Genomic DNA, 113,809 nt, shown 5'->3' on the forward strand with positions numbered 1-113,809 from the left:
CCGTGATGGCCGTGATCGCCGACTTCGCCCGCTACCCCGAGTGGACCGGCGAGGTGAAGGAGGCCGAGGTGCTGGCCACCGACCCCGAGGGCCGCGCCGAGAAGGTCCGGCTGCTGCTCGACGCCGGCGCGATCAAGGACGACCACACCCTCGCCTACACCTGGAAGGGTGCGGACGAGGTCAGCTGGACCCTGGACAAGTCGCAGATGCTGCGCCAGCTCGACGGCTCCTACCGGCTGGCCCCGGTCGGCGGCGGCGCACGCACCGAGGTCACCTACCAGCTGACCGTGGACGTCAAGATCCCGATGCTGGGCATGATCAAGCGGAAGGCCGAGAAGGTCATCATCGACCGCGCGCTGGCGGGCCTGAAGAAGCGCGTCGAGTCCACCTGACCCCCTGCCTGACCCCCTGCGGGGACGCGTCCGCCGGGGGTACCGCCCCGGACCCGGGGCCTCCTCCCGCAGCCGGGGTGCAGGCCCCTGGGGCTCCGGCCCCGGACCCCGTGCCTGCGCAGCGGGGGTGCAGCCCCTGGGGCTCCGCCCCAGACCCCGCGCCTCAAACGCCGGCGGGGCTGGACGTCGCCGGCGGGGCTGGATGTGGCCGGCGTAGGACGTGTCTTTCCGCTCGGGGCGGATGTGCCCGGCGGGGGGCCCGGTGTGCCGTGCGAGGCCTGGACGGTCCGCCGGGCGATTTCAGCCTCGCCGGCGTTTGAGGCGCGGGGTACGGGGCGGAGCCCCGGGAGCCTGCAGCCCCGCCGACGCTCGACCACCGAACCGGAGTAGCCGCACCATGCGCACCCTGCTGATCACCGGCCCCGGCGGGGCCGGGCGGACCACCGTGGCCGCGGCCACCGCCCTCGCCGCCGCCCGGCAGGGGCAGCGGGTGCTGCTGCTGTCCGGCGACCCGGGCGACCCCCTCGCCGCCCTGGTCGGCGGCCCGGCAGGACCGTCCGCCGAGGTCGTGCCCGGCCTGCGCGCGGTCCCCGTGGCCGCCGGGTTCCGGGTGGCCCGGGTGGACTCCGGCGAGGAGTTCCGCGACGAGCTCGTCGCCCTCCAGGAACGCGGCTCCGCCCTCCTCAGCATGGTCGGCGCCCGCCCCCTCGGGGCGGAGGAGCTCACCGAACTGCCCGGCGCCGAGCAGTTCGCCCTGCTCCGCGCCCTGCGGCGGGCCGCCGCCGCGCCCGGCACCGACCTCGTCGTCGTCGACATGCCCCCGCTCCACCAGACCGTGGCCACCCTCGCCCTCCCCGCCCAGCTGCGCCGCTACCTCGCCCGGCTGCTCCCCGCGGAGCGGCAGGCGGCCCGCGCCCTGCGCCCCGTACTGGCCCAGCTGGCCGGCGTCCCCATGCCCGCCCAGTGGCTCTACGAGGCCGCCGCCCGCTGGGACGAGGAGCTGGCCGCCGTCCAGGCCGTGGTCGAGGCCGGCACCACCTCCGTCCGGCTGGTCGCCGAACCGGGACCGGCCGCCGCCGCCGCCCTGCGCACCGGAGCGCTCGGGCTGGCCCTGCACCAGCTGGGCACCGACGACCTGGTGGCCAACCGGCTCGTGCCCACGGACTCCACCGACCCCTGGGCGGCGTCCGTGGCCGCCCAGCAGCAGGCGTTCCTGCGCGAGCGGGGCCAGTCGGTTCCCGTACGGGAGCTGCCCCACCTGGGCCGCGACCCGCGGGGCCCGGACGACCTGGCGGAACTCTGCGGCCCGGCCGGGGCCGCGGACCTCGCCCCCGGGCGGCCGGGCCGCGAGCTGCGGGCCTGGCCCGTGGAGGACCGGCTCGCCGAGGACGGCGTACTCGTCTGGGCCGTACGGCTGCCCCACGCCCGCAAGGACGACCTCGACCTGATCCGCCGCGGGGACGAGCTGCTGCTCACCGTGGGCCCGTACCGCAGGATCGTTCCGCTGCCCTCCGCGCTGCGCCGCTGCACCGTCTCCGGGGCCGCCCTGGCCGAGGACGTGCTCCGCGTCCGCTTCACGCCGGATCCGGGACAGTGGCCGCGTACGCCCTGAACGCCGTACCGCCGTTCGGGTAACGTCGAAGGTAGCCAGTACCGCCGCCCCGCAGTCGCAGCAGGAGAGTCCGCCATGAGCGAGGCCACCGACCGTCCCACCGACGACGCCTGGGCCAAGGCCTGCGCCGAGGACCTCGCCGCCGAGAAGGAGCGCCTGCGCGGGCAGGACGGCACGCGCTCCGGCGCCCCCGGCAGTGCCGCCGAGGAGCTGTTCAAGCTCTTCGAGGCCGTCGCCGACAAGGTCTCCGGGCTGAACAACCCGCTTCTCGGCGTCGCCGCACAAGGCGCTGTACGCCAGTTCGTCAACCAGGCCAAGACCGCCGCCCAGCCCGTCATCGAACGCAACCCCGAGGTCTTCGACCACCTCGCGGCCGCCGGTTCCGAGCTGCTCGCCGCCTACCGCTCGGCCGTCGAGGGCCACGAGAGCCGCTGGACGCGGAACGAGCCCCCGGCGCCGCCCCGGGAGTCCGACCCCCGCGACGACGGCCCCGACGCGGGCCCGGCCGAGCGGATCGATCTCGACTGAACCTCCGCCACCCTCGGGTACCTTTGCCCGTGGCGGGGTTTGACCGGAAACCGAGGGACTAATGGGACTCACCATCGGCGTCGACATCGGCGGCACGAAGATCGCGGCGGGCGTGGTCGACGAAGAGGGCACCATCCTTGAGACGTACAAGGTGCCCACCCCGCCGACCGCGGACGGAGTGACGGACGCGATCTGTGCCGCCGTCTCCGAGGTCAGCAGCAGTCACACCATCGACGCCGTCGGCATCGGCGCGGCGGGCTACGTGGACGACAAGCGCGCGACCGTGCTCTTCGCGCCGAACATCAACTGGCGCCACGAGCCGCTCAAGGACAAGGTCGAGCAGCGCATCGGCCTGCCGGTCGTCGTCGAGAACGACGCGAACTGCGCGGCCTGGGGCGAGTACCGCTTCGGTGCCGGCCAGGGCCATGAGGACGTCATCTGCATCACGCTCGGCACGGGCCTGGGCGGCGGCATCATCATCGGCAACAAGCTGCGCCGCGGCCGCTTCGGCGTCGCCGCAGAGTTCGGGCACATCCGGGTCGTCCCCGACGGCCTGCTGTGCGGCTGTGGCAGCCAGGGCTGCTGGGAGCAGTACGCCTCCGGGCGCGCGCTCGTCCGGTACGCCCGGCAGCGCGCCAACGCCACCCCCGAGAACGCGAAGTTCCTGCTCTCCCTCGGCGACGGCACCCCCGAGGGCATCGAGGGCAAGCACATCAGCCAGGCCGCCCGTCAGGGCGACCTGGTGGCCGTCGACTCCTTCCGCGAACTGGCCCGCTGGGCCGGCGCGGGCCTGGCCGACCTGGCCTCGCTGTTCGACCCGTCGGCCTTCATCGTCGGCGGCGGTGTCTCGGACGAGGGCGACCTCGTCCTCGACCCGATCCGCAAGTCCTTCAAGCGCTGGCTGATCGGCGGCGCGTGGCGTCCGCACGCCCAGGTACTGGCCGCCCAACTGGGAGGCAAGGCCGGACTCGTCGGCGCGGCCGACCTCGCGCGCCAGGGCTGAGCCCCTCCATTTCGCCGTGACCGCCCGCCGCGCCCCCTGGGGGAGCGGCGGGCAGCTGCGTATCTTGCGGGCATGGACCTGCTGCCCGCGCTGCCCAAGTCTCTTACGGAGCCCGACGGTTCTGCCGTGATCCGGGTACTCGGCTACAACATCCGCTCGCTGCGCGACGACGAGGAGGCGCTGGCCCGGGTCATCCGGGCGTGCGCGCCGGACCTGGTGTTCGTCCAGGAGGCGCCCCGGTTCTTCCGGTGGCGCAAGCACGCGGCCCGGCTGGCCGCGAAGTGCGACCTGGTGGTGCTGAGCGGCGGTGCGACCGCGGCCGGGCCGCTGCTGCTCAGCTCACTGCGGGCCTTCGTGGAACGTACGGAGGACGTGCTGCTGCCGCTGACCCCCGGGCTGCACCGCAGGGGCTTCGCCACGGCCGTCGTACGGTTCGGGTCGGCGCGGGTCGGGCTGGTCTCCGCGCACCTGTCGCTGGACCGGGCCGAGCGGGTGGCACAGGCGGGGCTGTTGATGGAACGGCTCGCGGCGATGGACGTCCCGTACGGGATCGCCGCCGGCGACGTGAACGAGACCCCCGACGGGCCGGCCTTCGGGCGGCTGGCCGCGGGCCTGCGGGACTGCCGGACGGTCGCGCCGTGGGGCGGGGAGCACACCTTTCCCGCGCGGGGCGCGGAGCGGCGCATCGACGCCGTCTTCGTGACGGGGGGTGTGGAGGTGCTGGCCTGCGGTGTCCCTGCGGGGCTGGAGGGGGTGTCGGCCGCGGATCTGGCGGCCGCGACCGATCACCTGCCGGTGCTGGCGGTGCTGCGGCTGCCGGCTGCGCCGTAGCCGGGCCGTAGCCGGGCCGTAGCCGGGGCCGGGTCGGCTTCCGGGTCGCCCGGGTGCGGTGCCGGGGGCTGGTGCGGGGGCCGCTTCCGGGGCTCCGCCCCGGACCCCGCGCCTCAAACGCCGGCGGGGCTGGAGTTGTGCGCCTGCGGCCTGGAATCGTGGGGTGGGGCTGATCGGTCAGGGGCTCCGCGTCGGCCCCGCGCCTCAAACGCCGGCGGGGTTGGAGTTGTGCGCCTGCGGCCTGGGATCGTGCGGTGGGGCTGATCGGTCAGGGGCTCCGCGTCGGCCCCGCGCCTCAGACGTCGGCGGGGTTGGAGTTGTGGCCGTGGGGCTGGGGCCGCCCTGGGGGTGGCCCCAGCCCCGTCCGGCCGTTGTGCTCTAGACGACCGCGCCGCGGCCCGGGTCGTCGTCCTCGTCTTCGTCGTGGGCCATGCGTCCCACCAGCGTCGCGAAGCCGCCCAGGAAGCCGCCGATGCCCAGCGTCGTCAGCCACCAGGTCATCTCCCACTGGAGCAGCACCGCCAGGAGCAGCAGCACCGGCCCGCCCACCACCGCGAGCCACGCGAACTTCGACGTGGTGTCCGCCGGCGGCAGCTCCGGCTCCGGGGGCACGAAGTGGCCCTCCTCGGCCGCCGTCAGGTCGTCGTCCCCGGGCTCGGCGAGCGAGTGGTCCCGGGGGCCCGCCCCGCCCACGCCCGGGGCGAAGACGACCGAGCTCCCCAGCGACGCCGCCGCCGGGGGCTCCGCGGCCGGGCCGGAACCCGGTTCCGCCGACGGCTCCGGCTCCGGCTTCGGTTCCGTCTTGGACTCCGCCCTGGGTTCCGTCTTGGACTCCGTCTTCGAGCCCGGCTCCGGAGGGAGAGGCAGCGGCTTCACGTCCTCCTCCGGCAGCAGCAGGTTCTCGATCGGCTTGAACGGCCGGGCCCCCGGCGGGTCCGGCGGCTCCTGCCCGTACCCGGCGACGATCGCCGCCCACGCCGCTTCCTCGTCCAGCGGCGGAACACCGCCCGACTGCTCCTCGTGCTCAGCCACCCGCCTCCGCCCCCTCCCTGCCCACGCTCTCCGCCAGCCGGCCGACGAACGCATAACTGTCCGCGAAGATCCGCTCCGCGTCATGGTCCAACGTCGCGACGTGGTAACTCTGTTCCAGCAGGGTCTCGGTGACGTCCGTCGACGAGACACGCGCAAGGACGCGCGCCGAGTCGGCCGGCGGTACGACGTGGTCCTGCGGGCTGTGCAGCAGCAGCAGCGGCTGCGTCACCTGCGGCAGCTCCGCGTCGACCATCCGCAGGAACGTCCGCAACGAGTGCGCGGCGTGCGTCGGGACGCGGTCGTAACCGACCTCCTCCGAACCCGGCTTCGCGATGTCGCTGGCGATGCCCGGAGTCGACCGGATGAAGTGCTTGGCCACCGGCAGGGCGACGGCGAGCGGGTCGTGGACCTTGTTGGCCGGGTTGACGAGGACCAGGCCGCTGATGGCGTCCCCGTGCTTGGCCGCCAGCCGCAGGCTCAGCGCACCGCCCATCGACAACCCGAAGACGAACACCTGCGCGCACCGGTCCAGCAGCTCCCGCAGTGCGCGGTCCACCTCGGCGTACCAGTCCTGCCAGCCCGTGAGCTGCATGTCCTGCCAGCGCGTACCGTGCCCGGGCAGCAGCGGCAGCGACACCGTGAGGCCCCGGTCGGCGAGGTACTCGGCCCAGGGGCGCAGCGACTGCGGGGAACCGGTGAAGCCGTGGCAGAGGAGGACGCCGACCTCTCCGCCCTCGTGGCGGAACGGCTCGGCTCCAGGGAGGACGGGCACCAGGGTCTCCTTGATCATGATGTACGCCGGGTGGGGGCGTTGCTCTGTGTGACTTCACCGTACGCGACCGGGGTGGCACCGACCAGGGTCGTCGGGCCGCTCCCGGTGGAGCCAAGGGATAAGGTCTGTTCGACAGACACAGGAAGGCTTTCGAGTTGATCTACGGCGCAATGAAGTTCTCCATCGGCGGTTCCCTGAAGCTCGCCTTCAGGCCGTGGGTGGAGGGCCTCGAGAACATTCCCGCGGAGGGGCCGGCGATCCTCGCGAGCAACCACCTGTCCTTCTCCGACTCCTTCTTCCTCCCGGCCGTGCTGGACCGGAAGGTCACCTTCATCGCGAAGGCCGAGTACTTCACCTCCCCGGGGGTCAAGGGCAAGCTGACGGCCGCCTTCTTCAAGGGCGTCGGCCAGCTCCCGGTGGACCGCTCCGGCGCGCGCGGGGCCGGCGAGGCCGCGATCAAGAGCGGCATCGACGTCATCGAACGCGGGGAGCTGTTCGGTATCTACCCGGAGGGGACGCGTTCACCCGACGGCCGCCTCTACCGCGGCAAGCCCGGCGGCCTGGCCCGCGTGGCCCTGGCCACCGGAGCGCCCGTGATCCCGGTGGCGATGATCGACACCGAGAAGATCCAGCCGCCCGGCAAGGTGGTCCCCAAGCTGATGCGCCCGGGCATCCGGATCGGCAAACCGCTGGACTTCAGCCGCTACCACGGCATGGACGGCGACCGCTTCATCCTGCGCTCGGTGACCGACGAGGTCATGTACGAGATCATGAAGCTCTCCGGCCAGGAGTACGTCGACATCTACGCGACGGCGGCCAAGCGCCAGATCGCCGACGCGGAGAAGGCCGCCAAGGGCGACAAGCCCGAGGGCAAGACCGGATAGCGGCGGGCGGAACCGCCCGCGGGGGGTGGGGAGATGGCGAAGCGCGAACACGTCGTGCGCATGTCGGTCGAGCAGCCGCTGTGGCGGGCCCTGACGGCCTACCGGCTGCTCACCATGGTCTACGCGGTGCTGCTGTTCGCCGCCTCCTACCGGAAGTTCGACCGGCCCGCGGTCGCCATCGGCTACCTCTGCGTCCTCGCCGTCTGGACGCTGGCCACCTCCCCGCGGGTGGCGAACGCCGCCAGCTGCACCAGGCGCTTCCTCGGCGCCGACCTCGCCGTCGCCCTCGCCGGGATCCTCCTCACCCCGCTCGCCGACAGCCACGAGCGGATCGCGGACGGCGGCCCGACCCTCCCCTCCATCTGGACGGCCGGTTCCGTCCTCGCCTTCGCCATCAAGGGCGGCTGGCGCTGGGCCGGGTTCGCCTCCACCTTCGTGGCCGCCGCCAACATCGTCATCCACGGCGGCGAACCCACCCGCGACACCCTGCACAACGTCCTGCTCGTCTGGGTCGCCTCCATCGCCATCGGCTACGTCGTCGAGGTCGCCCGGGCCAGCGAGGCCACCCTCGCCCGCGCCCTGGAGATCGAGGCCGCGACCCGGGAGCGGGAGCGCCTCGCCCGCGACATCCACGACGGGGTCCTCCAGGTCCTCGCCATGGTCCAGCGGCGCGGCACCGAACTGGGCGGCGAGGCCGCCGACCTCGGCCGCATGGCGGGGGAGCAGGAGGTCGCCCTGCGCACCCTGGTCTCCAGCGGGCTGGTGCACCCCTCGCGGGTCTCCCGCGACGGGGCGCTCGGCGCGCTGGTGGACACGTACGAGGTGGACGAGCCCGGCGACGGCGGCGAGCTGGACCTGCGTACGCTCCTTGCCCCGCACGCCGGTTCGCGGGTGAGCTTCGCCGAGCCGGGCACCCCGGTGCCGCTGCCGGTGCCCGCCGCGAAGGAGCTGGCCGCGGCGGTCGGCGCCGCCCTCGACAACGTGCGCAAGCACGCGGGGGAGGGGGCCCGCGCCTGGATCCTGGTCGAGGACTGGGGCGACGAGGTGGTCGTGACCGTACGGGACGACGGCCCGGGCATTCCGGCGGGCCGGCTCGACCAGGCCGAGGGCGAGGGCCGGATGGGGGTGGCCCTGTCCATCCGGGGCCGGCTGCGCGACCTCGGCGGCAGCGCCGAGCTGGTGTCCGTCCCCGGGCAGGGCACCGAAGTGGAACTGAAAGTACCCAGGGGGAGGACGGACGAGAGATGAGCGAGCGCACCGACGTGAACGAACCGAACGCACCGCACGGGATCAGGGTCATGGTCGTCGACGACCACCCGATGTGGCGGGACGCGGTCGCCCGCGACCTGGCCGCCGCGGGCTTCGACGTGGTCGCGACGGCCGGCGACGGACCCGAGGCGGTGCGCCGGGCCCGCGCCACCACCCCCGACGTGCTGGTCCTCGACCTCAACCTGCCCGGCATGCCGGGCGTGCAGGTCTGCAAGGAGCTGGTCGGCGCCAACCCGGCGCTGCGGGTCATGGTCCTGTCGGCCAGCGGCGAGCACGCGGACGTGCTGGAGGCGGTGAAGTCCGGCGCGACCGGCTACCTGCTGAAGTCCGCCGGCGCCCAGGAGCTGATCGACGCGGTCCGCCGCACGGCCGCCGGCGATCCGGTCTTCACGCCGGGCCTGGCCGGTCTGGTGCTCGGCGAGTACCGGCGCCTGGCCACCGACCCGGCACCGGCCGCCTCCGACGAGCCGAAGGCGCCCAGGCTGACCGACCGGGAGACCGAGGTGCTGCGGCTGGTGGCGAAGGGCCTCTCGTACAAGCAGATCGCCGAGCGGCTCGTCATCTCGCACCGCACGGTGCAGAACCACGTCCAGAACACCCTGGGCAAGCTCCAGCTGCACAACCGCGTGGAGCTCGTCCGCTACGCCATCGAGCGCGGCCTCGACGACGCCTGATCGCTCGAGACCGCCTCGAACGGCGCACCGCACGGGGTGGCGTACGTCGTACTTGTGTCCTCGTGCGAGTGAACGGCTGGCACAACGACCCTTTGTTCCAGAGGAATCGGCCCTCCCCGACCCCTTGCTGTGATCTGTGTCACCACTAGCGTGACCTTCATGGCGAAGGGAGATTCCATGAAGGTCGGAGTGCTGACCGGCGGCGGCGACTGCCCCGGGCTCAACGCGGTGATCCGGGCCGTCGTCCGCAAGGGCGACCAGGAGTACGGATACGGGTTCATCGGGTTCAAGAACGGCTGGCGGGGCGTCGTCGACGGGTCCGCGGTCCCGCTGGACATCCCGGCCGTCCGCGGGATCCTGCCCCGCGGCGGCACCATCCTGGGCTCCTCGCGCACCAACCCGTTCAAGACGGAGAACGGCGTGCGGGCCATCAAGGACAACCTCGCCAAGTACGAGGTGGACGCGCTCATCGCGATCGGCGGCGAGGACACCCTCGGGGTCGCGGCCCAGCTGTACGAGGAGTACGGCATCCCCTGCGTCGGCGTCCCGAAGACCATCGACAACGACCTCTCCGGGACCGACTACACCTTCGGCTTCGACACCGCCGTCGGCATCGCGACCGAGGCCATCGACCGGCTGCACACCACCGCCGAATCGCACATGCGGGTCCTGGTCTGCGAGGTCATGGGCCGGCACGCCGGCTGGATCGCCCTGCACTCGGGCCTCGCGGGCGGCGCCAACGTCATCCTCATCCCCGAGCAGCGCTTCGACGTCGACCAGGTCTGCGCCTGGGTCACCTCGCGGTTCAAGGCGAGCTACGCGCCGATCGTCGTGGTCGCAGAGGGAGCCATGCCCAAGGACGGGGAGCTGGTCCTCAAGGACGCCACCAAGGACTCCTTCGGCCACGTCCGGCTGTCCGGCGTGGGCGAATGGCTGGCCAAGGAGATCGAGGCGCGGACCGGCAAGGAGGCCCGTACGACGGTGCTCGGGCACATCCAGCGCGGCGGCACCCCGAGCGCCTTCGACCGCTGGCTCGCCACCCGCTTCGGGCTGCACGCGATCGACGCGGTGCGCGACGGGGACTTCGGCAAGATGGTCGCGCTCCGGGGGACGGACATCGTCCGGGTCCCGATCGCCGAGGCCACGGCGAAGCTGAAGACGGTGGACCCGGCGCTGTACCGGGAGGCCGGGGTCTTCTTCGGCTGACGTGGGGCGGCGCCCGCGGATCATGGGTCGTAGGGTGACAAACGGCCCATGGTTCGACGTACGGGAGCAAGCGTGGAGATCCTGGCATTCGGTGTGACCGCCGACGAGCGGCCGCTCCTGGAGCGCGCCTTCGCGGGGCAGCACGAGGTCCGCTGCCTCGACGTCTTCCTCAGCGAGGACACCGCGCCCATCGCGGCGGGGTACGAGGTCGTCTCCTCCAGCGTGAACGCCGACCTGAACGGCCGGGTGCTGCGGACCCTGGCGGCGGGCGGGACGAAGATGATCGGCCAGCGGTCCACCGGCTTCAACAACATCGACCTGGACGTCGCCCGGCGGCTGGGCATGACGGTGAGCCGGGTCTCGTACTACTCCCCGTACTCGGTGGCCGAGTTCGCCTGGACGCTGGCGATGGCCGTGAACCGCCGCATCGTCCGGGCCTCCATCAGGACCCGGGACTTCGACTTCCGGCTGAACGGGCTGATGGGCCGCGACCTGCACGGCCGCACGGTGGGCGTCCTCGGCACCGGCAAGATCGGGGAGGCGTTCACCCGGATCGCGCACGGCTTCGGGATGAACCTGCTGGGCTGGGACGTGGCGCGGAACCCGGCGTGCGTGGAACTCGGCATGAAGTACGTCGACAAGGAGGAGCTGCTCGCCTCCTCCGACCTGGTCAGCCTGCACGTGCCGCTGCTGGACTCCACCCACCACATCATCGACGCGGACGCGCTGCGGCTGATGCGCGACGACGCGATCCTGGTGAACACCAGCCGCGGCGGGCTGATCGACACGGACGCGCTGGTCACGGAGTTGCGGGCGGGCCGCTTCGCGGGCGTGGGACTCGACGTGTACGAGGCGGAGGCGGGAGTCTTCTTCCTGGACAAGTCCCTGGAGACGGTGGAGGACGACACGCTCGCCCGGCTCGTCACGTTCCCGCACGTGCTGGTGACCTCGCACCAGGCGTACTACACGAGCGACGCGGTGGGGCAGATCATCGACACCACCGTCGCCAACGTGGCCGACCACCTGGCGGGCCGCCGCTCGGAGAACACCCTCGTCGCGCCGTACTGACCGGTGTCCCGCCGCGGCGGGACACCGGTCGGGCGGCCACGCCGAGGCGCCCGTCAGTCCGCGGCGGTGACGCCCGTCAGGAGGCCCCGCAGGAGGTCCCGCGGGTCCGCCCCGCGCAGGGTCAGGACCTGCTCCGGATGGACTGGACCCCGGCGAAGCCGCCGGCGGCCGGCCTCAGTGCGTGCACCTCGCCTGTCGAGGCGTCCCGGGCCACCTCCACCCCCCAGGCGGCCGGCCGCGCACGTCGGGAGGAGCGCCCGCGCAGCTCGTACTCGGTGTGCGCGAGAGGGGACATCCGGCGGAGGCGAAGAATCCGCCTCCCGGCAGGTCCGGATATCCGTCTCACGTTGTGGTCGGCGGGCCGGACGCGCCGGGGGACGCCGTAATGTGTACGGGGTGACCGTGAACGCTGAAACCCAAGCCCCCGCCGCCAAGGCGACCTGGCGAGACCTTCCCGCGGCGCAGCAGCCTTCGTACCCCGATGCCGAGGCCCTGCGCGCTGTCGTCGCGGACCTCGAGTCGTATCCTCCCCTCGTCTTCGCGGGTGAGTGCGACCAGCTGCGCGCCCGCCTGGGAGCCGTCGCCAAGGGCGAGGCGTTCCTGCTGCAGGGCGGCGACTGCGCGGAGGCCTTCGACGCCGTCTCCGCCGACCACATCCGGGCCAAGCTGAAGACGCTGCTCCAGATGAGCGCCGTCCTGACCTACGCGGCCTCCGTGCCCGTCGTCAAGGTCGGCCGCATCGCGGGCCAGTACTCCAAGCCGCGCTCCAAGGACACCGAGACGCGCGACGGCATCACCCTGCCGACCTACCGCGGCGACTCCGTCAACGGCTTCGCCTTCACCGAAAAGGACCGGATCCCGGACCCCGAGCGGCTGAAGCGCATGTACCACGCGTCGGCCTCGACGCTGAACCTGGTGCGCGCCTTCACCACCGGCGGTTACGCCGACCTGCGCCAGGTGCACGCCTGGAACCAGGACTTCGTACGGTCCTCCCCGTCCGGACAGCGCTACGAGCAGCTCGCGCGGGAGATCGACAACGCGCTGAACTTCATGAAGGCCTGTGGCACCGACCCGGCGGAGTTCAAGGCCGTCGAGTTCTACGCCTCCCACGAGGCGCTGCTGCTCGCCTACGAGGGCGCGCTGACCCGCACGGACTCGCGGACCGGCCGGCTGTACGACACCTCCGGCCACATGGTCTGGATCGGTGAGCGCACCCGCCAGCTGGACCACGCGCACATCGAGTTCTGCTCGCAGATCGCCAACCCGATCGGCATCAAGCTCGGCCCCACCACGACGGTCGACGAGGCGCTCACCTACGTGGACCGCCTGGACCCGGACCGCGAGCCCGGCCGGCTGACGTTCGTCGTCCGCATGGGCGCCGACAAGGTCCGCGACAAGCTCCCCGCGCTGGTCGAGAAGGTCACCGCCTCCGGCGCGACCGTCGCCTGGGTCACCGACCCGATGCACGGCAACACCTTCGAGGCGGCCTCGGGCCACAAGACGCGCCGTTTCGACGACGTGCTCGACGAGGTCAAGGGCTTCTTCGAGGTCCACAAGGCCCTGGGCACCCACCCGGGCGGCATCCACGTCGAGCTCACCGGTGACGACGTCACCGAGTGCGTGGGCGGCGGCGACGAGATCTTCGTCGACGACCTGCACCAGCGTTACGAGACGGCCTGCGACCCGCGGCTCAACCGCAGCCAGTCCCTGGACCTGGCGTTCCTGGTCGCCGAGATGTACCGGGACCAGTAGGGCCCAGCCGATCAGTACGTCATTTCGTACGACGATGGGGCGCGGATCGATGTGATCCGCGCCCCATCGTCATGCCGGGGGCTTTTAGGGTTGCCTAACTTTGGGTACGGTTAGGTAAGCCTCACCGAACAGGGGATGGCTCGCCGAACCACTCCGTTCAGGGAGGTGAACCGCGTGTACGTCTGCTCTTGCTTCGGGATCACCGACAAGCAGGTCAAGGACCACGCGGCCGCTGGCGCCTGCACTCCGCGCCAGATCGCCTCGGCCACCAAGGCGGGCACCGACTGCGGCTCCTGCGTGCGCACCATCCAGGGCATGCTCGGACGCGGTGCGTGCCCGCGCCGGGAACTGCTGGAGAAGGGCAACGCGGCCGCCGTGCTCGCCGCGGACGTGGAGCCGGCGCTCGTGCCGACCCTCGCGGAAGCCGCCTAGCGGCTCGCGATCACTCGCTCGCGGTTTCTTGCTCGCGGTTTCTCGAACGGCTCTGGAACGGCTCTGGAACGGCTTGTAAGACCGCAGGTCAGCTGGGCTGCTCGATGAGCTGCGCGATGTAGAGCGGCTCGCCCAGGGACTCGATGAGCTCCAGCTGGGTGTCGAGGTAGTCGATGTGGTGCTCCTCGTCTTCCAGGATCTCCTCGAAGAGGCGGGCGGAGGTGATGTCGCCCTTCCCCCGCATGACCTCGATGCCGCGCTTGAGCCGGTCGATCGCCTCGACCTCGACCTGGCGGTCCGCCTGGAACATCTCCGTGAGCGTCTGTCCGACGCGCACGTGGAAGAGGCGCTGGTAGTTCGGCAGGCCGTCGAGCATCAGGATGCGCTCGGTGATCTTGTCCGCGTGCTTCATCTCGTCGATGGATTCTTCACGCGTGTACTTGGCGAGCTTGGTCCAGCCCTTGTTGTCCTGGATGCGGTAGTGCAGCCAGTACTGATTGATGGCCGTCAGCTCACCGGTCAGCTGCTCGTTCAGAAACTCAAGGACCTCGGGGTCGCCCTGCATCGCAGAGGCTCCTTCCAGGCAGTGTCACCAAGGTGACGGGGCAGGTGCGCGCATCCTTGCACCGCTGCCGGAGGCAGTCCAGTAAGTGCCTCCTTAGTGGGAGTTGCCGCGACTTGCCCGAATCGGGCCAGACCTGGTCATGACCACCCTGCCCAATCTGTCACCATGGAGACATGGGTCAGCCGGAAAGCCGGGAATCTCCGGGAGCAGAGCAGTCGGAGCTTCCACCGGGACAGCGGTTGCAGCGGGGCTGGCCGGTCACCCACTACGGCCCCGTACCCAAGTTCAAGCCGGACCGCTGGGAGTTCCGCGTCTTCGGCGCGACCGCCGACGGTGACAAGCACTGCTGGAACCACGAGGAGTTCACGGCCCTGCCGTTCGACTCGGTCGTGGCGGACCTGCACTGCGTCACGAAGTTCAGCATGCCGGGCGCCGAATGGGGCGGTGTGCTGACCCGTACGATCCTCGCGCTGGCGCCCCCGGCGCCGCAGGCCACACACGTGATGGTGTGGGCCGAGTACGGCTTCAGCTCCAACCTGCGGCTGGCCGACTTCGCCTCCGACCGGACCGTCTTCGCCACCCACCAGGGCGGTGAACTCCTCACCGCCGAGCACGGGTTCCCGCTGCGGCTGGTCGTCCCGCACCTGTACGCCTGGAAGGGCCCCAAGTGGGTCCGCGGCATCGAGTACATGACCGCCGACCGCCGGGGCTTCTGGGAGGAGCGCGGCTACCACAACATCGGCGACCCCTGGCGCGAGCAGCGCTACTCCTACCAGGAAGAGCCCGGGGACGGCCCCGAGCTGTAGCGTGCTCCGCCCCCCGCCGCGGGGAGCGGCGGATCACCCCGGCCCGCGCAGCTCCTTCAGCAGCGCCACGTCCGCCGCGTGCCCCTCCGGGCCGCCGGGCGTCTCGGTGATCAGCGGTACGCCCTCCATCGCGGGGTGCGTGAACAGCTCGGCGAAGGCCTCCCGCCCGATGTGGCCGCGGCCGATGTTGGCGTGCCGGTCCCGGTGCGCGCCGACGGCCGCCTCGGAGTCGTTCGCGTGCACCAGTTTCAGCCGGCCCTCGCCCACCGTGTCCACCAGCAGGTCCAGCGTCAGCTTCGTCCCGCCGGGCTCCGCCAGGTCGTGACCGGCCGCGAAGACGTGGCAGGTGTCCAGGCAGATCCCCAGCATCGGGTGCCGCTCCAGCGCCTCGAAGTACGGGCCGAACTCCTCGGCCGTCGAGCACAGGGAGGAGCCCTGCCCGGCCGTCGACTCCAGCAGCAGGAAGGGGTCGTCCTCGTGCGTCAGCTCGTCGAGCAGCGGCAGCATGTGCTCCCTGATCTGCGCGTACGCGGCCTCGCGCGGGCGCCCGCCGGTGGCCGAGCCGGTGTGCACGACGACCCCGAGCGCGCCGATCTCCCGGCCGCGCCGCAGCGAGTGGCGCAGGGACTCCACCGACTTCTCGACGGTCGCCCCGTTGTGCGAACCGAAGTTGATCAGGTACGGCGCGTGCACGTACGCCGGGATCGACCCGGCCGCGCACTCTGCGCGGAACCGCTCGTCCTGCGCCGGGCTGCCGGTCGGGGTGGCCCAGCCGCGCGGGTTGGCGACGAAGACCTGCACCGCCTCGGCGCGCATCTCGCGGGCGTAGGCGAGCCCCACCTTGGCGAGGCCGCCGGCGACCGGGACGTGTCCGCCCACCGGATTGCGCAGGGCGGCGCGGTCCGTCCCCGCCTCGTGTTCCACGTGCTCCACGTACCCCTACAGCCCCTTGGTCCGGATGGTGATGGTGCTGCCCTCGGGGGCGTTCTGGCCGGTGGGCACCGACTGGAGCTCCACGGTGTCGCTGAAGGAGAGGAACGGCCGCTCCACCCGGACCTTGAAGCCCGCGCCCTCCAGGGTCCGGCGGGCCGCGTCCACGTTCTGGCCGGTCACGTCCGGCACCGGGAGTTGGCGGGGGCCCTTGGAGAGGGTCAGGGTGACCGTGTCCCCGGCCGCGGCCTGGGTGCCGGCGCCGACCGACTGGTTGGCGACCGTACCGGCCGGGGAGGAGGAGTTGACCTGCTCGGCGGCCGCGACCGCCTTCAGACCGGCCCCCTCAAGGGTGGCTCGCGCCTGCTCGAAGGAGAGTCCGGCCACGCCCGGGACCTCCACCGGGCGGCCCTTGCTGACCACCAGCGCGACCGCCGTGTCGGGGGCCCGCCGCTCGCCGCCCGCCGGGTCGGAGGCGATCACCGAGCCCTGGGCGACGTCCTGGCTGAAGGCCTGGGCGACGACACCGGGGGCCAGGCCCGCCCGCGTCAGCTCGGCCCTGGCCTGCTCCAGCGTCCGGCCCTTCAGGTTGGGCACCGACACGACCTCCGGGCCGCGGGAGACGGTGAGCGTCACCGCGCCGTTGCCGCGGATGCGCCGGCCGCCCGCGGGATCGGAGTTCATGACCGTCCCGCGGTCGAAGGCCTCGCTGAACTTCCGGTCGACGCGCTTGACGCCGAGCCCGGCCGCCGACAGCTGCGCCTTGGCCTGCTGCTCGCTCTTGCCGAGGACGTTGGGGACCTGGGTGAACTGGCCCGCGTTGATGTACCAGACGCCCGTGCCGAGGCCGAGCGCGAGCAGCACCCCGGCGATCACGAGGAGCGTCCCCCGTCGCGGGCCCCGGCTCTGGCGCCGTACGGGCCGGTGCGGCGCGGGCGCGGGGGGCGCCAGGGTCTCCAGGCGCGAGGTGCGGTCCGCGGGCCGCGGCGCGTCCACCGGGCGGGCGATCACGCCGGTGCGGTCCTCGGCGGCCGACCGTCCCTCGGCGCGGGCCTGCGGGGGTACGGCGTCCAGCTCGGCGTCGCTGAGCCGGCCCCGGGCGTCGCGGGCCAGGCCCAGCAGGGAGACCGCGTCGTAGGGCCGCAGCTCCGGATTGCGGGCGGCCGCCTGCGCGACGAGCTCGTCGAGGGCGACGGGGAGCCCGGGTACGGAGGCCGAGGGCGGCGGGACGTCCTCGTGGAGGTGCAGGTAGAGCACCTGCGCGGGGGTGGCGCCGATGTGGGGCTTGGCTCCGGTCAGCATCTCGTACAGGACGACACCGCAGGCGTAGACGTCCACGCGGGTGTCGGTGACGCCGTTCTCGATCTGCTCGGGCGCCAGGTAGGAGACGGTCCCCAGGACGGAGCCGGTGGTGCTGGTGACGGCGTCGACGTTGCGGACCAGGCCGAAGTCGGCGACCTTGACCCGTCCGTCATCGCCGATCAGGACGTTCTCGGGCTTCATGTCGCGGTGGACGAAGCCGGCCCGGTGGGCGGCGCCGAGCGCCGCGAGGACCGGCTCGAAGACGTCGAGGGCGGCCCGCGGCTGGAGCGCGCCGCGCTCGCGCAGCACGTCGCGCAGGGTGCAGCCGGAGACGTACTCCATGGCGAGGTAGACGTACGGGCCGTCCGTGCCCTGGTCGAAGACGGCCACCACGTTCGGGTGCGCGAGGCGGGCCACGGACTTCGCCTCCCGGATGAACCGGTCGACGAAGACACCGTCCTCGGCGAGCTGCGGGTGCATCACCTTCAGGGCGAGTACGCGGTCCAGGCGGGTGTCGACGGCCCGGTAGACCGTGGCCATGCCGCCGGCCGCGATGCGGGCATCGATGCGGTAGCGGCCGTCGAGCACGCGCCCGACGAGAGGGTCATCCAGGGTCGTATCCACGCGCCGAGTCTACGATCGGCGTGCGCCGGACCGGGCCGTACGGTGCGGCTTGCAGCCCAGCTGTGACGGACCCGACTGCGGACCGTCGCCGGGCGTGAGCCGGCGGCTACGGAGTCGGCGGCTACGGAGCCGCCGGCGCCGCGGGGCGGGCGGCCGCCGGGCGGGCGCGGCCCGGCAGGGCGGCCGGGCCGCCCGTACCGGCCGCGTCGAGGTGCCCGGTCAGAACGCCGGACGCTCCGGGTCCAGGTCGGCGCGGCCCTGTGCCGGGGACGAGGCCTCGGCGAAGCGGCGCTGCGGAATGCGGCCCGCCCGGTGGGCCAGGCGCCCCGCCGACACGGCGTCCCGCATGGCCGCGGCCATCAGCACCGGCTCCTGCGCCCGCGTCACGGCGGAGGCGAGCATCACCGCCGCGCAGCCCAGTTCCATCGCCAGCGCGACGTCGGACGCCGTGCCGGCGCCCGCGTCCAGGATCACCGGGACCCCGGCCCGCTCGGTGATCAGCTCGAAGTTGTGCGGGTTGCGGATGCCCATCCCCGAGCCGATGGGGGAGCCCAGCGGCATGATCGCCGCGCAGCCCGCGTCCTCCAGCTTCCGTGCCAGCACCGGGTCGTCGTTCGTATACGGAAGGACGGTGAATCCCTCGTCCACGAGGATCTCGGCGGCGTCCAGCAGCTCGATTCCGTCGGGCAGCAGGGTCCGTTCGTCCGCGATCACCTCCAGCTTGATCCAGTCCGTGCCGAGCGCCTCGCGCGCCAGCCGGGCCGTCAGCACGGCCTCGCCGGCCGTGAAGCAGCCCGCCGTGTTCGGCAGGACCGCGATGCCCAGCCTGGCCAGCACCGACAGGACGGAGCCCTGGACGGTCGGGTCCAGGCGGCGCATCGCCACCGTCGTGAGTTCGGTGCCGGACGCGACGAGCGCCCGTTCCAGGACGTCCAGGCTCGGGGCCCCGCCCGTGCCCATGATCAGGCGGGAGGAGAAGGTCCGGCCGCCGAGGGCGAACAGGTCGTCAGCCATGCCGCTCAGCCCCCCTGGACCGCGGTGAGGATCTCGACCCGGTCGCCGTCGCCCACCGGTGTGGCCCGCCACTGCCCGCGCGGGACCACGGTCTCGTTGAGCGCGGCGGCCACCCCGGAGGGCGCGGCCGTCAGGATGGCGACCACCGCGTCGAGGGTGGTGCCGGCCGCGACCTCGCGCGGCTCGCCGTTGACGGAGATGGTCATGCGTACGACTCCTGACGTGCGGCGGAGAACCGGCGGGGGCTGAAGGGGCGCGCGACCGGCGGCAGTTCGCCGGTCGTCAGCAGCTCCGCCATCACATCGCCGGTGAGCGGGGTCAGCAGCACCCCGTTGCGGTAGTGCCCGGTGGCCAGGTGCAGGCCCGGCAGGTCGGTGGGGCCCATCAGCGGGGCGTTGTCCGGGGAGCCGGGCCGCAGTCCCGCACGGGTCTCGGTGAGCGGCAGCTCGGTGATGCCGGGCACCAGCTCGTGGGCGTCGCGCAGCAGTTCGTAGACCCCCCCGGCGGTGACCGTGGTGTCCCAGCCCAGTTCCTCGCTGGTGGCGCCGATGACCAGCTCGCCGTTCTCGCGCGGCACCAGGTAGACGTGGCTGCCGCGGACGACGGCCCGTACGGTCCGGGACAGGAACGCCCCGTACGCCGCGGGCACCGTGAGCCGCAGCACCTGGCCCTTGACCGGCCGCACGGGTGCGGTCACCTCCGCCGGCACGCCCTCCAGCCGGCCGCTGAACGAGCCCGCCGCCAGCACCACCTGGTCGGCGAGGAGCTCCGTACCGTCGTCGAGCACGGCGCCCGCCGCCCGGTCGGCGGTGACGAGCAGCCGTCCGGCCCGCGCCCGGTGCACGCTCACCCCGGACCGCTCGCAGGCGGCCAGCAGGGCGGCCGCCAGCCGGCGGGGGTCGACCTGGTGGTCGCCGTCCACGCGCAGGCCGCCGCGTACGCCGGGGGCCAGCATCGGCTCCAGGCGGCGGCACTCGCGGCCGGTGAGCCACTGCGATTCCAGGCCGCAGCGGCGCTGGAGGGCGTGCAGCTCGCGCAGGTGGAGCCGGTCGTCGGAGTCGAGGGCGACGGCGAGGGTGCCGCAGGCCCGGTAGCCGATGTCCAGGCCGCCGCTCGCCTCGGCGAGCTCGGCGGCGAACTCCGGATAGCGGGCCGCGGAGGCGAGCCCGAGGCCCAGCAGGGCCTCCTCGCCGTAGTGCAGCTCGGTGACGGGGGCGAGCATGCCCGCGGCGACCTGGGCGGCGCCGCCGCCGGGCGCCGGGTCGGCGAGCACGACGGCCAGGCCCCGGCGGGCCGCCCGCCAGGCGGTGACGAGTCCGATGACGCCGCCCCCGATGACGAGGACGTCGGATCCCTTCCGGGACGTTCGAGATGAGTGCATGGGCGTCCAGCCCCTCCCTTCGCCGGCATGACCCGGATCAGGTTCGTACGGTCGGAGGCCGCCCAGCCTCCCTCTCAGCCCGGTGCGCCCGGACTCCCGCGATAGGTACGCCTGCCAGACTAACCCCGGGCCGGACGGCGGGTAAGGCGGCACCTGTTCCTGATGGGTCGTCAGGAGATTAGGCTGGCCGCGTGAGCGAGCAGACGGAACAGACACAGAGCGGCGTCGTCATCGTGGGCGCCGGAATGGCCGGCGTGCAGACCGCGGTCGCCCTGCGGGAACAGGGCTTCACCGGCCCCGTGACCCTGCTGGGAGCCGAGCCCCACCAGCCCTACGACCGCCCCCCGCTGTCCAAGGCGGTCCTGCTCGGCAAGGCCGAGGACTCCGCCTTCGACGTCGACTTCGAAGGGCTCGGCATCGGGCTCCGGCTCGGCACCGAGGTCACCGCACTGCGGGCCGCCGACCGCGAACTGGACACCGGGGCGGGCCCCGTCCCGTACGACACCCTCGTCCTGGCGGCCGGCGCCGTCCCGCTGACCCTCCCCGGCACCGAAGGCGTCCCCGGCGTGCACCTGCTGCGCACCCTCGACGACGCCGCCCGGCTGAGGCCCGTCCTGGCGGCCGCCGACCGGGCGGTCGTCGTCGGCGCCGGCTGGATCGGCGCCGAGTTCGCCACCGCCGCCCGCGAGGCCGGCTGCGCGGTGACCGTGGTCGAGGCGGCGGACCGCGTCCTGGCGGGGGCCCTGCCGGCCGAGGTCACCGCACCGATGGCCCGCTGGTACGAGGAGGCCGGCGCCGAGCTGCTCACCGGCGCCCGCGTCGCCGGGATCGAGGAGGGCCGGGTCCTGCTGGCGGACGGCCGGGTCCTGCCGGCCGGCGCGGTGGTGGTCGGCATCGGCGCCCGCCCGGCCACCGGCTGGCTGGCCGGGAGCGGGATCGCACTGGGCCCCGACGGCTCGGTCACCGCCGACGCCCACCTGCGCACCTCCCTGCCCGGGGTCTACGCGGTCGGCGACTGCGCCTCCTTCCCCTCCGCCCGCTACGGCGCCCGCCTCCTCGTCCACCACTGGGACAACGCCCTCCAGGGCCCCCGGGCCGTCGCGGCGAACGTCCTGGCGGGGGAGCCGGCCCAGGTCTACGACCCGGTCCCGTACTTCTGGTCGGAGCAGTTCGGCCGGTTCGTCCAGTACGCGGGCCACCACGGCGGCGCCGACACCCTGCTCTGGCGCGGCGACCCGGCCGCACCGGCCTGGTCCGTGTGCTGGCTGCGCGACGGCGCACTGGTGGCCGTCCTGGCCGTGGGCCGCCCGCGCGACCTCGCGCAGGGCCGCAAACTCATCGAGTCGGGCACCGTCCTGGACGCCGACCGGGTAGCCGATCCGGCCGTCCCGCTGAAGTCGACGGCCCGCCGGTAGGCCGTGCCGCCAGGGCCCGGCCCCGCCCTCCTGGGCGGCCGGCGCCGCCGCGGAGGCACTCCCGGAGGGCGGCGCCGGTACCCGTACGGGGCCGCTCGGGTACCGGCCGCCAGTCCTAGATGGCAGGCTTGTACCCGTGACCGAGATTGACGCAAAGATCGATGCCCTAGTCCCCGCCTGGCTGTACCTCCCCGACATCGCGGAGAAGCTCGACGTCGAGGTGACCCGGGTCCGCCAGATGGTCAAGGAAGGGCAGCTGATCGCCGTGCGCCGGGGCGAGAACCGCTCCCTGCAGGTGCCGGCCCCCTTCATCGACGGCGACAAGGTCGTCAAGGGCCTCGTGGGCCTCCTGACGGTGCTGCGCGACGACCGCTTCACCGAGGAGGAGATCCTCGAATGGCTCTTCACCGAGGACCCGACCCTGCCCGGCACCCCCGTGCAGGCGCTGAGCGAGAATCGCGGCACGGAGGTGAAGCGCCGCGCTCAGGCGCTCGCCCTCTGACCTGATCCGCATCCGATCCACCGCGGCGTACGGGCCCCGCCAGGCCGCCCGTACGCCGCTTCCATCACGGGGGGTACACCCATGCAGCTGTCCGACGCCCGGCTCTACCTGTGCACGGACGCCCGCAAGCGGCAGGGCGACCTCCCCGAGTTCCTCGACGCCGTCCTGGCCGGGGGCGTGGACATCGTCCAGCTCCGGGACAAGGGCATGGAGGCCGGCGAGGAACTCGAACACCTCCGGGTGTTCGCCGAGGCCGCACGCCGTCACGGCAAGCTCCTCGCCGTGAACGACCGCGCCGACGTCGCGCACGCCATCGGCTCCGACGTCCTGCACCTCGGCCAGGGCGACATCCCCGTACCCGCCGCCCGCGCCGTCCTCGGCGGGCAGGTGCTGATCGGCCGCTCCTGCCACGCCGAGTCCGAGGTGGACGCGGCCGCCGCCGAGCCCGGCGTGGACTACTTCTGCACCGGCCCCTGCTGGCCCACCCCCACCAAGCCCGGCCGGTTCGCCCCCGGCCTCGGACTCGTCCGGTACGCGGCCTCACTTGAGCAGGACCGGCCCTGGTTCGCCATCGGCGGCATCGACGGCACGAATCTGGACGAGGTGCTGGACGCCGGGGCCACCCGTGTCGTCGTCGTCCGCGCCCTCACCGAGGCGTCCGACCCCGGTGCGGCCGCCGCGGAGCTCGCGAAGCGGGTCCGCGCCCGCCTCGGCTGAGCGGCCGGACCTGTCCAAAAGCGTGTCCAAAAGGCGGACATCGCTTCGGAGTGCGCGCCGGCGCGTCTAACCTGCGGGTATGGCCTCTGGTACCGCTTCCACCTGGTCGGACCGTGCACACACGGTCCGCGAGCTCATCGCGTCCGGGCGCTCGTACTCCTTCGAGTTCTGGGCTCCGAAGACGGAGAAGGGCGAGCGCAACCTCTGGAACGCGCTGCGGCGGGTCGAAGCGGTCCGTCCGAGTTTCGTCTCCGTCACGTACGGGGCCGGCGGCTCCACCCGGGGCGGCACCGTCCGCGCCACGCAGCAGATCGCCGCGGACACCACCCTGACCCCCGTCGCCCACCTCACGGCCGTCGACCACTCGGTGGCCGAGCTGCGCAACGTCATCGGGCAGTTCGCCGACGCGGGCATCCGGAACATGCTCGTCGTGCGCGGAGACCCGCCGGGCGATCCCATGGGCGAGTGGGTGGCGCACCCCGAGGGCGTGCACTACGCCGCCGACCTGGTCCGGCTGGTCAAGGAGTCGGGCGACTTCTGCGTCGGCGTCGCCGCCTTCCCCGAGATGCACCCGCGTTCGACGGACTGGGACACCGACATCCGGCACTTCACGGACAAGTGCCGTGCGGGCGCCGACTATGCGATCACCCAGATGTTCTTCGATCCGGAGAACTACCTCCGACTGCGCGACAGCGTCGAGAAGGCGGGCTGCGAGACCCCGATCATCCCCGAGGTCATGCCTGTTGTGGGCATCAAGCAGCTCGACCGGCTGCCGCAGCTCAGCAACGCGCTCTTCCCCGCGGCGGTGAAAGAGCGCATGCTCGCGGTCAAGGACGACCCGGCCGCTGTACGCTCCATTGGCATCGAGTTCGCCACGGAGTTCTGCGCGCGGCTGCTGTCCGAGGGTGTCCCGGGGCTGCACTTCATCACGCTGAACAACTCCACGGCGACTCTCGAAATCTACGAGAACCTGGGCCTGCACCAGCGGGCCTGATCGGCGGGCCCCGTTTCCGGGCGGTCCGCCGCACCGAGAGGGGCCATGCGTGGGAATGACGGTCCTCTACATCGCGTTCGGCATCGTCGCGCTGTGGCTGCTTGCCGAGGTCCTGATGCAGAACAAGGCCCGGCTCCGCTGGCGCCTGCTCGCGTTCACCGGCTTCGTGGGCGTGGTCGCCGGAGTGGCGCTGCCGTCGGTGCTGGTCATCGGCGCGGGCGCCGCCGCGTTCGCCCTGGGCCAGATCCTGGTGACGCTCTCCTTCCGCAAGGGCTTCGTGGCCGGCTGGGCGCTGCGCCGGCGCCGCCCGGAACCCGTACGGCAGTCCGGGCGGCGCCGGGCCGGCGGTCCGCGTCCCCAGCCGGCGCTCCAGGTGACCGCCCTGGAGTACGGCTCCGCGGACGAGTCCGCCGAACGCTCCGCGGACCAGGACGTCTACAGCCCGGAGCCGGTGCCCGAGGACACCGGGTCCTACGGCATCCAGAGCTTCACGTCACCCGCCGAAGCGGACCGGACGGCCGCGTTCGCCTCGCCCTTCACCACCGCGGAGCAGGACGCCCACCAGTACGCCGCCTCCTACGACCCGGTGGGCCAGTCGGACGGCTACGGGTACGACTACTCCGGCGGCTACCAGACCGGCGGGGAGCAGCAGGTCTACGCCGCCTACTCGGACCCGTACATCGGCACCGGCGGCGGGGCCCCGGCGCAGGCCTACGACTACAACGCCTACGCCCCGTACCCCGAACAGGGGCAGCAGTTCTCCATGGACACCCCGCCCGGCGGGGTCTGGGTCCCGCAGCAGCGGACCACCGACCCGGGCGGCCAGCCCTACCCGGGCGAGGAGCAGGCCCAGCCGCCGCAGGAGTACCCGTACCCGCAGCAGGGCGGCGGGGAGTACGGGCAGTACCGCTACTGAGGCGCGGCGGGGGCAGGAGGCCCGGCGACCCGGCGCCCCGGCGACCCGGCGCCCCGGCAGCCCGGTGGCCACCCGGCCGCCGCCCGCCCCGGTCACTGGGAGCCGCGGAACTCCGCTCCCTCCACGATCAGCCCCGCCACCAGGGCCCCCGTCATCCCGGCGTGCGCCAGCCCGCCGCCGGGGTGCGCCCAGCCGCCCGCGAGGTACAGCCCGGGTACGGCCGTGGTGTTCGCCGGGTACAGCAGCCGGCCGCCGGCTCCCGCGAGGGCGGGCGCCGGCACCGAGCCGCCCCGCGCACCCGTCGCCGCCTCGACGTCGGCCGGGGTGCGCACCTCCTGCCACAGCAGCCGCTCCCGCAGCCCCGGTACGGCCGCCGCGGCCAGGTCCAGCAGCTCCTCCGGGCGGGGAGCCGCGCCCTCGCCCCCGGCGGGGCACACGGCGGTCACGGTGACCGCCTCGTGGTCCGCGTCGGGCCGCGTCGCCGGGTCGTCGGGCCGCAGTACGGTGACCAGCAGGCCGGGGGAGTGCACGAGGGTGCGGTGGACCGCCTCGGCCGGGCGGGCGCCGCGCAGGGCGAGCAGGAGCGTCAGCCGGCTGGGCACGCCCTCCCCGCGGGCGGGCACCGCCTCCGGCGGCCAGGGCGGGGAGCCGTCCGGCAGCAGCCGCGGGTCGACCGCGCACACCACGGAGTCGGCGGCGACCTCGGTGCCGTCCGCCAGCAGCAGGCCCGCCGCCCGGCCTTCCCGCACCAGGACCTCGCGGACCTCCGCCCCGAAGACGAACTCCACCTTCCGCTCGCGGCAGCGCTCGTACACGGCGGTGGCCAGGGCCCACATCCCGCCGCGGACGTACCAGCTGCCGAACGTCTGCTCCATGTAGGGCAGTACGGCCGCCGAGCCGGGGGCCCGTACGGGGTCGACCCCGTACGAGGCCACCAGGCCGGTCAGCAGCTCGCCCAGCCCGCCGCCGAGCTCGCGCCCGGCCACCTCGGCCAGCGTCGGCGGCCGCCGTCGCAGCAGTCCGCTCCGGCGCAGGGCGGGGTACGGGTCGGCGCCGAGGGCCTGCTGCCGGCCGGCGGGCAGCGGTTCCTCCAGCAGCGGGCGGCGGGTGGCGTCCCAGGCGTCCCGGGCCCGGCCGAGCACGCCGTTCCAGCGCTCTCCCGCACCGGCGCCGAAGGCCCCGTCGAGGGCGGTGGCGACTCCACCGCGCGAGGCGCCGGGCAGGGTGACGTCGGTACCGGAGGCGGGGAGCAGGTGCCGGGCCGCCGGGTCGAGCTGGACCATGTCGACGCAGGTCTCCAGCGGCCGCTTGCCGGTCTTCACGAACAGGTCGCGGTAGACGGCGGGCAGGTGCAGCAGGCCGGGCCCGGTGTCGAAGGCGAAGCCCCCGCGCTCGTGGCGCCCGACGGCTCCGCCGTACGTGGTGCCGCGCTCGTACACCGTCACCCGGTGCCCCGCCACGGCCAGCCGGGCCGCCGTCGCCATCGCGCCCATCCCGGCGCCGATCACCGCAATTCGTGCCATGCGGCCGAGCCTATCGAGCGAGGTCAGCCGGGTGGCGCGGTGGTGTGGGTACGGACCTCGGCGGCGAGCCGCTTCTCCTCGCGGCGCTGCGCGCGCCGGCGCAGGAAGCGGCGGATCCGGGTCCAGAGGAAGAACAGTATGGCCAGCCCGACCGCCAGCAGGACGGCCGCGATGACGGCGGCGGCCTGCGGGTTGAACATGGCGAAGGTGATGACGCCGGCCACGCCGAGGTCCTCGGCGGTGCTCATCACGATGTTGCTGAACGGCTCGGGCGAGGTGTTGATCGCCATCCTGGTGCCGGCCTTCACGAAATGGCTGGCCAGGGCCGTGGTGCCGCCGACGGCGCCAGCGGCGATGTCGGAGAGCGAACCGCTCTGCCCGGCGAGCAGCGCACCCACGACGGCGCCGGCCAGGGGGCGGATGACGGTGTGGGCGGCGTCCCAGGCGGTGTCCACGTACGGGATCTTGTCGGCGACGGCCTCGCACGCGAACAGCACCGCGGCGACGATCAGCACGTCGGTGCGTTGCAGCGACGCGGGGACCTCGTCGGTCAGGCCGGTCGCGCCGAAGATGCCGAGCAGCAGGACCACGGCATAAGCGTTGATCCCACTGGCCCAGCCGCTGGTGAAGACCAGGGGCAGCACACTCACCGGCTCATCATGCCGCAGAAAGGGTGATCCGGAGGGCGCGACGCAGAGCAGTGAGGGGACGGCCGCCCGCAGGCCGCCGTCCCCTCACTCACGTTGTGTGCGGGGGCTACTGCCCCTGCTCGTCACGGCGGCGCTGCCACCGTTCCTCGATGCGGGTCATCATCGACCGACGCTGCCGGTTCTGGCCGTGGGCCGAACCGTCGGTACTGCCGGAGACGGGCTGCTCGCCTGGCTTGGGTGCCTTGCGCCAACCGGTGACCACGAGGACCGTACAAGCCAGCATGACGAGGAATCCCACCACGCTGATCCAGAGCACGTCCTGCCAGATCACACCGGTCATGAGGAGCGCGATACCCACCACAATGCCAGCGACTGCCTGGTACACCCGGCGACGGGTATACGTACGCAGTCCGCTTCCCTCAAGCGCTGTCGCGAACTTGGGATCTTCGGCGTACAGCGCTCGCTCCATCTGCTCGAGCATTCGCTGCTCGTGCTCCGAGAGCGGCACGGGAGTCCTCCTCATCCGTCGGTCGCGGGGGGTGGCGACCAGGGGTCCCCTTCAGGATAGGCGGGGAATCGCCCCCGTGATACCCGCCCTCTATGCCACGTTCTTAAAACAGCTCAGCCTCAAAATAGCCCAGCCACCGAACCACTGCGCGAACGGTACCGCCGTGGGGGCGGTCATTGAGGCGCTTATTCCCCAATGGTGCGTCCGCCATACCGGTCACTGCACCCGATCATACGGGGCCGACCGCCGGATCGGCGGGTGAGTGGCCGACTCCGTCCCCGGAAGATCGCAGATCAGGCCTGCTTCTCGCCCAGGACGTGCAACTGGGTGGCGACCGCGTGGAAGGCCGGCAGCTCGGCGGCGGCCTCCTCCAGACGCAGCAGCGCCTCCACGGCGCCCGGCTCGGTGTCCACCAGGACCCCCGGCACCAGGTCGGCGAAGATCCTCACGCCGTGCACCGCGCCGACCGCCAGGCCGGCCCCGCCGACCAGCTCCGAGAGCTGCTCGGCGGTGAAGCGCCGCGGCACCGGGTCGCCGGCGCCCCAGCGTCCGGCCGGGTCGGTGAGCGCGGTGCGGGCCTCCGTGAAGTGCCCGGCCAGCGCGCGGGCGAGGACGGCCCCGCCGAGGCCGGCGGCGAGCAGGCTGAGGACGCCGCCCGGGCGCAGGGCCGCGACCGCGTTGGCCACGCCCTCCGCCGGGTCGTCCACGTACTCCAGCACGCCGTGGCAGAGCACCGCGTCGTACGCCTCCCGGTCCACGACGTCCAGCAGGCCCTGGGCATCGCCCTGGACCCCGCGCACCAGGTCGGCCACGCCGGCCTCGGCCACCCGGCGCTCCAGCCCGAACAGCGCGTTCGGGCTGGGGTCGACCACGGTGACCCGGTGGCCCAGACGGGCCACCGGCACGGCGAACTTGCCGGTGCCGCCACCGGTGTCGAGCACGTCCAGCACGTCCCGGCCGGTCGCCTTGACCCGGCGGTCGAGCGCCTCCTTGAGGACCTCCCACACCACGGCGGTGCGGAGGGAGGCACGGGGGCGGGATGTGTCCGACACGGCTGATGGCTCCTCGGCGCGGTAAGGGTGAGCGGTCAGTGCCCCACCCTATTGCCTTCCACGGCCGTGCAGCTCATCCCGCGTCCGGACGCTCCGCGCGCGGCTGCGGCAGGGTCTGCGGGGGCGGCTGGACGGCCAGCATCCGCTCCACCAGCCGCAGGAACATCGAGACCGCACGCACGAGGTCGTCCGCGTCCCGGCCGCTCGCCGCGTCCGCTATCCCCGCCTCGGCCCGGGCCCGGCGGGCGGCGCCGGAGGCGAACAGGGCGCTCCACTCGGCCAGCTCCGGGGCTATCTCCGGGAGCACCTCCCACGCGCTGCGGATGCGGGGCCGCCGGCGAGGGTGCACCGGCTCCGGGCGGCCGCGCGCGGCGAGCACGGCGGCGGCGGTGCGCAGCGCGGCGAGGTGGGCGGTGGCGTATCGCTCGTTCGGACGGGACAGCCGGACTGCCTCCGCCAGGCCGTCGCGCGCCTTGGCGAGCAGATCGACAGCGGCCGGTGGGGCTGACGACTTGCGCAGGACGGGGTGGACAGGGGACGGGGACGGTGTGGCCATGACGAACCTCCTGTCGTTGCGTTGCCCCCATCGTGACGGGAGCCACTGACAATCGCGCTGACCTGCGGGTACGCGGGTGACAGGTCGACAACTACCCCCTGCCGCGCACCTGATGCGGGGGGAGGTGGTAGTTTTTGAACTGACCGGTCAGTTCAAAAAGAAGGGGGGCAGCGTGGACAGCCCGCACGGCGCGTCCGTGAAAGCCCGGGACTTCGGACTCAAGGGACCGCGCGGCTGGGCCTTCCGGGGCATCGGCGTCGACGCGGAGCCCGGCTCGCTCATCGCGGTCGAAGGCCCCTCCGGCAGCGGGCGGACCTGCCTGCTCCTCGCGCTCACCGGACGGATGAAGGCCACCGAGGGCCACGCCGAGATCGGCCGCCACCGGCTGCCGAAGAAGATGGCGGCGGTCCGCCGGATCGCCGCCCTCGGCCCGGTCCCCGGGGTCAACGACCTCGATCAGGCCCTCACCGTCGCCGAGCAACTGCGCGAGGGCGCGCTGCTCCAGCGCCGCTACGACGGCCCGGTCCGCGCCCTGCTGCGCCCCCGGGCCGAGCGCAAGGCCCGCGCCCGGGCCCGGATCGACGAGGCCCTCGCCGTCGCCGGGCTCGACCTGGCAGCGCTGCCGAAGGGCCCGCGCACCTCGGTACGGGACCTGGAACGGCTGGAGGCCGTACGGCTGTCCGTGGCCATCGCCCTGCTGTGCTCGCCGCGCCTGCTGGCCCTGGACGACCTCGACCTCAAGCTCTCGGACGCCGAGCGCGCCGAGGTCTGGACCCTGCTCCGTTCGATCGCCGCCCGCGGGACCACGGTGCTCGCGGTCTGCAGCGAGGCCCCGGACGACGCGGTCGTCCTGCGGACGGGCGCCCCGGAGCCGGCCGCGCCCGCCGAGCCGGAGGCACCCGCCGAGCCGGAGGCGCCCGCAGGGCCCGCCGCGCCGCCGCGGGGAAGCGGAGCAGCCGACGACGCCAAGGTCACGTGGGGGACGGCCGCGAAGAGCGGCACCGCCTCCGGCCAAGACGGCGAAGACGGCGAAGACGGCGACGACAGCGACAAGAGCGCCGAGAGCGACAAGAGCACCGGCACCGAGAACGACGACACGAAGGGGGCGGACGATGCGATCACCGAAGCTGGCCGCGCTTGAGCTCAAGCGGTTCGGGCGGGGGAAGCTGCCCCGCGCCGCCCTCGTCGCGCTGCTCCTGCTGCCCCTGCTCTACGGAGCCCTGTACCTCTGGTCCTTCTGGGACCCGTACAGCCGGCTCGACAAGGTGCCCGTCGCCCTCGTCAACTCCGACCGGGGCACCACCGTCGACGGCAAGCACCTCGACGCCGGCGGCGAGATAACGAAGAAGCTCCACGACAGCAAGACCTTCGACTGGCGCGAGGTGAGCGCCGAGCAGGCGGAGAAGGGGCTGGAGGACGGTACGTACTACCTGTCCCTCACGATGCCCGCCGACTTCAGCGCGAAGATCGCCTCCAGTTCGGGCGAGGAGCCCACCACCGGGGCCCTCCAGGTGCGCACCAACGACGCCAACAACTACATCGTCGGCTCGATCTCCCGCACGGTCTTTGCCGAGGTCCGCTCCGCCGCGTCCACCAACGCCTCCCGCGGTTTCCTCGACAAGATCTTCGTCTCTTTCTCCGACCTGCACGACAAGACCGCCGAGGCCGCCGACGGCGCCGACAAGCTCAAGGACGGGGCGGGCAAGGCCAAGGAGGGCGCGAAGGAGCTGGCCGACGGCCTCGACACGGCCAAGGAGAAGACCGGCGAGCTGACCGGGGGCCTGCAGAAGCTCAACACGGCCGCCGCCAAGCTGCAGACCGGCACCAAGGACGTCGCCGACGGCACCCAGAAGGTGGCCGACACGGTCAACGGCGCGTCCGAGAAGGCCAAGTCGTTCCTCAAGGACCCCAAGCAGCTCGCCGCCAGCGCCGAACTGGTCGCCGACGCCGCCGGGGTGGTCAACAGCCACTTCGACAAGATCGCCGAGAAGGCCCCGCTCGCCGCCACCCGTACCAAGCAGGTCGCCTCGGGCCTGGACGCGTACTACACGAAGCGCTGCCTCACCCCCGGGGTCGACCCGCTCCTCGCGTCATGCGCCGACCTGAAGAAGGTCAAGGACGACGCCGCGCAGGCCGCCGAGCTCAGCGGCGACGTCGACACCCTGGTCAAGGGGGCCAACGGCGACGTCAGCACCCTCAAGAAGCAGCTGACCGAACTGGAGAAGCAGGCCCGTCTCGTCGTCGAGCGGGCGCCCGCCCTCTCCGCCGACCTCGACGCCGCCGTCACCCAGGTGAACGCCCTCAACAAGGGCGCCCACCAGGTCGCCACCGGCATGGCCCAGCTGCACACCGGACTCGGCTCCGCCCACACCGGCTCCGGCAAGATCGACGCCGGCGTCGGCAAGCTCGGCGACGGCGCGCACAGCCTCGACGGGGGCATCTACAAGCTGGTCGACGGCAGCGGCGAGCTCGCCGGAGGCCTGCACGACGGCGTCGGCAAGATCCCCGACTACGACGAGCGGCAGCGCGACGCCCGCACCGAGGTCATGGCCGACCCGGTCCAGCTGGCCAACCAGTCCCTGCACAAGGCGCCCAACTACGGCACCGGCTTCGCCCCCTACTTCATCCCGCTCTCCCTCTGGGTCGGCGCGATGGTCGCCTACATGCTCATCGCCCCGATGAACCGGCGGGCCCTGTCCGCCGGCGCCTCGCCCTGGCGGATCGCCCTCGCCGGCTGGCTGCCCGTGGCGGGCCTCGGCGCCGCCCAGGTGGGCCTGCTGATGGCCGTGCTCCACTGGGGCCTCGGGCTGGAGATGGAACGGCCGGCGCTCACCGTCGGCTTCCTGTTCCTCGTCACCGGCTGCTTCGCGGCGATCGTCCAGTGGCTCAACGCCAAGTTCGGCGCCGCCGGACGCATCCTGGTGCTGGCCGTGCTGATGCTCCAGCTGACGTCGGCGGGCGGCACCTACCCCGTTCAGACCAGTCCCGGCTTCTTCAACGCGATCCACCCTTACCTGCCGATGTCGTACGTCGTCGAGAGCCTGCGCCGCCTCATCACCGGCGGGGACCTCGCCCCGGTGTGGCAGGGCTGCGCCGTCCTGACGGCCTTCACCCTGGGGGCACTGGCCCTCACCGCGCTCGCGGCCCGCGGCAAGCAGGTGTGGACCATGGACCGGCTGCACCCGGAACTGAGCCTGTAGCACCGAGCCCGTGGGGGATGTGTCGACCTGTGAGAATCAGCGCCATGGAAAGCAGCAGCACCGGTACGGGCGGCACGGTCACCGGCGGAACGGTCACCGGCGGCCGACGTCAGGCCACCCGGCAGAAGCTCTACGAAGCGGCCGTGACGCTCATAGCCGAGAAGGGCTTCTCGGCGACCACGGTCGAGGAGATCGCCGAGCGGGCGGGCGTCGCCAAGGGCACCGTCTACTACAACTTCGCCAGCAAGAACGACCTCTTCGAGGAGCTGCTGCGGCACGGGGTCGGACTGCTGACCGTCTCGCTGCGGACGGCGGCGGAGGAGACCGAGGCCCGCGGCGGCACCCGGGTCGAGGCGCTCGACGCGATGATCCGCGCCGGGCTCGTCTTCATCGACCGCTACCCGGCCTTCACCCAGCTGTACGTCGCCGAGCTGTGGCGCACCAACCGGACCTGGCAGTCCACGCTCATGGTGGTCCGCCGGGAGGCGGTGGCGGTGGTCGAGACGGTGCTGCGCGAGGGAGTCGAGCGCGGTGAGCTGAGCGCCGAGATCGACGTACCGCTCACGGCGGCCGCGATGGTGGGGATGGTGCTGGTGGCCGCGCTGGACTGGCAGTCCTTCCAGAGCGAGCGGTCGCTGGACGACGTGCACTCGGCCCTGTCCCTGCTGCTGCGGGGCCGGGTCAGCGGAAACCGCTGACCGCGGCCGGGGGTGTGCGTCTCCAGTGGCCGGGGGGCGTGCGTCCCCCGGCGGAGTGACCCCCGGTCGGCGGTGCCGTCCGCGGGCGGCGGCCCGTACAACTGGTGGGGCCCGCCGCGGCGCCTGAGTACCCGTACCCAGGCACGAGATGAGTACGCGCGCGGATGGGCCCCCACCTGCGCGGACGGCAGACTGGGGGCAACGGACAGGAGACCCGGTCCGCACCGCGGACACGGGGCCGCGGAGCGGACCGGGTACCTCCTCCGTGACCGGGCGGGGGACCCGGTGACGCGGTACACGGACGCGGCGGGGCTCGGGGGGATCGAGCCCCGCCGCGTCCGTGCGTTCACGGCCGGGCGGGAGAGCGGCTGCCGCGTCCGGACCGTCGCCGGCCGGACCGACTGCCGGCCGGGCCCGGTGCGCCGGGAGCGGACGCCCCCGTACGGCGGCGGGGCCCGACCGCGTCCCGCGCGATCCGGCCCCGCCCCCTCCGCCCGGCCTCCGTCACGGCCTCAGCCGCGCCCCCGCAGGGGCAGCCGCAGCCGGGCGGCCGCCAGCCGGACCGTCGCCAGCCGGCCCGCGACCGCCGAGGACAGCGCCGCCCAGCGGGCGGACACCGCCCAGGACACCCGGGCCGCCGAGCGCGGCAGCAGCAGCGCGCGCAGCCGCGCACCGCGGCCGGCCCCGGCCAGCAGCCCGGTACGGGCCAGCAGCACGTCGTCCGCCAGAGCCGGGTACGGGACCTTCGCGCCCGGCGGCGCGTACAGCTCGCGCTCCACCGCGCCCGCGACCCGGTGGACCGCCGCGGCGGACTCCGGCTCCAGCGCGCCCAGCTCCACGATCCGGTCCGCCGCCCGGCGCGGGGACAACGCCCCGTCCGGGGGCACGCCCACGTCCCAGGCGGCGTCACGCAGCTCCCGCCAGGCCGCCGGCACCTCACCGGTGCCCAGCCGGCGGCCCCGCACCCGGGTCCGCCACAGCAGCGGGAGCAGCGGGAGCCCCAGGACCACCACCGCGGCCGCGACCCAGCCGAGCACCGCCATCGCCGAGGTCCCGTCGCCGCCCGAGGCGTTCTGCCGGAGCACCGGGCCGCCGCACTCGCCGAGCTTCTTCAGCTCCGGCGGGCAGTCCTCGGCCGCCGACGGCGCCGGGGCGGGCGCCGTCGCGCCCGTGGAGGGCAGCGGTGCGGGCGCCGACGGCTGGGCCGCCGGGGCCTGCGGCCGGGAGTAGTCCGGCACCGAGATGCCCGACCGCGGCGTCGGCTCGAACCGGGTCCAGCCCACGCCCTCGAAGTACAGCTCCGGCCAGGCGTGCGCGTCCCGCATCGTCACGTTCACGTTGCCGTCCGGCTGCCGCTCGCCGGGGGTGAAGCCCACCGCGACCCGCGCCGGGATGCCGAGCGAACGGGACATCGCCGCCATCGAGAACGCGAAGTGGACGCAGAAGCCCTCCTTCTCGGCGAGGAAGCGGGCGACCGCCTGCGAGCCCGTCCCCGAGGCCGTCTTCGTGTTGTAGCGGAAGCCGCCGCTGACCGCGAAGTAGTCCTGCAGCTTCACGGCCCGCGTGTAGTCGTCCCGCGCCCCCTGCGTGACCTGGCGCGCCGTCTCCCCGACCACCGGCGGCAGCGTGTCCGGCAGCTTCGTGTACTCGGCCTGGACGGCCGCGTTCGGGGCGGGGGCGTTCTGCAGCTGCTGCGCCGTCGGCTTCAGCAGCAGGCTCCGTACGCTGTACCGCGCGCCCTGGACGTTCTGGAACCGCTCCTTGCCCAGCTGGTCCCCGACCAGGGTCCGTCCGGCCGGCTCGAAGCGCCACTTGCCGTCGATCTCGACCGCTGTCGCCGGGTACGGCATCGGGAGGTAGCGCTGGCTGTAGCCCTCGGCCGCCGAGAGGCTGGTCCGCACCTCCTGCGCGCCCTGGCGGACCTGCTCGCCGAGACCGGGCGGGTTCGGCAGGCGCTCGGGCACATCGGTCAGCGCCCGGCCCGAGGCCTCCCACTTGACCCCGTTGAACTCGTCCAGCGCCAGGATCCGCAGGTACTGCTCGCCCTGCTGCGGGCTGTCCGTCCGGTACTTCAGCACCACCCGGTTGTCCTGCGCGTTCAGGCTGTTCTGCAACGAGACCAGCGGGTTGACCGCCGAGATCGTCCCGCCCGTCCCGCCACCGCTGCCCCCGCCGCCGCCCTGCGGGCCCATCAGGCCGCTGCCGAGCGCCGGCAGCAGCGCGGGCACCACCAGCGCCAGGCCCAGGGCCGTCACGCCGATGCGCCGCCCGGTCCGCGCCGGAGCCGCCGCCCGGCCGCCGCCCGGTCCCGCGCCGAGGCCCGAGGCGGCCGACACCCGGCCGGGCGGGGTGCCGCCGAAGACCCGGCCCCACTGCGCCAGCCGGTCGCGGCCCTCGCTCAGCAGCATCATCAGGTACCCGCCGCCCGCCAGCAGGAAGGAGACCCAGGAGGCCCCGCCCCCGCCCGACAGGCCCGCGGCCACCGAGTACAGCGCGAGCAGCGGCAGTCCGGCCGCCGCGGCGGTGCGCACGGTCACCGCCAGCAGGTCCACCAGCAGCCCGATCAGCAGCACCCCGGACACCAGCAGCAGCCGGATGCCGTCCGTGAGCGGAGCGGGGATCGCGTACTCGCCGACGTCGATGGCGCCCTGCCGGAACAGCGCCCCGAAGTCCGTCACCAGGTACGCCACCGGACCGGACCCGCCGGACCCGGTCCTGCCGCCGAAGAAGAGCGCCAGCAGCAGCAGCGACACCAGCAGCTGCGCGGCCACGGTCAGCGAACGCGCCAGCGGCACCCGCCGCGCCCCGGCGCCGACCGCGCTCTGTACGGCCAGCAGCAGCGCCGCCTGCGGCAGCCAGGCCACCGACTCCACCAGCGGGGCCAGCGACCACGAGGTCAGCAGCGTCGCCAGTGCCGCGAACAGCGTCAGTCTCGCGCGCCCGCTCATCCCCGACCTCCGGTGGTACCCGGGCCGGAAGGAGCCCTCCCGGCCTGTCTCCACAGCTCGCCGAAGGCCACCCCGGGCGGGGCGGCCAGCGCCGTCCAGCCCGCGTCGCGCAGCCGGCGCAGCCGTTCCTCCACGGGGGGCAGCGCGTGCTCCTGCGCCGGACGGCCCGCCCACGTGGCGGAGTCCAGCACGAAGGCGACCGCGCCCCCGGCGCGCTGGCGCATCTTCGCGGCCAGCTCCGTCTGTACGTCGTCCAGGTCGCCGAGGAAGGCGACGAGCAGCCCGTCCCCGGCGTTGCCGCCGAAGCCGCTGCCGCGCACCGCGTCGTGGGCCCGCGAGAGCCCGGCGCCGTCGGACTGCCCGACCACGGCGAGGGTGTCCATCATCAGCCCGGCGGCCGTCGCGGAGTCCTGCCCGCCGGAGGCGGAGAAGCCGCCGCTCCCGCCCTCGCCGGGCACCGAGTCGCCGGTGTCCGTCAGGAGCCGCACCGAGAAACCCCGCTCCAGCAGGTGCACCAGGGCCGAGGCGGCCCCGGACACCGCCCACTCGAACGCCGAGTCGGGGCCGGCGCCCTCGAAGGCCAGGCGCCGGGTGTCCAGCAGGACGGTCGCCCGGCTGCGCTGCGGCTGCTCCTCGCGGCGCACCATGAGCTCGCCGTAGCGGGCGGTGGAGCGCCAGTGGACCCGGCGCAGGTCGTCGCCGCGCCGGTAGCCGCGGGGGATCACGTCGTCCTCACCGGCCAGGGCCAGCGAACGGCGGCTGCCGTCGCCGTAGCCGGACGCCTCGCCGGCCAGGCGGACCGGCGGCAGCGGTTCGGTGCGCGGTATGACGGTGAGGGTGTCGTACGCGGAGAAGGAGCGGGTCAGCTCGACCAGGCCGAAGGGGTCGCTCAGCCGCAGCTGGAGCGGGCCCAGCGGGTAGCGGCCGCGCAGATCGGAACGCACCCGGTAGGACACCTCGCGGCGCCCCCCCGGCTCGACCCGGTCCAGTACGAAGCGGGGGCGCGGGCCCAGCACGTACGGCACCCGGTCCTGGAGCATGAGCAGGCCGGTGGGGAGGCGGGAGACGTTGTCCAGGCGCAGCTGGACCCGGGCCTCGGCGCCCGCGGAGACCCGCGCCGGGGTGAGCCGGCGGCTGCCGGACACCCGGTGGCGGGTCCGGTGCAGCGCCAGGACGCAGATCAGCGGCAGCACCGCCAGCAGCAGCCCGACCCGGAGCAGTTCGCCCTGTCCCAGTACGTACGCACAGGCGGCGGCGGCGATCCCGGCGGCCAGGAACGAGCGGCCGCGCGTCGTCAGCCCGGACAGCGACGCGCGCAGCCCGCCGGCGCCGCGGCCTTCCTCCGCCGGGCCACCGGCGTCCATCAGAAGCCCCGGATGCCGGCGCCGGGCGGCATCTCGCCGCGGGCGTGCGCCGCGGGGACGGGGGTGCGCTGCAGGATGTCCTGGACGACCTGCTCGGCGGTGCGCCGGTTCAGCTGGGCCTGCGCGGTGAGCAGCAGCCGGTGCGCGAGGACCGGGGCGGCCAGCGCCTGGACGTCGTCGGGCAGTACGTACTCCCGGCCGGAGAGCGCGGCGGAGGCCTTCACGGCGCGCAGCAGGTGCAGGGTGGCGCGGGGCGAGGCGCCCAGGCGCAGGTCCGGGTGGCTGCGGGTGGCGGAGACCAGGTCGACGACGTAGCGCCGGACGGGCTCGGCGACGTACACCTCCCGGACGGCCTCGATGAGCTTGACGATGTCGTGGGCGTGCGCGACGGCCGTCAGGTCGTCGAGCGGGGAGAGCCCGCCGTGCACGTCGAGCATCTGGAGCTCGGCCTCGGGGCTGGGGTAGCCGACGGAGACGCGGGCCATGAAGCGGTCGCGCTGTGCCTCGGGCAGCGGGTAGGTGCCCTCCATCTCCACCGGGTTCTGGGTGGCGACGACCATGAAGGGGGTCGGCAGCACGTACGTGGTGCCGTCGATGGTGACCTGGTGCTCCTCCATCGACTCCAGCAGCGCGGACTGGGTCTTGGGCGAGGCGCGGTTGATCTCGTCGCCGATGACGATCTGCGCGAAGATCGCGCCCGGCTTGAACTCGAACTCGCGGCGCTGCTGGTCGTAGATGCTCACGCCGGTGATGTCGGAGGGCAGCAGGTCCGGAGTGAACTGGATGCGCTGCACCGAGCAGTCGATGGACTTGGCGAGCGTCTTGGCGAGCATCGTCTTGCCGACGCCGGGGACGTCCTCGATCAGCAGGTGTCCCTCGGCCAGCAGGACGGTCAGCGCGAGGCGCACGACCTCCGGCTTGCCCTCGATCACGCTTTCGACCGAGTGGCGCACGCGCTCCGCCGTGCTGGTCAGATCCGCGAGGCTCGCTCGGTCGTCATACGTCGTCACCTGGTTCTCCTCGGCCCTTTCCCAGGGCCGATCGCCCTTGGCGCATGACCGGCCCACCCCGAAACACGGACACCGGTTCCGGGGGTTCCCGGAAGGCGTCTCCCCGCATTCTTGACGGCGTTAAGGCCTTGTGTCACTCAAGAGCTGGGATCGATCTCCCGCAGGAGGCCGGTGTGCACGTCGAAGACGAAGCCTCGCACATCGTCCGTGTGCGGCAGGAAGGGGTTGGTCCGCACCCGCTGCATGGACTGCCGGACGTCCTGATCGACGTCGCGGAACGCCTCGACGGCCCAGGCCGGGCGCTGGCCGACCTCGTCCTCGAGCTCGTGCCGGAAGTCCTCGGTCAGGCTCTCGAGGCCGCAGCCGGTGTGGTGGATGAGGATCACCGTGCGGGTCCCCAGGGCCCGCTGGCTGATGGTGAGGGAGCGGATGGTGTCGTCGGTGACCACGCCTCCCGCGTTGCGGATCGTGTGGCAGTCGCCGAGCTCCAGGCCGAGGGCGGCGTGCAGGTCGAGGCGGGCGTCCATACAGGCCACGACGGCCACGTGCAGGACGGGGCGGGCGTCCATGCCGGGGTCGGCGAACTTTGCGGCGTACCGCCGGTTCGCTTCGACGAGGCGGTCGGTGACGCCGTCCCCGGGGATCTCGGACGCGGGCTCGGCGGGCAGGGATGCGGATGTCGTCATGGATACGACGTTAATGGTCACGGCTGGTCGGGGCAGTTGGTGAGGACGGACAAAGAAGGTCAACCGGCCTTGGTGTGAGCTAACCCACAGGGGTGAGGCGGAGGCGCCCATCCGAGTGATTCACGGCATTTGCCGCTTCCCCCGGAGAGCGTCGCACGGCGCGCGGGGCGGTTCGTTGACCGCGGCGACCGTTGCACTAAAGTGACGCGAACCGGCCGGAGCCCGGCCCTGACCGGCCGCCCGGCCCCCGATGAAACTCCGCGTGCGCGGCGCGTACGCACGGCCCGGCCCCCTCCCGCTCACCGGCCCGGCCGGGGCCGGATTCCCCGGTGCCGCCGGACGGGTACCGATCCCGAGCGGATGGGGCCCGGCGGTGCGTGCGCGCGGTGCGCCGTTATCTGAGAGGGCGCTTTGACTAGCGAGTCCCGACATGTCCCGGTGATGCTCCAGCGGTGCCTGGACCTGTTGGCCCCGGCGCTGGAGAGGCCCGGGGCCGTCGTCGTCGACTGCACCCTCGGCCTCGGCGGCCACAGCGAGGCCCTGCTCACCCGCTTCCCCGAGGCGCGCCTGATCGGCCTCGACCGCGACAAGGAGGCCCTGCGGCTCTCCGGCGAACGGCTCGCACCCTTCGGCGACCGGGCCACCCTCGTCCACGCCGTCTACGCCGACCTCGCCGAGGTTCTGGACGGGCTGCGCCTCCCGGCCGTCCAGGGCATCCTCTTCGACCTCGGCGTCTCCTCCATGCAGCTCGACGAGGCCGACCGCGGGTTCGCGTACGCGCAGGACGCGCCGCTGGACATGCGGATGGACCAGACGACGGGCATCAGCGCCGCCGAGGTGCTCAACACCTACGCGCCGGGCGAGCTCGTGCGCATCCTGCGCCAGTACGGCGAGGAGAAGCAGGCCAAGCGGATCGTGTCCGCGGTCGTCCGGGAGCGGGACAAGGAGCCCTTCACCAACAGCGCCCGGCTCGTCGAGCTGATCCGCGACTCCCTGCCCCAGGCGGTCAAGCGCACCGGCGGCAACCCCGCCAAGCGGACCTTCCAGGCGCTGCGCATCGAGGTCAACGGCGAGCTGTCGGGCCTGGAGCGGGCCATCCCCGCGGCGGTCGACCGGATCGCGGTCGGCGGCCGGATCGCGGTCCTCTCGTACCACTCGCTGGAGGACCGCCTGGTGAAGCAGGTCTTCGCGGCGGGCGCGACCACCACGGCCCCGCCCGGGTTGCCGGTGGTCCCGGAGAAGTACCAGCCGAAGCTGAAGCTGCTCACGCGCGGCGCCGAGCTGCCGACCGAGGAGGAGATCGCCGAGAACCGGCGGGCCGCCCCGGCGCGCTGCCGCGGCGTCGAACGCATCCGGGAGGCGAAGCTGTGACGGCCGGGGGCGGCAAGGCGGGGAAGTTCGCCACGCTGACGCGCGGCCAGGCGGCCCGGGTCGGCCGGGCCCTCGGCGGCCGCCCCGGCGCACGTCCCGCGGGCTCCGCCGGACAGGCGGCCCGGATGCCGTTCGTCCTGCTCGTCGTGGCCCTGCTCGGCGGCGGCCTGATCAGCCTGCTGCTGCTCAACTCGGCGTTGAACGAGGGCTCCTTCCGCTTGAGCAAGCTGAAGAAGGAGACCACCGTCCTGACCGACGAGGAGCAGGCGCTCCAGCGCGACGTCGACGCCCATTCCGCCCCCGACGCGCTCCAGCGCCGGGCGCAGGAGCTGGGCCTCGTCCCCGGCGGCAGCCCGGTCTTCATCAGCCCGGACGGCAAGGTCGCCGGCGCCGCCGCCCCGGCCGAGGTCCCGCCGCCGCCGTCCCCGGCCCCCTCCCAGGGCCAGGCACCGGCCCAGGGCCAGGTACCGGCCCAGGCCCCCTCCCAGACCCCGGGCGCGCCGCCGCAGGCCGCCGGGCCGTCGTCCTCGCCGGCCCCGGCCCCGGCGGCGTCCCCGCCGGCCGCCCCGCCCGGGCAGGCCCCGGCCGCCCCCAGCGGTTCCCAGCAGCCCAGCCAGCCCCCCGGAAGGTGACGTCGTGACGCGGACCCCTGCGGGACCCACCCCCGCCCCGCCCGCCCCCGGAGCGGGGCGCGGACCCCGGAACCCGGGAGCGGCCCCGATCCGCGGCGCCCGCCGCCGCCCCGCCGGGGGCGCGGCGTGAGCCCGGCGGAGCCGCCGCGCCGGCGGGTTCCCGGACCCGGGCGGCCGCGGCCGGGGGAGCGGGCCCGGGCCGGCGCGCGTCCCGCGTCCCGGCCAGCGACCCGCCGCCCGGCGGGACCGTCCAGGCCGCACACCATCCGGCTCGGCAGCCCCAGGCCCCGGCTGCGCCTGGTCGGCGTCGGCCTGACCCTCGTCATGCTCGCCTTCGTCGTACGCCTGCTCCAGGTGCAGGCGTACGACGCACCGGCCTTCTCCGCCGAGGCCTCCAAGAACCGCTACACCAGCGTCAAACTGGCCGCCGAGCGCGGTGAGATCACCGACCGCAAGGGCGTGGCCCTGGCCACCAGCGTCGACGCCTACGACATCACCGCCGACCCGAAGATGTTCACCCCGCAGGACAGCAAGGCCCCGGACGCCCCCGAGCAGGCCGCGGCCCTCCTCGCGCCCATCCTCGGCAAGGACGCCAAGGAACTCGCCGCCCGGCTGAAGACCCCGAACACCCGCTACGTCGTGATCGCCTACCGCCAGACCCCCCAGGTCTGGAACCAGATCAAGGACCTCAAGCGGGTCTTCGCGGACAAGGCGGCCGCCGACAAGCGCGACAACGGCCCCGGCGCCAACGTCCTGGCGGGCGTGTTCAACGAGAACAGCAGCAAGCGCGTGTACCCGGGCGGCGACCTCGCCGCCGGGATACTGGGTTACGTCAACGCCGAGGGCAAGGGCGGCGGCGGCCTGGAGTCCTCCCTCGACAAGAAGCTGTCCGGCAAGGACGGCGAGGTCACCTACGCCCAGTCCGGCGGCCGCCGGGTGCCCACCGCCGGATCCAGCGAGAAGCCCGCCGTACCCGGCGAGGACATCGAGCTGACCATCGACCGCGACATCCAGTGGGCGGCCCAGAGCGCCATCGCCGAGCAGGTCCAGAAGTCCGGGGCCGACCGCGGCTACGTCATCGTCCAGGACACCCTCACCGGCGAGATCCTCGCCATGGCCAACGCCCCCGGCTTCGACCCCAACGACCTGACCCGCGCCCGCTCCGCCGCCATGGGCAACGCGGCCCTCCAGGACGTGTACGAGCCGGGCTCCACCGCCAAGGTGATGTCCATGGCCGCCGTACTGGAGGAGAAGAAGGCCACCCCCGCCACGCACGTGGAGGTCCCCAACCGGCTCCACCGCGGGGACCGGCTCTTCAAGGACGACATCGACCACCCGACCTGGTACCTGACCCTCAACGGGGTCCTCGCCAAGTCCTCCAACATCGGCACCATCCTGGCCACCGGACAGCTCGGCCGCACCCAGCCCGAGGCCAACAAGGTGCTGCACTCCTACCTCACCAAGTTCGGCATGGGGCAGCCCACCGGCCTGGGCTACCCCGGGGAGTCCCGCGGCATCCTCGCCCGGCCGGAGGACTGGTCCACTTCGCAGCAGTACACGATCCCCTTCGGCCAGGGCATGTCCCTCAACGCCATGCAGGCGGCCTCCGTGTACTCGACCATCGCCAACGGCGGGGTCCGGATCGAACCGACCCTCGTGCGCGGCACCAAGGGCCCCGACGGCCGCTTCACCCCGGCCCCGGCCCCGGAGCAGCGCCAGGTGGTCAGCAAGGAGACCGCCAAGACCCTCGCCGAGATGCTCGAGTCCGTGGTCGACGACCAGGACGGCACCGGCACCAAGGCCCGCATCCCCGGCTACCGCGTCGGCGGCAAGACCGGCACCTCCAACCGGGTGGATCCGGCCACCGGCCGCTACAAGGGCTACACCGCCTCCTTCGCCGGGTTCGCACCCGCCGACAACCCCCGCGTCACCGTCTACTGCGCCATCCAGAACCCCACGAAGGGCAGCTACTTCGGCGGCCAGATCTGCGGCCCCATCTACAAGAAGGTCATGGAGTTCGCCCTCAAGACCCTCCAGGTCGCCCCCTCCGGAACCGCCCCCGCCGGACTTCCGGTCACCTTCGAACCCGGCCCGCAGTCGGGCCCGCAGCCCAGTCCGCAGCCCGCTCAGTGACCCACCGCCCGGGCGGCCCGCCAGAAATGCGTGAGGCACCACCAGTGACAACGATCACCCCGAAACCAGGGAACCAGCCCGCCGCCGGCACCGGGGCCGGGCCCTCGCTTCGCGAGCGGCCCGCCGCGCCCGGTACGCTCACCGCCGTGTCCCACGCCGATCAGCCCAGAACCACCCAGAAGGACGCCCCGGCAGTGCCGCCGGGAGCGCCCCGGCCCGAGTCCGCCAGCCCGACGCCACTGGGCGAGCTGGCAGCGCTGCTGGGCCTGCCGGAACCGGCCGCCGCACAGATCACCGGCATCACCCACGACTCCCGTGCGGTACGCCCCGGAGACCTGTACGCGGCCCTGCCGGGCGCCCGAACCCACGGCGCCGACTTCGCCGCCCAGGCGGCCGGCCTCGGCGCGGCCGCCGTGCTGACCGACCCCGCGGGGGCGGAACGCGCCGCCGCGACCGGACTGCCCGTCCTGACCGCCGCGGACCCGCGCGGCCGGGTGGGCGAGCTGGCCGCGGCGATCTACGGACGGCCCGGCGAGGGCCTGCTCCAGATCGGCATCACCGGCACCTCCGGCAAGACCACCACGGCGTACCTCGTCGAAGGCGGCCTGCGCGCCGCGGGCCGCAGCACCGGGCTCGTCGGCACCGTCGAGATGCGCATCGGGGACGAGCGGATCAAGTCCGAGCGGACCACCCCCGAGGCCACCGACCTCCAGGCCCTGTTCGCCGTCATGCGCGAGCGCGGGGTCGAGGCCGTCGCCATGGAGGTCTCCAGCCACGCCCTGGTGCTCGGGCGCGTGGACGGCTGCGTCTTCGACGTCGCCGTCTTCAACAACCTGAGCCCGGAGCACATGGAGTTCCACTCCGACATGGAGGACTACTTCCAGGCGAAGGCGCGGCTGTTCACCGCGCGCCGCGCCCGCCTCGGCGTGGTCAACCTCGACGACGAGTACGGCCGCCGCCTGGCCAAGGAGGCGGCGATCCCGGTCACCACCTTCTCCGCCGCCGGCGACCCGGCCGCCGACTGGCGTGCCGAGGACGTGGTGTTCGGGCCGGCCAGCTCCACCCTGACCCTGACCGGCCCCGCCGGACAGCGCGTCCGGGCCACCGCCCCGCTGCCCGGCCCGTTCAACGTCGCCAACACCGTCGCCGCGATCGTCACCCTCGCCGCCGCCGGCCTCGACCCGCAGACCGCCGCCGACGGCGTCGCCGCGGTCCCCGGGGTCCCCGGCCGGCTGGAGCGGGTGGACGCGGGGCAGCCGTACCTCGCCGTCGTCGACTACGCGCACAAGACGGACGCCGTCGAATCCGTCCTGCGCGCGCTGCGCGAGGTCACCGAGGGCCGGCTGCACATCGTGCTCGGCTGCGGCGGCGACCGCGACACCACCAAGCGCGGCCCCATGGGCGCCGCGGCCGCGCGGTACGCCGACACCGCCGTCCTGACCGCCGACAACCCGCGCTCCGAGGACCCGCTCGCGATCCTCGCCGCGATGCTCGAAGGCGCCGTCTCCGTACCGCCCGCCGAGCGCGGCACCGTCCTGGTCGACGCCGACCGGGCCGCGGCCATCGCCGCCGCCGTCGCGCGCGCCGAGCCCGGCGACACCGTCGTGGTGGCGGGCAAGGGCCACGAGCAGGGCCAGGACACCGCGGGCACCGTCCGCCCCTTCGACGACCGCACGGTGCTCCGCGCCGCGATCGAACGCCAGGCTGCGCAGAGCAGAGCAACGAACGCCCCCCAGGCCGAGGTGAACCAGTGATCGACCTCTCCCTCGCCGAGATCGCCGACATCACCGGCGGGCGGCCCCACGACATACCGGATCCGTCGGTGCGGATCAGCGGGCCCGTCGTCATCGACTCCCGCCAGGTGGAGGCCGGCAGCCTCTTCGCCGCCTTCGACGGCGAGCACGTCGACGGCCACGACTACGCGGAGCGCGCGGTCGCCGCGGGCGCGGCGGCCGTCCTCGCCGCCCGGCCGGTCGGCGTGCCCGCCATCGTCGTGCCCGACGTGGAGAAGGCGCTCGGCGCCCTCGCGCGGGCCGTCGTCGAACGCCTCGGCACCGACGTGGTGGCCCTGACGGGCTCCGCCGGCAAGACGTCCACCAAGGACCTCATCGCCCAGGTGCTCCAGGCCCACGCGCCCACGGTGTGGACGCCCGGCTCCCTCAACAACGAGATCGGCCTGCCGCTCACCGCCCTGAAGGCCACCGCGGAGACCCGGCACCTGGTGCTGGAGATGGGGGCCCGGGGGATCGGCCACATCGCGTACCTCACCGGCCTGACCCCGCCGCGCATCGGGCTCGTCCTGAACGTCGGCACCGCCCACATCGGCGAGTTCGGCGGCCGCGAGCAGATCGCGCAGGCCAAGGGCGAGCTGGTCGAGGCACTGCCGTCCGAGGCCGAGGGCGGCATCGCCGTCCTCAACGCCGACGACCCGCTCGTACGCCCCATGTCCGCCCGCACCAAGGCCCGTACGGTCCTCTTCGGCGAGGCCGGGGACGCCGACGTACGGGCCACCGACGTGCGCATGACGGCCGCGGGACAGCCCTCCTTCACACTCCACACACCCACCGGGTGCGGCGAAGTGACCTTGCGGCTGTACGGTGAGCACCACGTGTCGAACGCGCTCGCCGCGGCCGCCGTCGCCCATGTACTGGGCATGTCCGTCGAGGAGATCGCCACCGCGCTCTCCGGGGCGGGCACCTTGTCCCGGTGGCGGATGGAGGTCACCGAGCGGGCGGACGGCGTGACGATCGTCAACGACGCCTACAACGCGAACCCGGAGTCCATGCGGGCCGCTCTGCGCGCACTTGCCGCGATGGGCGGCTCCGCGCGGGCGAACGGGGGACGCACGTGGGCGGTGCTCGGCCCCATGGCCGAGCTCGGTGACGCATCGCTCGCCGAACACGACGCGGTGGGACGGCTTGCCGTCCGGCTCAACGTGAGCAAGCTCGTCGCAGTCGGGGGCAGGGAAGCGTCCTGGTTGCAACTGGGCGCATATAACGAGGGTTCGTGGGGTGAGGAGTCGGTGGTCGTGTCCGACGCGCAGGCGGCGGTCGACCTGTTGCGCAGTGAGCTGCGCCCGGGTGACGTCGTGCTGGTGAAGGCTTCGAGGTCGATCGGTCTGGAGCGGGTCGCGCAGGCATTGCTGGAGCGCGAGGGCGAGGTCGCCGACCGATGAGGCAGATCCTGTTCGCCGGAGTCATCGGCCTGTTCCTGACGCTCGTCGGCACCCCGTTGCTGATCAAGCTGCTGGCCCGCAAGGGCTACGGCCAGTTCATCCGCGACGACGGCCCGCGCGGCCACGCCGGGAAGAAGGGCACGCCCACCATGGGCGGCATCTCCTTCATCCTGGCGACGCTCATCGCGTACGCCCTGACGAAGGTCATCACCGGCGAGCCGGTGAGCCTCTCGGGCCTGCTCGTGCTGTTCCTGATGGCGGGCATGGGCGTCGTCGGCTACCTCGACGACTACATCAAGATCGTCAAGCGGCGGTCGCTCGGCCTGCGGGCCAAGGCGAAGATGTCCGGGCAGCTGATCGTCGGCATCGCGTTCGCGGTGCTCGCGCTCCAGTTCAAGGACTCGCGCGGGCTCACCCCGGCCTCCGACAGGCTGTCGTTCGTCACGGACTTCGGCTGGTCGATCGGCCCGGTGCTGTTCGTGGTCTGGGCCCTGTTCATGATCCTGGCGATGTCCAACGGCGTGAACCTGACCGACGGTCTGGACGGCCTGGCCACCGGCGCCGCCGTGATGGTCTTCGGCGCCTACACCTTCATCGGCGTCTGGCAGTACCAGGAGTCCTGCGCCAACGCGCAGACCCTGCCCTACCCGAACGCCTGCTTCGAGGTCCGGGATCCCCTCGACCTGGCCGTCGTCGCCTCCGCCCTGATGGGCGCCTGCTTCGGCTTCCTGTGGTGGAACACCTCGCCCGCGAAGATCTTCATGGGCGACACCGGCTCGCTTGCCCTCGGCGGCGCGCTCGCCGGTCTCGCGATCTGCTCCCGCACCGAGTTCCTGATGGCGCTCCTCGGCGGTCTCTTCGTCCTCATCACCATGTCGGTCGTCATCCAGGTCGGCTCCTTCAAGCTGACCGGCAAGCGCGTCTTCCGGATGGCACCGCTGCAGCACCACTTCGAACTCAAGGGGTGGTCCGAAGTCCTTGTGGTGGTCCGCTTCTGGATCATCCAGGGCATGTGCGTGATCGTGGGTCTCGGTCTCTTCTACGCGGGATGGGCAGCGGACAAGTGACGTCCTGGCAGGGCAAGAACATCACCGTCGCCGGTCTCGGCGTGAGCGGCATCAGTGCCGCCCGCGCCCTGGCCGGCTTCGGCGCATCGGTGACCGTCGTCGACGGCGGCGACAACGAGGGCCACCGCGCCCGCGCCGCGGAGCTGGAGGCCGCCGGGATCGCGGTGCGCCTCGCGGACGCCGAGACCCTGCCCGAGGGGACCGACCTGGTCGTCACCTCGCCCGGCTGGAAGCCCGACAGCCCGCTCTTCGCGGCGGCCGCGAAGGCAGGCGTCGACGTCGTCGGCGACGTGGAGATCGCCTGGCAGCTGCGCGGCGAGAACGCCGCCCCCTGGCTCGCGATCACCGGGACCAACGGCAAGACCACCACGACCCAGATGCTGGCGTCGATCCTCAAGGCCGCCGGCCTGCGGACCGCGGCCGTCGGCAACATCGGCACCCCGATCATCGACGTGGTGCTCCAGGAGGGCGCGTACGACGTGCTCGCCGTCGAGCTCTCCAGCTACCAGCTGCACTGGGCGCCGTCGCTGCGCGCCCACTCCGCGGCCGTGCTCAACCTGGCCCCCGACCACCTCGACTGGCACGGCTCGATGGAGGCGTACGCCGCCGACAAGGGCCGCATCTACGAGGGCAACACGGTCGCCTGCGTCTACAACGTCGCCGACCGGGCCACCGAGGACCTCGTGGTGCAGGCCGACGTCGAGGAGGGCTGCCGGGCGATCGGCTTCACCCTCGGCGCCCCCGGCCCCTCCATGCTCGGCGTGGTCGACGGCATCCTCATCGACCGGGCCTTCGTCGCCGACCGGCACAAGAACGCCCAGGAGCTGGCGCAGGTCGAGGACGTCAACCCGCCCGCCCCGCACAACATCGCCAACGCCCTCGCCGCGGCCGCCCTGGCCCGCGCCTTCGGCGTCGAGCCGCGCGCGGTGCGCGACGGGCTGCGCAACTTCCGACCGGACGCCCACCGGGTCGCGTACGTGGACGAGGTCGCCTCCGTCACGTACATCGACGACTCCAAGGCCACCAACACGCACGCCGCGGAGGCCTCCCTCGCGGCCTTCGAGCCGGTCGTGTGGATCGCCGGGGGCCTCGCCAAGGGCGCGACCTTCGACGAGCTCGTACGGAAGTCCGCGAAGCGGCTGCGCGCCGTCGTGCTGATCGGCGCCGACCGGGCGCTGATCGCCGAGGCGCTGGCGCGACACGCGCCCGAGGTCCCGGTCACCGACCTCGACCGGACCGACACTGGGGCGATGCTCGCGGCGGTGCGGGAGGCGGCCCGGCTCGCCGAGCCCGGCGACACGGTCCTGCTGGCGCCCGCCTGCGCGTCCATGGACATGTTCGCGAACTACAACAAGCGCGGGGACGCGTTCGCCGACGCGGTGCGCGAACTGGCCGCCGAGAGCGCCTAGGCCGAAGGCTCCGGCAGCGGGTTCCCTCCGGCCGGCTGCTCGCCCCGTACGAGTGGAGGGGAAGATCACAGATGCCGGCCAAGCAGATGCTTCCGGGGCGGCGGCCGTCCGCCGCGAGGGCGCAGGGCCGCAAGCGCCCCGCGGTGCGTGTGAAGCGGCCCGCCGGGCGCGGGCCGCTGGCCCGGTTCCGGCGTACGCAGGAGCAGGTGCGCAAGGCCTGGGACCGTCCGCTCACCGCGTACTACCTGATTTTCGGCAGCTCGCTGCTCATCACCGTGCTCGGTCTCGTGATGGTCTACTCGGCCTCCATGATCAAGGCGCTGCAGCTCGGCCTCGGTGACGCCTACTTCTTCAAGAAGCAGTTCCTGGCCGCCCTGATCGGCGGCTGCCTGCTGCTCGCCGCCTCCCGGATGCCGGTCAAACTGCACCGGGCCCTGTCCTATCCGGTGCTCGCCGGCACGCTGTTCCTGATGGCCCTGGTCCAGGTTCCCGGGATAGGGGTGTCGATCAACGGCAACCAGAATTGGATCTCCCTTGGCGGTCCGTTCATGTTGCAGCCCAGTGAGTTCGGCAAGCTGGCACTGATCCTGTGGGGCGCCGACCTGCTCGCGCGCAAGGGCGACAAGAACCTGCTGAGCCAGTGGAAGCACCTGCTGGTGCCGCTGGTCCCGGTGGCGTTCCTGCTGCTCGGACTGATCATGCTCGGCGGCGACATGGGCACCGCGATGATCCTCGGGGCGATCCTGTTCGGCCTGCTGTGGCTCGCGGGCGCCCCGACGCGGCTGTTCGTGGGGGTGCTGGCGTTCGCGGGTGTGATCGTCGCACTTCTGATCAAGACGAGCCCGCACCGGATGGACCGGATGGCGTGCCTCGGCGCGACAGAACCGGGCAAGAACGACCTTTGCTGGCAGGCCGTGCACGGGATCTACGCCCTCGCCTCGGGCGGCTGGTTCGGTTCCGGCCTGGGAGCCAGTGTGGAAAAATGGGGCCAACTACCCGAAGCCCACACCGACTTCATCTTCGCCATCACCGGGGAGGAACTGGGTCTGGCGGGGACGCTGTCGGTACTCGCCCTGTTCGCGGCCCTAGGCTATGCGGGTATCCGCGTGGCCGGACGCACGGAGGACTCCTTCGTACGGTTTGCCGCGGGAGGCGTGACCACCTGGATCACGGCGCAAGCCGTGATCAACATCGGTGCGGTGCTCGGCCTGCTGCCGATCGCCGGAGTCCCGCTCCCGCTGTTCTCCTACGGGGGGTCGGCCCTGCTGCCGACGATGTTCGCGGTCGGACTGCTCATCGCCTTCGCGCGGGAGGAGCCGGCGGCACGCGCGGCCCTCGCGATGCGGCAGCCGAAAAGCGGCTGGAGGCGGACCGGGGTGAGATGGAAATCGATGAGACGGCGCGTCAAGAAGCGTCCGTCCGGAGAGCGGTGAATTTCGGTGCATGTCGTACTCGCCGGTGGGGGGACCGCCGGCCACATCGAGCCGGCGCTCGCCCTCGCGGACGCCCTGCGCAGGCAGGACCCTTCAGTGGGCATCACCGCCCTCGGCACGGAGCGCGGACTGGAAACCCGCCTGGTGCCGGAACGCGGCTACGAGCTGGGCCTGATCCCCGCCGTACCGCTGCCCCGCAAGCCCACCCCGGAGCTGATCACCGTCCCGGGACGGCTGCGCGGCACCATCAAGGCCGCGGAGGAGATCCTCATCCGCACCAAGGCCGACTGCGTCGTCGGCTTCGGCGGCTACGTGGCCCTGCCCGGCTACCTCGCGGCCAAGCGGCTCGGGGTGCCGATCATCGTCCACGAGGCCAACGCCCGGCCCGGACTGGCCAACAAGATCGGCTCCCGGTACGCCCACGCCGTCGCGGTCTCCACCCCCGACAGCAAGCTGCGCGGCGCCCGCTACGTGGGCATCCCGCTGCGCCGCACGATCTCCACCCTCGACCGGGCCGCCGTACGCCCCGAGGCGCGCGCCGCGTTCGGCCTGGACCCCCACCTGCCGACGCTGCTCGTCTCCGGCGGCTCGCAGGGCGCCCGCCGCCTCAACGAGGTGATCCAGGCGGTCGCCCCGACCCTCCAGCGCTCCGGGATCCAGATCCTGCACGCGGTGGGCCCGAAGAACGAACTGCCGCGTGTCGACAACATGCCCGGGATGCCGCCTTATGTGCCGGTACCGTACGTGGACCGGATGGACCTCGCGTACGCCGCCGCCGACATGATGCTGTGCCGCGCGGGTGCGATGACCGTCGCCGAACTGTCCGCCGTCGGGCTCCCGGCCGCCTACGTCCCGTTGCCGATCGGCAACGGCGAACAGCGGCTCAACGCCCAGCCGGTGGTCAAGGCCGGCGGCGGCCTGCTCGTGGACGACGCGGAGCTGACGCCCGAGTGGGTGCTCGGCCAGGTCCTCCCGGTGCTGTCCGACCCGCACCGCCTGTACGAGATGTCCCGCGCCGCCGGCGAGTTCGGCCGCCGGGACGCCGACGAGCTGCTGGTCGGCATGGTGTACGAGGCGATCGCGGCACACCGGGCCCGCTGAGGCGGGAACGCACAGACGCAGGAGGCACAGGAGTGGCCGGAGCGACGACCGCACAGCGCGGCACACCGGGTTCTGGCGGGCCCTCCCGCAAGGGCCCCGGCGCTCCCGGGCGCCCTGGGCCCCCGAAGCCCGCCAAGTCGTCGAAGAGGTCCGGCCCGCGGGGCCCCGGCGTGCGCGTGCGCCGGGGCCCCGTACTGGCCTCCCTGGTGGCCGCGGTGCTCCTCGCCGGGGGCGTCACCTGGGTGCTCTACGGCTCCTCCTGGCTCCGCGTCGAGAAGGTCACCGCCGCCGGCACGGACGTGCTCACCCCCGAGCAGGTCCTGGCCGCGGCGGCGGTCCCGGTCGGCGCGCCCCTGGTGAGCGTGGACACCGACGAGATCGAAAACCGTGTCAGGGGGCGCCTGTCCCGCATCGATTCGGTCGATGTCGTACGGGCCTGGCCGCACGGAATCGGACTGAAAGTGACGGAACGCAAACCCGTCCTGCTCATCAAAAAGGGCGCCGACTTCGTGGAAGTGGACGCTTCGGGTGTGCGATTCGACACGGTTCCGAAAGCACCGGGGGGCGTTCCGGTGCTGGAATTGAACGCGGGAGGCTCTCCGAGCGCCCGCCGCTTCGACGAGGAGCGGCTGCTCCGCGAGGCCGTCCTCGTCGCCGGATCGCTCCCCGGGCCGGTCGCCAAGGAGACCTTGCAGGTCAAGGTGGGTTCCTACGATTCGGTCCTGCTGGAGCTGACCCGGGGGCGGACCGTGGCCTGGGGCAGCGGCGAACAGAGCGACGCGAAGGGGCGCGCGTTGACCGCTTTGCTGAAAGCCGCGCCCAAGGCCGATCACTTCGACGTGAGCGTCCCCACCGCCCCTGCGGTGTCCGGGAGTTGACGTCGGGTCCAACATCGACGCACCCTGGTTGGCCAGCGATACGGGTGATCACATAGGGTGAAAAGAAAAACGGGAGGTTCGGCGTGTTCGTTGAACACGCGCTACTTGTCGACTTAGTGTCCTGTTCGGAAGAACCCAGGGAACAGACACACCCCTAACCCTAAACTTCAGGGTGAGGGTTCGGGTCGGCGCGTTAGAACCGTCCCTATTTCGGCATCAGTCGTCGCAACGCAGGCCCGCGAGGCGGCGACACGTAACTCGAGGCGAGAGGCCTTCGACGTGGCAGCACCGCAGAACTACCTCGCAGTCATCAAGGTCATCGGTGTCGGCGGCGGTGGTGTCAATGCCATCAACCGAATGATCGAGGTCGGTCTCAAGGGCGTCGAGTTCATCGCCATCAACACGGACGCCCAGGCGCTGTTGATGAGCGACGCCGACGTCAAGCTCGACGTCGGCCGCGAACTCACCCGGGGCCTCGGCGCCGGCGCCAATCCGGCCGTCGGTCGCAAGGCGGCAGAGGACCACCGCGAGGAGATCGAGGAGGTCCTCAAGGGGGCCGACATGGTCTTCGTCACCGCCGGTGAGGGCGGCGGCACCGGCACCGGCGGCGCACCCGTCGTCGCCAACATCGCGCGCTCGCTGGGCGCCCTGACGATCGGTGTGGTCACCCGGCCGTTCACCTTCGAGGGCAGGCGCCGGGCGAACCAGGCGGAGGACGGCATCGCCGAGCTCCGCGAAGAGGTCGACACCCTCATCGTCATCCCCAACGACCGGCTGCTGTCCATCTCGGACCGCCAGGTCAGCGTGCTCGACGCCTTCAAGTCGGCCGACCAGGTCCTGCTGTCGGGCGTCCAGGGCATCACCGATCTCATCACCACCCCGGGTCTGATCAACCTCGACTTCGCCGACGTCAAGTCCGTGATGTCCGAGGCCGGCTCGGCGCTCATGGGCATCGGCTCGGCCCGCGGCGACGACCGCGCGGTGGCCGCGGCCGAGATGGCGATCTCCTCGCCGCTGCTGGAGGCGTCCATCGACGGCGCCCGCGGCGTGCTGCTCTCCATCTCCGGTGGCTCGGACCTCGGTCTCTTCGAGATCAACGAGGCCGCGCAGCTGGTGAGCGAGGCCGCGCACCCCGAGGCGAACATCATCTTCGGCGCCGTCATCGACGACGCGCTCGGCGACGAGGTACGGGTCACCGTCATCGCGGCCGGGTTCGACGGCGGACAGCCCCCGGCCCGCCGGGACAACGTCATCGGCGCCGCGTCCACGAAGCGCGAGGAGCCGGCACCCGCGCCGGTCCGCTCGGCGGAGCCGGTCCGTCCGGCCTTCGGCGGGCTCGGCTCGGTCACCCCGCGCGAGGAGCCCCCGGCCCCCGTCGAGCCGGCCCCGGTCGAGGTCCAGGCCCCCGCGCCGCAGGTCCCGACGGCCCGGCCGTACCAGGACAGCCCGGCCGAGGAACTGGACGTCCCGGACTTCTTGAAGTGACACCGGAGCAGCACCACGTGGGCGGCGCCCACTTCGCCTTCACCGACAGGTGGGGCGGAGTGAGCGCCGTTCCGTACGAAGAGCTCAACCTCGGCGGCGCGGTCGGAGACGACCCTGCCGCCGTTCTCGCGAACCGGGTCCGGGCGGCGGGGTCCCTGGGCATCGAGCCCGGCCGGGTGGTCTGGATGAACCAGGTGCACGGCCGGGACGTCGCGGTGGTCGACGGACCGTGGGCCGCCGACGCGGACATCCCCCGCGTGGACGCCGTGGTGAGCGCCCGCCGGGGGCTCGCCCTCGCCGTGCTCACCGCCGACTGCACGCCCGTCCTGCTGGCCGACCCCGTCGCCGGGGTCGTGGGCGCCGCGCACGCCGGGCGGCCGGGGCTGGTCGCCGGGGTCGTGCCCGCCGCCGTCGAGGCGATGGTGGCCCTCGGGGCCGAGCCGGGCCGGATCACCGCCCGTACCGGACCCGCGGTCTGCGGCCGCTGCTACGAGGTGCCCGCCGCAATGCGGGACGAGGTCGCCGCGGTGGTGCCGGCCGCCCGGGCCGAGACCAGCTGGGGCACACCGGCCGTCGACGTGGTCGCCGGAGTCCACGCGCAGCTCGCGGAGGCGGGGGTGATGGAGAGTCGCCGTTCCCCGGTCTGCACACTGGAGTCGCGGGACCACTTCTCGTACCGCCGCGACCGGGTGACCGGGCGGCTTGCCGGATATGTCTGGTTGGACTGAAAAATGACGGACCGTGAGTCGGAACTCGCCGAAAACCTGGCGCGGGTGGAGGAACGCCTCTCGTCGGCCTGTGCGGCGGCGGGACGCGGGCGGGACGAGGTGACCCTCATCGTGGTCACCAAGACCTACCCGGCGAGTGACGTACGGCTGCTGGCGGACCTGGGTGTCCGTCATGTGGCGGAGAATCGCGACCAGGACGCCGCCCCCAAGGCGGAGGCCTGCGCGGACCTGCCGCTCACCTGGCACTTCGTCGGCCAGTTGCAGACCAACAAAGTCCGTTCCGTGGCGGGATACGCGCACCTGGTGCAGTCGGTCGACCGGCCCAAGCTCGTGACGGCCCTGTCCGCGGCCGCCGCGCACGCGGGCCGGGAGCTCGGCTGCCTCGTACAGATCGCCCTCGACGCCGAGTCGGGCGGACGGGGGGCCCGCGGGGGCGCCGCACCGGAGCAGCTCGCGGAGTTGGCGGCCCTCGTGGCCGGCTCGCCCGGACTGCGGATCGACGGGCTGATGACCGTCGCGCCGCTGGCCGGTCCGTACGCGGGACGCGAACAGGCCGCTTTCGAGCGGCTGGTGGAATTGTCATCCCGGCTGCGCGCGGACCATCCGGCTGCCACGATGGTCTCGGCCGGGATGAGCGCAGACCTGGAACAGGCCGTGGCGGCCGGTGCGACACATGTACGCGTCGGCACTGCGGTACTCGGCGCGAGACCCCGGCTCGGGTAACGTCGCGAAGAAAGTCGGACCACAGCAGAAAATATGGTCATTCCCGCTGATGGGCGGGCAGACCACGTGGATCGCGGGCAGTTGGTGACATTCGTGACACAGCGGCACCTGCGACAGGGCGATCCACCACAGAGCGGAGGACTCAGAGAATGGCCGGCGCGATGCGCAAGATGGCGGTCTACCTCGGCCTCGTGGAGGACGACCGGTACGACAACCCGGGGTACGACCCCGACGACGAGTTCGAGCCCGAGCCGGAACCCGAGCGAGCCCGAGACCGGGACCGCCGACCGCAGCCTGTTCACCAAGCGCCCGTATCGGACGAACCGGTACGAGTCGCACAGCCACCAGCGCAGCGGGAACCCATCCCAATTCCGGTTGAAAACGGACGTCCTGCGCGAATCGCCCCCGTGGCATCCATCACACCCGATCGCTCGAACCTGGAGAAGAACGCCCCCGTGATCATGCCCAAGGTCGTCTCCGAGCGGGAGCCGTACCGCATCACGACGCTGCACCCCCGGACCTACAACGAGGCCCGTACCATCGGGGAACACTTCCGTGAGGGCACTCCGGTGATCATGAATCTCACGGAGATGGACGATACGGATGCGAAGCGTCTCGTGGACTTCGCCGCCGGTCTCGTCTTCGGTCTGCACGGCAGCATTGAACGCGTGACACAGAAGGTGTTCCTGCTGTCGCCTGCTAACGTCGATGTCACGGCGGAGGACAAGGCCCGCATCGCGGAGGGCGGGTTCTTCAACCAAAGCTAGACCGATCCGTCAGATACGGGACCGGGAACAGAGCGGAAGCTGGGGAGAGGGAAGCGCGGGATGGGTGTCGCACTACAGGTCGTCTACATCGCGCTGATGTGCTTCCTCATCGTGCTGATCTTCCGACTGGTCATGGACTACGTGTTTCAGTTCGCACGTTCATGGACACCCGGCAAGGCGATGGTGGTCGTTTTGGAGGCCACCTACACTGTCACCGATCCACCGCTCAAGCTTCTTCGGCGTTTCATCCCGCCGTTGCGTCTCGGGGGCGTGGCACTCGACCTGTCCTTCTTCGTTCTGATGATCATCGTTTACATCCTCATCAGTTTCGTGAGCACCGCTGCGAGAAGCGTGTGAACGATGTGCTCCCCCGCAGGCGCGGGGACAGTCCCGATACGGTCTTGCCGACTGCCGACGACTACGTAGAGGTGAAGAAGAGATGCCGCTGACCCCCGAGGACGTGCGGAACAAGCAGTTCACGACCGTCCGCCTCCGAGAAGGCTATGACGAGGACGAGGTCGATGCCTTCCTCGACGAGGTCGAGTCCGAACTGACGCGCCTGCTGCGCGAGAACGAGGACCTGCGCGCCAAGCTGGCCGCCGCCACGCGTGCCGCCGCGCAGAACCAGCAGCAGCAGGGCATGCGCAAGCCGGAACCCCAGGACCAGCGAGGCCCCGGCGCCCCCGTGCCCGCGGCCATATCCGGCCCGCCGCAGCAGCAGCAGCCCCAGATGGGCCCGCCCCAGCTGCCGGGCGGCCAGCCGCAGCTGCCGCCGGGCCCCGGCGGGAACGGACCGCAGGGTCCGGGCCCGATGGGCGGCCCCATGCAGCAGCACCCGATGGGTGGACCGCAGGGCATGGGCCAGCAGTCCATGCAGCAGCAGCAGCAGCACCAGCAGCAGCCCCAGCAGCAGCAGTCGATGGGCGGCCAGAACCCGCTCGGCCAGCCGATGGGCCAGCAGATGCAGCCCATGGGGCAGCAGATGCAGCCGATGGGGCAGCAGATGCAGCCCATGGGCCAGCAGATGCACCAGCAGCAGCCCCAGCAGCTTCCGCAGCAGAGCCCCGGTGGCGACAGCGCCGCCCGCGTCCTGTCGCTGGCGCAGCAGACCGCCGACCAGGCGATCGCGGAGGCCCGTGCCGAGGCCAACAAGATCGTCGGTGAGGCCCGGTCGCGCGCCGAGGGTCTGGAGCGGGACGCCCGCGCCAAGGCCGACGCGCTGGAGCGGGACGCGCAGGAGAAGCACCGCGTCGCGATGGGCTCCCTGGAGTCCGCCCGCGCCACGCTGGAGCGCAAGGTCGAGGACCTGCGGGGCTTCGAGCGCGAGTACCGCACGCGTCTGAAGTCCTACCTGGAGTCGCAGCTGCGTCAGCTGGAGACCCAGGCCGACGACTCCCTGGCCCCGCCGCGCAACCCGGGTGCCCCCTCGCTGCCGCCGTCGCCGTCGCCCTCGATGGCTCCGGCCGGTGCGATGGGCCACTCCATGGGAGGCCCGTCCATGGGCGGCCCGTCGATGGGCGGCCCGTCCTCCATGGGCGGTCCCTCCCCGATGGGTGCCCCGTCCTACGGCGGCAACCAGCAGCAGATGTCCCCGGCGATGACCCAGCCGATGGCTCCGGTGCGGCCGGCTGCGCCGCAGCCGATGCAGGCGCCGTCTCCCATGCGGGGCTTCCTGATCGACGAGGACGACAACTAGGCGCCGCGTTCGGCGTCGGCACAGTCGCTTCACGGGCCGGGCCCGGTTCCCCTTCGGGGGTGCCGGGCCCGGCCCGTTTCGTGTGTCCCGGTGCCGGTGCCGGTGCCGGCCGGTGGCTGGGGCCGGTGTCGCTGCCGTCGGGCGGGTGCGGCCCACCGCCCTGGGGCGGAGCCCCGGAGGTCTGAGCCCCGCCGGATGCCGAGGCGCGGGGGACTCGGGGAAACGGGAGCGGCCCGTACCCCCCCGGGAGGGTGGGTACGGGCCGCTGGGGGTGGGGTTACGCCTTGCGGAGGTGGAAGGTGAGGGAGAGGGGCTCGTCCGTGAAGGGGGCGCCGTACGCGGCGTCCGCTTCGCCGGGGGCGAAGTCCACCGCCAGGACCTCGTCGGAGATCAGGGCCGCGTGGTCGGTCAGCGCCGTCACGACCTCGGGCTCCGGCGAGGACCACCGCAGGGCGATCCGGTCCGCCACGTCCAGGCCGGAGTTCTTGCGGGCCTCCTGGATCAGGCGGATCGCGTCACGGGCCAGGCCCGCCAGCCGCAGCTCGGGGGTGATCTCCAGGTCCAGGGCGACCGTCGCCCCGGAGTCCGAGGCGACCGACCAGCCCTCGCGCGGGGTCTCGGTGATGATGACCTCCTCCGGGGTGAGGGCCACCGTCTCGCCGTTCACCTCGACCTCGGCGGAGCCGGACCGCAGGGCCAGGGACAGGGCCGCCGCGTCGGCGGCGGCCACCGCCTTCGCCACGTCCTGTACGCCCTTGCCGAAACGCTTGCCCAGCGCACGGAAGTTGGCCTTGGCCGTGGTGTCCACCAGGGACCCGCCGACCTCGGAGAGGGAGGCCAGGGAGGAGACGTTCAGCTCCTCCGTGATCTGGGACCTCAGTTCGGGGGAGAGGGCGTCGAAGCCCGTGACCCCGACCAGGGCGCGCGACAGCGGCTGACGGGTCTTCACGCCCGACTCCGCGCGGGTGGCGCGGCCCAGCTCGACCAGGCGGCGCACCAGCTGCATGTGGCGGGAGAGCTCCGGGTCGACCTGCGCGGTGTCCGACTCCGGCCAGGAGCTGAGGTGCACGGACTCCGGCGCCTCCGGGGTGACCGGGACGATCATGTCCTGCCAGACCCGCTCCGTGATGAAGGGCGTCAGCGGGGCCATCAGGCGGGTCACCGTCTCCACCACGTCGTGGAGCGTGCGCAGCGCGGCCGCGTCACCCTGCCAGAAGCGGCGGCGCGAGCGGCGGACGTACCAGTTGGAGAGGTCGTCGACGAACGCGGACAGCAGCTTGCCGGCGCGCTGGGTGTCGTACGACTCCATCGCCTCCGTCACCTCGGCGACGAGGGTGTGGAGTTCGGACAGCAGCCACCGGTCGAGCACCGTGCGGTCGGCCGGCGCCGGGTCGGCCGAGGACGGGGCCCAGTTCGACGTACGGGCGTACAGCGCCTGGAAGGCCACCGTGTTCCAGTACGTGAGGAGGGTCTTGCGCACGACCTCCTGGATCGTGCCGTGGCCGACGCGCCGCGCCGCCCACGGGGAGCCGCCCGCCGCCATGAACCAGCGGACGGCGTCCGCGCCGTGCTGGTCCATCAGCGGGATCGGCTGCAGGATGTTGCCCAGGTGCTTGGACATCTTGCGGCCGTCCTCGGCCAGGATGTGGCCGAGGCAGACCACGTTCTCGTACGCGGACTTGTCGAAGACGAGGGTGCCGACCGCCATGAGGGTGTAGAACCACCCGCGGGTCTGGTCGATGGCCTCCGAGATGAACTGCGCCGGGTAGCGCTTCTCGAAGACCTCCTTGTTCTTGTACGGGTAGCCCCACTGCGCGAACGGCATCGAACCCGAGTCGTACCAGGCGTCGATGACCTCCGGAACGCGGACGGCCTCCAGCGCGCAGCCCTCGTGCGTGCAGGTGAAGGTGACGTCGTCGATGTACGGGCGGTGCGGGTCCAGCGCCGACTGGTCGGTGCCCGTCAGCTCGGACAGCTCCGCGCGGGAGCCGACGCAGGTGAGGTGGTTCTCCTCGCAGCGCCAGATCGGCAGCGGGGTGCCCCAGTACCGGTTGCGGGACAGCGCCCAGTCGATGTTGTTGTTGAGCCAGTCGCCGAAGCGGCCCTGCTTGACGGAGTCCGGGAACCAGTTGGTCTTCTCGTTCTCCCGCAGCATCGCGTCCTTGACGGCGGTGGTGCGGACGTACCAGGACGGCTGCGCGTAGTAGAGCAGCGCCGTGTGGCAGCGCCAGCAGTGCGGGTAGCTGTGCTCGTAGGCGATGTGCTTGAAGAGCAGGCCGCGCGCGTCGAGGTCGGCGGTGAGCTTCTCGTCGGCCTTCTTGAAGAAGATGCCGCCGACGAGCGGGACCTCCTCCTCGAAGGTGCCGTCGGGGCGGACCGGGTTCACGACGGGCAGGCCGTACGCGCGGCAGACCGCGAGGTCGTCGGCGCCGAAGGCGGGGGACTGGTGGACGAGACCGGTGCCGTCCTCGGTCGTGACGTACTCGGCGTTGACGACGTAGTGCGCCGGCTCCGGGCTTCCCCCATCGGTTCCCTCGCCGGTGCTCGGGAACTCCACCAGCTCGAAGGGGCGCTGGTAGGTCCAGCGCTCCATCTCCTTGCCGGTGAAGGACTCGCCGGTGGCCGACCAGCCCTCGCCGAGGGACTTCTCCAGCAGCGGCTCGGCGACGACCACCTTCTCGGTCCCGTCGGTGGCCACGACGTACCGGACCTCCGGGTGCGCCGCGACGGCGGTGTTGGACACCAGGGTCCAGGGGGTCGTCGTCCAGACGAGGAGGGCCGCCCCGCCCGCGAGCGGGCCGGAGGTCAGCGGGAAGCGGACGTAGACCGAGGGGTCGACGACCGTCTCGTAGCCCTGGGCCAGCTCGTGGTCCGACAGGCCGGTGCCGCAGCGGGGGCACCAGGGGGCGACGCGGTGGTCCTGCGTGAGCAGGCCCTTGTTGAAGATCTCCTTCAGCGACCACCACACGGACTCGACGTACTCGGGGTCCATGGTCCGGTAGGCGTCGTCCAGGTCGACCCAGTAGCCCATGCGGGTCGTGAGCTCGGTGAACGCGTCGGTGTGGCGGGTCACGGACTCGCGGCACCTGGCGTTGAACTCGGCGATGCCGTACGCCTCGATGTCCTTCTTGCCGTTGAAGCCGAGCTCCTTCTCGACGGCGAGCTCGACGGGCAGGCCGTGGCAGTCCCAGCCGGCCTTGCGGGCCACGTGGTAGCCGCGCATCGTGCGGAACCGGGGGAAGACGTCCTTGAAGACGCGGGCCTCGATGTGGTGCGCGCCGGGCATGCCGTTCGCGGTGGGCGGGCCCTCGTAGAAGACCCACTCGGGGCGGCCCTCGGACTGCTCCAGGGTCTTGGCGAAGGTCTTGCTCTCGCGCCAGAAGTCGAGGACGGCGTGCTCGAGGGCGGGCAGGTCGACCTGGGCGGGTACCGGGCGGTACTGCGGCGGTGTGGTCATGAGGCTGAACTCTTCCTCCGGCGGGATGTCACTTCCGTCCGGAGGGACGAGGGCCGTCACGGCTCCCGCGGTACCACCCTCCTTGGCCGCCGGACACGTCCGATGGCCCCCTCATTGGGGTGCGAAGCCGGTTCTACTCGCCGTACGCGGGCCCGGGGGTCGCGTACGCGCTTTCTTCCGGCGGCTCCGGGGTGATCCTTCACGTCGCGCTCGCCCCCGGGCTCTCACCGTCCCCGGGTCGCTCCTGGCTGCGTCCGACGCTACTCGTCCCCATCCATGCCTCTCGCTGGGGCCAGTGTACGGGCCGGGGGCGCGGTCGGCCTACCGGTCCCCGGGGGCGTGCGCGGCGGCCCGCCCTTCCGGCGCCCCGGGGGCGCCGGAAGGGGGCGCGGGGCGGGGGCGGCGCGGCGGGCCGGGGCGGGCGGCCGGGTGCCCGAACGGGCTGACGCGCCGGTACGGCATCCGGTGGGGCGCGAGGGGACGGATTACCGGGCTTCCGGATGGGCACAACGGTTTCAGGTCGGCCACGAGGGAAGCGTCTCCCGTTGCCGCGGGGCCGGAGTCGATTTATCGTTCCGGCATGATTCGCGAGCAATGATCACAGTATGTGAAGGGGCCGCGGCCATGGTGGCGAAGAAGACCGCCGGGAGTACAGCCAAGAGGGCCGCCGGGAAGGCTGCGGCGACCGAGGAAGCGGCTCCGGCCGGGAAGAAGACCGCTGCCCGGAAGTCCGCTGCCCGCAAGACCGCCGCCGCCACGAAGGCGACGACGGGAAAGACGACCGCCGCCGAGGCCCAGGCCGAGGGTGCGGGCGCCGCCGAGAAGACGGGTGCCGTCGAGAAGCGGAAGGTCACGGCCAAGGCGGCCGGGACCGAGGGGGCGGCGCATGCCGCGAAGAAGACGGGAGTCCGCAAAGTGGTTGCCAAGAAGAGCACCGGTACGGCGAGGAAGACGGCGGCGGCCGCCACCAGCGGGCTGCCCAAGACGCGCGTCACCGAGGTCACCGTGCCGGGCGAGCTCGCCGTACGGCCCGGCGAGGACCCGTGGACGCGCGGAGAGGTCGACGAGGCCCGCACCGGCCTGATGAGCGAGGTGCTGCGGCTGCGCGCCGAACTGGACGCCTCCGAGGCGGCCATCTCCGGCCTGATGCGGGACTCCGGCGACGGCGCGGGCGACGACCAGGCCGATACGGGCACCAAGAACATCACCCGGGAGTCCGAGCTGTCCCTCGCGGCGAACGCCACCTCGATGCTGGAGCAGACCGAGCGGGCTCTGGAGCGGCTGGAGGCGGGCACGTACGGCCTCTGCGAGAACTGCGGGCAGCCCATCGGCAAGGCCAGGATGCAGGCCTTCCCCCGGGCCACGCTGTGCGTGGACTGCAAGCAGAAGCAGGAGCGGCGGCACTAGGGCCGTCCCGGCCCCGTCCCGGCCCGTCCCGGAGCCGTCCGCGCGGCGGGGCGGGAGCGGGTCGAGGGGGCGCCTGGAGGGCGCACGGCGGGTGCCCTGACGTACTCTCGTGTTCGGTCAGGGTCCAGGAACCTGGCGGAGCTGTGTCGCAACCTGGTTCGAGCTAGTTCGAGGGACTCACGTGGCAGAGGCGGAGCGCATCATCGGTACGCCGGAGGTCGGGGACGACTCCCAGCCGGAGTCCGCCGGGCCCAGGGGGCATCGGCGGATCATGGCACTGCTCGTCGTGGCGGTGCTCGCCTACGTGCTTGACCTCGGCAGCAAACTGCTCGTCGTGGCGAAGCTGGAGCACCAGCCGCCGATCGAGATCATCGGCGACCTGCTGAAGTTCGAGGCCGTCCGCAACCCGGGCGCCGCCTTCGGCTTCGGCGAGGCCTTCACGATCATCTTCACCTGCATCGCGGCCAGTGTGATCGTCGTGATCATCCGGCTGGCCCGCAAGCTCTACAGCCTGCCGTGGGCGATCGCGCTCGGCCTGCTGCTGGGCGGCGCCCTGGGCAACCTGACCGACCGGATCTTCCGCTCGCCGGGCGTGTTCCGCGGCGCGGTCGTCGACTTCATCGCTCCGGCCCACTTCGCGGTCTTCAACCTCGCGGACTCGGCGATCGTGTGCGGCGGCATCCTGATCGTGCTGCTGTCGTTCAAGGGCCTGGACCCGGACGGCACCGTCCACAAGGACTGAAGGACCGATCGCGGGGCCGCTCGCGGGACGGCCCGTCTGCCGAGTCCTGCATACTCGACAGGTGAGTACGATTCCCGAGATCCGAACCCTGCCCGTTCCCGATGGCCTCGAGGGCGAGCGCGTCGACGCCGCCATCGCCCGTATGTTCGGTTTCTCCCGGACGAAGGCGGCCGAACTCGCGGCCGCGGGAAAGGTGTCGGTCGACGGCAGTGTCGTCGGGAAGTCCGAGCGTGTGCACGGTGGCGCCTGGCTCGAAGTCGAGATGCCCGCCCCGCCGCGGCCCGTCGAGGTGATCGCCGAGCCCGTCCCGGGCATGGAGATCGTCCATGATGACGACGACATCGTCGTCATCATGAAGCCGGTGGGCGTCGCCGCCCACCCGAGCCCCGGCTGGACCGGCACCACCGTCATCGGCGGCCTCGCCGCCGCCGGCTACCGCATCTCCACCTCCGGCGCCGCCGAGCGCCAGGGCATCGTGCACCGCCTCGACGTGGGCACGTCCGGCCTGATGGCCGTCGCGAAGTCGGAGCGCGCCTACACCTCGCTGAAGAACCAGTTCCGCGAGCGCGTCGTCGACAAGCGCTACCACGCGCTGGTCCAGGGCCACCCGGACCCGATGAGCGGCACCATCGACGCGCCGATCGGCCGCCACCCGAGCGCCGACTACAAGTGGGCCGTGACCCAGGAGGGCAAGCCCTCCGTCACCCACTACGACCTCATCGAGGCCTTCCGCGCCGCCTCGCTGCTGGACATCAAGCTGGAGACGGGGCGCACGCACCAGATCCGCGTGCACATGGCCGCGCACCGGCATCCCTGCGTCGGCGACCTGACCTACGGCGCCGACCCGACCGTCGCCAAGCGCCTCGGGCTCACCCGGCAGTGGCTGCACGCGGTCCGGCTCGGCTTCGAGCACCCGTCGGACGGGCAGTGGGTGGAGTTCGAAAGCACCTACCCGGCCGACCTGCGCAACGCGCTGGACGTGATCCGGGCGGAGAGCGAGTGACGGGTGGCGGCCGGGTGACGAGCGGCGGGCGGATGACCGCCTTCGCCGTCCGCGTCGCCGAGGGGGAGGCCGACATGGCGGCCTGCTTCGCGGTCCGGACCGAGGTGTTCGTGGTCGAGCAGGCCGTTCCGCCGTCGATCGAGTACGACGCGTACGACGCGGACGCGGTGCACGTACTGGCCGTGGACCCGGACGGGAAACCGCTGGGCACGGGACGGCTGCTGTACGGGGCCGCCGCGCTGGCCAAGACCGGGTCCGAGGGCGTCGGCTCGCTGGGCCGCCTCGCCGTGAGCGCGTCCGCGCGCGGGCTGGGCGTGGGCGTCGCGCTGGTCCGCGCGATCGAGGCGGAGGCGGCCGGGCGGGGCCTGACGGCCGTCGACCTGGGCGCGCAGACGCACGCGCTGGGCTTCTACGAGCGGCTCGGGTACGTGGCGTACGGGCCGGAGTTCCTGGACGCGGGCATCGCCCACCGCTCGATGCGGCGCCCCCTCGCGGGGAGCTGACCCGACCTCCTCCGGGCCGCTGCCCGAGCCCCCGCCCTTGCCCCATCCTGCCCCCGCCCGTCGTGCCGTGCCGCGCCGCTGCCGCGGGCTCCGCCCCGGACCCCCGCGCCTCAAACGCCGGCGGGCCTGGACGTGGCCGCTGCCGACCCGATGTGCCGGGCGCCGGCCGCACGGCCCGCAGGGGGATCGCAGCCTGGCCGGGGCTTGAGGCGCCGGGTCCGGGGCGGAGCCCGAGGGCCGACACGGGCCGGTGGAGGTGGGCGGCGGGCATGCCCGGCGCGGCGGACTGGCAGGGTGGGGGAGTGGATCAGCTTGCTCTGCTGTTCGTGCTGTTGCTCGGGGCCGTGGTCACCGTCCCGCTCGGGGACAGACTCGGACTGCCCTCGCCCGTTCTCATGACCATCGGCGGGGTGGCCCTCGCGCTGCTGCCGTCCGTGCCGAACGTCGACGTCCCGCCCGACTACATCCTGCCGCTGGTGCTGCCGCCGCTGCTGTACGCCTCGGTGCAGCGCACCTCCTGGCGCCAGTTCGCCGCCAACGTCCGGCCCATCCTGCTGCTGGCCGTGGCCCTGGTGTTCGTCACGACCGCCGCCGTCGCCGCCGTCGCGCACGCCGTCGTCCCCGGGCTGCCGATCGCCGCCGCCGTCGCGCTCGGCGCGCTCGTCGCACCGCCCGACCCGGTCGCCGCGACCGCCGTCGCCGGCTCGCTCGGGCTGCCCCGCCGCATGGTGTCGATCCTGGAGGGCGAGGGCCTCTTCAACGACGTCACCGCCATCGTGCTCTACCACGTCGCCATCGCCGCCGCCGTCAGCGGCAGCTTCTCGTGGCCCGACGCGCTCGGCGAGTTCGTGCTGTCCGCCGTCGTCGCCGTCGTCGTCGGCCTCGCCTTCGGCTGGATCACCAACCGGATGATGGGCAAACTCGGCGACGCCACACTGCAGATCGGACTGACGCTGCTGGTGCCGTTCGTCTCGTACGTGGTGGCGGAGGAGCTCCAGGGGTCGGGGGTGCTGGCGGTCCTGACGACGGCGCTGTTCCTGGCCGAGTACGCCTCCGACGCCGACGACGTACTGGGCCGGCTCGCCGGGCACACCTTCTGGGAAGTCGTCGACATGCTGGTCACCGGCGTGGCGTTCGGGCTGATCGGCCTGGAGCTCCACAACGTGTTCGGCACCGCGCAGGGGCGTGCCTGGGAGATGGCCGGCTGGGCGGGCGTCGTGATCGCCGTGGTGGTCGGCGTACGGCTGGTGTGGCTGCTGCCGGCCGGCTGGGTCGCGAAGAAGCTGCACAAGCGGCGCGACTACGACGAGGAGATCCCGGTGAGCTGGCGGGAGAGCGTCGTCATGTGGTGGGCCGGGATGCGGGGGGTGGCCTCGGTGGCGCTGGCCCTCGCCATCCCCTTCGAGACCGACGCCGGCGAACCGTTCCCCGGGCGGGACGAGATCGTCTTCATCGCCTTCGCGGTGATCATGGCGACGCTCGTGGTGCAGGGGCTCACCCTGCCGTGGCTGGTGCGGCGGCTGGGGGTGGCGGCCGACTCCGACGCGGACCGGGACGCCGAGCGGGCGCTGGCGATCCGCGCCGCCAAGGCAGCCAAGCGGCGGCTGAAGGAGATCCAGGAGGTGGAGGAGCTCCCGGAGGACCTGGTGGAGACGCTGTACCGGCGGGCGTACGACGTGGGGGCCCGCATCAGCCCCGACATGGTCGACGAGGAACGCCGCGAGGCGTACGCGCAGCGGGTGGAGCGGATCCGCGACGTCCAGCGGATCCAGCGCGAGATGATGTCCGCCGCCCGGCACGAGGTGCTGGCCGCGCGCAGCGAGGCCGGGTCCGACCCGGAGATCGTGGACCGGGTGCTGCGGCACCTGGACGTACGGAGCCTGCGGAACCCGTAGGGCGGAGCAGGCCGGGGCCCCACCCGCCCCGGGGCCCCGTCCGCCGGTCAGACCGCGTAACGGTCCGGGGCGAAGAGGGAGCCGTTCGCCGCGATCCACTGCGAGGTGCGGCGCAGGCCCTCCTCCAGGGAGGCCCGGGGCCGCCAGCCGGCCCACTCGCGGGCCCGGGAGTTGTCCGACAGCAGCCGCTGCACCTCACTGCCCGCCGGGCGCAGCCGGGACGGGTCCACGACCACCTTCGCGTCCCGGCCGGAAGCCGCGATCAGGGCCTCGGCCTGGGCGCCGACCGAGATCTCCTCGCCGGTGCCGAGGTTGACCACCTCGCCCAGCGCCCGGTCGCACTCCGCGACGGCGAGGAAGCCCTCGGCCGTGTCCGTCACGTACGTGAAGTCGCGGGTCGGGGTGAGCGAGCCGAGCCGGATCTCCCGGGAGCCCGCGTGCAGCTGGGACAGGATCGTCGGGATGACGGCGCGCGCCGACTGCCGGGGGCCGTAGGTGTTGAACGGCCGTACCACCGTCACCGGCAGCCCGAACGCGTGATGGAAGGAGAGCGCCGTCATGTCCGCGCCGATCTTCGACGCGGAGTACGGCGACTGGGGCTGCAGCGGGTGGCTCTCGGAGATCGGCGCGCGGGGAGCTGGTGGCGGAACCGGCCCCGGGCGCGGAAGGCGGCGCCGCCGCGTCCGGCCCGCCCGCGCCTCACGCGCCGGCGGCCCCCGGGGTTTCGGCGGCTCCGGCCTGGGCGCCGTGGATGCCCGGCGCGGCGGCCGCCTCGGACGTCGTGACGCGGGGCAGGGCGTACGGGTGGTGGGCGACCAGCCAGGTGAGCATCTCCTCGCGGACCGCGCACCGCACGGTCCACACGTCGTCGGCGTTCTTCGCCGTGACCACCGCGCGGATCTGCACCGTGTTCGGGGTGGTGTCCGTCACGGCCAGGCCGCTGCCGCGTCCGTCCCACTCGGGGATCTCCTTCAGGAGCTCCTGGAGCCGCTCCCGCATCAGGTCGACCGGCGCGCTGTGGTCCAGGTGCCAGAAGACGGTGCCGGTCATCTGGGCGCCGCCGCGCGACCAGTTCTCGTACGGCTTGCTCGTGAAGTACGAGACCGGCATCGTGATCCGGCGCTCGTCCCAGGTGCGGACGGTGAGGAAGGTCAGGGTGATCTCCTCGACCGTGCCCCACTCCTTGTCGACCACCACCGTGTCGCCGATGCGGACGGTGTCGCCGAAGGCGATCTGCAGGCCGGCGAAGAGGTTGCCCAGCGAGGACTGGGCGGCGATGCCCGCCACGATGCCGAGGACACCCGCGGACGCCAGCATCGAGGTGCCGACCGCCTTCATCGGCGGGAAGGTCAGCAGCATGGCCGCGAGGGCGACGACGACCACCACCGCCGTGACCACCCGCTGGATCAGGGTCACCTGGGTGCGCACGCGGCGGACCCGGGCGTCGTCCTGGGCCACCGAGGCGTAGCGGGCGTACGTGGAGTCGACCACGGCCGTCGCGATGCGCACGGCCAGCCAGGCCGCGGAGGCGATCGTCACCAGGGTGAGTATCCGCCCGATGTAGAACGCGTACTCCGGAAGGAGCCCCGCGGACCGGTACGACCCCCTGAGCAGCCCGGTGCACAGCACGACCTGGAACGGCACGCGGCAACGCCGCAGCAGCCCCCACAGGGGGGTCTCCGGGTGCCGTCGGTCGACGCGTCGCAGCAGCAGGTCGAGCAGCCACCCCGCGATCAGAGTGATCAGCAGGGAGCCGCCGATGACGATCAGCGGGCGTATCAAGGTCTCCATCTCCATGCCCTGAACGTAACCGGAAGCCGACCTCGGAAACTGGCACGATGGAGTCATGAACATCATGCTTTTCCATTCGACGTACGGGCTGCGGCCCGCGGTCCACGAGGCGGCCGACCGGCTGCGCGCGGCCGGGCACGAGGTCCAGGTGCCGGACCTCTTCGAGGGGCGCACCTTCGGGACCGTCGAGGCGGGCATGGCACACCAGGACGAGATCGGCCGCGACGAGCTGCTCAAGCGCGCGGTGCTGGCCTCCGCCCCCTTCTCCGACCGGGGCCTGGTCTACGCGGGGTTCTCCTTCGGCGGCTCGATCGCCCAGCACCTGGCCCTGGCTGACGAGAAGGCCCGCGGGCTGCTGCTCCTGCACGGCACGGCGGACCTGGAGGAGGGCGCCTCGGCCGACGAGCTGCCCGTACAGCTGCACATCGCCGACCCGGACCCCTTCGAGCCGCACGACTGGCTGACGGCCTGGTACCTGCGGATGCGGCGGGCGGGGGCGGACGTGGAGGTCCACAGCTACCCGGGCGCCGGGCACCTGTTCACCGACGCGGGCCTGGACGACTACGACGCCGAGGCCGCCGAGCAGGCCTGGAAGGCCGCGATCGGCTTCCTCGACACCCTGTAGGACGCGGACGCGGAGGCGGGCACGGACGCGGAGGCGGACGCGGAGGCGGACGCGGAGGCGGCGGGGCGCCCGACCCGCACCGGGCGCCCCGCCACACGGCCGGCCCGCGGCCGGTCAGCGCACCGGCTGGTGCACCCGCTCCACCGTCTGGGTCCCGTTCAGGGTCCGGTACGAGCGCGACCAGGCGGCCGAGGCGTCGGGGCGCCGCTTGTCGGAGACGACGTAGTAGTCCATCTGCGAACGCTCCGCCGTCACGTCGAGCACGCCGTAGCCGTGCGCGTCCATGTCGAGCCACTTCACGTGCCAGTTGGCGGCCTTGACCGCCGACTCGGCGACCAGCGAGGCGGTGTCCGCCGGAACGTGCAGGATGTCGTCCAGGTTGTCCGAGGTCACGGAGGTGACCACGAACTCGGTCGCGGCCGTTCCCGAGCCCGGGTAGGTCGCCATGTTCACCGGGACCTCGTTCGCCCACGCCATGTGGATGTCGCCGGTCAGGAAGACGGTGTTCCTGACGTTCCGTTCCTTCAGGTGGCCCAGCAGTTCCTTGCGGTCGTCCGTGTAGCCGTCCCACTGGTCCACGTTGACGGCGAGGCCGCCCTCGGGCAGGCCCAGCAGCTTGGCGAGCGGCTTCAGCAGGTGCGCGGGCAGCGAGCCGAAGGCCACCGGCGAGATCATCACGGAGGTGCCGACCAGCTTCCAGGTCGCGTCCGAGCCCGCCAGGCCCGCCTTGAGCCAGTCCAGCTGGGCCCGGCCCGTGAGGGTGCGTTCGGGGTCGTCCACCGAGCCGCTGCCGACCTTGACCTGCTGGGAGCGGAACGACCGCAGGTCGAGGAGGTGCAGGTCGGCGAGGGTGCCGAAGCGCAGCCGCCGGTAGACGGTGCCGGCGATGGAGGCGCGTACGGGCATCCACTCGAAGTACGCCTGCTTGGCGGCGGCCGCGCGGGCCGCCCACTCGCCCTCGGCGCCCGGGGTGTGGTTCTCCGCGCCGCCCGCCCAGGCGTCGTTGGCGAACTCGTGGTCGTCCCAGATCGCGACGACCGGGTGCGCCTGGTGCAGCGCCTGGAGATCGGGGTCGGTCTTGTACTTCCCGTGCCGGGTGCGGTAGTCGGCGAGCGAGACGATCTCGTGCCGCGGCTCGTGCGGACGGACGGTGTACCTGGCCTCCGGGTAGCCCCCCGAGGCGTACTCGTAGAGGTAGTCGCCCAGGTGCAGGACCGCGTCCAGGTCGGCGCGGGCGGCCAGGTGGCGGTAGGCGGAGAAGTAGCCGGACTCCCAGTTGGCGCAGGAGACCACGCCGAAGCGGACCCCGGCGGTCGTCGTCCCGGCGGCCGCGGTGGTCAGGGTGCGACCGGGCGGGGAGACGGCGGAGCCGGCGGAGAACCGGTACCAGTACGGGGTCTGCGGGCTCAGGCCGCGCACGTCCACCTTGACCGTGTGGTCGGAGGCGGCGCTCGCGGTGACGGCGCCGGAGGCGACGATCCGGGAGAAGGCCTTGTCCGCGGCCACCTCCCAGCCCACCCGCACGGCCGGGCCGAGTCCGGAGCCGGGCACCGCCTCGGCGGTGGGGGTGACGCGGGTCCACAGCAGGACCCCGTCGGGCAGCGGGTCGCCGGAGGCGACGCCGTGGAGGAACGCGGGCGCGCTCTGGGCGGCGTGGGCCGCGGAGGCGCCCAGCGAGGCGATCGGCGCGAGTGCGGCGGTGGCGGCCGCGGCCAGCACGACCGTGCGGCGGCGCGGAGCGGGTAAGCCCGTGGAAGAGGGCGCGGGGGAAGGGAGATGACTGGTCACGGATGATCATGTTACTGGCGGGTATGACCCTCCGTACATCCCCCGGAACGCAAAGGACGGGCGAACTCCAGGAGTCCGCCCGCCCTTTGGCCGGAATCAGCCCGCCAGGGCCTTGTCGATCGCCGCGGTGAACGCGTCGGCGGTCCCCGGGGTCTCGATCTTCTTGCCGTCCATCTTCAGCGTCGGGGTGCCCGTGACGCCGGACTTGCCGAACGCGTCGGACATCTTCAGCGCCCACCGGTCGTAGGTGCCGTCCTCGACGGCCTTCTTGAACTCGGCGTTGCCCTTGAGCGCCGGGACCGTGTCGGCGACCTTCAGCAGGTAGGCGTCCTTGGCGAAGCTGTCGACGGTCTCCTCGGGGTGCAGTTCCTTGGAGTAGAGCGCCGCCTTGTAGTCGAGGAAGGCCTCCGGGCTGACGTTCAGGGCCGCGCCCAGGGCGCTCAGCGCGTTCTTGGAGCCGTCACCCTTGACCGCGTTGTCGATGAACGTGGCGCCGAAGTACCGGAGCTTGTACTTGCCGGCGTCGACGTCCTTCTTGACCTGCTCGCCGACCGCCTGCTCGAACGAGGCGCAGGCCGGGCAGCGGGAGTCCTCGTACAGTTCCAGGGTCTTCTTCGCCTCGGGCTTGCCGACGACGACCGTGGTGCCGTCCTCGCCCTCGGTGTTCTTCGGCTTGATCAGGTCGGCCTTCGCGGCCTTGTCCCAGTAGCCGGGCTGGCCGGACTGGACGACCGCGTAGCCGATGACCCCGGCCAGGGCGAGGACGGCGAGGACCGCGGCGCCCACGGTCAGCTGGCGGCGCACCTTGTCCTTCTTCGCCTGGGCCTCGCGTTCGGCGCGGAGCCGCTCGCGGGCCGCCGCCTTGTTCGCATGGCTGTTGCGTGAACTCATGGTGATCTCCGTGGAATGCGACGTGATGGGGGTGTCGTACGTGCGTCAGGCGCTCGCGAGCGCACCGGGCACGGGCGGCCCCCGCCGTCCCACGGAGTGTGCGGGGAACCGGGTGAGGGCCCCCGCGCCCGGGAGCACCGAGCGCAGCACGCGCCGCGCGGCCGCCGGGGCCACCGCGACCGGGGCCACCGCCAGTAGCAGCGGCCGGAACGCGCAGACCGCCACCGCCCGCAGCAGCTGGGCCAGCGCCCGCTCGCCGCAGTGCAGCCACCCGGCGGCCACCAGGCCGACCGACACGTGCGCCGCGAGCAGCAGCCAGGGCGTCCACGGCCCGGGCGAGGCCAGCAGCGCCGCCGGATCGGCGACGGGCCCGGCCACCTCGGTCAGCGGCCCGCCCACCGGGGCGCCGCCGCACAGCGCGTCCAGGCCCATCGCGCGCAGCGGCCCGGAGACCGGTCCGCCCGCGGGGCCGTAGCAGAGGTGCTGTCCGGCGGTGAAGACGGTGTCGGCGGCCAGCTCCAGCGGTACGAGCAGCCCGGCGATGGGCCCGAAGGCCCGGCGCCGGCCGGCCAGCGCGTAGGCGATCACGAAGACGGCGGCGAAGGCCCCCGCCAGCAGCGGGGCCGGCAGCGGCACCCGGGACATCAGGACGTGCGAGCCCGCCGAGAGCAGCACGACGAGCGCGCTGAACAGCGCGGCCCGCAGCCCCCGGAGTCCTGCCCCTGATATGTCCATCGTCGCGAGTGTGCCACGTGAGCCTGTGGAGCCGGGCCCCCGGGCCCGGCTCCCCCGGCTCAGGGCATGAGCCGCCCGTTGCGGAAGAGGTCCACGAAGATCTGGTGGTCGGCGCGGGCCCGGGCGCCGTACGCGTGGGCGAACTCCACCAGCAGCTCCGCGAAGCCCTCCTCGTCGGCCGCGATGGCCGCGTCGATGGCCCGCTCGGTCGAGAACGGGACCAGGGAGTGGCCGCTCTCCGCCTCGTCGGCCGCCCCGTGCATGGTCGCCGTGGCCCGGCCGAGGTCCGCGACGACGGCGGAGATCTCCTCCGGGTCGTCCAGGTCCGACCAGTCCAGGTCCACCGCGTAGGGGGAGACCTCCGCCACCAGCTGCCCGGAGCCGTCCAGCTCCGTCCAGCCCAGCCACGGGTCGGCGTGCGCCTGCAGGGCCCGCTGGGAGATCACCGTACGGTGGCCCTCGTGGTGGAAGTAGTCGCGGACGGCCCGGTCGGTGATGTGACGGGAGACCGCCGGGGTCTGTGCCTGCTTGAGGTAGATCACGACGTCGTTCTCCAGGGCGTCGCTGTGCCCCTCCAGCAGGACGTTGTAGGAGGGCAGGCCGGCCGAGCCGATGCCGACGCCCCGGCGGCCCACCACGTCCTTGACCCGGTAGGAGTCGGGCCGGACCAGGGACTCGTCGGGCAGGGTCTCCAGGTAGCCGTCGAAGGCGTCCAGCACCTTGTAGCGCGTGGCCGCGTCCAGCTCGATGGTGCCCGGGCCGGGTGCGAAGCGGCGCTCGAAGTCCCGGATCTCCGTCATCGAGTCCAGCAGCGAGAAGCGGGTGCGCGCGCGGGCCGCGCGCAGGGCGCCCAGCAGCGGGCCGTCGGCGGTCTCCAGGGTGAAGGAGGGCACCTCCTCGTACTTGGCCCCGGCGGCCAGGCGGTGGACGCGCTCCCGGTAGGCGCCGGCGTACGTGCGCACCAGGTCGCCGATCTGCTCGTCGCTGAGCGCCTTGGTGTAGCCGATCAGCGCCACGGAGGCCGCGAACCGCTTCAGGTCCCAGGTGAACGGGCCGACGTACGCCTCGTCGAAGTCGTTGACGTTGAAGACCAGCCGGCCGTTGGAGTCCATGTACGTGCCGAAGTTCTCGGCGTGCAGGTCGCCGTGGATCCACACCCGGCCGGTGCGCTCGTCCACGTACGGGCCGCCCTGCCCGTCGCGCTCCAGGTCCGCGTAGAAGAGGCAGGCCGTACCGCGGTAGAAGGCGAAGGCCGAGGCCGCCATCTTCCGGAATTTGACCTGGAAGGCAGCCGGGTCGGCTGTGAGGAGCTCGCCGAACGCGGTGTCGAACACATCGAGTATCTGCTCGGCACGCTGTTCGTCGGTCGTCTCGGGAACCGCCATGGCGGATGCCTCCTGGTGGCGCGGGGTGGAGCGCGGGTGGAGCGCTGTGCTGACCATGCTGGGCAGGACCGGGGTCCTGGTTCTGCAACGGATGACCGTACCCGTCGGTGCCCGCGATCTGTCACCCGGGAGACGTAGGATTCGTAGCCGCCGCCCTCTCTCCCCTCCGGAGGATCCCCACCGTGACCAAGCAGCCGTTCACGCACCTGCACGTCCACACCCAGTACTCCCTGCTGGACGGTGCCGCGCGGCTGAAGGACATGTTCAACGCGTGCAACGAGATGGGCATGTCCCACATCGCGATGTCGGACCACGGCAACCTGCACGGGGCCTATGACTTCTTCCACACCGCGAAGAAGTCCGGCATCACGCCGATCATCGGCATCGAGGCGTACGTCGCCCCCGAGTCCCGCCGCAACAAGCGCCGCATCCAGTGGGGCCAGCCGCACCAGAAGCGCGACGACGTCTCCGGCTCCGGCGGCTACACCCACAAGACGATCTGGGCGGCGAACGCCACCGGCCTGAACAACCTCTTCCGGCTGTCCTCCGACGCGTACGCCGAGGGCTGGCTCACCAAGTGGCCGCGCATGGACAAGGAGACCATCGCCAAGTGGTCCGAGGGGCTCATCGCCTCCACCGGCTGCCCCTCCGGCGAGCTCCAGACCCGGCTGCGCCTCGGCCAGTTCGACGAGGCCCTCAAGGCCGCCTCCGAGTACCAGGACATCTTCGGCAAGGACCGGTACTTCCTGGAGCTGATGGACCACGGCATCGAGATCGAGCGCCGGGTCCGCGACGGGCTCCTGGAGATCGGCAAGAAGCTCGGCATCCCGCCGCTGGTGACGAACGACTCGCACTACACCTACGCCAGCGAGGCGGGCGCCCACGACGCCCTGCTCTGCATCCAGACCGGCAAGAACCTCTCCGACCCGGACCGCTTCCGCTTCGACGGCACCGGCTACTACCTGAAGTCCGCGGAGGAGATGTACGCCATCGACTCCTCGGACGCCTGGCAGGAGGGCTGCGCCAACACCCGCCTCGTCGCGGAGCAGGTCGACACCGAGGGCATGTTCCAGTTCCGGAACCTGATGCCGAAGTTCGACATCCCGGACGGCTACACCGAGGTCACCTGGTTCCGCGCGGAGACCATGCGCGGCATGGACCGCCGCTATCCGGGGGGCATCCCGGACGACCGGATGAAGCAGGCCGAGTACGAGATGGACACGATCATCTCGATGGGCTTCCCCGGCTACTTCCTCGTGGTCGCCGACTTCATCATGTGGGCCAAGAACCAGGGCATCGCGGTGGGCCCGGGCCGCGGCTCCGCGGCCGGCTCGATCGTCGCGTACGCCATGGGCATCACCGACCTCGACCCGATCACCCACGGCCTGATCTTCGAGCGCTTCCTGAACCCCGAGCGCGTCTCCATGCCCGATGTCGACATCGACTTCGACGAGCGCAGGCGCGTCGAGGTGATCCGGTACGTGACCGAGAAGTACGGCGCCGACAAGGTCGCCATGATCGGCACGTACGGCACGATCAAGGCCAAGAACGCGATCAAGGACTCCGCGCGCGTCCTGGGCTACCCGTACGCCATGGGCGACCGGCTCACCAAGGCCATGCCCGCCGACGTCCTCGGCAAGGGCATCCCGCTCTCCGGCATCCTCGACCCGGCGCACCCCCGCTACGGCGAGGCCGGCGAGATCCGCGGGATGTACGAGAACGAGCCGGACGTGAAGAAGGTCATCGACACCGCCCGCGGCGTGGAGGGCCTGGTCCGGCAGATGGGCGTGCACGCCGCCGGCGTGATCATGTCCAGCGAGACGATCACCGACCACGTGCCCGTCTGGGTGCGGCACTCCGACGGCGTCACCATCACCCAGTGGGACTACCCGAGCTGCGAGTCGCTCGGCCTGCTGAAGATGGACTTCCTCGGCCTGCGCAACCTCACGATCATGGACGACGCCGTCAAGATGGTGAAGGCCAACAAGGGGATCGACATCGATCTCCTCGGCCTCCCGCTCGACGACCCCAAGACCTTCGAACTGCTCGGCCGCGGCGACACCCTCGGCGTCTTCCAGTTCGACGGCGGGCCCATGCGCTCCCTGCTGCGCCTGATGAAGCCCGACAACTTCGAGGACATCTCCGCCGTCTCGGCCCTGTACCGGCCGGGCCCGATGGGCATGAACTCGCACACGAACTACGCCCTGCGCAAGAACAAGCAGCAGGAGATCACCCCGATCCACCCGGAGCTGGAGGGCCCGCTCGAAGAGGTCCTCGCCGTCACCTACGGCCTGATCGTCTACCAGGAGCAGGTCCAAAAGGCCGCCCAGATCATCGCCGGGTACTCGCTCGGCGAGGCCGACATCCTGCGCCGCGTGATGGGCAAGAAGAAGCCAGAGGAGCTGGCGAAGAACTTCGTCATCTTCGAGGGGGGCGCCAAGAAGAAGGGCTTCAGCGACCAGGCGATCAAGGCTCTCTGGGACGTCCTGGTCCCCTTCGCCGGCTACGCCTTCAACAAGGCCCACTCGGCCGCCTACGGACTCGTCTCCTACTGGACCGCCTACCTGAAGGCGAACTTCCCGGCCGAGTACATGGCCGGCCTGCTCACCTCGGTCAAGGACGACAAGGACAAGTCCGCGATCTACCTCAACGAGTGCCGGCGCATGGGAATCAAGGTCCTGCCGCCGAACGTGAACGAGTCCGAGCCGAACTTCGCCGCCCAGGGCGACGACGTGATCCTCTTCGGCCTCACCGCCGTCCGCAACGTCGGCACGAACGTCGTGGAATCGATCATCAAGAGCCGGAAGGCGAAGGGGAAGTACGCTTCCTTCCCCGACTTCCTGGACAAGGTCGAGGCCGTGGTCTGCAACAAGCGGACCGTCGAGTCGCTGATCAAGGCCGGTGCCTTCGACGAGATGGGCCACACCCGCAAGGGCCTCGTCGCCCACCACGAGCCGATGATCGACAACGTGGTGGCGGTCAAGCGCAAGGAGGCCGAGGGACAGTTCGACCTCTTCGGCGCGATGGGCGACGAGAGCGCGGGCGACGAGCCGGGCTTCGGCCTCGACGTCGTCTTCTCCGACGTCGAGTGGGAGAAGTCCTACCTGCTCGCCCAGGAGCGCGAGATGCTCGGCCTCTACGTCTCCGACCACCCGCTCTTCGGCCTGGAGCACGTGCTGTCCGACAAGACGGACGCCGGCATCTCCCAGCTGACCGGCGGCGAGCACTCCGACGGCGCGGTCGTCACCATCGGCGGCATCATCTCGGGCCTCCAGCGCAAGATGACCAAGCAGGGCAACGCCTGGGCCATCGCCACCGTCGAGGACCTGGCCGGCTCCATCGAGTGCATGTTCTTCCCCGCGACCTACCAGCTCGTCTCCACCCAGCTGGTCGAGGACACCGTCGTCTTCGTCAAGGGCCGCCTCGACAAGCGCGAGGACGTCCCCCGCCTGGTCGCGATGGAGATGATGGTCCCCGACATCTCCTCGGCCGGCACCAACGCGCCCGTCGTCCTGACCATCCCCACCGTCAAGGTCACGCCGCCGATGGTGACCCGGCTGGGCGAGATCCTGCGCCACCACCACGGCAACACCGAGGTGCGGATCAAGCTCCAGGGTCCGCGCTCGACCACGGTCCTGCGGCTCGACAAGCACCGGGTCAAGCCCGACCCGGCGCTGTTCGGCGACCTCAAGGTGCTGCTCGGACCGTCCTGCCTGGCCGGATAGGGACGCTCTCCCCAGTGACGGAAGGGCCCGCCCGGCGAAGCCGGGCGGGCCCTTCCGTCACTGGACGCGCGGGCGCGGGCCCGCGGGCGTCAGTTGTGGCCGAACTTCTTCTGCTTGCTCTTGTGGGCCATGTCCATCGGACTCGGCGCCTGGGACATCGACTCCGACGAGGACTCCGCCGAGCTCTTCGCCTGGTCCGGCGCGGAGGAGCGGGTCTGCTGCTTCGACGGCTGCTTCTGGTTCTTGTTCTTGGCCATGGTGGAGCCTCCGTGAGGGTCTAGGGGCCAGGACGCCTTCACACTCACACAACGCCAGAAACCGCGCATTTTGGATCATTACTGCGCGTAGTCGACGGCCCCTTCCTTGCCCCCCGTGAGATCCGCCACGCCGATGATCGAGTTCCGGCCGTCAACACCCTTGCGGTCGGGCAGACTCGGGGAATATCCAGAGGACCCCCACGGAAGAGGGTGGAACGCGTGGACCGCTGCGTCGTCCTGGTGGACGCCGGCTATCTGCTGGGCGCCGCCGCCAGCCTTCTCGCAGGGGAGCCCTCGCGCTCCCGCATCACCGTCGACCATGCCGCCCTCATCCAGGGCCTGCGCGAGCGGGCCGAGGCCGACACCGAGCAGCCGCTGCTGCGCATCTACTGGTTCGACGGCGCACCCGACCGGGTGCCGCAGCCCGAGCACCGCCGGCTGCGCGTCATGCCCCGCGTCACCGTCCGCCTCGGCGCCCTGACCCGGAGCGACGGACGCTGGGCCCAGAAGGGCGTCGACGCCGCCATGCACGCCGAGCTCACCGAGCTGGCCCGCAACCGCGCCTGCTCCGACGTCGTGCTGGTGACCGGCGACGGCGACCTGCTGCCCGGACTGATGTCCGCCAAGGAGCACGGGGTCGCCGTCCACCTGTGGGCCGTCCAGGCCGCCGACGGCGACTACAACCAGTCCGAGGACCTCGTCGCCGAGGCCGACGAGCGCCGCGTGCTGGACCGGGCCTGGATCACCCGCGCCGTACGGGCCAGGGACCTCACCGGGCTGTGTTCCCCGCCGCCCGCCCCGCGCCCCGACATCGCCGCCATCCTCTCGGCCCCGCTTCCCGAGGCGGCGCTCGCCGAGGCCGCCCGCAACGGCACCGCCGCCGGCGAGGAGCAGCGGCAGGACGGCGTACCGGTACCCGCGCCCGCCGCCGGGGGCAAGACCGTACCCACCCCCAAGGACCTCGCCGGCTCGCTGCGGGCCCCGGGCCAGCAGAGCGCCGGACCGGCCGGGGGCAACAGCGGTCAGCCCCCGGCCGGCAGCGCCTTGCGCTGGTCCTCCGACAAGGGCTGGATCGACCGCGCGGGACCGCTCGGCGAACCGGCCGAGACCGCCTCCCTCCCCACCCTCGCCCAGCTCACCAGCGCCGAGCAGCGCTGGGCGGACCGCGAGGAGGACATCACCACCGTCGGCGGCGACCCCTTCGAGGTCGGCCAGGTGTTCGCCCGGCGCTGGATGGAACGGCTCCCGGAGACCGTGCACCTCCAGAAACTCGCCACGATGTACCCGCGCATCCCGCACCGCATCGACGGGGAGCTGCTGCGCTACGCCGCCCGGTTCGGGCTGCTCGCACACAAGGACGACCAGATCGACGAGCACGACCGGTACGCCATCCGCGCCGGGTTCTGGCGGGAGATCGACGTCCGCGCGGCCGCCGAGCACGTGGCCGCCGTACCGGCCGCCCCGCCCGGAACCGGCCCCTCCGAGCCCGGAGCCGCGACGACCCCGTCGGCCCCGGCGGCCGAGTAGGGGCGGGAACCCCGTAGGCTGCTCCCTCGTGAGCACGGGCACAGCACAGGCGGAACCCCGCGGGAAGCGCGGCACGGCAGCAGCCGCGGAAGCGGCCTCCGACGTGGTCTGCGCGGTGCGTGACCTGGTCAAGACGTATCCGGCGGTGCGCGGTCGGCGCGGGGCTCCCGCCCTGCCCGAGACCCGCGCCACGGACGGCGTCTGTCTCGACGTGCGGCGCGGCGAGATCTTCGGCCTCCTCGGCCCCAACGGCGCCGGCAAGTCCACCCTGGTCCGCCAGCTCACCGGGCTGATGCGGCCGGACGCGGGAGCCGTGACCCTGCTCGGCCACGACCTCGTACGCCACCCCGGACGGGCGGCCCGGCTGCTCGCCTACCTGGGGCAGGAGTCCACCGCCCTGGACGAACTCACGGTGTCCCTGGCCGCCGAGACCACCGGGCGGCTGCGCGGGCTCGACGCCCGCTCGGCGCGGGCCGCGCGGGACTCCGTACTGGAGGAGCTGGGGCTGACCGAGATCGCCGGACGGCCGCTGAAGAAGCTCTCCGGCGGACAGCGGCGCCTGGCCTGCCTCGCCGCCGCGCTGGTGGGCGAGCGCCCCTTCCTGGTTCTCGACGAGCCCACCACGGGCATGGACCCGGTCGCCCGGCGGGCCGTCTGGTCGGCCGTGGACCGGCGGCGCGAGCGCCACGGCGCGACCGTCCTGCTCGTCACGCACAACGTCATCGAGGCCGAGACCGTCCTCGACCGGGTCGCCGTCATCGACCAGGGCAAGGTCATCGCCTGCGACACGCCGTCCGGGCTGAAGGCCAAGGTCTCCGGCGAGGTCCGGCTGGAGCTGGTGTGGCGCTCCGCCCCGCCGCTGGAGGTGCCGGAGGTCGCGGCGCTCGCCCCGCCGGCCGGCGCGTCCGCGCGCCGCTGGGTGCTGCGGCTCCCGCCGGAGGAGGCGCGGGCCGCGGTGGCCGCCGTCACCGGGGGGCCTGCCTTCGCGGCCCTCGACGACTTCACGCTGGCGACGCCGAGCCTGGAGGACGTCTACCTGGCCCTGGGCGGGCGGATGAAGGGTCTGGTCAAGTCGTGACTACCACTGCCGGGGACGCCGTGCGCGTCCCCGCCGGGGCCGTGTGCGCCCCCGCCGACCTGGCGCCGAAGGCACGGTTCTTCCCCGCGCTGGCCGCCGTGTACCGGGCGCAGCTGTCCCGGGCGCGGGTGGCGCGCATCCCGCTGCTGTTCGTGGCCACCTTCCAGTCCGTCGGCATCATGATCCTGATGCGGGGCGTGGTGGACGGCGGCTCGGAGGCACGGGCCGTCGTGGCCGGCTCCTCGGTGCTCGTCGTCGCCTTCGTCGCGCTGAACCTGCTCGCGCAGTATTTCGGGCAGCTGCGGGCCGGCGGCGGGCTCGACCACTACGCCACCCTGCCGGTGCCGCCCGCCTCGGTGGTGCTGGGCGCGGCCGCCGCGTACGCCTCGTTCACCCTGCCGGGCACCCTGGTCACCGCCGTCTTCGGATGCGTGCTCTTCGGGCTGCCGATGGGCGGGCTGTGGATCCTCGCCGCGGTGGTGCCGCTCGCCGGGGCCGCGCTCGCCGGGCTCGGGGCGGCCCTGGGGCTGCTCGCGCCGCGCCAGGAGCTGGCCACGCTGGCCGGGCAGCTCGGCATGTCCGCGGCGCTGCTGCTGGGGGTGCTGCCGCCGGAGCGGATGCCGGAGGTGATCGTGTGGGCGCGGGACCTGCTGCCGTCCACGTACGGGGTGGAGGCGTTCGCCCGTACCTTCGCGGCGGACCCCGACTGGGCCGTGGTCCTCCTCGACCTGGGCGTGTGCGCCGCCGTCGGCGTGCTGTCGCTGGCCCTCGCCACCTGGGCGTACCGCCGGGCGGCGGTCCGCTGAAGCCGGTGCCGGGCTTACCTGGCACGATGTGGGGGTGACCGAAGCCGTGACCCCGCCCTCCCCGTTCGACCCGCCGTCGCTCCCGCCCCGCAAGCCGGGTGGGGGCGACGCCGCCATCACCCCGGCGGACGTCCGGGACGGCGCCGCCGTCGCCCTCGCGGTCGGTGTGGCCGGAGTGCTCCTCGGACTGCTGTGGGCGTGGCTGGCGCCGCGGGCGCAGTACGTCTCCAACGGGGAAGCCGTGTTCCTGCGCAACACCGAGAGCGAGGCCCGGATCGGGGCGGACGGCACCTTCTTCCTGCTGGCCGCCGCTCTGGGCGTGCTGAGCGCCGTCGGCGTGTTCCTGTGGCGGCGGGCCGGCGGCGTGACGCTGGTGATCGGCCTGGCGGTCGGGTCCTGCTTCGCCGCGCTGGTGGGCTGGCGGCTCGGCCTGTGGCTGGGCCCGTCCGCGGACCTGGTCACCACCGCGCGGAAGGCCGGCAAGGGGGTCCCGTTCGACGCGCCGCTCCAGCTGCTGGCGCACGGGGCGCTGCTCGCGTGGCCGATGGCCGCGGTGCTCGTGCACCTCGGGCTGACGGCCCTGTGGTCCCCGCACGACCCGGAACCGGTGCCGGAGTGGGCCGCGGCCCAGTACCCGCCGCCCCACGTCCACGCGGACCCGGCCGCGCCGGAGCCCCCGCGGGGCTGAACCGCCCGGGGGTCCCGCGGTCAGGCTGCCCGGCGGTCAGGCTGCCCGGCGGTCAGGCTGCCCGGCGGTCAGGCTGTCCCGCGGTCAGACTCGGGCGATCGGGGCCAGGACGGCCCCCGTCAGAGCGGCCAGGTCCGCGGGGGACAGCTCGACCTCCAGGCCCCGGCGGCCCGCCGACACGCAGATCGTGGCGCGGTCCGAGGCGGAGGCGTCCAGTACCGTGCGCAGCCGCTTGCGCTGTCCCAGCGGCGAGATGCCGCCCCGGACGTACCCCGTCGTGCGCTCCGCCAGCGCCGGGTCGGCCATCGCCGCCCGCTTGCCGCCGACCGCCGTCGCCAGGGCCTTCAGGTCCAGGGAGCCCGACACCGGCACCACCGCCACCGTCAGGACCCCGTCCACGTCCGTGACCAGCGTCTTGAACACCTGGTCCGGTGACACGCCCATCGCCTCGGCGGCCTCCTCGCCGTACGAGGGGTGCGCCGGGTCGTGCTCGTACGCGTGGGTGGCGAAGGCGATCCCCGCCGCCGTCAGGGCCACGATCGCCGGGGTGCCCGCCGGCTGCGGCTTCTTCTTCGCCATCAGTTCTGGTCCGCCGTCAGTTCGGGCTCGTCGTCAGTTCGGGCTGGTCGGGGAACGGGTCAGGTCCACCGCCGGCAGCGACGGGAGGTGGCGGATCACCGCGGTCTCCGCGCGCAGCAGCTTCAGCTCCTCCGCCAGCCGCGTCGCCGTGTCCGGCGCCTGGAGCAGCCGCTGCTTGGCCGGGATGTCCAGCACCGCCGCCGCGGCCACCAGGTAGGAGACCACCGACGGCTCGTCGGGGAGCTCCGCGCCCGTCAGGGACCGCTCGCGGGCCCCGGCCAGGCGCTTCTGGTAGGCGCGGAAGGCCCGCAGGACCCCCTCGGCCAGGGCTCCGGCGCCCTCGCCCGCGTCCTCGGGGAGCTCTTCCAGCTCCGCCGTCAGGTAGGGGCCCGAGGAGTCCACGGACACCAGGCGGACCCGCGTCGTGCCGGTCGCCAGGACCTCGAAGCTGCCGTCCTCCCGCTCCCGGATCGTCGCCGCGTCCGCGATGCAGCCCACCCGGTGGAAGGCCTGGATCGGGTCCGCGCCGAAGCCGGCGGCCGGTCCCCGCTCGGGAAGGGCCGTCTGGTCGGGGAGGCCGGGCGCGGTCGGCGCCACCTCCCGGCCGTCGCGGATCGCGACGACCGCGAACCGGCGCGGCTCGGACTCGTCCGTCTTCAGCAGCTCGCTCATCATGGCGCGATAGCGCTCCTCGAAGATGTTCAGCGGGAGGACGAGTCCCGGGAACAGCACCGAGTTCAGCGGGAAGAGGGGCAGGCGAACGGTGGTCACGAGGCACAGGGTAATGGCCGCGGGCCCGGACCCGTCACCCCCGCCTCAGCAGGCGTGACGCGCCCGCGGCCACCGTGGTGGCCAGGATCCAGCCCAGGATGACGAGGGCCGCCGCGCCCCACTGCCAGCCGCCCTCGACCTTCCAGTGCCCCTGCTGGCCGAGATCGATCACCGGCAGCAGGAGGTCCAGCGCGTACAGGGCCGCGTTCCACTCGGGGTGCTCGTCCGCCTTGATCGGGGGCGGATCGTGCTGGGAGAACAGCAGCGCGCCCGCCGCCCACAGGACCACCATCCACAGCGCCGCCCGCCCCGGCCGGTACCCGTAGACCACCGTCCAGTCCTGGAGGTACCCCCAGGCCCGCGCCGCCGGCGGCAGGGTGGTCCGGCGGCGGCGCTGCTTGGTCAGCAGCACCTCGCGGGCGTCGGAGTCCTCGCCGCCGGCCCGCAGCACGGCGGCGAGCCGCTCGTACGGGTCCGGCGAATACTCAGGGGTGGCCGCCTCCACCCAGGCCAGACGCCGGGCGAGGGGGAAATGGCCGCGGGGGGCGAGGGTCTCGTACACGAAGCCCTCGATGGCGAGGCCGCCCGGACCCGGCCAGCTGGTGGAGGTGTCCACCAGCTTGACCACCTTGGCCCCCGACACCACGACCCGCCCGCGCTCCGGCCGCTCGCCGACGAAGCGGAACTCGGGGGTCTGTATCCGGCGCAGGGATATCTCCTGCTCGGCGGTCAGGAGGAAGCGGGAGCCGTAGAAGTCGATCGCGTCGCCGAAACGGCCGTCGTCCAGCCGCAGCCCGCCCCGGCACTCGAAACGCTGCTGGCGCCGCCCGTTCGGCGGCGTCAGGCCCAGCCCGTACGGGGGAGTGGAGGAGTTCGAGCCGGGGACGTGGTCCAGCGCGATCGAGGTCAGGTACAGGGTCCGCTCGACGGTCAGCTGCGGGGCGTTCAGCGCGAAGCGCCCGTACGGATTGCGCAGGCGGGCCCCGCGCAGGTTCATCGACACGCCGACCTTCGCCCCCCGCAGGCTCACCTCGCCGTACGTCTCCAGCATCTCGCCCTGGAAGTCCTGCGCGACCGACATGCCGTCGGCGACGACGGCCCGGCCCTTGTTGTCCCGCTGCACCACCGCCTGGCTGATCAGCAGGTCGGTGCCGATCTGCGCGTCGGTCAGCCGGATGCCCCGGGCCACCCGGCAGCGCGGCAGGTGCAGGTCGCCCTCGGTGTGCAGCCGCGCCGCCTCCAGCCGCGGGACCGCGCAGTTGACCAGCCGCACCGTGCCGAATCGGGCCTCCGAGAGCTGGACCTCACCGTCGAAACGGCAGGACTGGAGCTCCACGTACGGGGCCACGGCCCCGCCGGACAGGTCGAGCCGCCCGGTGATCCGTGCGCCGCGCAGCTTGAGCGAGGCCACCCGCCCCGGCACCGGAGGCGGCCCGTGGAGCAGCAGCAGAGCCACCACGTCGGCCCGGACGGCCCGCTCGGGCCCCCAGACCCGGTCGGCGTGCGGATCGTCTTGGTCGGCGGCCCGCGCGCTCAGGTCGCAGACCGCGCCCGTTCGAAACGCCTCCCACATCCGGAGCTCGGGACCGCTCAGATCCGCCGGTGCCTCGCCCGCGCGTGCCTCGGTCATGCGGCCCCCCTCCGCCCTGCCTGCGTGTAGGGGAACGCTAACGGGCGCCTGTGACACCCGGGGCGTGTATCAGCCAGTGATACAGGCGAACGATGCCGCCGGGCGGTCTGAGAGAATTGGGGGGTGATCTCTCGTATCGACCTGCGCGGCGACTCCCTCCCCGAGGGGGGCGCCCTGCGCGATCTGCTGCCCCGTGCCGAGTTCGACGTGGAAGCCGCCCTGGAGAAGGTGCGGCCCATCTGCGAGGACGTCCATCATCGCGGTACGGCGGCGCTCATCGAGTACGCGCGGAAGTTCGACGGGGTCGAGCTCTCGCAGGTCCGGGTACCCGCGGAAGCCCTCAAGGCCGCCCTGGATCAGCTGGACCCGGCCGTCCGCGCCGCCCTGGAGGAGTCGATCCGGCGCGCCCGGATCGTGCACCGCGCACAGCGCCGCACCGAGCACACCACCCAGGTGGTCCCCGGCGGAACCGTGACCGAGAAGTGGATTCCGGTGGAGCGCGTGGGGCTGTACGCCCCGGGCGGCCGCTCGGTCTACCCCTCCTCCGTCGTCATGAACGTCGTCCCGGCGCAGGAGGCGGGCGTCCCGTCGATCGCGCTCGCGTCCCCGCCGCAGAAGCCCGCCTTCGACGGGGACCCCTTCGGGGGCCTGCCGCACCCGACGATCCTCGCCGCGTGCGCCCTGCTCGGTGTGGACGAGGTGTACGCCGTGGGCGGCGCCGTGGCCGTCGCGATGTTCGCGTACGGCACGGAGGACTGCCCGCCGGTCAACATGGTGACCGGCCCCGGCAACATCTGGGTCGCCGCCGCCAAGCGCTACTTCACCGGCCGCATCGGCATCGACACCGAGGCCGGACCGACCGAGATCGCGGTCCTCGCCGACTCCACGGCCGACCCGGTGCACGTCGCCGCCGACCTGATCAGCCAGGCCGAGCACGACCCGCTCGCCGCCGCCGTCCTCGTCACCGACTCCGAGGACCTCGCGGCCGCGGTCGAGAAGGAGCTGGAGCCGCAGGTCGCCGCGTCCAAGCACGTCGAGGACCGGATCAAGCCGGCGCTCGCCGGCCGCCAGTCCGCGATCGTGCTGGTCGACAGCCTGGAGGACGGCCTCAAGGTCGTCGACGCGTACGGCGCCGAGCACCTGGAGATCCAGACCGCTGACGCCGCCGCCTGGGCCGCCCGCGTCCGCAACGCCGGCGCGATCTTCGTCGGGGCCTGGTCCCCGGTCTCGCTGGGCGACTACTGCGCCGGATCGAACCACGTGCTGCCCACCGCCGGCTGCGCCTGCCACTCCTCCGGCCTGTCCGTGCAGTCCTTCCTGCGCGGCGTCCACATCGTCGACTACACGCGCGACGCCCTCGCCGAGGTCACCCACCACGTGGTGGCACTGGCCGAGGCCGAGGACCTGCCCGCGCACGGCGCCGCCCTGAAGGCGCGTTTTGGCGGAGCCGTACCAAACCAGCACAGCGGATGGAAGGTCCCCCAGCAGTGACCGCCGACCTCGGCATCGACGACCTCCCCGTCCGCGACGAGCTGCGCGGCAAGACCCCGTACGGCGCCCCGCAGCTCGACGTGCCCGTCCAGCTGAACACCAACGAGAACCCGTACGGCCTTCCCGAGGAGCTCGTCGCGCGGATCGCCGAACGGGTGGCCGACGCCGCCCGCACCCTCAACCGCTACCCCGACCGGGACGCCGTCGAGCTGCGCACCGAGCTGGCCGCCTACCTCACGCGCACCGGCAAGCACCCGGTCGCCCGGGAGAACGTGTGGGCCGCCAACGGCTCCAACGAGGTCCTCCAGCAGCTGCTGCAGACCTTCGGCGGGCCCGGCCGCACCGCGATGGGCTTCGAGCCCTCGTACTCGATGCACGCGCTGATCGCCCGCGGCACCGGCACCGGCTGGATCTCCGGCCCGCGCCGGGAGGACTTCCGCCTAGACGTGGAGGCCGCGGAGCGGGCCATCGCCGAGCACGCCCCCGACGTCGTGTTCATCACCTCGCCCAACAACCCCACGGGCACCGCGGTGGGCGCGGAGACGGTCCTGGCCCTCTACGAGGCCGCCCAAGCCGCCAAGCCGTCGATCGTGATCGTGGACGAGGCGTACGTGGAGTTCAGCCACCGGGACTCGCTGCTGCCCCTCATCGAGGGCCGGCCGAACCTCGTGGTCTCCCGGACCATGTCCAAGGCCTTCGGCGCCGCCGGACTGCGCCTGGGCTACCTCGCCGCGCACCCCGCCGTCGTGGACGCCGTCCAGCTGGTGCGCCTGCCGTACCACCTGTCGGCCGTCACCCAGGCGACCGCGCTGGCCGCCCTGGAGCACACCGACACCCTGCTCGGCTACGTCGAGCAGCTCAAGGCCGAGCGCGACCGGCTCGTCACCGAGCTGCGGGGCATCGGCTACGAGGTCACCGAGTCCGACGCCAACTTCATCCAGTTCGGCAGGTTCCCGGACTCCCACACCGCATGGCAGAAGATCCTCGACCGGGGCGTCCTGGTCCGGGACAACGGCGTGCCGGGCTGGCTGCGGGTCACCGCCGGCACCCCGGCCGAGAACGACGCGTTCCTGGAAGCGGTTCGCGCACTGAAGAAGGAGCAGCAGGCATGAGCCGCATCGGACGGGTCGAGCGCACCACGAAGGAGACCTCGGTCGTCGTCGAGATAAACCTCGACGGAACCGGCAAGGTCGACGTAGCGACGGGCGTGGGCTTCTACGACCACATGCTCGACCAGCTCGGCCGCCACGGCCTCTTCGACCTCACGGTCAAGACCGAGGGCGACCTGCACATCGACAGCCACCACACCATCGAGGACAGTGCCCTCGCCCTCGGCGCCGCCTTCAGGCAGGCCCTCGGCGACAAGGTCGGCATCTACCGCTTCGGCAACTGCACCGTGCCGCTTGACGAGTCCCTCGCCCAGGTGACCGTCGACCTGTCCGGCCGCCCGTACCTCGTGCACACCGAGCCCGAGAACATGGCGCCGATGATCGGCACGTACGACACCACGATGACCCGGCACATCTTCGAGTCCTTCGTCGCGCAGGCCCAGATCGCGCTGCACATCCACGTCCCGTACGGCCGCAACGCCCACCACATCGTGGAGTGCCAGTTCAAGGCCCTCGCCCGCGCCCTGCGCTACGCCGCGGAGTTCGACCCGCGCGCGGCCGGCATCCTGCCCTCCACGAAGGGCGCCCTCTAGCCGTGAACGGCCTCAACACCATCCTGATCGTCCTCGGCCTCTTCCTGGCCGGCGGCGTCTACTCCTTCCAGAAGCAGAAGATGCCCAAGTCGGTCATCATCCTGCTCGCCATCAGCTCCGCGATGTGCCTCGCCGCCGGAGTCCTGCGCATCCAAGGGATCTGGGAATGAGCACTGCCGGACCCACCAAGAAGGTCGTCGTCTTCGACTACGGCTTCGGCAACGTCCGCTCCGCCGAGCGCGCCCTCGCGCGCGTCGGCGCGGACGTGGAGATCACCCGCGACTACGACCGGGCGATGGACGCCGACGGACTCCTGGTCCCCGGCGTCGGCGCCTTCTCCGCCTGCATGAAGGGCCTCAAGGACGCCCGCGGCGACTGGATCATCGGCCGCCGGCTCTCCGGCGGCCGCCCGGTCATGGGCATCTGCGTCGGCATGCAGATCCTCTTCGAGCGCGGCATCGAGCACGGCGTCGAGACCGAGGGCCTCGACGAGTGGCCCGGCACGGTCGGCCCGCTCAAGGCCCCGATCGTCCCCCACATGGGCTGGAACACCGTCCAGGCCCCGCCCGACAGCCAGGCCTTCGCCGGCCTGGACGCCGACGCCCGCTTCTACTTCGTGCACTCCTACGCGGCGCGCGAATGGAGCCTGGAGGTCACCAACCCCGCCATCCGCGCCCCCCGCGTCACCTGGGCCACCCACGGCGAGCCCTTCGTCGCGGCGGTGGAGAACGGGGCCCTGTGGGCCACCCAGTTCCACCCCGAGAAGTCCGGCGACGCCGGAGCGCAGCTCCTCACCAACTGGATCGAGACCCTCTGATGCCCGTGTCCTCAGCGAAGCTGGAACTCCTCCCCGCGGTCGACGTCCGCGACGGACAGGCCGTCCGCCTCGTGCACGGCGTCTCCGGCAGCGAGACCTCCTACGGCTCCCCGCTGGAGGCGGCCCTCGCCTGGCAGGCCTCCGGCGCCGAATGGCTCCACCTGGTCGACCTCGACGCGGCCTTCGGCACCGGTGACAACCGCGCCCTGGTCGCCGAGATCACCGGCGCGATGGACATCAAGGTCGAGCTGTCCGGCGGCATCCGCGACGACGCCTCGCTCGCCGCGGCCCTCGCCACCGGCTGCACCCGCGTCAACCTCGGCACCGCCGCCCTGGAGACCCCCGAGTGGGCCGCCAAGGCCATCGCCGACCACGGCGACCGCATCGCCGTCGGCCTCGACGTCCGCGGCACCACCCTCAAGGGCCGCGGCTGGACCAGCGAGGGCGGCGACCTGTACGAGGCCCTGGCCCGCCTGGACTCCGAGGGCTGCGCCCGCTACGTCGTCACCGACATCGGCAAGGACGGCACGCTCACCGGCCCCAACCTGGAGCTGCTGAAGAACGTCTGCGCCGCCACGGACCGGCCCGTCGTGGCCTCCGGCGGCATCTCCTCCCTGGACGACCTGCGGGCGCTCTCCGAGCTGGTCCCGCTGGGCGTCGAGGGCGCGATCGTCGGCAAGGCCCTGTACGCCAAGGCCTTCACCCTGGAAGAAGCCCTGAAGGTGGTCTCCGCATGAGCTCCGACTCCGTACGCCGCATTTCCTCCGGCGGAGCCTACGAGGACGTCATCGGCTACTCCCGCGCCGTCCAGCTCCCGAACGGCCTGGTCCTGGTCTCCGGGTGCACCGCGGCCGACGCCGGCGGCCCGTACGACCAGGCCATCGGCGCCTTCGGCGTCGCCTTCAAGGCCCTCGCCCAGGCCGGACTCGGCCCCGAGCACGTGGTCCGCACCCGCCTGTACCTCACCCACGCCCGGGACGTGGAGGAGGTCGGCCGCGCCCACAAGGAGCTGCTCGACGCCGTCCGGCCCGCCGCCTCCATGATCATCGTGTCCGGGTTCGTCGACCCGGGCATGGTCGTCGAGGTGGAGGTCGAGGCCTTCGGCCCGGTCCCGACCGGCGCCGACGCCGCGACCCGGCCCGGGGAGGCGTCCGCATGACGCTGGCCGTACGGGTGATCCCCTGCCTGGACGTGGACAACGGCCGGGTCGTCAAGGGCGTCAACTTCCAGAACCTGCGCGACGCCGGCGACCCGGTGGAGATGGCCAAGCTGTACGACGCCGAGGGCGCCGACGAGCTGACCTTCCTCGACATCACCGCGTCCTCCGGCAACCGCGAGACCACCTACGACGTGGTGCGCCGCACCGCCGAGCAGGTCTTCATCCCGCTGACCGTGGGCGGCGGCGTCCGTACCGCGGACGACGTGGACAAGCTGCTGCGGGCCGGCGCGGACAAGGTCGGCGTGAACACCGCCGCCATCGCCCGCCCCGAGCTGATCCAGGAGATCGCGGAGCGCTTCGGCCGGCAGGTCCTCGTCCTGTCCGTCGACGCCCGCCGCACCGCCTCCGGCTCCTTCGAGGTCACCACGCACGGCGGCCGCAAGGGCACCGGCATCGACGCCGTCGAGTGGGCCCACCGGGCCGCCGAGCTGGGCGCCGGGGAGATCCTGCTGAACTCGATGGACGCGGACGGAACCAAAGACGGCTACGACACCGAGATGATCGCGGCCGTACGCCGGCACGTCACCGTCCCGGTGATCGCCTCGGGCGGCGCGGGCAGCCTCGCGCACTTCCCGCCGGCGATCGCGGCGGGCGCGGACGCGGTGCTGGCCGCGTCGGTGTTCCACTTCGGCGACCTGCGGATCTCCGAGGTCAAGACGGCCCTGCGCGAAGCGGGCCACCCGGTCCGCTGACGCCCTCCGGGCCGCCCGGCCGACGCCCCCGCGGGGGAGCCGGCCGGGCGGCCCGGAGCCGTCGCGGGGTGGCGAGGCCGGCAGACCTCGGCCCGGCCGTCCCGGGTCCGCTAGCGCCGGGTCCGCTAGCGCCGGGCCCGGTCGTCACAGGCCCAGGTCCGCCACCGTCAGTTCCGCCACCGCCGTCTTGTCACCGTCCAGGGACACCGCGGCCGAGTTCTGGCGGCCGAAGCAGAACAGCGTCAGCTCGCCCGGCTCGCCCGTCACCGTCACCACCGGCGCACCCTTGCGCGCCACCGCCGTGCGGCCGTCGGGCCGCCGCAGGACCAGGCCCACCGGCGAGCGCCGCCCCGTCAGGCGGGCCAGCTTCTCCAGCCGGGACCACAGGGAGTCCGAGAACACCGGGTCCAGCTCCCGCGGCGACCAGTCGGGCTGCGCCCGCCGGACATCCTCCGCGTGCACGTAGAACTCCACCGCGTTCGCCGCCTCGTCGATCTGCTTCAGCGCGTACACGGAGAACTTCGGCGGGCCGGTCCGGATCAGCCGCACGAGCTCCTCGTACGGCTTGGCCGTGTACTCGTCCATCGTCTTGTCCAGCCGGGCCTTCAGCGCGTTCAGCAGCAGCCCGCCCGCCGCGTCCGGCCGCCTCTCGCGGACCACCACGTGCGCCGCGAGGTCCCGGCACGTCCAGCCTTCGCACAGGGTCGGCGCCTCCGGGCCGGCCGCCTCCAACAGGTCCGCCAGCAAGAGGCGTTCGCGCTTCGCATGGGTAGACATGCGGGCCAGCCTACGGCCGGAACCCGCCTTGTGCCCGCCCATCAGGCGGACAGTGATCCGTACCGGCGCCCGCCGCCCGGCACAATGGCCGCATGGTTACGTCCCCCCGCCCCGGCAGCCTCGACCCCGCCATCGCCGCGCGCCTCAAGCGCTCCGCCGACGGCCTGGTACCGGCCATCGCCCAGCAGTACGACACTGGTGAGGTGCTCATGCTCGGCTGGATGGACGACGAGGCCCTGCACCGCACCCTGACCACCGGCCGCTGCACCTACTGGTCCCGCAGCCGTCAGGAGTACTGGGTCAAGGGGGATACTTCCGGCCACTTCCAGCACGTGAAATCCGTCGCCCTCGACTGCGACGCCGACACCGTGCTCGTCAAGGTCGACCAGGTCGGAGCCGCCTGCCACACCGGCACCCGCACCTGCTTCGACGCCGACGTCCTTCCGATCGCCGCAGCCGAGAACAGGTAGGTTCGCACCGCCATGGATCTTGAGACGTTCCGCAAGCTCGCGGCCGACCGCCGCGTCATCCCCGTGAGCCGCAAGCTGCTGGCCGACGGGGACACCCCCGTCGGGCTCTACCGCAAGCTCGCCGCCGAACGCCCGGGGACCTTCCTGCTGGAGTCCGCCGAGAACGGCCGCTCCTGGTCCCGCTACTCCTTCGTCGGCGTCCGCAGCGACGCGACCCTGACCGTCCGCGACGGCCAGGCGCACTGGATCGGCACCCCGCCCGTCGGCGTGCCCACCGACGGAGACCCGCTCGACGCCCTGCGCGCCACCGTCGAGGCCCTGCACACCCCCCGCGACCTCGCCGGCGGCACACCGCCCTTCACCGGCGGCATGGTCGGCTACCTCGGCTACGACATCGTGCGCCGCCTGGAGCGCATCGGCGAGCACACCCGGGACGACCTGGAACTGCCCGAGCTGACGATGCTGCTCACCTCCGACCTGGCGGTCCTGGACCACTGGGACGGCACCGTCCAGCTCATCGCGAACGCCATCAACCACAACGCCCTCGACTCGGGCGTGGACGAGGCGTACGCCGACGCCGTGGCCCGCCTCGACGCGATGGAAGCCGACCTCTCCCGCCCGGCCCCCTACACGCCCGCCCCGCTGCCCGCCTCCGAGCTGCCCGAGTACTCGGCGCTGTGGGGCGGCGAGAAGTACCAGGCCGCCGTCGAGGACATCAAGGAGCGCATCCGCTCCGGCGAGGCCTTCCAGGTGGTGCCCTCGCAGCGGTTCGAGACCCCCTGCCACGCCTCCGCGCTGGACGTCTACCGGGTGCTGCGGGCCACCAACCCGTCTCCGTACATGTACCTCTTCCGCTTCGAGAACGGCTTCGACGTCGTCGGCTCCAGCCCCGAGGCCCTGGTCAAGGTCGAGGACGGCCGGGCCATGGTCCACCCCATCGCCGGCACCCGCCACCGCGGGGCCACCCCGCAGGAGGACCACGACCTCGCCGAGGAGCTGATGGCCGACCCCAAGGAGCGCGCCGAGCACCTCATGCTCGTCGACCTCGGCCGCAACGACCTCGGCCGGGTCTGCGAGCCGGGATCCGTCGAGGTGGTCGACTTCATGTCCGTCGAGCGGTACTCGCACGTCATGCACATCGTGTCCACGGTCACCGGCCGCGTCGCCGAGGGCAAGACCGCCTTCGACGTGCTCACCGCCTGCTTCCCCGCCGGAACCCTCTCGGGCGCGCCGAAGCCGCGGGCCATGCAGATCATCGAGGAGCTGGAGCCCTCCCGACGCGGCCTCTACGGCGGCTGCGTCGGCTACCTGGACTTCGCCGGGGACTCCGACACCGCCATCGCCATCCGCACCGCGCTGCTGCGCGACGGGACGGCGTACGTCCAGGCGGGCGCCGGGGTCGTCGCCGACTCGGTGCCCGAGCTGGAGGACGCGGAGTGCCGCAACAAGGCGGCCGCCGTGCTCCGCGCGGTGGGAGCGGCGAACCGCCTCCACGGCTCCTGAGGGCGTAGGGGATAGTGGGGTACGTGAGTGCCGTACCCCCGTCCCGAAACGATTCCGCCGCCGAGAGCGCCGACGGCCCCGAAGCCGGCGGCGCCCCCGCCGCCGACGCGTCCGCCGACAGCCGGGGCGGCCGCCGCAGCGTGGCCGTCGCCCTGCTGCTCGGCGCCCTCGGCGCCACCGTCGTCCTGCTGGCCTCCGGCCGGACCTGGGCGCGCGGCACCGCCGCGGTCGGCGTGGACGCGCTGCCGCTCGCGGCCGACGGGCGGGCCGTCACCGGCCTCCCCGCCGCCCTGGCCATCGTGGGCCTCGCGGCCCTGGTCGCCGTGTTCGCCGTGCGCGGCCGGAGCCGGCTCCTGGTGTCCGGCCTGCTGGCGCTCAGCGGCCTGGGCGCGGCCCTGGCGGCCGTCCTCGGCGCCGACGGCCGCCAGGCCCTGGACGCGCAGGCGGCCCGTACGACCGCGGACACCGCCGCGCACGTGGCGGGCCTGACCCACACGGCGTGGCCGTACGTCACGGCCGCCGGGGCGGTCCTGATCCTGGCCGCCGGCCTGCTGGCACTGCGCTTCGGCCGGAGCTGGCCCTCGATGGGGGGACGCTACGAGCGTGACGGCAGCCCCCGGACGCGCAAGGTCGCGGCGATTGACCCGGACCGGCCCGAGGATCTGTGGAAGGCTCTGGACCGCGGCGAGGACCCGACCCGCTGAACGATCCCCCCGGGCGGTGCGGGACAATGACACCGAGCGTTCGACACAGCACGTGCGACAGAGCAACGAGGAGCAACTCATGGCGGGCACTAGCCACGGACACACCCCGGCCGCCTGGACCGGTGTAATGATCGCCTTCATCGGTTTCTGCGTCTCCGGCGCCTTCATGGTGCTGGCGAACCCGCTCGGCTTCTGGGCCGGCCTCGTCATCGTCGTCCTCGGCGGTGTCGTGGGCATGGGGATGAAGGCCGCGGGCATGGGCGCGCCGAAGGCCACCCACCGTGACCTCGCCGAGGTCATCGCCGCGTCCAAGGTCCCGGCCAAGGTCTGAGGATCCGGCGCATCCGAAAGGCGTGGCCCGTCGGGCTGCGCCTTTTGTCATGAGCGGAGAGAATCAGCGGGTGGACGCCTCTCGCACCCCCGAACCCGTGCCGCCGCCGGTGGCGCGCGTACCCCCCGTACCCCCCGTGCCTCCCGCGCCCCCGGCAGCACGGGGCCCGGGTCCCGCCGGACCGGGTCCGGCGCCCGCGCCGCCGCCCGCCGTACGCGCCTCCGCGGCCCGGCGGCTGGCCGCCCCGGCGCTCACCCTGGCCGCCGTCGTCGGCGCCTTCGCGTACGTGGGCGCCGTGGACCCCAACGAGCCCGGCCACTACCCGGTCTGCCCGCTCTTCCGGCTGACCGGGGTGCTGTGCCCCGGCTGCGGCGGCCTGCGCAGTGCGCACGCGTTCGCCCACGGCGATCTGATCACGGCTTTCGGGGCAAATGCCCTCGCCGTCGCCGGCTACTTCGCGTTCGCGGGATTCACGGCCCTGTGGCTGTTTCGCGCCGTCCGTGGCGGGCCCGTCCCGACTCCGGTGCCGAAGCCGCTGCACTGGTGGGGTCTGGGCGCCGCGGCACTGGTCTTCGCCGTCGTCCGGAACTTTTCCTTCGGCTCCGCCCTGGCGCCCTGAGGCCCGTACGCAGGGCAAATGAAGCCCGCATTCCGAATGTCCAGTTACTGGGACGGCGTCATCCGGGTGCCGAGCCGAGGCGTCCTGCGGATACCATTTGAGTGTCGACCTTGCTGTGGAACGTGTCTGCAAGGCGGCCGACCGCCATCGACCCGGAAGGGGGCCGCTCGCGTGAGTGTGCTCGACGAGATCATCGAAGGGGTCCGCGAAGACCTTGCCGAACGGCAGTCCCGCGTCAGCCTCGACGAGCTCAAGGAGCGTGCCGCCAAGGCGCCCCAGGCCAAGGACGGCGTCGCCGCACTGCGCGGTGACAGCGTCAAGGTGATCTGCGAGGTCAAGCGGTCCAGCCCGTCCAAGGGCGCGCTGGCCGCGATCGCCGATCCGGCAGGGCTCGCCGCCGACTACGAGGCGGGCGGTGCGGCGGTCATCTCCGTCCTCACCGAGCAGCGCCGCTTCGGTGGCTCCCTGGCCGACCTGGAGGCCGTCCGCGCCCGCGTGGACATCCCGATCCTGCGCAAGGACTTCATCGTCACGGCGTACCAGCTCTGGGAGGCCCGCGCCTACGGCGCCGACCTCGCGCTGCTGATCGTCGCGGCCCTGGAGCAGGAGGCCCTCGTCTCCCTCATCGAGCGGGCCGAGTCCATCGGCCTGACCCCGCTCGTCGAGGTCCACGACGAGGAGGAAGTGGAGCGCGCGGTCGCCGCCGGCGCCAAGATCATCGGCGTCAACGCCCGCAACCTCAAGGACCTCAAGATCGACCGCTCCGTCTTCGAGCGCGTCGTGCAGGAGATCCCGGCCCACATCGTCAAGATCGCCGAGTCCGGCATCCGCGGGCCGCACGACCTGATCGCCTACGCCAACGAGGGTGCCGACGCCGTCCTGGTCGGGGAGTCCCTGGTGACCGGCCGCGACCCGAAGTCAGCCGTGGCCGACCTCGTCGCCGCCGGCGCCCACCCCGCACTGCGCCACGGGCGGAGCTGACCCGTCCCGTGACCCACGACCGCCCCTCCGTCCGCACCCGACCCGGCCTCCGCGGCCGGGCCGCAGTGCCGACGGCGCACGCGCCGCTGGCGCGCGGCTGCCGCCCCCGCGGCTGCCGTGCCCCGGCGCGGCGCGTGCACGGGCGGCGGGTCCGGTACGTGATCGGCTCCGAGCCCGGTCAGGTCAACGGCATGCGATGGCGGCGCACCAGCGCGCCGTAGACGAGGAACGCCGCGCGGCGAGTGCCGCGCGGGTCCCGTACGGCCCTGTGCCCCCGAGCCGCCGGCTCCGGGCACGGGCCGCTCCGTACCGTACGCACGCCACGCCCCAGCGGGGTTTGAGCGTCACGGGCGGGCGGCGCAATACGGTGAAGAGCACCCCGCCGCATCTCGCACCCCGTAGGAGCACTGGACATGTCCAGCGAGTTCTTCATTCCGGACCCGGAGGGTCACGTCCCCAACGCCGAGGGTTACTTCGGTGCCTTCGGCGGCAAGTTCATCCCGGAGGCGCTCGTCGCCGCCGTGGACGAGGTCGCCGTCGAGTACGAGAAGGCCAAGGGGGACCCGGCCTTCGCGGCCGAGCTCAACGAGCTCATGGTCCACTACACCGGCCGGCCCAGCGCCCTCACCGAGGTGCCCCGCTTCGCGGAGCACGCGGGCAACGCGCGGATCTTCCTCAAGCGCGAGGACCTCAACCACACCGGCTCGCACAAGATCAACAACGTGCTGGGCCAGGCGCTGCTCACCAAGCGCATGGGCAAGACCCGGGTCATCGCCGAGACCGGCGCCGGCCAGCACGGCGTGGCCACCGCCACAGCCTGCGCCCTCTTCGGCCTCGACTGCACCATCTACATGGGCGAGATCGACACCCAGCGCCAGGCCCTGAACGTGGCCCGCATGCGGATGCTGGGCGCCGAGGTCATCGCGGTGAAGTCCGGCTCCCGGACCCTGAAGGACGCCATCAACGAGGCGTTCCGCGACTGGGTCGCCAACGTGGACCAGACCCACTACCTCTTCGGCACGGTCGCCGGCCCGCACCCCTTCCCGGCCATGGTGCGCGACTTCCACCGCGTCATCGGCGTCGAGGCCCGCCGCCAGATCCTGGAGCGCGCGGGACGGCTGCCCGACGCCGTCGCGGCCTGCGTCGGCGGCGGTTCCAACGCCATCGGCCTCTTCCACGCCTTCATCCCGGACGCGGACGTGCGGCTGGTCGGCTTCGAGCCCGCCGGCCACGGCGTCGAGACCGGCGAGCACGCGGCCACGCTGACCGCGGGCGAGCCCGGCATCCTGCACGGCTCCCGCTCCTACGTCCTCCAGGACGAGGAGGGCCAGATCACCGAGCCGTACTCCATCTCGGCCGGCCTGGACTACCCCGGCATCGGCCCGGAGCACTCTTACCTGAAGGACTCCGGCCGCGCCGAGTACCGCGCGGTCACCGACGACGCCGCCATGCAGGCCCTGCGGCTGCTGTCACGCACCGAGGGCATCATCCCGGCCATCGAGTCGGCGCACGCGCTGGCCGGAGCCCTGGAGCTGGGCAGGGAGCTGGGCGGGGACGGCCTCATCGTGGTCAACCTGTCCGGCCGCGGCGACAAGGACATGGACACCGCCGCCCGCTACTTCGGCCTGTACGACGCCGACGGGGAAGTCGCCGAGAACGAGTTCTCCGAAGGGGACGACAAGTGAACGCCACCACCCCGGCCGGAACGGGAACGGGAACCGGCACCATCGACCTGCTGAGCGCGACCCTCGCCAAGGCGAAGGCCGAGGACCGGGCGGCCCTGGTCGCCTACCTCCCGGCGGGCTTCCCGACGGTCGACGGCGGCATCGAGGCCGTCAAGGCCGTCGTCGCGGGCGGCGCCGACATCGTCGAGATCGGACTCCCGCACAGCGACCCGGTCCTGGACGGCCCGGTCATCCAGACCGCCGACGACATCGCCCTGCGCGGCGGCGTGAAGATCGCCGACGTGATGCGGACCGTACGGGAGGCCCACGCGGCCACCGGGGTCCCGGTCCTGGTGATGACCTACTGGAACCCCATCGACCGCTACGGCGTCGAGCGGTTCACCGCCGAGCTGGCCGCGGCGGGCGGCGCCGGCTGCATCCTGCCCGACCTGCCGGTCCAGGAGTCCGCCCTGTGGCGGGAGCACGCGGAGAAGCACGGTCTGGCGACCGTCTTCGTCGTGGCCCCCAGCAGCAAGGACGCGCGCCTGGCCACGATCACCGCGGCCGGTTCCGGCTTCGTCTACGCCGCGTCCCTCATGGGGGTCACCGGCACCCGCGAGTCGGTCGGCAACCAGGCCCAGGACCTGGTGACCCGCACCCGCGCCACCACCGACCTGCCGGTCTGCGTGGGGCTGGGCGTCTCCAACGCCGTCCAGGCCAAGCAGGTCGCCGTCTTCGCCGACGGCGTCATCGTCGGCTCGGCCTTCGTGAAGCTGCTGCTGGACGCGCCGGACCTGCCGGCCGGGCTGGCCGGGGTGCGCGCGCTTGCGGCCGAGCTTGCGGAAGGCGTACGCAGGAGCTGATACGGAGCGGGTTCCGGACGGGTTCTGTAGCCCGATCGGGTGGAAGTGGGGGCAGGGAGGCACGCGAGTGCCTCCCTGCTTCGTTTGGCCGAACGTGAGCGACAAGAACGACGGTGCGAACCGCGATGCGACGAAACGATCGGCCCGGGAGCGACTCCAGGAGGAGCGCCAGCGGGAGAAGGCCCGGGACAAGCGCCGGCGGACCCTCGTCGTGTCGGCGGCGGTGGTCGGCGTGCTCGGCCTGGCCGCCGTCGTCGGCCTGATCGCGGCCAATACCGGCAAGAGCGGCGGCGCCGACAAGGCGGGCCCGGTGATCGCCCCCTCGGGGGCCACCGGCAAGGACGCGCTCGCCATCCAGACGGGCAAGGGCGAGGCGAAGTCCACGCTCACGGTGTGGGAGGACTTCCGCTGTCCCGCCTGCAAGGGCTTCGAGGACCAGTACCGGGACACCGTCCACGACCTGGAGGCCAAGGGCCTGCTCAAGGTCGATTACCACATCGTCACTCTGATCGACGGCAACATGGGCGGCAGCGGCTCCCTGAAGTCGGCCAACGCGGCGGCCTGCGCGCAGGACGCCGGCAAGTTCTCCGCGTACCACGACGTGCTCTTCCAGAACCAGCCGGATGAGGTCGACGACGCCTTCGGCAAGAACGCCAGGCTGCTGGAGCTGGCGGGCAAGGTGGACGGACTGGACACCCCGGCGTTCCGGGCCTGTGTCGAGGAGGGCACCCACAACAGCTGGGTGGGCAAGTCGCAGGAGGCCTTCCGGGAGGGCAAGTTCCGGGGCACGCCGACCGTGCTCCTCGACGGCAAGGACATCTTCGCCGACCAGGCGAACCCGCTGACCCCGCAGAAGCTCAAGGAGAAGGTGGAGGCCTCGGCGAAGGGGACGGGCAAGGCCTCGCCGTCGGCGGACGCGACGTCCGGTAGCGGTAGTGGCAGCGGTAGTGGCAGTGGCAGCGGGGCGGGCGCCGGTGCGAAGGCCTCGCCTTCGGCCACGGCCTCCGGCTCCGGCTCCGGCTCGAAGACGGCCTCGAAGGGCGGCGCGGACAGCCCGTCCGCCGGCTCGTCCACCGGGTCCTCGAAGGGCCAGTCGAGCGGTACGTCCGGGGACTGAGCGACCGCCGGGCCGTGTGTGGATTTGGTTTCGGCTTGCCGGGTGGTTGCGGTCCGCACCACCCGGCAGGGTAGCGTCAGCTCTGCCATGGACATTGCTTACATCCCCAGCCCGTCGACCGGCGTGATCCACCTCGGACCGATCCCGCTGCGCGGCTACGCGTTCTGCATCATCGTCGGCGTCTTCGTCGCCGTCTGGCTCGGCAACAAGCGGTGGGTCGCCAGGGGCGGCAAGCCGGGGACGGTCGCGGACATCGCCGTGTGGGCGGTGCCGTTCGGGCTGGTCGGCGGTCGCCTCTACCACGTGATCACCGACTACCAGCTGTACTTCGGCGAGGGCCGCAACTGGGTCGACGCCTTCAAGATCTGGGAGGGCGGCCTCGGTATCTGGGGTGCCATCGCGCTCGGCGCGGTGGGTGCCTGGATCGGCTGCCGGCTCCGCGGGATCCCGCTGCCGGCCTGGGCCGACGCCCTGGCCCCCGGCATCGCGCTGGCCCAGGCCTGCGGGCGCTGGGGCAACTGGTTCAACCAGGAGCTGTACGGCCGGGCCACCGACCTGCCGTGGGCGGTGGAGATCAGCGAGGGTACGAACCGCGTCGCCGGCACCTACCACCCGACCTTCCTGTACGAGTCGCTCTGGTGCGTCGGCGTCGCCGTGCTGGTGATCTGGGCCGACCGCCGCTTCACGCTCGGCCACGGGCGGGCGTTCGCGCTGTACGTCGCGGCGTACTGCGTGGGCCGCGGCTGGATCGAGTACATGCGGGTCGACGAGGCGCACCACATCCTGGGCCTGCGGCTGAACGTCTGGACCTCGATCGTGGTCTTCGTCCTGGCGGTGGTCTACCTGGTGCTGTCGGCCAGGCTGCGTCCGGGCCGTGAGGAGATCGTCGAGCCGGAGACCTCCGGCGGTGCGAAGGACAAGGGTAAGGGCAAGGGCGACGACAAGCCCGGGGACGAGGCCGGGGCCAAGGACGAAGCCGGGGCCGCTCCCGAGGCCGGGGACGGTGACGGTGCGCCCGGGGCGAAGCCGGCCGGCGCCGCCGAGGCCGCCGCCGCCGGGCCCAAGGCGTCCGTACTGACGAAGACCGAGCCCGCGGACACCACGCGGGCCGGGGCCGCCGCCGAACCGGAGGGCGCCGCAGCGGCGGACCCGCTGAAGGCGGAGCCGGCCGAGGGCGCGACCCCGGAGACCGGGAAGGCCTGACCGGAACGTGCAGGGAAGGGGCGCCGCGCACCGCGTGGCGCCCCTTCGGCGTTCCCCGCCGGGCGAACCGGGGCGAACCGGGGCGGGAACGCGCTGAGCGGCCTCCGGTCGCCGGACCGTACGGCGGGAGGACGGCCCTGCGGGGTGCCGGGCAGTGGCGGACCCTGACCGGCGGACCCGCCGCGCACGATGTCGGTGGCTTCCGGGATGATCGTTCCCGACAGCCGTCGTCATCAGGGGGAGATCATGACCGAACAGTCCAGGACCGCCCGCAGAGCATTGCTGACCGGAGCCGTGGCCGGACTGGCGGGCGCGGCGGTGGTGTCCGGTACCCCGGCCGCCGCCGCCACGGCGGCCGGCGGAACGCCGGACTGGTTCGACGTGAAGGGGCACGGGGCGGTCGGCAACGGCTCCGCCGACGACACGGCCGCCGTCCAGCGCGCACTCGACGCGGCGGCCGCGGCAGGCGGCGGCACCGTCTACTTCCCCGTCGGCAAGTACCTGGTGAAGCCGACGGCGGGGAATCCGGCCCTGGCCGTCAAGGCCGACGGGATCCGCCTCGTCGGCGCCGGAGCCAAAGCCTCCACCCTGATCAAGGGCGGCAACGGCATCCTGCTCAGGATGTCGGGCACCGGCCCGGCCTACTCCACCGGAGCCACCCACCGCCGCTACTGCTCCGTCGAGAACCTCGGGTTCAACGGCAACCGCAAGACCGGCCTGCTGCTGGAGCTCTACTACAACAACAACTCCTCCTTCCGCGACGTCTTCATGACCTCCAACAACGACATGTGTGTCGACGCCGTCGAGTTCTGGGACTCCCGCTTCTCCAACCTGGTCGTAGAGGAGTGCACCGGCACCACCGGCAGCACCACCCAGCCCAACATCTGGCTCCGCAACGCCTCCTCCGCCACCGAGGGAACCTGGGGCCACAGCAAGGACAACATCAACCAGATCCACTTCACCGGCTGCCGCCTGGAAGCCTTCGGCACCGGTGCGCTGTGGATCGGCCAGGGCGCGGTCACCACCAACAACCCCAATGGCGTCTACCTCACGGACTGCAAGTTCGAGACCTCCCGGATGCAGGGCGGCCCGCACCTGAAGACCGACGCCGGCTGCAAGCACGTCTACGCGACCAACATCTACTGCTACGCCGGCGACTTCGCGCCGGGCACCCCCGCCACCGCACGCAACATCATCGGCTGGGCGGCGAGCTCCAGCGCGCTGGAGAACGTGGTCATAGCCAACCGGCACAGGGCCACCGTCAACGCGGGCGTCGCCCTCTACTCGGGCCCCGGCTCCACCGCCGTCCTGCGCAACGTCGTCGGGCTCTACGCCACCGCGCCCACCGGCACCCACATCTACTACGAGCGGTCGTCCACCGGCGACTTCCGGGTGGAGAACAGCTACGGCACGACCGGAGCGCAGGCGACCGGGACGGTACCGGTCAAGAACGCGCCGAACCCGCCCCTGCGCCTGGTCGCCGGCCCCGTCACCGACGCCGCCTTCACCCGCCCGCCGCTCGACGGCACCATGGCCGTGGACTCGGTGAACAAGCGGCTCTACGTCCGCGTCGGCGGCACGTGGCTCTGGTCGGCGCTCAACGCGTAGCCGCCCGGCGGGACAGGGCCAGGGTGCGGCGGGCCGCGGCCACCACCGCCGGGTCCACGAACCGGCCGTCGGGCAGGGCCAGCGCGCCCGGTGTGGCGCGCGCGGCGCCGAGGACCTGCTCGGCGGCGACGACCTCCTCGGGTGCGGGAACGTAGGCCCGCTCGATCACCGGCAGCTGGCGGGGATGGATCGCCGCCCGGCCGAGGAAGCCCAGGGACCGGCCACGGGCGCAGGAGGCGGCCAGCGCCTCCAGGTCCCGGATGTCGGGGAACACCGACTGGGCCGGGGGTGCGAGCCCCGCGGCCCGCGCCGCCACCACCACCCGGGAGCGGCACCAGTCCAGCCCCGGCTCCGCGCTGACGGCGAGGTCGGCCCGCAGGTCCGCCTCGCCCAGCGACAGGCCGCGCAGGGAGGGGTGGGCGCGCGCGATCTCGTACGCGCGCTCCACGCCCAGCGCCGACTCCAGCAGGGCGTGCAGGCCGACGCCGCCGGTGCGGTCTGCGGTGGCGGTGATCTGCTCCGGGGCGCTGATCTTGGGCAGCCGCAGACCGGCGAGGCCGTGCAGCCCCGCCAGGGCGGCGAGGTCGGCGCCGCCCCAGGGGGAGTCCAGGGAGTTGACGCGTACGTGGACGGCGAGCGGGGGCCGCTCGGCGAGCAGTTCGGCGGTGGCGGAGCGGGCGTACTCCTTGCGGGAGGCCGGTACGGCGTCCTCCAGGTCGACGATGACGGCGTCCGCCCCGCAGGCCAGGGCCTTGGCCACCACCGCCGGCCGGTCGCCCGGCGCGTAGAGCCAGGTGAGGATCACAGCGCTCCCTCCGTCCGCAGCACGCTGATCTCGGCCCCGGTCAGGCCCAGTTCGGCGAGGACCTCGTCGGTGTCCGCGCCGTGCGGGCGGCCGGCCCAGCGGATGCCGCCCGGGGTCTCGGAGAGCCGGAAGAGGACGTTCTGCATCCGGATGGGGCCGAGTTCGGGGTCCTCGACCTCGGTGACGGTGTCCAGGGCCGCGTACTGCGGGTCCTCCATCACGTCCCGTACGTCGTAGACCGGCGCGACCGCGGCCTGGGCGTCCTCGAAGGCGGCCAGGACCTCGTCCGCCTTGTGCCGGGCGATCCAGCCGCCGACGGCCTCGTCCAGTACGGGAGCGTGGGCGGCCCGGCCGGAACCGGTCGCGAACCATGGCTCGGCGATCAGCTCGGGCCTGCCGACGAGGCGCATCACGCGCTCGGCGACGGACTGGGCGGAGGTGGAGACCGCGAGCCAGCGGCCGTCGAGACTGCGGTAGGTGTTGCGGGGCGCGTTGTTCGTGGAACGGTTGCCGGTGCGGGGCTGTACGTAGCCGAGCTGGTCGTACCAGAGGGGGTGCGGGCCCAGCACGGTGAGGATCGGCTCGATGATGGCCAGGTCCACGACCTGCCCGGCTCCGGTGCGGTCGCGTCCGGCGAGCGCCGTCATCACGGCGTACGCGGTGGTCAGCGCGGCGATGGAGTCCGCCAGGCCGAACGGCGGCAGGGTCGGAGGCCCGTCCGGCTCCCCGGTGATCGCGGCGAAGCCGCTCATCGCCTCCGCGAGGGTGCCGAAGCCCGGGCGGTGGGCGTACGGCCCGTGCTGGCCGAAGGCCGTGACGCGGGCCAGGACCAGCCGCGGGTTGGCGGCCGACAGCTCGGCCCAGCCCAGGCCCCACTTCTCCAGGGTGCCGGGGCGGAAGTTCTCGACGATGACGTCCGCGGTGGCGGCCAGGCGCAGCAGGACGTCCCGGCCGCCGGGGGTCGACAGGTCGAGGGTCATGGTCCGCTTGTTGCGGCCCAGCAGCTTCCACCACAGGCCGACCCCGTCCTTGGCGGGGCCGTGGCCCCGGGAGGGGTCGGGCCGGCCGGGGTGCTCGACCTTGACGACCTCGGCGCCGAAGTCGCCGAGCAGCGTGGCGGCGAGGGGCCCGGCGAAGAGGGTGGCGAGGTCGAGGACGCGGAGCCCTCGCAGGGGACCGGTTCCCGGGTCGGGCTCGGGGGCGCTCACGAGGCGGCTCCGGCTTGGGACGCGGCTCCGGGGCCGGTCCCAGCCCCGGCTCCGGTCCCGGTTTTGGTCTCGGCTCCGGCTCCGGCTCCGGCTCTGGTCTCGGCCCCGGCCCCGGCTTCGGTTCCGGGGCCGGTTTTGGTCACGGTCTCGGTTCCGGACTCGGTGAAGGCGTCCGTTTCCGCGCGGGTGGGCATCGAGTCCTGGGCGCCGGGCCGCTGGACGGAGAGCGCGGCCGCCGCCGAGGCCCAGCGCAGCGCCATCGGCATCGGGCGGCCCTCGCCGAGGGCCACGGCGAGGGCGCCGACGAACGTGTCCCCGGCCGCTGTGGTGTCCACGGCCCGTACCGGGGGCGCGGGCACGGTCAGCGGTTCCCGGCCGCGCGCGGCGTACAGGGCCCCGGCCGCCCCCAGGGTGATGACCACCTCCGGCACCTCGTCCAGCAGCGCGGCCGCGGCCCGGTGCGGGTCGGTGAGCCCGGTGAGGGCGGCCGCTTCGTGCTCGTTGGGGACCAGGAGGTCGGTCGTGGCGAGGAGCCCGGCCGGCAGCGGCCGGGCCGGGGCCGGGGTCAGGACCGTGCGGACCCCGTGCGCGCGGGCGGCGAGGGCGCCGGCGAGGACGGCCTCCAGGGGCAGTTCGAGCTGGAGCAGCAGGGCGCCGGAGGCGGCGATGCGGCTGTCGTCACCCGCCTCCAGACCGGTGACGCGGGCGTTGGCGCCCGGGATGACGATGATGCTGTTGCCGCCCTCGTCGTCCACGGTGATGTGGGCGGTGCCGCTGGCCCCCTCGACCGTGCGCAGGGCGGCCGTCTCGACCCCGGCCGCGGCGAGCGCGGAGCGCAGTCGTACGCCGAACGCGTCGCTGCCCACCGCCCCGATCATCACCACCTGCCCGCCGAGGCGGGCCGCGGCGACGGCCTGGTTGGCGCCCTTGCCGCCGGGCACGGTGCGGAAGGCGGTGCCGGTGACGGTCTCCCCGAGGCGGGGGGCCTTGGGGACGTAGGCGACGAGGTCCATGTTCGTACTGCCGAGCACGGCGATGGCCGTCATGAGCGGGCTGCCTCCTGTGCGGTGAGGTGGGCGAGGGTGTCGAAGCCGGCACCGTCGAAGCCGGTAACGGTGGTGGACAGGCGGTTCTTCAACGGGGCGGTCCAGCGGTCCGGGAGGGCGTCCGGCGAGCCGGCGAGCAGCCCGGCGAGGGCGCCGGCCGTGGCCCCGTTGGAGTCGGTGTCCCAGCCTCCCGACACGGCGCGGCAGACGGAGCGGGTGAAGTCCCCGTCGGCGTGGGTGAGGGCGGCGGCGATCAGGGCGGTGTTGGGGACGGCGTGGACCCAGTGGTAGTGACCGTAGCGGGCGTGCAGGGCGTCCACGACGCGGTCGAAGTCGGCCTCGGCGGCGGCCGCGGCGATGGCGATGGCGAACCGCACGGCCTCGGCGAGGCGCGAGCGGGGCGGCACGACGGCCAGCCCGGCCCGCAGCGCGCCGTGGACGTCCGCGTCGCCGGTGGCGGCCTCGGCGGTGGCGGCGGCGACGAGGAGCGCGGCGTACACGCCGTTGCCGGTGTGGGTCAGGGCGGCGTCCCGGTACGCCGCGGCCGCGGCGGCGGCCGGGTCGCCAGGATGGGTCCAGCCGTGGACGTCGGCGCGGATGAGCGCGCCGATCCACTCGCGGAACGGGTTGTGGTGGGTGGCGGTGGCGGGGGGCTCCAGCCCGAGGAGGAGGTTGCGGTAGGCGACGCGCTCGGCGGTGAAGGTCCGTCCGGCGGGGAGTTCGCCGAGCCAGAGGCGGGCGACGTCGGCGGTGGTGAACCCCTTGCCGTGCCGCTGGAGCAGGAGCAGGCCGAGGAGGGGGTAGTTGAGGTCGTCGTCCTCGGGCATGCCGTCGATGTTCTCGGCGAGGGACGTCGGGGCGGAGCGGCGGTTCCAGGGGTGGGCGGCCAGGAGCTCCGGGGGGACGCCGCGGGCGGTGAACCAGTCGTTCAGCGGCCAGTTCCCGGCGGCGCGGGCCAGTGCCCGGATGCCGGCCAGCGGCAGCTTCTCGACGGGCTTGCCGAGCAGGCACCCGGCGGCCCGCCCCAGCCAGGCGGCTTCCAGCCGGGCCACGAGGCGGGGATCGGCGCCGGGGGCCGGGGCGCTGCCGTCGTGCGGGTCCGGTGTCGGTCCCGGGCGCGGGCCCGGGGCGGCGGGGTCCGGCCCGGCTCCGTGGTGGGGCCCCCGGACCGGGGCGCCGGACGGCCAGGTGGCGCGGATCGCCTCCCAGGACGCGGGCTCGTCGGCGGACAGGGGCGAGGGCAGCAGCGCGAGCTCGTCCAGCAGCCGGGCGGCGAGGGCGCGGAGCCCCGGGTCCGCCGGGCCGGGGGAGGCGCCGGCCCGCTCGGGCGCGGGATGCCCGCCGGCGGCCAGCCAGGCCCGGCGGGCGGGCCCGGGGTCCCGGCCGTCCTCGTCCGCCTGGCGGAGCTCGTGCCCGACGAGGTCCTCGGGCTGCGCCCAGGTGACCCGTACGGGTTGCCCGGCGGAATCCGCGGCCGGGTGCGGGCCGTCGGGTGCGGTCCGGTGGGGAGCCGGGGCCGGGCCGGGCGGTACGGGCGCCGGGGGCATAGGGGCCCGGGTGCGGTCGGGGACGGTCATCGGGGGGTGGCGATGGCGGTGAAGGCCGCCTCGTGGGTCCGGCGGCGGGAGCGGTCGAGGGCGAACACCTCGCGGGTCACCGCGGCCAGCGCCGTCGCGGGGGCGTGCAGGTCGAGGCGGCTGGCCTCGGCGACCTGTTTGGCCCAGGCCTCGGGGACGGCGGCCTCGCCGCCCAGGGCCCCGGCGATGGCGCCCGCCATGGTGGCGGTGGAGTCGCAGTCGCGGCCGTAGTTGACGGCGCCGAGGACCGAGGCCTCGTACGCGCCGTCCGCGATCAGCAGCATGCCCAGCGCGACGGGGAGTTCCTCGATGGCGTGCAGCCGGGACGGGCGCCGGGCGCCCAGGGACGGCTTGCGGTAGTCCGGGCCCACCGAGTCGTACGGGGCGACCGCCGCCCGCAGCGGCACCAGGGCAGACTCGAAGTCCCGGTGCCGGGCGGCCACTTCGGCGACCGCCTCGATGGCCGCGCGGGTGCCGTCCTTGGCCAGGGCGAGGGCGGTGTCCACCACCGAGGCGGCGGTGGCGCCCGGCACGCACGCCGCCGCCACGGCCGCCGCGAACACGCCCGCCGCTTCCCGCCCGTAGGAGGACTGGTGCGCGCCGGCCACGTCCAGCGCCTCCGCGTAGGCCCCCTCCGGGTTGCCGGCGTTGACGATGCCGACCGGCGCCATGTACATCGCCGCGCCGCAGTTGACGATGTTGCCGCTGCCGGCCTCGCGCGGGTCGACGTGCGCGTAGTGCAGCCGGGTCACGATCCACTTCTCGGCGAGGAAGATCCGCTGCAACGGCAGTGCATCCGCCTCCAGTTCGGGGATCCAGCGGGGGTTCCCCATCAGGTCCGGGACGAGGTGGTCGGCGACCGCGTAGGCGTCGAGGTGGTCGCGCACGGTCTCGTAGACCCGTACCAGCGCGTGCGTCATCAAGGTGTCGTCCGTGACGTGGCCGTCGCCCTTGTGGTACGGGGCGATGGGGCGCGCCGTGCGCCAGTCCTCGTACCAGGGGCCGACGATGCCGTGGACGCGGCCGCCGTGGCGTTCCGCGATCTGGTCCGGGGTCCAGCCCTCCACCGGGCCGCCGAGCGCGTCGCCGACGGCGGCTCCGACGAGGGCGCCGTGGGCCCGGTCCTCCAACGTGAGCGTCATGTCCGAATCATCCTTTGGGTGAGGTGAGTTCCGTACGCGCGAGCAGCGCGGCGAGTTCGACGAGGTCGGTGCCGGCGAGGCGGGGGAGGGCGCAGCCGGAGAGGGTCCGGCAGGCCTCGCGCCAGGCGGCGGGGATCGAGTCGCCACCGCCGAGCGCGCCGGTGAGGGCGCCGGCGAGGGCGGGGGCGGAGTCCGCGACGCGGGACAGGCAGGCGGCGGTGGGGACGGCCTCGGCCACCCGGCCGCGGGCGGCGGTCGCGAGGGCGAGGGCGACGGGCACGGTCTCGGCGGCGGCGATCCCGTAGCTGTAGACGTGGTCCACGATCTCGTGTTCGAGGGTGGGGACGATGGCGAAGGCGCCGCCGTCGGCGCTGGTACGGAGGTGGGTGCGGGCGAGTCCGACGGCGTGGCGGGCGTTGCGGCCGATCTCGGTGGACTCGGGGAGCTGGGCGAGGGCGGCCTCGACGGCGGCGTCGACGTCCGCGCCGGTGAGGGCGGTGGCGATGGCGGCGGCCATCGCGCGGGCGCCGTGGACGCCGTCGCCGTCCTGGGTGTAGCGGGCGTCGAACTCGGCCAGGTCCGCGGCGGCGGCCGGGGAGCCGGGGTGGACGACGGCCAGGACGCAGGCACGGACGCAGGCTGCGTCGTCGAAGTAGTGCGGATTGTCGTGGCCGGTGGCGGGCGGGCGCAGGCCGGCGGCGAGGTTGCCCAGGCCGGCCCGGACGGAGATCCGGGCGCGGAGCGGGAGCACGGCGGATTCGACCTCGGGGGCGCGTTCCGCGGCCGCGGCGACCTCGGAGGCGAGGGCGTTCCACGCGAGGTCGATGGCGGCGCGCATGCGGCGGGAGCGGGAGAGGTCGCTGAGCAGGACCCCGGCGGCGGTGAGCACCGACTCGGCGGCGAAGGCCGCCCACTCGGCGTCGTCGCTGGGGCCCAGGCGCAGCGGCTCCGGGGGCTGGTTGAGGGCGATCGGGACGGGGAGGGTGGTGGTGGCGTTCTGCTCGGCGAAGGTGTCGAGCTCCCGGGTGAGGCGGCGGGTCCACTCGGGCATGCGGCTGGCGCGGTGGCGGGCGGCGGGCCAGCCGGCCGCGTCCCCGGCGGCGAGCCCGAGCAGCAGCCCCTCGATCCGCCGCCGGTCGACCGCGCCGCCGGTCGCGTCCGCGGGGGTACGGGGCTCCGGGCGGGGGAGTTCCGCGGCGGGCCCGGCCGGTCGCTCGGCGATCCGGACCCCGGCCGTACGGGGTGCTCGCGGCGCGGAGTCCGGTACGGGCGCGAGCCCCGCGGCGCCGGTACGGGGCTCCGGCCCGCCGCCCGGCCCCGGGATCCCCGGCGCGGCGGGGTCCGCCGGGGCGTCCCGCACTTCCGGGGTTTCCTGGGCGTACGGGCCGTCCTCGTACGGGCCGTCCTCGTACGGGCCGTCCTCGTACGGGCCGTCCTCGTACGGGCCGCCCCGCGCGGCCGGGGTGTCCGGGGCCGGGACGGCGCTGCTCGGCGGGGCGGCGGTCCGCGGAGCGGCGGCCGTCCAGCGCGGGGGAGCGGGGCGCGCGGTGCCGGGCTCGGGGGCGGCCGGGCCGCCGGAAGCCGGGTCCGGGGCTGCCGGATCGCGGGCCGGGGCCGTGGGGCGGGCGGCCGCCGGGTCCGGGGCCGTTGCGCTCGGGGCCTCCGGGGCAGGGGGAATCGTTGCGGGCGGGAGGGTAGCCGTCCCGGCCGGTGCCGTCGGACCCTCGGGAACGGGGGCCGAGGCTGTGGGGCCCGGTCTCGCGGCCGCCGGAGGCGCCGGTCTCGCGGGGGCCGGGGCCGTCGCGTCCGGGGGAGCCGGATCGGGCGGGCGGGCGGCCGTTCCGGCCGGGGCCACCGTGCGCGCGGGAGCGGGGGCCGGGGCCACGGGAGCCGGGTTCGCGGGAGCCGGCCGGGCCGTCGGGGGGTCCGGGGTGTACGGGGGCGGGGTCATCGGGGCGTCTCGTATTCGGGGGTGAGGAGGTCCGCGATGTCCAGGACGTGGTAGCCCCGCATCGAGGGGAGGCAGCTGCCGCGGACCGGGCCGATGGCCGACGCCCAGGCGGCGGGGATCGCCGCGGCGCCCGACATCGCACCGGCGAGGGCGCCCGCCACGGCCGCCGTGGTGTCCGCGTCGCGCCCCATGTTCACGGCGGTCAGGACGGAGGAGGCGAAGTCGCCCCCGCACGCGGCGAACGCGCCGAAGGCCAGGCCGACGGCCTCCGGGGCCAGGTCCGTCCACGGGTAGCCGCCGATGACGACCGCCGAGCGCACCGCCCGTTCGCCGCGCGGGGCGGCGGTCACCGCGCGCCGCAGGGAGCGGGCCGTCCAGGAGTCGGAGGGGATGACCGACAGCGCCGCCGAGACCACCGAGGCCGGGGACCCGCCGGCCATGGCCGCCGCGACGCCCGCCGCGACGGCCTGGCCGCCGTAGATGCCCTCGCCTTCGTGGCTCACGCAGCCGTCGATCGCGACGAGCCGCGCCGCCTCGGCCGGGCGGCCGGCCGCGAAGACCCCGAACGGGGCCGCGCGCATCGCCAGCCCGTCCGACCAGGCGTGCCGGTGCTGTGCGGAGATGGGGGCCGCGAGGCCCCGGCGGAGGTTCTCCAGCGTGCCGCGCTCCGAGAAGCCCGCGCCGCGGAAGGGGCCCTCGTCGAGGTCCGCGATCCAGTGGTGCCAGGCCCGCTCCACGTGGGAGACGGTGAGCGCCGTGCCGTGCCGGGCCAGCAGGAGCCCGGAGAAGATCGCGTACTCGGTGTCGTCCGTGCCCGCCGGGTCGTCCGACACGAAGCCTTCGATGCGGCCCCACTTGGCCCGGATCTCCGACGGCTTCATGTTCTCCGCGGGGGCGCCCAGCGCGTCACCCACCGCGAGTCCCAGAAGAGCACCCCTGGCCCGTTCGAGGAGGACCTGTGGATTGCATGCAATCAGCTCCATGGCGCGCCTCTCCACTTGATGGGACTCATGATGAGCCCTTGGGGGATTTGTTCCATGACATGTGGTTTGTCGCCCGCTGCGAAACACCCCGCGCGCGCTCTCGTCACCCGGTCGCCGACCCGTAAAACCGCAGGTAAGTACGGCCTTCCTTGCTGGCGGGCGGCAAAAATCGTGCGTAGGTTCGAGGCGATCAGGGGGAGTGGGTGTCCGCGCGTCGGCTGCGTGGCGGCTTCGCGTACCCACTCGCACAAAAGGGGAGAAAAGAGCCACCATGTCCATCATCGACATCGAAGCACCGCTGCACACCGCCCACCGCGACAATCACACGCACCGTGACGTCAACGGCGGGTGGCTGCGCCCGGCGGTCTTCGGTGCGATGGACGGGCTGGTGTCCAACCTCGCCCTGATGACGGGCGTCGCCGGAGGCGCCGTCGCCCCGCACGTCGTGGTGATCACCGGGCTGGCGGGCCTCGCGGCCGGCGCGTTCTCGATGGCGGCCGGCGAGTACACCTCCGTCGCCTCGCAGCGCGAACTGGTCCTCGCGGAACTCGACGTGGAGCGCCAGCAGCTGCGCAAGCACCCCGTCGACGAGATGGAGGAGCTGGCGCAGCTCTACGCCTCGCGCGGCGTCGACCCCTCCCTCGCCCGCGAGGTCGCGATGCAGCTCTCCCGGGACCCGGAGCAGGCGCTGGAGATCCACGCGCGCGAGGAGCTCGGGATCGACCCCGAGGACCTGCCGTCGCCGATGGTCGCGGCGGTGTCCTCGTTCGGCTCCTTCGCCCTGGGTGCGCTGCTGCCCCTGCTCCCGTACCTGCTCGGGGCCGTGTCCCTGTGGCCGGCGGTGCTGCTCGCCCTGGTGGGGCTCTTCGCCTGCGGAGCGGTCGTCTCGCGGGTCACGGCCAGGTCCTGGTGGTACAGCGGACTGCGCCAGCTCGTCCTGGGTGGCGCGGCCGCGGGTGTGACGTACATCCTGGGAACCTGGATCGGTGGAGCCATAGGCTGACCGCGCAGGGAGTGAGACACTATGCGGTACGCGGCATAAGTAGTTCGTTACTCGGCGGTTTCGATTCCGTGTCCGCCGGGCATCACACCATGGCGTCCCCCCGGTTTCGCCGGGAGGCGCCCAGGGGCAACGATGCTCCTCGCGCCGGGACCTTCGGCCCGTGATCGCAAGCTGATTCGCCCGCGAAGGTCCCCTCTTTTCTGCCACGTGCACTGTCCGCATGCTGGAATGGCATATCCGCTTCTCGGGATTGTCGTCATCATGTAATCTGCACGAAATTTCGCAGAGGGCCAACGTCGTCCCTCGGCTATGCACATATGCCACGACGACGACGGGAGAGCCGATGCGTTCCGCATCCACGCACTCCGCGACCGGCCTCAGCACCACTGCCTGGTCGCCCATGGACGGTCGCCCCGCCCAGCAGGGCATGTACGACCCGCGCAACGAGCACGACGCCTGTGGCGTCGGCTTTGTGGCCAACCTCAGCGGCGAGGCCAGCCACACGCTGGTCGAGCAGGCGCTGACCGTATTGCGGAACCTCGAGCACCGCGGCGCGACGGGCTCCGAGCCCGACTCGGGCGACGGCGCCGGAATCCTCTCCCAGGTGCCGGACGCGTTCCTGCGCGAGGTGGCCGGGTTCGAGCTCCCCGAGGCCGGCGCGTACGCCGTCGGCATCGCCTTCCTGCCCGCCGACGGCTCCGCACAGTCCGTCGCGCGGATCGAGGCCATCGCCGCCGAGGAGGACCTCACGGTCCTCGGCTGGCGCGAGGTGCCCGTCACCCCCGACCTGCTCGGCAACGGCGCCCGCGCCACCATGCCGGCCTTCTCCCAGCTGTTCGTCACCGGGGGCACCTCCCAGGCCGAAGGCTCTGGGGGAGGCAGCACCGGCATCGAGCTGGACCGCAAGGCGTTCGTGCTGCGCAAGCGCGCCGAGCGCGAGGCCGGGGTGTACTTCCCGTCGCTCTCCGCGCGCACCATCGTCTACAAGGGCATGCTGACCACCGGCCAGCTGGAGCCGTTCTTCCCGGACCTCTCCGACCGCCGCTTCGCGTCGACGCTCGCCCTGGTCCACTCCCGGTTCTCGACGAACACCTTCCCGTCCTGGCCGCTCGCCCACCCGTACCGCTTCGTCGCGCACAACGGCGAGATCAACACGGTCAAGGGCAACCGCAACTGGATGAAGGCCCGCGAGTCCCAGCTGGCCTCCGGAGTGTTCGGCGAGGGCGCCCTCGAGCGCATCTTCCCGATCTGTACCCCGGACGCCTCCGACTCGGCCTCCTTCGACGAGGTCCTGGAACTGCTCCACCTCGGCGGGCGTTCCCTGCCGCACAGCGTGCTGATGATGATCCCGGAGGCGTGGGAGAACCACACCTCCATGGACCCGGCGCTGCGCGCGTTCTACAAGTACCACTCCACGCAGATGGAGCCCTGGGACGGCCCGGCCTGCGTCACCTTCACCGACGGCACCCAGGTCGGCGCGGTCCTCGACCGCAACGGCCTGCGCCCCGGCCGCTACTGGGTCACCGACGACGGCCTCGTCGTCCTCGGCTCCGAGGTCGGCGTGCTCGACATCGACCCGGCCAAGGTCGTCCGCAAGGGCCGCCTCCAGCCCGGCAAGATGTTCCTCGTCGACACC

Annotated in this window: 104 protein-coding genes, 3 pseudogenes and 1 riboswitch (2 of these 108 running past the window's edge); of the genes and pseudogenes, 70 read left to right on the top strand and 37 right to left on the bottom strand. The window is 73.0% G+C overall.

Going from position 1 to position 113,809, the window contains the following annotated elements; all coding sequences use genetic code 11:
* The 5 genes from OTB16_RS16045 to OTB16_RS16065 all read left to right on the top strand — a co-directional run.
* Positions 1 to 392 carry the 3' portion of an SRPBCC family protein gene (locus tag OTB16_RS16045; protein WP_267720867.1) on the top strand. It extends 49 nt beyond the left edge of the window, so 392 of the gene's 441 nt are visible here — the last part of the coding sequence; its start codon lies beyond the left edge, outside the window; the stop codon is at positions 390 to 392.
* A 397-nt stretch (positions 393 to 789) separates the two neighbouring features.
* Positions 790 to 2,004, top strand: coding sequence for an ArsA family ATPase (locus OTB16_RS16050; protein WP_267720868.1), 1,215 nt, complete (start codon positions 790 to 792; stop codon positions 2,002 to 2,004).
* Positions 2,005 to 2,079: 75 nt separating this feature from the next.
* The gene (locus tag OTB16_RS16055) at positions 2,080 to 2,532 is read left to right on the top strand and encodes a DUF5304 domain-containing protein (RefSeq protein WP_267720869.1); all 453 of its coding nucleotides are present in this window, start codon (positions 2,080 to 2,082) and stop codon (positions 2,530 to 2,532) included.
* A 61-nt stretch (positions 2,533 to 2,593) separates the two neighbouring features.
* Positions 2,594 to 3,535, top strand: coding sequence for an ROK family glucokinase (locus OTB16_RS16060; RefSeq protein WP_267720870.1), 942 nt, complete (start codon positions 2,594 to 2,596; stop codon positions 3,533 to 3,535).
* 72 nt (positions 3,536 to 3,607) lie between these two features.
* Complete coding sequence (locus OTB16_RS16065) at positions 3,608 to 4,366, top strand: endonuclease/exonuclease/phosphatase family protein (RefSeq protein WP_267720871.1); 759 nt, start codon at positions 3,608 to 3,610, stop codon at positions 4,364 to 4,366.
* A 378-nt stretch (positions 4,367 to 4,744) separates the two neighbouring features.
* Here OTB16_RS16065 and OTB16_RS16070 read toward each other — a convergent pair whose 3' ends face one another.
* The gene (locus tag OTB16_RS16070) at positions 4,745 to 5,398 is read right to left on the bottom strand and encodes a hypothetical protein (RefSeq protein ID WP_267720872.1); all 654 of its coding nucleotides are present in this window, start codon (positions 5,396 to 5,398) and stop codon (positions 4,745 to 4,747) included.
* Positions 5,391 to 6,170 (bottom strand): alpha/beta hydrolase, encoded by a 780-nt coding sequence (locus tag OTB16_RS16075; protein ID WP_267720873.1) that lies wholly within the window; start codon positions 6,168 to 6,170, stop codon positions 5,391 to 5,393. The genes OTB16_RS16070 and OTB16_RS16075 overlap by 8 nt, the downstream gene beginning before the upstream one ends.
* A gap of 170 nt (positions 6,171 to 6,340) precedes the next feature.
* On the opposite strand from OTB16_RS16075, the gene OTB16_RS16080 reads away from it, so the two are divergent.
* From OTB16_RS16080 to OTB16_RS16100, 5 genes are all read left to right on the top strand, one after another.
* Positions 6,341 to 7,054 carry a lysophospholipid acyltransferase family protein gene (locus OTB16_RS16080; protein WP_267721016.1) on the top strand — a complete coding sequence of 238 codons (714 nt, stop codon included), beginning with the start codon at positions 6,341 to 6,343 and terminating at the stop codon, positions 7,052 to 7,054.
* A 33-nt stretch (positions 7,055 to 7,087) separates the two neighbouring features.
* Positions 7,088 to 8,302 carry a MacS family sensor histidine kinase gene (macS, locus tag OTB16_RS16085; protein WP_267720874.1) on the top strand — a complete coding sequence of 405 codons (1,215 nt, stop codon included), beginning with the start codon at positions 7,088 to 7,090 and terminating at the stop codon, positions 8,300 to 8,302.
* Complete coding sequence (locus OTB16_RS16090; protein ID WP_267720875.1) at positions 8,299 to 8,997, top strand: response regulator; 699 nt, start codon at positions 8,299 to 8,301, stop codon at positions 8,995 to 8,997. Before macS ends, OTB16_RS16090 begins: the two co-directional genes overlap by 4 nt.
* 177 nt (positions 8,998 to 9,174) lie before the next feature.
* Positions 9,175 to 10,203: a 6-phosphofructokinase gene (locus OTB16_RS16095; RefSeq protein WP_267721017.1), complete on the top strand. Its 1,029-nt coding sequence runs from the start codon at positions 9,175 to 9,177 to the stop codon at positions 10,201 to 10,203.
* 72 nt (positions 10,204 to 10,275) lie between these two features.
* Positions 10,276 to 11,271: a 2-hydroxyacid dehydrogenase gene (locus tag OTB16_RS16100; RefSeq protein WP_267720876.1), complete on the top strand. Its 996-nt coding sequence runs from the start codon at positions 10,276 to 10,278 to the stop codon at positions 11,269 to 11,271.
* Between the two features lie 121 nt (positions 11,272 to 11,392).
* Here the strand turns inward: OTB16_RS16100 and OTB16_RS16105 are convergent, their stop codons facing one another.
* Complete coding sequence (locus OTB16_RS16105; protein WP_267720877.1) at positions 11,393 to 11,566, bottom strand: hypothetical protein; 174 nt, start codon at positions 11,564 to 11,566, stop codon at positions 11,393 to 11,395.
* Positions 11,567 to 11,658: 92 nt separating this feature from the next.
* On the opposite strand from OTB16_RS16105, the gene OTB16_RS16110 reads away from it, so the two are divergent.
* Positions 11,659 to 13,023 carry a class II 3-deoxy-7-phosphoheptulonate synthase gene (locus tag OTB16_RS16110; protein ID WP_383900367.1) on the top strand — a complete coding sequence of 455 codons (1,365 nt, stop codon included), beginning with the start codon at positions 11,659 to 11,661 and terminating at the stop codon, positions 13,021 to 13,023.
* A 174-nt stretch (positions 13,024 to 13,197) separates the two neighbouring features.
* Positions 13,198 to 13,455: a (2Fe-2S)-binding protein gene (locus OTB16_RS16115; protein ID WP_267720880.1), complete on the top strand. Its 258-nt coding sequence runs from the start codon at positions 13,198 to 13,200 to the stop codon at positions 13,453 to 13,455.
* Positions 13,456 to 13,543: 88 nt separating this feature from the next.
* Here the strand turns inward: OTB16_RS16115 and bfr are convergent, their stop codons facing one another.
* Positions 13,544 to 14,020 carry a bacterioferritin gene (bfr, locus tag OTB16_RS16120; protein ID WP_030010525.1) on the bottom strand — a complete coding sequence of 159 codons (477 nt, stop codon included), beginning with the start codon at positions 14,018 to 14,020 and terminating at the stop codon, positions 13,544 to 13,546.
* A gap of 173 nt (positions 14,021 to 14,193) precedes the next feature.
* Here bfr and OTB16_RS16125 point away from each other — a divergent pair, with 173 nt between their 5' ends.
* Positions 14,194 to 14,826, top strand: coding sequence for a sulfite oxidase-like oxidoreductase (locus OTB16_RS16125; protein WP_267720882.1), 633 nt, complete (start codon positions 14,194 to 14,196; stop codon positions 14,824 to 14,826).
* A gap of 33 nt (positions 14,827 to 14,859) precedes the next feature.
* Here OTB16_RS16125 and OTB16_RS16130 read toward each other — a convergent pair whose 3' ends face one another.
* The 5 genes from OTB16_RS16130 to thiO all read right to left on the bottom strand — a co-directional run bounded on the left by OTB16_RS16130 (position 14,860) and on the right by thiO (position 20,077).
* The gene (locus OTB16_RS16130) at positions 14,860 to 15,717 is read right to left on the bottom strand and encodes a deoxyribonuclease IV (protein WP_267721018.1); all 858 of its coding nucleotides are present in this window, start codon (positions 15,715 to 15,717) and stop codon (positions 14,860 to 14,862) included.
* Positions 15,718 to 15,765: 48 nt separating this feature from the next.
* Positions 15,766 to 17,682, bottom strand: a complete 1,917-nt coding sequence (gene pknB / locus OTB16_RS16135; protein ID WP_267720883.1) for a Stk1 family PASTA domain-containing Ser/Thr kinase — start codon at positions 17,680 to 17,682, stop codon at positions 15,766 to 15,768.
* A 219-nt stretch (positions 17,683 to 17,901) separates the two neighbouring features.
* The gene (locus OTB16_RS16140; protein ID WP_267720884.1) at positions 17,902 to 18,696 is read right to left on the bottom strand and encodes a thiazole synthase; all 795 of its coding nucleotides are present in this window, start codon (positions 18,694 to 18,696) and stop codon (positions 17,902 to 17,904) included.
* Positions 18,697 to 18,701: 5 nt separating this feature from the next.
* On the bottom strand, positions 18,702 to 18,902 hold the full coding sequence (thiS, locus tag OTB16_RS16145) for a sulfur carrier protein ThiS (protein WP_267720885.1): 201 nt from the start codon (positions 18,900 to 18,902) through the stop codon (positions 18,702 to 18,704).
* Entirely contained in the window at positions 18,899 to 20,077 is a 1,179-nt protein-coding gene (thiO, locus tag OTB16_RS16150; protein ID WP_267720886.1) for a glycine oxidase ThiO, read from the bottom strand. The genes thiS and thiO overlap by 4 nt, the downstream gene beginning before the upstream one ends.
* A riboswitch (TPP riboswitch) is annotated at positions 20,075 to 20,187 on the bottom strand. It overlaps the preceding gene by 3 nt.
* An 81-nt stretch (positions 20,188 to 20,268) precedes the next feature.
* Between thiO and OTB16_RS16155 the strand changes: the two genes are divergently transcribed.
* The 5 genes from OTB16_RS16155 (at position 20,269) to OTB16_RS16175 (ending at position 24,621) form a co-directional block, all read left to right on the top strand.
* Positions 20,269 to 21,492 (top strand): NAD(P)/FAD-dependent oxidoreductase, encoded by a 1,224-nt coding sequence (locus tag OTB16_RS16155; RefSeq protein ID WP_267720888.1) that lies wholly within the window; start codon positions 20,269 to 20,271, stop codon positions 21,490 to 21,492.
* 136 nt (positions 21,493 to 21,628) lie between these two features.
* Positions 21,629 to 21,994: an Rv2175c family DNA-binding protein gene (locus OTB16_RS16160; RefSeq protein WP_267720889.1), complete on the top strand. Its 366-nt coding sequence runs from the start codon at positions 21,629 to 21,631 to the stop codon at positions 21,992 to 21,994.
* Positions 21,995 to 22,075: 81 nt separating this feature from the next.
* Positions 22,076 to 22,711, top strand: a complete 636-nt coding sequence (gene thiE, locus OTB16_RS16165; protein ID WP_267720890.1) for a thiamine phosphate synthase — start codon at positions 22,076 to 22,078, stop codon at positions 22,709 to 22,711.
* Positions 22,712 to 22,790: 79 nt separating this feature from the next.
* On the top strand, positions 22,791 to 23,705 hold the full coding sequence (gene metF / locus OTB16_RS16170) for a methylenetetrahydrofolate reductase [NAD(P)H] (RefSeq protein WP_267720891.1): 915 nt from the start codon (positions 22,791 to 22,793) through the stop codon (positions 23,703 to 23,705).
* Between the two features lie 49 nt (positions 23,706 to 23,754).
* Positions 23,755 to 24,621, top strand: a complete 867-nt coding sequence (locus OTB16_RS16175) for a hypothetical protein (RefSeq protein WP_267720892.1) — start codon at positions 23,755 to 23,757, stop codon at positions 24,619 to 24,621.
* 92 nt (positions 24,622 to 24,713) lie between these two features.
* Here OTB16_RS16175 and OTB16_RS16180 read toward each other — a convergent pair whose 3' ends face one another.
* The 5 genes from OTB16_RS16180 to OTB16_RS16200 all read right to left on the bottom strand — a co-directional run bounded on the left by OTB16_RS16180 (position 24,714) and on the right by OTB16_RS16200 (position 28,910).
* Positions 24,714 to 26,144 (bottom strand): phytoene desaturase family protein, encoded by a 1,431-nt coding sequence (locus OTB16_RS16180; protein WP_267720894.1) that lies wholly within the window; start codon positions 26,142 to 26,144, stop codon positions 24,714 to 24,716.
* Between the two features lie 23 nt (positions 26,145 to 26,167).
* A complete protein-coding gene (locus tag OTB16_RS16185; protein WP_267720895.1) occupies positions 26,168 to 26,794 on the bottom strand; it encodes a DUF4126 domain-containing protein in 627 nt (208 codons plus the stop codon).
* A 106-nt stretch (positions 26,795 to 26,900) separates the two neighbouring features.
* The gene (locus OTB16_RS16190) at positions 26,901 to 27,302 is read right to left on the bottom strand and encodes a DUF3040 domain-containing protein (RefSeq protein WP_267720897.1); all 402 of its coding nucleotides are present in this window, start codon (positions 27,300 to 27,302) and stop codon (positions 26,901 to 26,903) included.
* Between the two features lie 293 nt (positions 27,303 to 27,595).
* Positions 27,596 to 28,354 carry a methyltransferase domain-containing protein gene (locus OTB16_RS16195; protein ID WP_267720899.1) on the bottom strand — a complete coding sequence of 253 codons (759 nt, stop codon included), beginning with the start codon at positions 28,352 to 28,354 and terminating at the stop codon, positions 27,596 to 27,598.
* Between the two features lie 73 nt (positions 28,355 to 28,427).
* Positions 28,428 to 28,910, bottom strand: coding sequence for an SAV_6107 family HEPN domain-containing protein (locus tag OTB16_RS16200; protein ID WP_267720900.1), 483 nt, complete (start codon positions 28,908 to 28,910; stop codon positions 28,428 to 28,430).
* 172 nt (positions 28,911 to 29,082) lie between these two features.
* Here OTB16_RS16200 and OTB16_RS16205 point away from each other — a divergent pair, with 172 nt between their 5' ends.
* Genes OTB16_RS16205 through OTB16_RS16215 form a run of 3 tightly spaced genes read left to right on the top strand, consistent with a single transcriptional unit; the run spans position 29,083 to position 32,808 of the window.
* The gene (locus OTB16_RS16205) at positions 29,083 to 30,051 is read left to right on the top strand and encodes an ATP-binding cassette domain-containing protein (RefSeq protein WP_267720901.1); all 969 of its coding nucleotides are present in this window, start codon (positions 29,083 to 29,085) and stop codon (positions 30,049 to 30,051) included.
* Positions 30,023 to 32,110 (top strand): YhgE/Pip family protein, encoded by a 2,088-nt coding sequence (locus tag OTB16_RS16210; RefSeq protein WP_267720902.1) that lies wholly within the window; start codon positions 30,023 to 30,025, stop codon positions 32,108 to 32,110. Before OTB16_RS16205 ends, OTB16_RS16210 begins: the two co-directional genes overlap by 29 nt.
* A 44-nt stretch (positions 32,111 to 32,154) precedes the next feature.
* Positions 32,155 to 32,808, top strand: coding sequence for a TetR/AcrR family transcriptional regulator (locus OTB16_RS16215; RefSeq protein WP_267720903.1), 654 nt, complete (start codon positions 32,155 to 32,157; stop codon positions 32,806 to 32,808).
* Positions 32,809 to 33,320: 512 nt separating this feature from the next.
* Here the strand turns inward: OTB16_RS16215 and OTB16_RS16220 are convergent.
* The 4 genes from OTB16_RS16220 to OTB16_RS16235 all read right to left on the bottom strand — a co-directional run bounded on the left by OTB16_RS16220 (position 33,321) and on the right by OTB16_RS16235 (position 38,879).
* Positions 33,321 to 35,756: a transglutaminase TgpA family protein gene (locus OTB16_RS16220; RefSeq protein WP_267720904.1), complete on the bottom strand. Its 2,436-nt coding sequence runs from the start codon at positions 35,754 to 35,756 to the stop codon at positions 33,321 to 33,323.
* Positions 35,753 to 37,120, bottom strand: coding sequence for a DUF58 domain-containing protein (locus tag OTB16_RS16225; protein ID WP_267720905.1), 1,368 nt, complete (start codon positions 37,118 to 37,120; stop codon positions 35,753 to 35,755). Before OTB16_RS16225 ends, OTB16_RS16220 begins: the two co-directional genes overlap by 4 nt.
* Positions 37,120 to 38,130, bottom strand: a complete 1,011-nt coding sequence (locus OTB16_RS16230; protein WP_267720906.1) for an AAA family ATPase — start codon at positions 38,128 to 38,130, stop codon at positions 37,120 to 37,122. Before OTB16_RS16230 ends, OTB16_RS16225 begins: the two co-directional genes overlap by 1 nt.
* A 137-nt stretch (positions 38,131 to 38,267) precedes the next feature.
* Entirely contained in the window at positions 38,268 to 38,879 is a 612-nt protein-coding gene (locus tag OTB16_RS16235; RefSeq protein ID WP_420717709.1) for a beta-class carbonic anhydrase, read from the bottom strand.
* 348 nt (positions 38,880 to 39,227) lie between these two features.
* On the opposite strand from OTB16_RS16235, the gene rsmH reads away from it, so the two are divergent.
* From rsmH to OTB16_RS16315, 16 genes are all read left to right on the top strand, one after another.
* On the top strand, positions 39,228 to 40,187 hold the full coding sequence (rsmH, locus tag OTB16_RS16240) for a 16S rRNA (cytosine(1402)-N(4))-methyltransferase RsmH (protein WP_267720909.1): 960 nt from the start codon (positions 39,228 to 39,230) through the stop codon (positions 40,185 to 40,187).
* Entirely contained in the window at positions 40,184 to 40,819 is a 636-nt protein-coding gene (gene ftsL / locus OTB16_RS16245) for a cell division protein FtsL (RefSeq protein ID WP_267720910.1), read from the top strand. Before rsmH ends, ftsL begins: the two co-directional genes overlap by 4 nt.
* Before the next feature lie 126 nt (positions 40,820 to 40,945).
* A complete protein-coding gene (locus tag OTB16_RS16250) occupies positions 40,946 to 42,952 on the top strand; it encodes a peptidoglycan D,D-transpeptidase FtsI family protein (RefSeq protein ID WP_267720911.1) in 2,007 nt (668 codons plus the stop codon).
* A gap of 44 nt (positions 42,953 to 42,996) precedes the next feature.
* Positions 42,997 to 44,706: a UDP-N-acetylmuramoyl-L-alanyl-D-glutamate--2,6-diaminopimelate ligase gene (locus tag OTB16_RS16255; RefSeq protein ID WP_267720912.1), complete on the top strand. Its 1,710-nt coding sequence runs from the start codon at positions 42,997 to 42,999 to the stop codon at positions 44,704 to 44,706.
* Positions 44,703 to 46,127 (top strand): UDP-N-acetylmuramoyl-tripeptide--D-alanyl-D-alanine ligase, encoded by a 1,425-nt coding sequence (locus OTB16_RS16260; protein WP_267720913.1) that lies wholly within the window; start codon positions 44,703 to 44,705, stop codon positions 46,125 to 46,127. The genes OTB16_RS16255 and OTB16_RS16260 overlap by 4 nt, the downstream gene beginning before the upstream one ends.
* Positions 46,124 to 47,194: a phospho-N-acetylmuramoyl-pentapeptide-transferase gene (gene mraY / locus OTB16_RS16265; RefSeq protein ID WP_267720915.1), complete on the top strand. Its 1,071-nt coding sequence runs from the start codon at positions 46,124 to 46,126 to the stop codon at positions 47,192 to 47,194. The genes OTB16_RS16260 and mraY overlap by 4 nt, the downstream gene beginning before the upstream one ends.
* The gene (murD, locus tag OTB16_RS16270) at positions 47,176 to 48,603 is read left to right on the top strand and encodes a UDP-N-acetylmuramoyl-L-alanine--D-glutamate ligase (protein WP_267720916.1); all 1,428 of its coding nucleotides are present in this window, start codon (positions 47,176 to 47,178) and stop codon (positions 48,601 to 48,603) included. Before mraY ends, murD begins: the two co-directional genes overlap by 19 nt.
* Positions 48,604 to 48,674: 71 nt before the next feature.
* Positions 48,675 to 50,036 (top strand): putative lipid II flippase FtsW, encoded by a 1,362-nt coding sequence (ftsW, locus tag OTB16_RS16275; protein ID WP_267720918.1) that lies wholly within the window; start codon positions 48,675 to 48,677, stop codon positions 50,034 to 50,036.
* 6 nt (positions 50,037 to 50,042) lie between these two features.
* Positions 50,043 to 51,137: an undecaprenyldiphospho-muramoylpentapeptide beta-N-acetylglucosaminyltransferase gene (gene murG, locus OTB16_RS16280; RefSeq protein WP_267720920.1), complete on the top strand. Its 1,095-nt coding sequence runs from the start codon at positions 50,043 to 50,045 to the stop codon at positions 51,135 to 51,137.
* A 32-nt stretch (positions 51,138 to 51,169) separates the two neighbouring features.
* A complete protein-coding gene (locus OTB16_RS16285) occupies positions 51,170 to 52,015 on the top strand; it encodes a cell division protein FtsQ/DivIB (protein WP_420717710.1) in 846 nt (281 codons plus the stop codon).
* Positions 52,016 to 52,294: 279 nt separating this feature from the next.
* Positions 52,295 to 53,500: a cell division protein FtsZ gene (gene ftsZ, locus OTB16_RS16290; RefSeq protein ID WP_267720922.1), complete on the top strand. Its 1,206-nt coding sequence runs from the start codon at positions 52,295 to 52,297 to the stop codon at positions 53,498 to 53,500.
* Positions 53,497 to 54,228 (top strand): peptidoglycan editing factor PgeF, encoded by a 732-nt coding sequence (gene pgeF / locus OTB16_RS16295; protein ID WP_383910394.1) that lies wholly within the window; start codon positions 53,497 to 53,499, stop codon positions 54,226 to 54,228. The genes ftsZ and pgeF overlap by 4 nt, the downstream gene beginning before the upstream one ends.
* 3 nt (positions 54,229 to 54,231) lie before the next feature.
* Positions 54,232 to 54,951, top strand: a complete 720-nt coding sequence (locus OTB16_RS16300) for a YggS family pyridoxal phosphate-dependent enzyme (protein ID WP_267720923.1) — start codon at positions 54,232 to 54,234, stop codon at positions 54,949 to 54,951.
* A 149-nt stretch (positions 54,952 to 55,100) separates the two neighbouring features.
* The gene (locus OTB16_RS16305) at positions 55,101 to 55,718 is read left to right on the top strand and encodes a cell division protein SepF (protein WP_267720924.1); all 618 of its coding nucleotides are present in this window, start codon (positions 55,101 to 55,103) and stop codon (positions 55,716 to 55,718) included.
* Positions 55,719 to 55,778: 60 nt separating this feature from the next.
* On the top strand, positions 55,779 to 56,075 hold the full coding sequence (locus OTB16_RS16310) for a YggT family protein (protein WP_030155988.1): 297 nt from the start codon (positions 55,779 to 55,781) through the stop codon (positions 56,073 to 56,075).
* 82 nt (positions 56,076 to 56,157) lie between these two features.
* Positions 56,158 to 57,414: a DivIVA domain-containing protein gene (locus tag OTB16_RS16315; RefSeq protein WP_267720925.1), complete on the top strand. Its 1,257-nt coding sequence runs from the start codon at positions 56,158 to 56,160 to the stop codon at positions 57,412 to 57,414.
* A 277-nt stretch (positions 57,415 to 57,691) separates the two neighbouring features.
* On the opposite strand, the gene ileS is transcribed toward OTB16_RS16315, so the two are convergent.
* A complete protein-coding gene (gene ileS, locus OTB16_RS16320; protein ID WP_267720926.1) occupies positions 57,692 to 60,871 on the bottom strand; it encodes an isoleucine--tRNA ligase in 3,180 nt (1,059 codons plus the stop codon).
* Between the two features lie 624 nt (positions 60,872 to 61,495).
* On the opposite strand from ileS, the gene OTB16_RS16325 reads away from it, so the two are divergent.
* The 5 genes from OTB16_RS16325 (at position 61,496) to OTB16_RS16345 (ending at position 66,421) form a co-directional block, all read left to right on the top strand.
* Positions 61,496 to 62,278, top strand: a complete 783-nt coding sequence (locus OTB16_RS16325; RefSeq protein ID WP_324290190.1) for a TraR/DksA family transcriptional regulator — start codon at positions 61,496 to 61,498, stop codon at positions 62,276 to 62,278.
* Between the two features lie 199 nt (positions 62,279 to 62,477).
* Positions 62,478 to 63,020 carry a signal peptidase II gene (lspA, locus tag OTB16_RS16330; RefSeq protein WP_383905885.1) on the top strand — a complete coding sequence of 181 codons (543 nt, stop codon included), beginning with the start codon at positions 62,478 to 62,480 and terminating at the stop codon, positions 63,018 to 63,020.
* Between the two features lie 61 nt (positions 63,021 to 63,081).
* Positions 63,082 to 64,023, top strand: coding sequence for an RluA family pseudouridine synthase (locus OTB16_RS16335; RefSeq protein WP_267720927.1), 942 nt, complete (start codon positions 63,082 to 63,084; stop codon positions 64,021 to 64,023).
* Between the two features lie 32 nt (positions 64,024 to 64,055).
* A complete protein-coding gene (locus OTB16_RS16340) occupies positions 64,056 to 64,526 on the top strand; it encodes a GNAT family N-acetyltransferase (protein WP_267720929.1) in 471 nt (156 codons plus the stop codon).
* Between the two features lie 302 nt (positions 64,527 to 64,828).
* A complete protein-coding gene (locus OTB16_RS16345) occupies positions 64,829 to 66,421 on the top strand; it encodes a Na+/H+ antiporter (RefSeq protein WP_267720930.1) in 1,593 nt (530 codons plus the stop codon).
* Between the two features lie 47 nt (positions 66,422 to 66,468).
* Here OTB16_RS16345 and OTB16_RS16350 read toward each other — a convergent pair.
* Both OTB16_RS16350 and OTB16_RS16355 read right to left on the bottom strand, forming a co-directional pair.
* Positions 66,469 to 67,059: pseudogene (locus OTB16_RS16350) on the bottom strand (GDP-mannose 4,6-dehydratase); the annotation flags it as partial.
* A gap of 61 nt (positions 67,060 to 67,120) precedes the next feature.
* Positions 67,121 to 68,212 carry a mechanosensitive ion channel family protein gene (locus tag OTB16_RS16355; protein WP_267721021.1) on the bottom strand — a complete coding sequence of 364 codons (1,092 nt, stop codon included), beginning with the start codon at positions 68,210 to 68,212 and terminating at the stop codon, positions 67,121 to 67,123.
* A 55-nt stretch (positions 68,213 to 68,267) separates the two neighbouring features.
* Here OTB16_RS16355 and OTB16_RS16360 point away from each other — a divergent pair, with 55 nt between their 5' ends.
* Entirely contained in the window at positions 68,268 to 68,837 is a 570-nt protein-coding gene (locus OTB16_RS16360) for a dienelactone hydrolase family protein (protein WP_267720931.1), read from the top strand.
* 114 nt (positions 68,838 to 68,951) lie between these two features.
* Here the strand turns inward: OTB16_RS16360 and OTB16_RS16365 are convergent, their stop codons facing one another.
* From OTB16_RS16365 to OTB16_RS16380, 4 genes are all read right to left on the bottom strand, one after another.
* Positions 68,952 to 70,625 (bottom strand): alkaline phosphatase D family protein, encoded by a 1,674-nt coding sequence (locus OTB16_RS16365; RefSeq protein ID WP_267720932.1) that lies wholly within the window; start codon positions 70,623 to 70,625, stop codon positions 68,952 to 68,954.
* 96 nt (positions 70,626 to 70,721) lie between these two features.
* The gene (locus OTB16_RS16370; RefSeq protein WP_267720934.1) at positions 70,722 to 71,516 is read right to left on the bottom strand and encodes a DsbA family protein; all 795 of its coding nucleotides are present in this window, start codon (positions 71,514 to 71,516) and stop codon (positions 70,722 to 70,724) included.
* Positions 71,517 to 71,561: 45 nt separating this feature from the next.
* Complete coding sequence (locus OTB16_RS16375; protein ID WP_267720935.1) at positions 71,562 to 72,251, bottom strand: hypothetical protein; 690 nt, start codon at positions 72,249 to 72,251, stop codon at positions 71,562 to 71,564.
* Positions 72,252 to 72,310: 59 nt separating this feature from the next.
* On the bottom strand, positions 72,311 to 73,636 hold the full coding sequence (locus OTB16_RS16380; protein WP_267721022.1) for a DUF2252 domain-containing protein: 1,326 nt from the start codon (positions 73,634 to 73,636) through the stop codon (positions 72,311 to 72,313).
* Between the two features lie 182 nt (positions 73,637 to 73,818).
* Between OTB16_RS16380 and dnaE the strand changes: the two genes are divergently transcribed.
* Entirely contained in the window at positions 73,819 to 77,361 is a 3,543-nt protein-coding gene (gene dnaE / locus OTB16_RS16385) for a DNA polymerase III subunit alpha (RefSeq protein WP_267720936.1), read from the top strand.
* An 89-nt stretch (positions 77,362 to 77,450) separates the two neighbouring features.
* Here dnaE and OTB16_RS16390 read toward each other — a convergent pair whose 3' ends face one another.
* Positions 77,451 to 77,618, bottom strand: a complete 168-nt coding sequence (locus OTB16_RS16390; protein WP_267720937.1) for a hypothetical protein — start codon at positions 77,616 to 77,618, stop codon at positions 77,451 to 77,453.
* Between the two features lie 210 nt (positions 77,619 to 77,828).
* On the opposite strand from OTB16_RS16390, the gene OTB16_RS16395 reads away from it, so the two are divergent.
* The 4 genes from OTB16_RS16395 to OTB16_RS16410 are packed head-to-tail and all read left to right on the top strand — an operon-like array spanning position 77,829 to position 81,717.
* On the top strand, positions 77,829 to 79,145 hold the full coding sequence (locus OTB16_RS16395) for an NYN domain-containing protein (protein WP_267720939.1): 1,317 nt from the start codon (positions 77,829 to 77,831) through the stop codon (positions 79,143 to 79,145).
* Positions 79,146 to 79,173: 28 nt separating this feature from the next.
* Positions 79,174 to 80,223, top strand: a complete 1,050-nt coding sequence (locus OTB16_RS16400) for an ABC transporter ATP-binding protein (RefSeq protein WP_420717711.1) — start codon at positions 79,174 to 79,176, stop codon at positions 80,221 to 80,223.
* Positions 80,220 to 81,029, top strand: coding sequence for an ABC transporter permease (locus tag OTB16_RS16405; RefSeq protein ID WP_267720940.1), 810 nt, complete (start codon positions 80,220 to 80,222; stop codon positions 81,027 to 81,029). Before OTB16_RS16400 ends, OTB16_RS16405 begins: the two co-directional genes overlap by 4 nt.
* 34 nt (positions 81,030 to 81,063) lie before the next feature.
* Positions 81,064 to 81,717 (top strand): hypothetical protein, encoded by a 654-nt coding sequence (locus OTB16_RS16410; protein ID WP_383905868.1) that lies wholly within the window; start codon positions 81,064 to 81,066, stop codon positions 81,715 to 81,717.
* A gap of 84 nt (positions 81,718 to 81,801) precedes the next feature.
* Here OTB16_RS16410 and ybaK read toward each other — a convergent pair whose 3' ends face one another.
* From ybaK to OTB16_RS16425, 3 genes are read right to left on the bottom strand one after another with little or no spacing between them, the layout of a single operon-like run.
* Positions 81,802 to 82,296, bottom strand: a complete 495-nt coding sequence (gene ybaK, locus OTB16_RS16415) for a Cys-tRNA(Pro) deacylase (protein ID WP_267720942.1) — start codon at positions 82,294 to 82,296, stop codon at positions 81,802 to 81,804.
* A gap of 33 nt (positions 82,297 to 82,329) precedes the next feature.
* Positions 82,330 to 83,067, bottom strand: a complete 738-nt coding sequence (locus tag OTB16_RS16420) for an LON peptidase substrate-binding domain-containing protein (RefSeq protein ID WP_267720943.1) — start codon at positions 83,065 to 83,067, stop codon at positions 82,330 to 82,332.
* Positions 83,068 to 83,101: 34 nt separating this feature from the next.
* Positions 83,102 to 84,697, bottom strand: coding sequence for an oxidoreductase (locus tag OTB16_RS16425; RefSeq protein WP_267720944.1), 1,596 nt, complete (start codon positions 84,695 to 84,697; stop codon positions 83,102 to 83,104).
* A gap of 123 nt (positions 84,698 to 84,820) precedes the next feature.
* Here OTB16_RS16425 and hisD point away from each other — a divergent pair, with 123 nt between their 5' ends.
* From hisD to hisF, 8 genes are read left to right on the top strand one after another with little or no spacing between them, the layout of a single operon-like run.
* Complete coding sequence (hisD, locus tag OTB16_RS16430) at positions 84,821 to 86,188, top strand: histidinol dehydrogenase (RefSeq protein WP_267720945.1); 1,368 nt, start codon at positions 84,821 to 84,823, stop codon at positions 86,186 to 86,188.
* On the top strand, positions 86,185 to 87,300 hold the full coding sequence (locus OTB16_RS16435) for a histidinol-phosphate transaminase (protein WP_269288564.1): 1,116 nt from the start codon (positions 86,185 to 86,187) through the stop codon (positions 87,298 to 87,300). The genes hisD and OTB16_RS16435 overlap by 4 nt, the downstream gene beginning before the upstream one ends.
* A complete protein-coding gene (hisB, locus tag OTB16_RS16440) occupies positions 87,297 to 87,890 on the top strand; it encodes an imidazoleglycerol-phosphate dehydratase HisB (RefSeq protein WP_267720947.1) in 594 nt (197 codons plus the stop codon). The genes OTB16_RS16435 and hisB overlap by 4 nt, the downstream gene beginning before the upstream one ends.
* A 2-nt stretch (positions 87,891 to 87,892) precedes the next feature.
* Positions 87,893 to 88,060, top strand: coding sequence for a hypothetical protein (locus tag OTB16_RS16445; RefSeq protein WP_267720948.1), 168 nt, complete (start codon positions 87,893 to 87,895; stop codon positions 88,058 to 88,060).
* Positions 88,057 to 88,707: an imidazole glycerol phosphate synthase subunit HisH gene (gene hisH, locus OTB16_RS16450; protein WP_267720949.1), complete on the top strand. Its 651-nt coding sequence runs from the start codon at positions 88,057 to 88,059 to the stop codon at positions 88,705 to 88,707. Before OTB16_RS16445 ends, hisH begins: the two co-directional genes overlap by 4 nt.
* The gene (priA, locus tag OTB16_RS16455) at positions 88,707 to 89,444 is read left to right on the top strand and encodes a bifunctional 1-(5-phosphoribosyl)-5-((5-phosphoribosylamino)methylideneamino)imidazole-4-carboxamide isomerase/phosphoribosylanthranilate isomerase PriA (RefSeq protein ID WP_267720950.1); all 738 of its coding nucleotides are present in this window, start codon (positions 88,707 to 88,709) and stop codon (positions 89,442 to 89,444) included. The genes hisH and priA overlap by 1 nt, the downstream gene beginning before the upstream one ends.
* Positions 89,441 to 89,866, top strand: a complete 426-nt coding sequence (locus OTB16_RS16460; RefSeq protein ID WP_267720952.1) for a Rid family hydrolase — start codon at positions 89,441 to 89,443, stop codon at positions 89,864 to 89,866. Before priA ends, OTB16_RS16460 begins: the two co-directional genes overlap by 4 nt.
* A complete protein-coding gene (gene hisF, locus OTB16_RS16465; protein ID WP_267720953.1) occupies positions 89,863 to 90,618 on the top strand; it encodes an imidazole glycerol phosphate synthase subunit HisF in 756 nt (251 codons plus the stop codon). The genes OTB16_RS16460 and hisF overlap by 4 nt, the downstream gene beginning before the upstream one ends.
* Positions 90,619 to 90,762: 144 nt before the next feature.
* Here the strand turns inward: hisF and OTB16_RS16470 are convergent, their stop codons facing one another.
* Complete coding sequence (locus OTB16_RS16470) at positions 90,763 to 91,395, bottom strand: TIGR03085 family metal-binding protein (RefSeq protein WP_267720954.1); 633 nt, start codon at positions 91,393 to 91,395, stop codon at positions 90,763 to 90,765.
* Between the two features lie 92 nt (positions 91,396 to 91,487).
* On the opposite strand from OTB16_RS16470, the gene hisI reads away from it, so the two are divergent.
* From hisI to OTB16_RS16525, 12 genes and pseudogenes are all read left to right on the top strand, one after another.
* Complete coding sequence (gene hisI / locus OTB16_RS16475) at positions 91,488 to 91,865, top strand: phosphoribosyl-AMP cyclohydrolase (RefSeq protein ID WP_267720956.1); 378 nt, start codon at positions 91,488 to 91,490, stop codon at positions 91,863 to 91,865.
* 12 nt (positions 91,866 to 91,877) lie between these two features.
* Positions 91,878 to 93,368, top strand: coding sequence for an anthranilate synthase component I (locus OTB16_RS16480; protein ID WP_267720957.1), 1,491 nt, complete (start codon positions 91,878 to 91,880; stop codon positions 93,366 to 93,368).
* A gap of 14 nt (positions 93,369 to 93,382) precedes the next feature.
* Complete coding sequence (locus OTB16_RS16485) at positions 93,383 to 94,072, top strand: TIGR02234 family membrane protein (RefSeq protein WP_420717712.1); 690 nt, start codon at positions 93,383 to 93,385, stop codon at positions 94,070 to 94,072.
* Positions 94,073 to 94,151: 79 nt separating this feature from the next.
* Positions 94,152 to 94,403 (top strand): HGxxPAAW family protein, encoded by a 252-nt coding sequence (locus OTB16_RS16490; RefSeq protein WP_267720959.1) that lies wholly within the window; start codon positions 94,152 to 94,154, stop codon positions 94,401 to 94,403.
* A gap of 49 nt (positions 94,404 to 94,452) precedes the next feature.
* Complete coding sequence (locus tag OTB16_RS16495; RefSeq protein ID WP_267720960.1) at positions 94,453 to 95,022, top strand: DUF2752 domain-containing protein; 570 nt, start codon at positions 94,453 to 94,455, stop codon at positions 95,020 to 95,022.
* A gap of 171 nt (positions 95,023 to 95,193) precedes the next feature.
* On the top strand, positions 95,194 to 96,003 hold the full coding sequence (gene trpC, locus OTB16_RS16500; RefSeq protein WP_267720961.1) for an indole-3-glycerol phosphate synthase TrpC: 810 nt from the start codon (positions 95,194 to 95,196) through the stop codon (positions 96,001 to 96,003).
* Positions 96,004 to 96,011: 8 nt separating this feature from the next.
* Positions 96,012 to 96,224 (top strand): tryptophan biosynthesis modulator TrpM, encoded by a 213-nt coding sequence (trpM, locus tag OTB16_RS39580; RefSeq protein ID WP_383903139.1) that lies wholly within the window; start codon positions 96,012 to 96,014, stop codon positions 96,222 to 96,224.
* Positions 96,225 to 96,416: 192 nt separating this feature from the next.
* Positions 96,417 to 97,688 carry a tryptophan synthase subunit beta gene (gene trpB, locus OTB16_RS16505; protein ID WP_267720962.1) on the top strand — a complete coding sequence of 424 codons (1,272 nt, stop codon included), beginning with the start codon at positions 96,417 to 96,419 and terminating at the stop codon, positions 97,686 to 97,688.
* Entirely contained in the window at positions 97,685 to 98,530 is an 846-nt protein-coding gene (gene trpA, locus OTB16_RS16510; protein ID WP_267720963.1) for a tryptophan synthase subunit alpha, read from the top strand. Before trpB ends, trpA begins: the two co-directional genes overlap by 4 nt.
* Before the next feature lie 94 nt (positions 98,531 to 98,624).
* Positions 98,625 to 99,419: pseudogene (locus OTB16_RS16515) on the top strand (DsbA family protein); the annotation flags it as partial.
* Positions 99,420 to 99,734: 315 nt separating this feature from the next.
* Positions 99,735 to 100,850: a prolipoprotein diacylglyceryl transferase gene (lgt, locus tag OTB16_RS16520; RefSeq protein ID WP_267720964.1), complete on the top strand. Its 1,116-nt coding sequence runs from the start codon at positions 99,735 to 99,737 to the stop codon at positions 100,848 to 100,850.
* A 246-nt stretch (positions 100,851 to 101,096) separates the two neighbouring features.
* A complete protein-coding gene (locus OTB16_RS16525) occupies positions 101,097 to 102,458 on the top strand; it encodes a glycosyl hydrolase family 28-related protein (protein WP_324290831.1) in 1,362 nt (453 codons plus the stop codon).
* On the opposite strand, the gene OTB16_RS16530 is transcribed toward OTB16_RS16525, so the two are convergent.
* The 7 genes and pseudogenes from OTB16_RS16530 to OTB16_RS16560 all read right to left on the bottom strand — a co-directional run bounded on the left by OTB16_RS16530 (position 102,448) and on the right by OTB16_RS16560 (position 111,170).
* A complete protein-coding gene (locus tag OTB16_RS16530; RefSeq protein WP_267720965.1) occupies positions 102,448 to 103,263 on the bottom strand; it encodes an HpcH/HpaI aldolase/citrate lyase family protein in 816 nt (271 codons plus the stop codon). The two genes, OTB16_RS16525 and OTB16_RS16530, sit on opposite strands and share 11 nt — an antisense overlap.
* Positions 103,260 to 104,471 (bottom strand): CaiB/BaiF CoA transferase family protein, encoded by a 1,212-nt coding sequence (locus OTB16_RS16535; protein ID WP_267720966.1) that lies wholly within the window; start codon positions 104,469 to 104,471, stop codon positions 103,260 to 103,262. The genes OTB16_RS16530 and OTB16_RS16535 overlap by 4 nt, the downstream gene beginning before the upstream one ends.
* Positions 104,472 to 104,638: 167 nt before the next feature.
* Positions 104,639 to 105,517 (bottom strand): annotated as a pseudogene (gene rbsK, locus OTB16_RS16540) (ribokinase); the annotation flags it as partial.
* Entirely contained in the window at positions 105,514 to 107,064 is a 1,551-nt protein-coding gene (locus OTB16_RS16545) for an ADP-ribosylglycohydrolase family protein (protein ID WP_420717715.1), read from the bottom strand. The gene OTB16_RS16545 and the pseudogene rbsK, both read right to left, overlap by 4 nt.
* Positions 107,065 to 107,090: 26 nt before the next feature.
* Positions 107,091 to 108,236: an ADP-ribosylglycohydrolase family protein gene (locus OTB16_RS16550; RefSeq protein ID WP_267720969.1), complete on the bottom strand. Its 1,146-nt coding sequence runs from the start codon at positions 108,234 to 108,236 to the stop codon at positions 107,091 to 107,093.
* A 7-nt stretch (positions 108,237 to 108,243) separates the two neighbouring features.
* Positions 108,244 to 109,362 (bottom strand): ADP-ribosylglycohydrolase family protein, encoded by a 1,119-nt coding sequence (locus OTB16_RS16555; protein ID WP_420717716.1) that lies wholly within the window; start codon positions 109,360 to 109,362, stop codon positions 108,244 to 108,246.
* Positions 109,363 to 110,183: 821 nt separating this feature from the next.
* Positions 110,184 to 111,170, bottom strand: a complete 987-nt coding sequence (locus tag OTB16_RS16560; RefSeq protein WP_267720970.1) for an ADP-ribosylglycohydrolase family protein — start codon at positions 111,168 to 111,170, stop codon at positions 110,184 to 110,186.
* Between the two features lie 271 nt (positions 111,171 to 111,441).
* Here OTB16_RS16560 and OTB16_RS16565 point away from each other — a divergent pair, with 271 nt between their 5' ends.
* Together OTB16_RS16565 and gltB are read left to right on the top strand one after the other, a co-directional pair.
* On the top strand, positions 111,442 to 112,173 hold the full coding sequence (locus OTB16_RS16565) for a VIT1/CCC1 transporter family protein (RefSeq protein WP_267720971.1): 732 nt from the start codon (positions 111,442 to 111,444) through the stop codon (positions 112,171 to 112,173).
* Between the two features lie 400 nt (positions 112,174 to 112,573).
* Positions 112,574 to 113,809: the start of a glutamate synthase large subunit gene (gltB, locus tag OTB16_RS16570; RefSeq protein ID WP_476470167.1), read on the top strand. The gene runs 3,342 nt beyond the window's last position; only the first 1,236 of its 4,578 coding nucleotides appear in the window; it begins with the start codon at positions 112,574 to 112,576; its stop codon lies off the right edge, out of view.

Source organism: Streptomyces antarcticus (assembly GCF_026627255.1).
Taxonomy (GTDB): Bacteria; Actinomycetota; Actinomycetes; order Streptomycetales; family Streptomycetaceae; genus Streptomyces; species Streptomyces antarcticus.

Excerpts from the sequence above, each read along its gene's own strand:
- macS (WP_267720874.1), top strand. The coding sequence starts at position 7,088 with ATGGCGAAGCGCGAACACGTCGTGCGCATGTCGGTCGAGCAGCCGCTG.
- OTB16_RS16050 (WP_267720868.1), top strand. The coding sequence starts at position 790 with ATGCGCACCCTGCTGATCACCGGCCCCGGCGGGGCCGGGCGGACCACC.
- OTB16_RS16495 (WP_267720960.1), top strand. The coding sequence starts at position 94,453 with ATGAGCGGAGAGAATCAGCGGGTGGACGCCTCTCGCACCCCCGAACCC.
- OTB16_RS16340 (WP_267720929.1), top strand. The coding sequence starts at position 64,056 with ATGACCGCCTTCGCCGTCCGCGTCGCCGAGGGGGAGGCCGACATGGCG.
- OTB16_RS16310 (WP_030155988.1), top strand. The coding sequence starts at position 55,779 with ATGGGTGTCGCACTACAGGTCGTCTACATCGCGCTGATGTGCTTCCTC.
- OTB16_RS16390 (WP_267720937.1), bottom strand. The coding sequence starts at position 77,618 with ATGGCCAAGAACAAGAACCAGAAGCAGCCGTCGAAGCAGCAGACCCGC.
- thiS (WP_267720885.1), bottom strand. The coding sequence starts at position 18,902 with ATGACCATCTCCGTCAACGGCGAGCCGCGCGAGGTCGCGGCCGGCACC.
- OTB16_RS16360 (WP_267720931.1), top strand. The coding sequence starts at position 68,268 with ATGAACATCATGCTTTTCCATTCGACGTACGGGCTGCGGCCCGCGGTC.
- OTB16_RS16565 (WP_267720971.1), top strand. The coding sequence starts at position 111,442 with ATGTCCATCATCGACATCGAAGCACCGCTGCACACCGCCCACCGCGAC.
- OTB16_RS16355 (WP_267721021.1), bottom strand. The coding sequence starts at position 68,212 with ATGGAGACCTTGATACGCCCGCTGATCGTCATCGGCGGCTCCCTGCTG.
- OTB16_RS16470 (WP_267720954.1), bottom strand. The coding sequence starts at position 91,395 with ATGTCTACCCATGCGAAGCGCGAACGCCTCTTGCTGGCGGACCTGTTG.
- ybaK (WP_267720942.1), bottom strand. The coding sequence starts at position 82,296 with ATGGCGAAGAAGAAGCCGCAGCCGGCGGGCACCCCGGCGATCGTGGCC.
- OTB16_RS16305 (WP_267720924.1), top strand. The coding sequence starts at position 55,101 with ATGGCCGGCGCGATGCGCAAGATGGCGGTCTACCTCGGCCTCGTGGAG.
- OTB16_RS16425 (WP_267720944.1), bottom strand. The coding sequence starts at position 84,697 with ATGACCGAGGCACGCGCGGGCGAGGCACCGGCGGATCTGAGCGGTCCC.
- hisI (WP_267720956.1), top strand. The coding sequence starts at position 91,488 with ATGGTTACGTCCCCCCGCCCCGGCAGCCTCGACCCCGCCATCGCCGCG.
- murD (WP_267720916.1), top strand. The coding sequence starts at position 47,176 with ATGGGCAGCGGACAAGTGACGTCCTGGCAGGGCAAGAACATCACCGTC.
- OTB16_RS16545 (WP_420717715.1), bottom strand. The coding sequence starts at position 107,064 with ATGCCCCCGGCGCCCGTACCGCCCGGCCCGGCCCCGGCTCCCCACCGG.
- thiE (WP_267720890.1), top strand. The coding sequence starts at position 22,076 with ATGCAGCTGTCCGACGCCCGGCTCTACCTGTGCACGGACGCCCGCAAG.
- OTB16_RS16200 (WP_267720900.1), bottom strand. The coding sequence starts at position 28,910 with ATGGCCACACCGTCCCCGTCCCCTGTCCACCCCGTCCTGCGCAAGTCG.
- OTB16_RS16090 (WP_267720875.1), top strand. The coding sequence starts at position 8,299 with ATGAGCGAGCGCACCGACGTGAACGAACCGAACGCACCGCACGGGATC.
- OTB16_RS16370 (WP_267720934.1), bottom strand. The coding sequence starts at position 71,516 with ATGAGTTCACGCAACAGCCATGCGAACAAGGCGGCGGCCCGCGAGCGG.
- hisF (WP_267720953.1), top strand. The coding sequence starts at position 89,863 with ATGACGCTGGCCGTACGGGTGATCCCCTGCCTGGACGTGGACAACGGC.
- OTB16_RS16525 (WP_324290831.1), top strand. The coding sequence starts at position 101,097 with ATGACCGAACAGTCCAGGACCGCCCGCAGAGCATTGCTGACCGGAGCC.
- OTB16_RS16055 (WP_267720869.1), top strand. The coding sequence starts at position 2,080 with ATGAGCGAGGCCACCGACCGTCCCACCGACGACGCCTGGGCCAAGGCC.
- OTB16_RS16460 (WP_267720952.1), top strand. The coding sequence starts at position 89,441 with ATGAGCTCCGACTCCGTACGCCGCATTTCCTCCGGCGGAGCCTACGAG.
- OTB16_RS16210 (WP_267720902.1), top strand. The coding sequence starts at position 30,023 with ATGCGATCACCGAAGCTGGCCGCGCTTGAGCTCAAGCGGTTCGGGCGG.
- OTB16_RS16490 (WP_267720959.1), top strand. The coding sequence starts at position 94,152 with ATGGCGGGCACTAGCCACGGACACACCCCGGCCGCCTGGACCGGTGTA.
- priA (WP_267720950.1), top strand. The coding sequence starts at position 88,707 with ATGCCCGTGTCCTCAGCGAAGCTGGAACTCCTCCCCGCGGTCGACGTC.
- OTB16_RS16480 (WP_267720957.1), top strand. The coding sequence starts at position 91,878 with ATGGATCTTGAGACGTTCCGCAAGCTCGCGGCCGACCGCCGCGTCATC.
- OTB16_RS16215 (WP_267720903.1), top strand. The coding sequence starts at position 32,155 with ATGGAAAGCAGCAGCACCGGTACGGGCGGCACGGTCACCGGCGGAACG.
- hisH (WP_267720949.1), top strand. The coding sequence starts at position 88,057 with ATGAGCACTGCCGGACCCACCAAGAAGGTCGTCGTCTTCGACTACGGC.
- hisB (WP_267720947.1), top strand. The coding sequence starts at position 87,297 with ATGAGCCGCATCGGACGGGTCGAGCGCACCACGAAGGAGACCTCGGTC.
- lgt (WP_267720964.1), top strand. The coding sequence starts at position 99,735 with ATGGACATTGCTTACATCCCCAGCCCGTCGACCGGCGTGATCCACCTC.
- metF (WP_267720891.1), top strand. The coding sequence starts at position 22,791 with ATGGCCTCTGGTACCGCTTCCACCTGGTCGGACCGTGCACACACGGTC.
- bfr (WP_030010525.1), bottom strand. The coding sequence starts at position 14,020 with ATGCAGGGCGACCCCGAGGTCCTTGAGTTTCTGAACGAGCAGCTGACC.
- OTB16_RS16225 (WP_267720905.1), bottom strand. The coding sequence starts at position 37,120 with ATGGACGCCGGTGGCCCGGCGGAGGAAGGCCGCGGCGCCGGCGGGCTG.
- OTB16_RS16375 (WP_267720935.1), bottom strand. The coding sequence starts at position 72,251 with ATGGACATATCAGGGGCAGGACTCCGGGGGCTGCGGGCCGCGCTGTTC.
- OTB16_RS16550 (WP_267720969.1), bottom strand. The coding sequence starts at position 108,236 with ATGACGCTCACGTTGGAGGACCGGGCCCACGGCGCCCTCGTCGGAGCC.
- OTB16_RS16080 (WP_267721016.1), top strand. The coding sequence starts at position 6,341 with ATGAAGTTCTCCATCGGCGGTTCCCTGAAGCTCGCCTTCAGGCCGTGG.
- OTB16_RS16180 (WP_267720894.1), bottom strand. The coding sequence starts at position 26,144 with ATGGCACGAATTGCGGTGATCGGCGCCGGGATGGGCGCGATGGCGACG.
- mraY (WP_267720915.1), top strand. The coding sequence starts at position 46,124 with ATGAGGCAGATCCTGTTCGCCGGAGTCATCGGCCTGTTCCTGACGCTC.
- OTB16_RS16105 (WP_267720877.1), bottom strand. The coding sequence starts at position 11,566 with ATGTCCCCTCTCGCGCACACCGAGTACGAGCTGCGCGGGCGCTCCTCC.
- OTB16_RS16380 (WP_267721022.1), bottom strand. The coding sequence starts at position 73,636 with ATGGCGGTTCCCGAGACGACCGACGAACAGCGTGCCGAGCAGATACTC.
- ftsW (WP_267720918.1), top strand. The coding sequence starts at position 48,675 with ATGCCGGCCAAGCAGATGCTTCCGGGGCGGCGGCCGTCCGCCGCGAGG.
- OTB16_RS16065 (WP_267720871.1), top strand. The coding sequence starts at position 3,608 with ATGGACCTGCTGCCCGCGCTGCCCAAGTCTCTTACGGAGCCCGACGGT.
- OTB16_RS16125 (WP_267720882.1), top strand. The coding sequence starts at position 14,194 with ATGGGTCAGCCGGAAAGCCGGGAATCTCCGGGAGCAGAGCAGTCGGAG.
- OTB16_RS16300 (WP_267720923.1), top strand. The coding sequence starts at position 54,232 with ATGACGGACCGTGAGTCGGAACTCGCCGAAAACCTGGCGCGGGTGGAG.
- ileS (WP_267720926.1), bottom strand. The coding sequence starts at position 60,871 with ATGACCACACCGCCGCAGTACCGCCCGGTACCCGCCCAGGTCGACCTG.
- trpB (WP_267720962.1), top strand. The coding sequence starts at position 96,417 with ATGTCCAGCGAGTTCTTCATTCCGGACCCGGAGGGTCACGTCCCCAAC.
- OTB16_RS16220 (WP_267720904.1), bottom strand. The coding sequence starts at position 35,756 with ATGAGCGGGCGCGCGAGACTGACGCTGTTCGCGGCACTGGCGACGCTG.
- OTB16_RS16560 (WP_267720970.1), bottom strand. The coding sequence starts at position 111,170 with ATGGAGCTGATTGCATGCAATCCACAGGTCCTCCTCGAACGGGCCAGG.
- OTB16_RS16140 (WP_267720884.1), bottom strand. The coding sequence starts at position 18,696 with ATGGCTGACGACCTGTTCGCCCTCGGCGGCCGGACCTTCTCCTCCCGC.
- OTB16_RS16325 (WP_324290190.1), top strand. The coding sequence starts at position 61,496 with ATGGTGGCGAAGAAGACCGCCGGGAGTACAGCCAAGAGGGCCGCCGGG.
- thiO (WP_267720886.1), bottom strand. The coding sequence starts at position 20,077 with ATGCACTCATCTCGAACGTCCCGGAAGGGATCCGACGTCCTCGTCATC.
- OTB16_RS16060 (WP_267720870.1), top strand. The coding sequence starts at position 2,594 with ATGGGACTCACCATCGGCGTCGACATCGGCGGCACGAAGATCGCGGCG.
- OTB16_RS16315 (WP_267720925.1), top strand. The coding sequence starts at position 56,158 with ATGCCGCTGACCCCCGAGGACGTGCGGAACAAGCAGTTCACGACCGTC.
- OTB16_RS16095 (WP_267721017.1), top strand. The coding sequence starts at position 9,175 with ATGAAGGTCGGAGTGCTGACCGGCGGCGGCGACTGCCCCGGGCTCAAC.